The sequence below is a fragment of the Geomonas silvestris genome (assembly GCF_014193515.1).
GTDB lineage: Bacteria > Desulfobacterota > Desulfuromonadia > Geobacterales > Geobacteraceae > Geomonas > Geomonas silvestris.
In genome coordinates this window covers 114,948-214,934 of sequence record NZ_BLXX01000009.1, presented here as the reverse complement: position 1 = coordinate 214,934, position 99,987 = coordinate 114,948, and the positions used below count along the sequence as shown (strand labels likewise).

83 protein-coding genes and 2 riboswitches (1 of these 85 cut by a window edge) are annotated in these 99,987 nt (G+C 63.5%); of the genes, 34 read left to right on the top strand and 49 right to left on the bottom strand.

What is annotated here, in order from left to right; all coding sequences use genetic code 11:
* Positions 1–292 precede the first annotated feature (292 nt).
* From GMST_RS14910 to GMST_RS14895, 4 genes are all read right to left on the bottom strand, one after another.
* A complete protein-coding gene (locus GMST_RS14910) occupies positions 293–799 on the bottom strand; it encodes an acyltransferase (protein WP_183355481.1) in 507 nt (168 codons plus the stop codon).
* Positions 800–830: 31 nt separating this feature from the next.
* Positions 831–1,841 carry a Gfo/Idh/MocA family protein gene (locus GMST_RS14905; RefSeq protein WP_183355480.1) on the bottom strand — a complete coding sequence of 337 codons (1,011 nt, stop codon included), beginning with the start codon at positions 1,839–1,841 and terminating at the stop codon, positions 831–833.
* Between the two features lie 24 nt (positions 1,842–1,865).
* Positions 1,866–3,002, bottom strand: coding sequence for a sugar transferase (locus GMST_RS22075; protein ID WP_198424562.1), 1,137 nt, complete (start codon positions 3,000–3,002; stop codon positions 1,866–1,868).
* A gap of 610 nt (positions 3,003–3,612) precedes the next feature.
* Positions 3,613–4,320 (bottom strand): Crp/Fnr family transcriptional regulator, encoded by a 708-nt coding sequence (locus tag GMST_RS14895; RefSeq protein WP_183355479.1) that lies wholly within the window; start codon positions 4,318–4,320, stop codon positions 3,613–3,615.
* Positions 4,321–4,482: 162 nt separating this feature from the next.
* On the opposite strand from GMST_RS14895, the gene GMST_RS14890 reads away from it, so the two are divergent.
* The 12 genes from GMST_RS14890 (at position 4,483) to GMST_RS14835 (ending at position 18,224) form a co-directional block, all read left to right on the top strand.
* A complete protein-coding gene (locus tag GMST_RS14890) occupies positions 4,483–6,693 on the top strand; it encodes a thioredoxin domain-containing protein (protein WP_183355478.1) in 2,211 nt (736 codons plus the stop codon).
* 240 nt (positions 6,694–6,933) lie between these two features.
* A complete protein-coding gene (locus GMST_RS22270) occupies positions 6,934–7,065 on the top strand; it encodes a glycosyltransferase (protein WP_246399672.1) in 132 nt (43 codons plus the stop codon).
* Between the two features lie 399 nt (positions 7,066–7,464).
* A complete protein-coding gene (locus GMST_RS14880; RefSeq protein ID WP_183355476.1) occupies positions 7,465–7,794 on the top strand; it encodes an STAS domain-containing protein in 330 nt (109 codons plus the stop codon).
* Complete coding sequence (locus tag GMST_RS14875; protein WP_183355475.1) at positions 7,794–9,914, top strand: chemotaxis protein CheW; 2,121 nt, start codon at positions 7,794–7,796, stop codon at positions 9,912–9,914. Before GMST_RS14880 ends, GMST_RS14875 begins: the two co-directional genes overlap by 1 nt.
* Positions 9,911–10,408 (top strand): chemotaxis protein CheW, encoded by a 498-nt coding sequence (locus GMST_RS14870; protein WP_183355474.1) that lies wholly within the window; start codon positions 9,911–9,913, stop codon positions 10,406–10,408. The genes GMST_RS14875 and GMST_RS14870 overlap by 4 nt, the downstream gene beginning before the upstream one ends.
* A gap of 46 nt (positions 10,409–10,454) precedes the next feature.
* Complete coding sequence (locus GMST_RS14865) at positions 10,455–12,200, top strand: methyl-accepting chemotaxis protein (RefSeq protein WP_183355473.1); 1,746 nt, start codon at positions 10,455–10,457, stop codon at positions 12,198–12,200.
* A 17-nt stretch (positions 12,201–12,217) separates the two neighbouring features.
* Entirely contained in the window at positions 12,218–13,096 is an 879-nt protein-coding gene (locus GMST_RS14860) for a CheR family methyltransferase (protein ID WP_308936499.1), read from the top strand.
* A 324-nt stretch (positions 13,097–13,420) separates the two neighbouring features.
* Positions 13,421–13,981 (top strand): histidine kinase, encoded by a 561-nt coding sequence (locus GMST_RS14855; RefSeq protein WP_183355472.1) that lies wholly within the window; start codon positions 13,421–13,423, stop codon positions 13,979–13,981.
* A complete protein-coding gene (locus GMST_RS14850) occupies positions 13,981–15,075 on the top strand; it encodes a protein-glutamate methylesterase/protein-glutamine glutaminase (RefSeq protein WP_183355471.1) in 1,095 nt (364 codons plus the stop codon). Before GMST_RS14855 ends, GMST_RS14850 begins: the two co-directional genes overlap by 1 nt.
* A gap of 22 nt (positions 15,076–15,097) precedes the next feature.
* Entirely contained in the window at positions 15,098–17,248 is a 2,151-nt protein-coding gene (locus GMST_RS14845; protein WP_183355470.1) for a PAS domain S-box protein, read from the top strand.
* 20 nt (positions 17,249–17,268) lie between these two features.
* Positions 17,269–17,646: a response regulator gene (locus GMST_RS14840; protein ID WP_183355469.1), complete on the top strand. Its 378-nt coding sequence runs from the start codon at positions 17,269–17,271 to the stop codon at positions 17,644–17,646.
* Positions 17,647–17,654: 8 nt separating this feature from the next.
* Complete coding sequence (locus tag GMST_RS14835) at positions 17,655–18,224, top strand: CheB methylesterase domain-containing protein (RefSeq protein WP_183355468.1); 570 nt, start codon at positions 17,655–17,657, stop codon at positions 18,222–18,224.
* 113 nt (positions 18,225–18,337) lie between these two features.
* Here GMST_RS14835 and GMST_RS14830 read toward each other — a convergent pair whose 3' ends face one another.
* Entirely contained in the window at positions 18,338–19,216 is an 879-nt protein-coding gene (locus GMST_RS14830; RefSeq protein WP_183355467.1) for a LysR family transcriptional regulator, read from the bottom strand.
* Positions 19,217–19,344: 128 nt separating this feature from the next.
* Between GMST_RS14830 and GMST_RS14825 the strand changes: the two genes are divergently transcribed.
* Both GMST_RS14825 and GMST_RS14820 read left to right on the top strand, forming a co-directional pair.
* Positions 19,345–20,574 (top strand): MFS transporter, encoded by a 1,230-nt coding sequence (locus GMST_RS14825; RefSeq protein ID WP_183355466.1) that lies wholly within the window; start codon positions 19,345–19,347, stop codon positions 20,572–20,574.
* Between the two features lie 279 nt (positions 20,575–20,853).
* Positions 20,854–21,126: a hypothetical protein gene (locus tag GMST_RS14820; RefSeq protein ID WP_183355465.1), complete on the top strand. Its 273-nt coding sequence runs from the start codon at positions 20,854–20,856 to the stop codon at positions 21,124–21,126.
* Positions 21,127–21,144: 18 nt separating this feature from the next.
* Here the strand turns inward: GMST_RS14820 and GMST_RS14815 are convergent, their stop codons facing one another.
* Entirely contained in the window at positions 21,145–22,512 is a 1,368-nt protein-coding gene (locus tag GMST_RS14815) for a TAXI family TRAP transporter solute-binding subunit (RefSeq protein WP_183355464.1), read from the bottom strand.
* A gap of 412 nt (positions 22,513–22,924) precedes the next feature.
* On the opposite strand from GMST_RS14815, the gene hcp reads away from it, so the two are divergent.
* A complete protein-coding gene (gene hcp / locus GMST_RS14810) occupies positions 22,925–24,559 on the top strand; it encodes a hydroxylamine reductase (RefSeq protein ID WP_281380057.1) in 1,635 nt (544 codons plus the stop codon).
* Positions 24,560–24,704: 145 nt separating this feature from the next.
* Here hcp and GMST_RS14805 read toward each other — a convergent pair whose 3' ends face one another.
* From GMST_RS14805 to GMST_RS14770, 8 genes are all read right to left on the bottom strand, one after another.
* The gene (locus tag GMST_RS14805) at positions 24,705–27,254 is read right to left on the bottom strand and encodes an ATP-binding protein (protein WP_183355462.1); all 2,550 of its coding nucleotides are present in this window, start codon (positions 27,252–27,254) and stop codon (positions 24,705–24,707) included.
* Between the two features lie 405 nt (positions 27,255–27,659).
* Positions 27,660–28,985 (bottom strand): anaerobic C4-dicarboxylate transporter, encoded by a 1,326-nt coding sequence (locus tag GMST_RS14800; protein WP_183355461.1) that lies wholly within the window; start codon positions 28,983–28,985, stop codon positions 27,660–27,662.
* Positions 28,986–29,264: 279 nt separating this feature from the next.
* Entirely contained in the window at positions 29,265–30,689 is a 1,425-nt protein-coding gene (locus GMST_RS14795) for a sigma-54-dependent transcriptional regulator (protein ID WP_183355460.1), read from the bottom strand.
* A gap of 196 nt (positions 30,690–30,885) precedes the next feature.
* Positions 30,886–32,808 carry a transporter substrate-binding domain-containing protein gene (locus GMST_RS14790; protein WP_198424561.1) on the bottom strand — a complete coding sequence of 641 codons (1,923 nt, stop codon included), beginning with the start codon at positions 32,806–32,808 and terminating at the stop codon, positions 30,886–30,888.
* Between the two features lie 106 nt (positions 32,809–32,914).
* Positions 32,915–34,384, bottom strand: coding sequence for an NlpC/P60 family N-terminal domain-containing protein (locus GMST_RS14785; protein WP_183355459.1), 1,470 nt, complete (start codon positions 34,382–34,384; stop codon positions 32,915–32,917).
* A gap of 160 nt (positions 34,385–34,544) precedes the next feature.
* A complete protein-coding gene (locus GMST_RS14780; protein ID WP_183355458.1) occupies positions 34,545–34,817 on the bottom strand; it encodes a hypothetical protein in 273 nt (90 codons plus the stop codon).
* 229 nt (positions 34,818–35,046) lie between these two features.
* Positions 35,047–35,244: a hypothetical protein gene (locus GMST_RS14775; protein WP_183355457.1), complete on the bottom strand. Its 198-nt coding sequence runs from the start codon at positions 35,242–35,244 to the stop codon at positions 35,047–35,049.
* 207 nt (positions 35,245–35,451) lie between these two features.
* On the bottom strand, positions 35,452–36,138 hold the full coding sequence (locus GMST_RS14770; RefSeq protein ID WP_183355456.1) for a PilZ domain-containing protein: 687 nt from the start codon (positions 36,136–36,138) through the stop codon (positions 35,452–35,454).
* A gap of 322 nt (positions 36,139–36,460) precedes the next feature.
* Here GMST_RS14770 and GMST_RS14765 point away from each other — a divergent pair, with 322 nt between their 5' ends.
* Positions 36,461–37,795: an NfeD family protein gene (locus GMST_RS14765; protein WP_183355455.1), complete on the top strand. Its 1,335-nt coding sequence runs from the start codon at positions 36,461–36,463 to the stop codon at positions 37,793–37,795.
* Between the two features lie 131 nt (positions 37,796–37,926).
* On the top strand, positions 37,927–38,223 hold the full coding sequence (locus tag GMST_RS14760) for an MTH1187 family thiamine-binding protein (RefSeq protein ID WP_183355454.1): 297 nt from the start codon (positions 37,927–37,929) through the stop codon (positions 38,221–38,223).
* A 302-nt stretch (positions 38,224–38,525) separates the two neighbouring features.
* Here GMST_RS14760 and GMST_RS14755 read toward each other — a convergent pair whose 3' ends face one another.
* A complete protein-coding gene (locus tag GMST_RS14755) occupies positions 38,526–39,713 on the bottom strand; it encodes an MFS transporter (RefSeq protein ID WP_183355453.1) in 1,188 nt (395 codons plus the stop codon).
* A gap of 631 nt (positions 39,714–40,344) precedes the next feature.
* Here GMST_RS14755 and GMST_RS14750 point away from each other — a divergent pair.
* Positions 40,345–40,536 carry a hypothetical protein gene (locus GMST_RS14750; RefSeq protein WP_183355452.1) on the top strand — a complete coding sequence of 64 codons (192 nt, stop codon included), beginning with the start codon at positions 40,345–40,347 and terminating at the stop codon, positions 40,534–40,536.
* Between the two features lie 262 nt (positions 40,537–40,798).
* On the opposite strand, the gene GMST_RS14745 is transcribed toward GMST_RS14750, so the two are convergent.
* The 10 genes from GMST_RS14745 to GMST_RS14700 form a co-directional block, all read right to left on the bottom strand.
* Positions 40,799–41,575 carry a DODA-type extradiol aromatic ring-opening family dioxygenase gene (locus tag GMST_RS14745; RefSeq protein ID WP_183355451.1) on the bottom strand — a complete coding sequence of 259 codons (777 nt, stop codon included), beginning with the start codon at positions 41,573–41,575 and terminating at the stop codon, positions 40,799–40,801.
* Positions 41,576–41,665: 90 nt separating this feature from the next.
* Complete coding sequence (locus tag GMST_RS14740) at positions 41,666–42,364, bottom strand: pirin family protein (protein WP_183355450.1); 699 nt, start codon at positions 42,362–42,364, stop codon at positions 41,666–41,668.
* 42 nt (positions 42,365–42,406) lie between these two features.
* On the bottom strand, positions 42,407–42,997 hold the full coding sequence (locus tag GMST_RS14735; RefSeq protein ID WP_183355449.1) for a YceI family protein: 591 nt from the start codon (positions 42,995–42,997) through the stop codon (positions 42,407–42,409).
* Between the two features lie 97 nt (positions 42,998–43,094).
* Entirely contained in the window at positions 43,095–43,535 is a 441-nt protein-coding gene (locus GMST_RS14730; protein WP_183355448.1) for a MarR family winged helix-turn-helix transcriptional regulator, read from the bottom strand.
* A 274-nt stretch (positions 43,536–43,809) separates the two neighbouring features.
* Positions 43,810–44,217, bottom strand: coding sequence for a hypothetical protein (locus GMST_RS14725; protein ID WP_183355447.1), 408 nt, complete (start codon positions 44,215–44,217; stop codon positions 43,810–43,812).
* Between the two features lie 329 nt (positions 44,218–44,546).
* Complete coding sequence (locus GMST_RS14720) at positions 44,547–44,951, bottom strand: response regulator transcription factor (protein ID WP_183355446.1); 405 nt, start codon at positions 44,949–44,951, stop codon at positions 44,547–44,549.
* A gap of 1 nt (position 44,952) precedes the next feature.
* The gene (locus GMST_RS14715) at positions 44,953–46,203 is read right to left on the bottom strand and encodes a response regulator (protein WP_183355445.1); all 1,251 of its coding nucleotides are present in this window, start codon (positions 46,201–46,203) and stop codon (positions 44,953–44,955) included.
* A 7-nt stretch (positions 46,204–46,210) separates the two neighbouring features.
* Entirely contained in the window at positions 46,211–46,780 is a 570-nt protein-coding gene (locus tag GMST_RS14710) for a chemotaxis protein CheB (RefSeq protein ID WP_183355444.1), read from the bottom strand.
* Entirely contained in the window at positions 46,773–47,606 is an 834-nt protein-coding gene (locus GMST_RS14705; RefSeq protein ID WP_183355443.1) for a CheR family methyltransferase, read from the bottom strand. The genes GMST_RS14710 and GMST_RS14705 overlap by 8 nt, the downstream gene beginning before the upstream one ends.
* Before the next feature lie 6 nt (positions 47,607–47,612).
* Entirely contained in the window at positions 47,613–51,014 is a 3,402-nt protein-coding gene (locus GMST_RS14700) for a response regulator (RefSeq protein WP_246399670.1), read from the bottom strand.
* A 706-nt stretch (positions 51,015–51,720) separates the two neighbouring features.
* On the opposite strand from GMST_RS14700, the gene GMST_RS14695 reads away from it, so the two are divergent.
* The gene (locus GMST_RS14695; RefSeq protein ID WP_183355442.1) at positions 51,721–52,803 is read left to right on the top strand and encodes an ADP-ribosylglycohydrolase family protein; all 1,083 of its coding nucleotides are present in this window, start codon (positions 51,721–51,723) and stop codon (positions 52,801–52,803) included.
* 12 nt (positions 52,804–52,815) lie between these two features.
* Positions 52,816–54,084, top strand: a complete 1,269-nt coding sequence (locus tag GMST_RS14690) for a bifunctional alpha/beta hydrolase/OsmC family protein (RefSeq protein ID WP_183355441.1) — start codon at positions 52,816–52,818, stop codon at positions 54,082–54,084.
* 15 nt (positions 54,085–54,099) lie between these two features.
* On the opposite strand, the gene GMST_RS14685 is transcribed toward GMST_RS14690, so the two are convergent.
* Positions 54,100–54,357, bottom strand: a complete 258-nt coding sequence (locus GMST_RS14685) for a hypothetical protein (protein WP_246399660.1) — start codon at positions 54,355–54,357, stop codon at positions 54,100–54,102.
* 300 nt (positions 54,358–54,657) lie between these two features.
* On the opposite strand from GMST_RS14685, the gene GMST_RS14680 reads away from it, so the two are divergent.
* Genes GMST_RS14680 through GMST_RS14660 form a run of 5 tightly spaced genes read left to right on the top strand, consistent with a single transcriptional unit; the run spans position 54,658 to position 62,015 of the window.
* A complete protein-coding gene (locus GMST_RS14680; RefSeq protein WP_183355439.1) occupies positions 54,658–54,864 on the top strand; it encodes a hypothetical protein in 207 nt (68 codons plus the stop codon).
* Positions 54,865–54,876: 12 nt separating this feature from the next.
* Complete coding sequence (gene kdpA, locus GMST_RS14675) at positions 54,877–56,658, top strand: potassium-transporting ATPase subunit KdpA (RefSeq protein ID WP_183355438.1); 1,782 nt, start codon at positions 54,877–54,879, stop codon at positions 56,656–56,658.
* Positions 56,659–56,664: 6 nt separating this feature from the next.
* Positions 56,665–58,737: a potassium-transporting ATPase subunit KdpB gene (gene kdpB / locus GMST_RS14670; protein ID WP_183355437.1), complete on the top strand. Its 2,073-nt coding sequence runs from the start codon at positions 56,665–56,667 to the stop codon at positions 58,735–58,737.
* A gap of 44 nt (positions 58,738–58,781) precedes the next feature.
* A complete protein-coding gene (kdpC, locus tag GMST_RS14665) occupies positions 58,782–59,348 on the top strand; it encodes a potassium-transporting ATPase subunit KdpC (RefSeq protein ID WP_183355436.1) in 567 nt (188 codons plus the stop codon).
* Between the two features lie 3 nt (positions 59,349–59,351).
* A complete protein-coding gene (locus GMST_RS14660; protein WP_183355435.1) occupies positions 59,352–62,015 on the top strand; it encodes a DUF4118 domain-containing protein in 2,664 nt (887 codons plus the stop codon).
* A gap of 71 nt (positions 62,016–62,086) precedes the next feature.
* On the opposite strand, the gene GMST_RS14655 is transcribed toward GMST_RS14660, so the two are convergent.
* The 10 genes from GMST_RS14655 to GMST_RS14610 form a co-directional block, all read right to left on the bottom strand.
* Complete coding sequence (locus GMST_RS14655; protein ID WP_183355434.1) at positions 62,087–62,791, bottom strand: response regulator; 705 nt, start codon at positions 62,789–62,791, stop codon at positions 62,087–62,089.
* 296 nt (positions 62,792–63,087) lie between these two features.
* Positions 63,088–65,073 carry an APC family permease gene (locus GMST_RS14650; protein ID WP_183355433.1) on the bottom strand — a complete coding sequence of 662 codons (1,986 nt, stop codon included), beginning with the start codon at positions 65,071–65,073 and terminating at the stop codon, positions 63,088–63,090.
* Positions 65,074–65,244: 171 nt separating this feature from the next.
* Complete coding sequence (locus GMST_RS14645) at positions 65,245–65,859, bottom strand: DUF1638 domain-containing protein (protein ID WP_183355432.1); 615 nt, start codon at positions 65,857–65,859, stop codon at positions 65,245–65,247.
* 203 nt (positions 65,860–66,062) lie between these two features.
* A complete protein-coding gene (locus tag GMST_RS14640) occupies positions 66,063–68,021 on the bottom strand; it encodes a hydantoinase/oxoprolinase N-terminal domain-containing protein (protein ID WP_183355431.1) in 1,959 nt (652 codons plus the stop codon).
* Positions 68,021–69,916 (bottom strand): ASKHA domain-containing protein, encoded by a 1,896-nt coding sequence (locus tag GMST_RS14635; RefSeq protein WP_183355430.1) that lies wholly within the window; start codon positions 69,914–69,916, stop codon positions 68,021–68,023. Before GMST_RS14635 ends, GMST_RS14640 begins: the two co-directional genes overlap by 1 nt.
* The gene (locus tag GMST_RS14630) at positions 69,913–70,938 is read right to left on the bottom strand and encodes a uroporphyrinogen decarboxylase family protein (protein ID WP_183355429.1); all 1,026 of its coding nucleotides are present in this window, start codon (positions 70,936–70,938) and stop codon (positions 69,913–69,915) included. Before GMST_RS14630 ends, GMST_RS14635 begins: the two co-directional genes overlap by 4 nt.
* The gene (locus tag GMST_RS14625) at positions 70,935–71,873 is read right to left on the bottom strand and encodes a CobW family GTP-binding protein (protein WP_183355428.1); all 939 of its coding nucleotides are present in this window, start codon (positions 71,871–71,873) and stop codon (positions 70,935–70,937) included. Before GMST_RS14625 ends, GMST_RS14630 begins: the two co-directional genes overlap by 4 nt.
* A gap of 6 nt (positions 71,874–71,879) precedes the next feature.
* The gene (locus GMST_RS14620; RefSeq protein ID WP_183355427.1) at positions 71,880–72,938 is read right to left on the bottom strand and encodes a uroporphyrinogen decarboxylase family protein; all 1,059 of its coding nucleotides are present in this window, start codon (positions 72,936–72,938) and stop codon (positions 71,880–71,882) included.
* Between the two features lie 9 nt (positions 72,939–72,947).
* A complete protein-coding gene (locus tag GMST_RS14615) occupies positions 72,948–73,610 on the bottom strand; it encodes a cobalamin B12-binding domain-containing protein (RefSeq protein WP_183355426.1) in 663 nt (220 codons plus the stop codon).
* Positions 73,611–74,035: 425 nt separating this feature from the next.
* On the bottom strand, positions 74,036–75,085 hold the full coding sequence (locus tag GMST_RS14610) for an acyl-CoA thioesterase (protein WP_183355425.1): 1,050 nt from the start codon (positions 75,083–75,085) through the stop codon (positions 74,036–74,038).
* 321 nt (positions 75,086–75,406) lie between these two features.
* Here GMST_RS14610 and GMST_RS14605 point away from each other — a divergent pair, with 321 nt between their 5' ends.
* Entirely contained in the window at positions 75,407–75,916 is a 510-nt protein-coding gene (locus GMST_RS14605; protein ID WP_183355424.1) for a chemotaxis protein CheW, read from the top strand.
* 279 nt (positions 75,917–76,195) lie between these two features.
* Here the strand turns inward: GMST_RS14605 and GMST_RS14600 are convergent, their stop codons facing one another.
* The 7 genes from GMST_RS14600 to GMST_RS14570 form a co-directional block, all read right to left on the bottom strand.
* Positions 76,196–77,302, bottom strand: coding sequence for a hypothetical protein (locus tag GMST_RS14600; protein ID WP_183355423.1), 1,107 nt, complete (start codon positions 77,300–77,302; stop codon positions 76,196–76,198).
* A 416-nt stretch (positions 77,303–77,718) separates the two neighbouring features.
* Positions 77,719–81,057 (bottom strand): FG-GAP-like repeat-containing protein, encoded by a 3,339-nt coding sequence (locus GMST_RS14595; protein WP_183355422.1) that lies wholly within the window; start codon positions 81,055–81,057, stop codon positions 77,719–77,721.
* Positions 81,058–81,419: 362 nt separating this feature from the next.
* The gene (locus GMST_RS14590; RefSeq protein ID WP_183355421.1) at positions 81,420–81,944 is read right to left on the bottom strand and encodes an HPP family protein; all 525 of its coding nucleotides are present in this window, start codon (positions 81,942–81,944) and stop codon (positions 81,420–81,422) included.
* A 428-nt stretch (positions 81,945–82,372) separates the two neighbouring features.
* Positions 82,373–83,821 (bottom strand): ammonia-forming cytochrome c nitrite reductase subunit c552, encoded by a 1,449-nt coding sequence (locus tag GMST_RS14585; protein WP_371873126.1) that lies wholly within the window; start codon positions 83,819–83,821, stop codon positions 82,373–82,375.
* A gap of 134 nt (positions 83,822–83,955) precedes the next feature.
* Positions 83,956–84,420 carry a cytochrome c nitrite reductase small subunit gene (gene nrfH, locus GMST_RS14580; RefSeq protein ID WP_183355419.1) on the bottom strand — a complete coding sequence of 155 codons (465 nt, stop codon included), beginning with the start codon at positions 84,418–84,420 and terminating at the stop codon, positions 83,956–83,958.
* A gap of 146 nt (positions 84,421–84,566) precedes the next feature.
* Complete coding sequence (locus GMST_RS14575; RefSeq protein ID WP_183355418.1) at positions 84,567–85,958, bottom strand: sigma-54 interaction domain-containing protein; 1,392 nt, start codon at positions 85,956–85,958, stop codon at positions 84,567–84,569.
* A gap of 194 nt (positions 85,959–86,152) precedes the next feature.
* Complete coding sequence (locus GMST_RS14570) at positions 86,153–86,968, bottom strand: hypothetical protein (protein WP_246399658.1); 816 nt, start codon at positions 86,966–86,968, stop codon at positions 86,153–86,155.
* A 542-nt stretch (positions 86,969–87,510) separates the two neighbouring features.
* Here GMST_RS14570 and GMST_RS14565 point away from each other — a divergent pair.
* The 6 genes from GMST_RS14565 (at position 87,511) to GMST_RS14540 (ending at position 93,249) form a co-directional block, all read left to right on the top strand.
* Positions 87,511–87,702, top strand: coding sequence for a hypothetical protein (locus GMST_RS14565; protein ID WP_183355417.1), 192 nt, complete (start codon positions 87,511–87,513; stop codon positions 87,700–87,702).
* 395 nt (positions 87,703–88,097) lie between these two features.
* Positions 88,098–88,328, top strand: coding sequence for an acyl carrier protein (locus GMST_RS14560; protein ID WP_183355416.1), 231 nt, complete (start codon positions 88,098–88,100; stop codon positions 88,326–88,328).
* Positions 88,329–88,339: 11 nt separating this feature from the next.
* A complete protein-coding gene (locus GMST_RS14555; RefSeq protein WP_183355415.1) occupies positions 88,340–89,770 on the top strand; it encodes an MBOAT family O-acyltransferase in 1,431 nt (476 codons plus the stop codon).
* 25 nt (positions 89,771–89,795) lie between these two features.
* Entirely contained in the window at positions 89,796–90,728 is a 933-nt protein-coding gene (locus tag GMST_RS14550; RefSeq protein ID WP_183355414.1) for a hypothetical protein, read from the top strand.
* 289 nt (positions 90,729–91,017) lie between these two features.
* Positions 91,018–91,872 (top strand): response regulator, encoded by an 855-nt coding sequence (locus GMST_RS14545; RefSeq protein ID WP_183355413.1) that lies wholly within the window; start codon positions 91,018–91,020, stop codon positions 91,870–91,872.
* 48 nt (positions 91,873–91,920) lie between these two features.
* Positions 91,921–93,249 carry a hypothetical protein gene (locus GMST_RS14540; protein ID WP_183355412.1) on the top strand — a complete coding sequence of 443 codons (1,329 nt, stop codon included), beginning with the start codon at positions 91,921–91,923 and terminating at the stop codon, positions 93,247–93,249.
* 126 nt (positions 93,250–93,375) lie between these two features.
* Here the strand turns inward: GMST_RS14540 and GMST_RS14535 are convergent, their stop codons facing one another.
* The gene (locus GMST_RS14535; RefSeq protein ID WP_183355411.1) at positions 93,376–93,753 is read right to left on the bottom strand and encodes a VOC family protein; all 378 of its coding nucleotides are present in this window, start codon (positions 93,751–93,753) and stop codon (positions 93,376–93,378) included.
* 399 nt (positions 93,754–94,152) lie between these two features.
* Positions 94,153–94,229, top strand: a riboswitch (cyclic di-GMP riboswitch).
* A 76-nt stretch (positions 94,230–94,305) separates the two neighbouring features.
* Here GMST_RS14535 and GMST_RS14530 point away from each other — a divergent pair.
* Positions 94,306–94,980 (top strand): lipid-binding SYLF domain-containing protein, encoded by a 675-nt coding sequence (locus GMST_RS14530; RefSeq protein ID WP_281380056.1) that lies wholly within the window; start codon positions 94,306–94,308, stop codon positions 94,978–94,980.
* 107 nt (positions 94,981–95,087) lie between these two features.
* Here the strand turns inward: GMST_RS14530 and GMST_RS22460 are convergent, their stop codons facing one another.
* The gene (locus GMST_RS22460; protein WP_281380055.1) at positions 95,088–95,216 is read right to left on the bottom strand and encodes a hypothetical protein; all 129 of its coding nucleotides are present in this window, start codon (positions 95,214–95,216) and stop codon (positions 95,088–95,090) included.
* A gap of 280 nt (positions 95,217–95,496) precedes the next feature.
* Entirely contained in the window at positions 95,497–96,690 is a 1,194-nt protein-coding gene (locus GMST_RS14525; RefSeq protein WP_183355410.1) for an MFS transporter, read from the bottom strand.
* Positions 96,691–96,939: 249 nt separating this feature from the next.
* A riboswitch (cyclic di-GMP riboswitch) is annotated at positions 96,940–97,016 on the top strand.
* A gap of 93 nt (positions 97,017–97,109) precedes the next feature.
* Between GMST_RS14525 and GMST_RS14520 the strand changes: the two genes are divergently transcribed.
* Positions 97,110–98,027 carry a DUF4382 domain-containing protein gene (locus GMST_RS14520; protein WP_183355409.1) on the top strand — a complete coding sequence of 306 codons (918 nt, stop codon included), beginning with the start codon at positions 97,110–97,112 and terminating at the stop codon, positions 98,025–98,027.
* Positions 98,028–98,300: 273 nt separating this feature from the next.
* Here the strand turns inward: GMST_RS14520 and GMST_RS14515 are convergent, their stop codons facing one another.
* The 3 genes in view from GMST_RS14515 to GMST_RS14505 are tightly spaced (at most 58 nt apart) and all read right to left on the bottom strand, a layout consistent with a single transcriptional unit that may run on beyond the window.
* Complete coding sequence (locus GMST_RS14515; RefSeq protein WP_183355408.1) at positions 98,301–98,696, bottom strand: acyl-CoA carboxylase biotin carboxyl carrier protein subunit; 396 nt, start codon at positions 98,694–98,696, stop codon at positions 98,301–98,303.
* Between the two features lie 58 nt (positions 98,697–98,754).
* Positions 98,755–98,931, bottom strand: coding sequence for a hypothetical protein (locus GMST_RS14510; RefSeq protein ID WP_183355407.1), 177 nt, complete (start codon positions 98,929–98,931; stop codon positions 98,755–98,757).
* A gap of 15 nt (positions 98,932–98,946) precedes the next feature.
* Positions 98,947–99,987, bottom strand: partial view of an acyl-CoA carboxylase subunit beta gene (locus GMST_RS14505; protein WP_183355406.1) — the 3' portion only. 504 nt of this gene lie beyond the right edge of the window; 1,041 of the gene's 1,545 nt are visible here — the last part of the coding sequence; the start codon falls outside the window, past its right edge — the gene reads right to left on this strand; the stop codon is at positions 98,947–98,949.

Sequence of the window (99,987 nt, the reverse complement as noted above, 5' to 3'; positions counted from 1 at the left end):
GTGATGAGCTTAACCGTTTCAACCTTGAATTCCCTGGAATACGTCTTCCTCTTCTTTGCCATGACAGTCCCTCCGTGCTGCCGGTTTTAGCAGCTTTTCGGACTGTCCACAAGATCGGGGAAGATCCAGTTTGTCCTGCCGCCCCAGATGAGGGATCTTTCGTCGACCCCAAATAAATGGGTTCTTGCAAAAGTGGTCTTCAAAACTTGTCAAGCCACCTTACAGTGGAAAAGATCTCGAGAATGGGTGGGGCCTCTCAATAAGTTTTGCCAGATCATGTTCAGTCTTGAGCCTAAGAAACTGTAGTTTCTTCTGCGATCTCAATGTTTATGCTGCGCAGAATTCGAGCGGGGTTGCCAGCCACGATGCAATAAGCAGGGACATCCTTGGTTACGACACTGCCGGCACCGACAATCGAATATTCCCCAACCGTCACCCCGCACAGCAACGTTGAACTGGATCCTATGGAAGCACCTTTTTTCACAAGCGTCTGGACCACCGACCAGTCAGACTCAGACTGCAATTCGCCACAGGCTCTAGTCGCCCTCGGATATAAGTCATTTATAAAGGTCACGTTGTGCCCTATAAATACATTGTCTTCAACTACGACACCCTCGCATATGAAGGTGTGACTTGAGATCTTGCAGTTGTTACCAATTTGAGCGTTTTTCTGAACCTCCACGAATGCACCAACCTTCGTATTGTCTCCAATCGTGCAACCGTAGAGATTGATGAACTTAGCAAGACGAACATTTTGACCAATTTTGACATCATCTGATATCGCCAAGTATGTTTCCATATTTGCTCCTGCAGCCTTGGGAGTGACCACACTAGAGTCGAACAAGTTTGCCACCTTGTTTCAATGACTTTATAATGGCTTCAAGCAGGCGAACTACACGCAGACCCGCCTCGCCATTATTTTGCGGTACTTGATCATTCGCAATGCAGTCAATAAAGTATGCCGCTTCCCCTTTGAGCGCTTCTACCTGGTTCACCCTTGGCGCCCACATGTCCCCACTTCGATAGTTCACCCTAAGGCCATAGGACTGTTCTTTGGTACCTTCCATGCCTTCGACTCCCTTATCATAAACCCTTATCTTTTCGTCGTTCACCAGATCGTTCCAAACGAGCATCTTCTTCTGCCCCCCGATCAATGTTGTTCTTATCTTAACAGGAGACAACCAGTTTACGTTTAGGTGTGCAATAACGTTGCAGGGGAAGTAAATCGTTATGTAGGCGACATCCTCTAGGCCATGATTGAAGTGTGCCACTCCCGTCGCCATCACGGCAACTGGGTCTTTATCTATTAAATAATCCATTATGGAAAGATCATGTGGAGCAAGGTCCCACACGACATTTACATCATTTTGAAATAGGCCGAGGTTTACTCTGATAGAATCAAAGTAGTATAGGTCTCCTAAAATTCCTCCTTCAATGAGTTCCTTGATCTTTTTAACCGCTCCCGTGAAAAGGAAGGTGTGGTCAACCATTATTTTCAGTTTATTCTTTGCCGCAAGCTCAATCAGCTCTTCTGCTTGAGAGGTCGATGCCGTAAACGGCTTTTCAATGAAGATGTGCTTTCCATTGAGAAGAGCCGCCTTGGCTATTTCATAATGGGATGAAACTGGGGTCACGATTGCGATGACATCTAGGTTCCCTGAAGTCAGAAGCCCCTGGCAGTCCCGTTCAAGTCTAATCCCCGGATAGCTCTGTGCTGCTCTGGCCAAAGATCCCGCGTCAGCATCGCTAATAGCGGTGACTTTTGCCCCCGGAGTTTCATTGAAGTTCCTTGCCACATTCGGCCCCCAGTAGCCATAGCCGATTACACCGACGTTAATCATAATATTGCTCCTTATCTCTGCTACTTAATAGGCCCCCTTAGCCTTGAAGACAGCCAGAGGGGTTCGCAGTAGGATCTTGATATCCAACATAATGGACCACCCCGTTAGATATTTTAGGTCTAACCGCACCATCTCATCAAAGCTGGTACTGCTTCTACCGGTTACCTGCCACAAACCTGTAATTCCCGGACGTTTGCCCATCAGTCGGTTTCGTTGCCAACCAGCGTAGTTCTCGACTTCATAACGAATTGGTGGGCGCGGTCCAACCAAGGACATGTCGCCTTTTAGCACATTGATAAATTGTGGAAGCTCGTCCAGACTGTATTTCCGCAGGCATCTCCCTACAGGAGTAATCCTCGGGTCAAATTGAATTTTAAACACACCCTGCGATGCGGAAATCTGGCCATTGATAAGCTTCGTCACGTACTCTCGATGAATGACGTCATCGTTGTCGAGGTACATGGAACGGAACTTGAGCAACTTGAACTTCGTGCCATTGCGTCCGATCCGGTCCTGAAGAAAGAGCACAGGCCCTTTAGAAGAAAACTTTATAAAAATCGGCAAAGTGATAAAAAAAGGCGAAAAGAGAATAAGCCCGACGATGCTCCCCAGCACGTCCAGTGCCCGCTTGACAATCTCCCCCGCTTTAACTCGAAAATCCACGGTAAACAATTCGGGGTAGAAGGTCATATCGAAAAGGAGCGGTCCTCCGGCTACGGGGAAGATTCGAAAATCAATCACTATCTGTCGTGCCGTTTCCTCGTTTACCAATGAGGCCAGCATTGCTCGTGTTTTTTCGGCAACAATCATTTGTGCCGTGCTTATCTTCTCTGGTTCTACCTCGGTCAGGATTACTCCAAAAAGTGATCCTGGTTTGAGTACTCCACATATATCCGTATGTCTGACACAGTGATGCAGCCTCTCACAGAGCCATCTACTTCCACCGTCCCGATCTGCAAGCCCACTGGTATTGGGATCAATCACCATCACAAGCAATGGTTTATTTGAGCGCTCCGCTCTCTTTCTCTCTTGAATCAATTTCTCTTTAAAATGTCGTTCCGGATAGAATTCGTGGTCCCAAGTCGAACTATCATTCGATATTTGACACCTTCTTATCATCTTGCGTAACCAGTATCGGTTCTTCCAGGTAGTGCCGATCATTGCTTCCTCACTACGTTAAAAAAACCATCAGTTAATCCGAATCACGGGCATCAGAGCAAAACGTCAAATCCACCGAGCCGGCGATGACTGAGCGGCAAGACGGGATATTCCCTCAGCGTCCAGTAATCGCTCGCATGTTTAATTAGTTTTGCTTAACTATCACAAGTATAGCTTTGGTTGCTGTCCTGTCAACTGAAACTGATTTGACCGATATGCACGAACCTGAAAATCACCAGTTCGGCCACCTGAGGTCGTTTGCAGTGAAATTTTACCGGTAGCTATCGTTTCTTTGCAAATCAGTAAAATCAGGTAACGAGACGACTCTTCCCGCGACCCGACAATCCAGCAGCCGTTTCACTCGCCAAAGGTTGCCCTTTTCAAGGCGTACGACTACTGAGATAACAGCTCTTTCGACTACAATCATGCAAATATTGAATAATATCATTTACAAAGAAATAAATTCAAATCGATGATTTCATGCGGTGTTGAAGGGGATCGGGTAACTCTCCCAAAAGGATTGGGAACTGCTGCATGCAGGATGTTAGGTGACTGCAAGATGTAAGTGCCCGGCAATTAGCGGCGGATGGATACGCCGGAGGGAGCGAAACCCTTAAAACTGCTGTTTTTCCCAAAAGCTTTCTTTGAGTAGAATCGTCTTGTTCTCCAGAGTTTCCAAATCGCCTTCCATTGTTAAACGATGCAGAATTCTGGTAACTGTCTCTCTAGAAACTGAGGTGTACCCTGCTAGTTCTTTGTGAGTAAGCCGCAGCGCTATCACGACGCCACGATCATCCCTTACGCCATGCAGCCTACTCAGGTGATTGAGTATTGATCTCAGCCTCATTTCAGCATCAGGTAATGCTATAGCTTTAAGCATTAACTGTGCTTCCCTCAATCTTCGACAAAGTATTCCGACTATCTGCAACACAGCTTTTTCGCTTTTCAGAAATATTTTGTCAAAAATTTGCTTTGACAACAGCCCTATTTCAGAATCTTCCATAGCTATAACAGTTGCTGGCGCTGTTTTAGCATCTAACATTGCCATCTCGCCGAATATGTCTCCGCGTTTATGGACGGCAAGTATCCTTTCGCTCCCATCACTACCTAAATTTACTACTCGGACTTTACCACCATAGACTATATACAGAAATTTAGAGGTTTCTTCTTCTAGAAGCACCACTTGGTTTTTATAAAATTTTTTCTCAACTATTCTCGAATGCACTTCCATATATTCATCTGGTTCTAAAGAGGCAAACAAAGGAATAGCGCGTAAAACCTTCATATGTGGCGAATCATGGTAGATTTGGGTTTTTAGCATGTAGTTACCCCTCTCGAACCTACTTTGCAATTCTCGCCCCTGCCAAGTGTTCCCTTGTGAACCACCTGCACTACGTTCCACTTAAGATGCAGTATTTTGAACTCGCAACTGATATAATCTACCCGTGTATTAATCTGCTGTGACTCATAGGAGCTCCGAACTATGAATGAATTCAAACCAGATACACTTCCGGGTGTCGACGATGAGACTGCACCGCAGATGCAGCTATTGCAAGAGGCTGCTTGTCGCCGTCTGCAGTTCAAACCTAAATTTATTAATCGACTCATTCTAGAGTCTAGTCCCTATCTTCTTCAGCACGCCAACAATCCAGTTAACTGGTTCCCTTGGGGTGAGACGGCTTTAAATCTAGCCAAAGAGTTATCCCGGCCATTGTTTGTGAGCATTGGCTATGCTACTTGTCATTGGTGTCATGTCATGGAAGTCGAGTCGTTTGCGAATGAAGTTATTGCTCACTTTTTGAATGGGCACTATATATCTATCAAGGTAGACCGAGAAGAACGGCCAGACATTGATTCCCAATTTATGAATGTCCTAGGCACTATGGGAGCTCAGGGTGGGTGGCCGCTCAACATTTTCCTAACCCCTGATGGTAATCCGTTCTATGGAGGTACCTATTTTCCTCCCTTTGATAGCCAGAGAGGCCTGAGTTTCCTGGCGCTGTTGCAACGAATCACTGAGATGTACAATAATCACCCTAGTCGGCTGCATCTGGCTGGACAGCAAGTTACGAGCGCAGTACGACAACAAATGCTAACCGTCGATAAATCACGCACTGCACCAGAGACTTCCGCACTTCGTCGTGCTGTTGAACGCTACAGCACACTGTTTGATCCTGTAAATGGCGGCATTGTCGGAGCTCCAAAGTTTCCAAGCTCATTATCTATCAGGTTCCTTCTCCGCCAGTACTGGGATACTGGCAATTCGGATCTTTGCAGAATGGTGAAGGTAACCTTGTCCAAAATGGCATGTGGCGGAATTTATGATCAGATCGGTGGAGGATTTCATAGATACGCCATTGATAGCCAATGGATTATTCCCCACTTTGAGAAGATGCTCTACGATAATGCCCAACTTGCAACCACTTACCTAGAGGGTTACCTGGTAACTGGCTCCTCGGAATTCGCAGCAATTGCAAAAGAGACTATGGGATACCTTTTTCGTGAACTTAAAGCACCTGAAAAAGGTTTCTTTTCCGCTACAGACGCTGACAGTCTAGGACCTAACGGGAAAAGTGAAGAAGGTTACTTTTTCACCTGGACTCCAAATGAACTTACGGAGGTCCTCGGTACCGACAACGCACGATCCATCGGCACTTTTTTTGGCATTACCACGATTGGCAACTTTGACGGACGTAGCGTCCCACATCGGAAAGAATCGATTCAGCAATTTGCTGGGAAAATGGGAATATCGACTGAAAATTTTGCAACTACGGTTGGCGAGTGCCGAAACGAACTATTGAAAGTAAGACTACAGCGGCCATTGCCTTTTCGCGATGAGCAAATGTTAACCTCGTGGAACGGCCTTGCAATCTCAGCCTTTTCCAAAGCCGGTTTTTTCCTCGACGACAAGGGTCTACTTGGCGTAGCCCAAGAAGTAGCACGGTTCATTTGCCAGGAGATGACTCACAGCGGAGGCTTGGCCCACAGTTTTCAAGAAAGTTTTCCAAAAGGAATTGGCTTTCTCGACGACTACGCTTTTATGATAGCTGCATTCCTCGACCTCTTTGAAGCCACAGGCGATATACAGCATTTGAGACATGCACTGGCGCTAAATGATGTCGTGCAAAACGAATTTTTAGACGAGGAATGTGGCGGATACTTCATGACTAGCAGTAGACATGAGGAGTTACTTGCACGGGAAAAACCGACATACGATGGTGCAATCCCTTCCGGGAATTCCGTCATGCTACAAAATCTCGTTAGGCTTTATGGAATTACTGATCAAAAGGAATATCGAGAAACTGCTGAGCGCGCGTTCTCCGCATTCGGATCGCGAATAAATGAAACACCAACTGCCGTCCCTGAAATGCTAATCGCCCTGCAGGCATATCTCACAGATACATTGCAGATTGTTATTGTTGCACCACCAGAGAACGTGAAGTCTGCTGACCCATTGCTGAAGATCTATAGATCGTCGTACCTGCCATTCAGCATTCTCATACAGGCGATCGAGGGTGAACAAATGATTGAGTCTTGTCGAATTGTACCTGCCCTCGAAGGAAGACATGCGGATGGTGATAAGGCAGTAGCTTATGTCTGCCAAGGCAGAGCCTGTAAACTGCCGACCACCGACCCTGCTGAATTGAGCCGTATCTTTAAATGCCTTTCACCTCGAGTTAACGAGGATTGCTGATTCACAGGTTATCGTGCACCATCTGGTCGTCTCTTATGAAGTAAGCAGTGCTGCTACCAGCGCGAGCTCAACGGTCGTTTGCCCTGTGATGCTCATTCGAGAATAATGTTAACTTTTCCTAATCTACAAGGGTGGATTATAGTGGTCATCGCCTCGATGTCAACGGGGCTCAAGAAATTGCCGTTCCGCCACCGAGTGTTGCATCAACTACCGCGACGTGTGCGATACCTGAGAGGGCTCATGGTGATCCGCTACCCGCAGAACCGGGGCAAAGGGTGCGCCCTGAGGACCGGCGTGCTCAGGGCGCGGGGGCGGCTGGTGCTGGTTTCCGATGCCGACCTCTCCCCCCCCATCGAGGAGTGGGGGTACTGAGGCCCCACCTCGACTCGCAGCGGCACCAGATCGCCATCGGCTCCCGCGCCCTCGCGCTGAGCCGGATCAGGCACACTCCTTCTCCACCCCGCAGCAGAAATTCCAATGAGAACATCACGTTTACCCCATTTCACCTTCCTCCGCACCTCGCCCCCATCCCACCACCTTCGCGGCAACTCACCGTTCTATCGAAGAAATCTCATGTGAGAAGAACCCTTACATTTTAATCTCGGCGCCGCACATTTCATTAAAGTAAGCACGACTCACGCCGAAGAGGGCCAGCAACACTAAGAAAACCGCCTTTCTTCGGCGACGCAGCGGGCCTGACAACCGGGCTGCCGCCAGACGCCATCTCCCCGACCGGCAGTTTCTGTGTTTCCCCAGCTGAAGAGGAGAACCATGCAGCAATCACCCAGTACCAAGGAGAAGGTCACCCCGACCGGTGCCTGGACCATGGACCAGGCAGTCGACGGTCTTGCCTTTCTGGCCTCGGCCCTTAAGGAGCAGCTGGAGGTGACCCCGTTGCCGGTGCGGACCGAGCTGGACCTCAGCGAGGTAACCGAGCTGGACGCCTGCGGCTGCCAGCTTCTTGCGGTGTTCCTGGAGAACCTCAAGGGAAACGGGATCCTCGCCGTACCACACGGACTTGCGCCCGCACTCTTCGACACCACCCGCCTCCTGGGTTTTGCCGGGCTGCTCGGCGCCCAGGACGGAGCAAAGGATAACTGATGAGCAACGGCAAACCGGGATCGGACATCGACGTCAAACGGTTCAACCAGGTCTTCTTCGAGGAGTGTGCCGAGCATCTCGCCGAGATGGAGCGGATACTCATCTCGTTGTCGGACCGGGAACCGGACCAGGAACAGATGAACGCCATCTTCCGTGCGGCGCACTCCATCAAGGGGGGGGCCGGAATCTTCGGCTTCGACGACATGACGGTGGTCACCCACGTCATGGAATCGCTCTTGGACCGGCTGCGCAAGCACGAGATCGGCTTCACCGCCTCCATGGTGGACGTCCTCTTGGAGGCCGGCGACGTGATCTCCATGCAGCTTGCCGGACACCGCGAGGGGAGTGCGGTGCGCCAGGAGGCTATCGACGCGGTACGCGGGAAACTCCAGCGCCTGGTCGACAACGGCCCCGTCTCCCAGCCTGCTGCCGCGGCTGCTCTGCCCGAGCCAGTGCCCGCGTGCGAGCCCGTCCTGAGCCTTTGCGATGACGGTGCGCTGCGCCGCTACGAGCTCAGCTTCACCCCCGACGACAACATCTTCCGCAGGGGGATCAGGGTCGAGAGCATCATCGCGGAGCTGAGCGAGCTCGCCGAGCCGGGTGGCTTCAGCAGCCGGGCCGAGCTCGTCGCGGTGCCGAGGCTCGAGGAACTCGACCCCGAGAGCTGCCTCACCCGCTGGCACTTCAACCTGACCACCCAGGCAAGCTCCGACCAGGTCATGGAAGTCTTCATGTTCGTGGCCGATGAGGAGCAGCTGAGCCTGCGCGAGCTCCCCCGCGAGACCCCCGCAGCCGCGGCATTGCCGGCCCTGCCGGCCGCGGGACCGGCCCCCTCCGCCGAGCCCGAGCCCCGCCTCGAGGGACGGCGCGCCTACGACCGCGACGAGACGGCACCGGGGGCCTTCGGCAGGCGCCAGGGGGAGATGGAGAGTTCGATCCGGGTCAACGTGACCAAGGTGGATCAGCTGATAAACCAGGTGGGAGAGCTCCTGATCACCCAGGCCATGCTGGCCCAGGTGGCGGCAGAGCTCGACCCGGTGCGCTACGAGACCCTGCACAAGGGGCTCGCCCAGCTGGCGCGCAACAGTCGCGACCTGCAGGGGAGCGTCATGTCGATCAGGCTCGTGCCGATCAGCATCGTCTTCAGCCGTTTCCCGCGCATGGTGCGTGAGCTGGCGGCCCGGCTCGGAAAATCGGTGGATTTGAAGATGGTGGGCGAGACCACCGAGCTCGACAAGGGGCTCATCGAGAAGGTGGCCGATCCCCTCTCGCACCTGGTGCGCAACGCCCTGGACCACGGGCTGGAGACCTCCGAGGCGCGCCTGGCCAGCGGCAAGGAGGCGACCGGGACCATCCAGCTCAAGGCCTCCCAGGTGGCCGGCCGCATCGCCATCGAGGTCTCCGACGACGGAGCCGGCTTGAACCGCGACAAGATCCTCGCCAAGGCGAGCGAGGCGGGGGTCCCCTATTCGGAGAGCATGAGCGACGAGGAGGTCTGGCAGCTCATCTTCGCCCCCGGCTTCTCCACCGCCGACCAGGTCACCGACCTCTCCGGGCGCGGCGTCGGCATGGACGTGGTGCTCAAGAACGTGCAGGCGATGGGGGGGCGGGTGCAGATCGCCTCGCAAGCCGGCAAGGGGACCTGCGTCACCATAAGCCTCCCGCTCACCCTGGCCATCCTGAACGGGCTCTCGGTTGCCGTGGGTGGCGAGAAGTTCATCATCCCGTTAAGCGCCATCATCGAGTCGCTGCAGCCCAAGTCCGACCAGCTCAAAAGCGTGAACGGCAAGCAGGTGGTGGCGGTGCGCGGCGAGTACCTCCCCATCCTCAGGCTTCACAACTTGTTCAACATCGAAACCGAGGTAAGCGACCCGCGCCAGGGGATCCTGGTCCTGGTCGACTTGGGAGGGGAGAAGACCGCCCTTTTGGTGGACGCGCTTTTGGACGAACAGCAGGTGGTGGTGAAGAGCATCGAGACCAACTACCGCCGCGTAGAAGGGAGTGCCGGCGCCACCATCCTGGGTGACGGCCGCGTGGCGCTCATCCTGGACGTCGCGGAACTCTTCGAAATGGCGAAAAAGGCCCAGCCCGATCCGGGCCCGGCCAAGGAGGCGGCATGACCATGCAGGGAGCACTAAGAACCGAACAGAACCAGGCCCGCGGGGCCGAGTTCCTCACCTTCACCCTCGCCGAGGAGACCTACGGGATCGACATCCTCAGGGTGCAGGAGATCAGGGGCTACGACAGCGTGACCCGGATCGCCAACACCCCGGACTTCATCAAGGGGGTCATCAACCTGCGCGGGGTGATCGTCCCCATCGTCGACCTGCGCCTGAAGTTCAAGGTGGGGCAGGCGACCTACCACGAGTTCACCGTGGTGATCATCATCAACGTGGCCGACAAGGTGGTGGGGATGGTGGTGGACGGGGTCTCCGACGTGGTGGCCCTCTCCGAGGAGCAGATCAAGCCGGCCCCCGAGTTCGGCAGTGCCCTGGACACCCGGTACCTGACCGGCCTTGGGACCGTGAACGACGACATGCTGATCCTGATCGACATCGAGAAGCTCGTCACGAGCGACGAGATGCAGCTCATGGAGCGGCTTCCCGAAGTGTAAAAGCCCTTTACGATAGCTCAAACTCTCATTCAAGGCGGAAACAACCATGAAAATGACCGGATTCAAGGACTGGAAGATCCTCACCAAGATTCTCAGTATCTCCATCGCCACCGTCACGTTACTGATCCTCGGGGTGCTCTTCTACGTGCTCCCCTACATGGAGAAGAACCTGATGAACGAGAAGATCACGGCGACCAAAGGCGTGGTCGACGTGGCCTACGCGGTGCTGGAAAGTAACTTAAACGACGTAAAACAGGGAAAACGGACCCTGGCCCAGGCCCAGGCCGACGCCCTCAAGGAAATCGGCGAACTGAGGTACCACGGCAGCGAGTACTTCTGGGTCAACGACATGGACACCAGAGTGCTCATGCACATCAAGCCCGAGATGATCGGCAAGCTGCAGAACGAGACCAAGGACCCCAACGGCAAGAGGCTCTACGTCGAGTTCGTCAACGTCTGCCGCGACAAGGGCGAGGGGGTGGTCGACTACCTCTGGTCCAAGCCCGGCTCCAACGTCCCGGTACCCAAGATCTCCTACGTGAAGCTCATGAAGGAGTGGGGCTGGGTCGTGGGGAGCGGTATCTACGTCGACGACGTGCAGGTGCAGGTCGCCAAGATGCGCTGGCAGATCCTGGGCGGGACGCTTTTCCTCTCCCTGGTGGTCTTCGCCTTCGCCTGGGTGGTGGCGCGCCGCATCAAGCTCGCTCTGGACCAGGCCATCGCGGCATCGCAGCGCATCGCCTCGGGTGACCTCACCGCGCACCTCACCGTGGAGAGCAAGGACGAGACCGGCGACCTGATCGGCTCGTTGAAGGAGATGAACGAGGGGCTCGCCCGCATCGTCGGCGAGGTGAGAAACGGCTCCGACTCCATCGCCACGGCCACCGAGGAGATCGCCGCCGGCAACGCCGACCTCTCCCAGCGCACCGAGGAGCAGGCAAGCGCCCTCGAGGAAACGGCATCCTCCATGGAGGAGCTCACCTCGACGGTGAAGCAGAACGCGGACAACGCCCAGCAGGCGAACCAGCTGGCGATCAACGCAAGCGGCGTGGCGGTCAAGGGTGGCGAGGTGATCAACCGGGTGGTGCTCACCATGGAGTCCATCACCGACAGCTCGAAGAAGATCTCCGACATCATCGGAGTCATCGACGGGATCGCCTTCCAGACCAACATCCTCGCCTTGAACGCAGCGGTCGAGGCGGCCCGGGCCGGCGAGCAGGGGCGCGGCTTCGCGGTGGTGGCGGCCGAGGTGAGAAGCCTCGCCCAGAGAAGCGCCGCCGCAGCGAAAGAGATCAAGGCCCTCATCGAGGACTCGGTGGGCAAGGTGCAGGACGGCAGCCGCCTGGTCGAGGAGGCCGGCCGCACCACCCAGGACATCGTGACCAGCATCAAGAGGGTGACCGACATCATGGCCGAGATCTCGGCGGCCTCCGTCGAGCAGTCCAGCGGCATCGAGCAGGTGAACATCGCCATCACCCAGATGGACGACGTCACCCAGCAGAACGCGGCGCTGGTCGAACAGGCGGCGGCAGCGGCCGAGTCGCTGGAAGACCAGGCCCGCCAGATGGTGGCGGTGGTGGCTCGCTTCAAGCTCGAGGAGGGGGGGCGCAGCCACGCGGCGTCCGCCGCGGCGCCCCGCAAGGTGACCCGTTCCGGGGCCGCGGCACAGCTCCCCAAGCTGGGAGAGAAAAAACCGAGCCAGACAGCGGTACCGCGTGCGGCCCGCGTCGACATCCGTCCGGCAGCCGCGGTGGAGGCAGCCGACCTGGACGACGACTGGAAAGAGTTCTGAGAGCCCTCGCCGCCACATTGAAGTTCCTGGGGACCCAGGGAGCCGAGCACGAGACCAGGGGGAGCGCCTTCGAGGCCTTCGAAGGCACTCCCCTGCACTTCGACTTCGCGCAGGAGGATTTCCAGCGGGTCCGCGAGCTGATCCACCAACTGGCCGGCATCTCCCTCTCTCCCGCGAAGAGGGACATGGTGTACAGCCGGTTGGCCCGCCGCCTGCGCGCCCGCGGGATGCAGAACTTCACCGAGTACCTCGACTACGTGGTCCAGGGGGACGCGCAGGAGATCGAGGCCTTCATAAACGCCCTCACCACCAACATGACCTCCTTTTTCCGCGAGCCGCACCACTTCAAAATCCTCGCGGAGCGGCTGGCCGAGCACCGGGACAGCACCCTCACCATCTGGACCTGCGCCTCCTCGACCGGCGAGGAGCCCTACTCCATCGCGATGACCGTCCTCGAGGCCCTGAAGAGCTACCGCCACCAGCCGCGCATCCTGGCGACCGACATCGACACCAACGTACTCGCCACCGCCCGGCGCGGCGTCTACCCCATGGACCAGCTCGCCAAGCTCCCGCCGGAACAGCTCAGGCGTTTCTTTTTAAGAGGTGAAGGTAAAAACGAAGGGCACGCCCGGGTGCGCGACGAGGTGAAACAGCTGTTGAGCTTCAAGCGCCTGAACCTGCTCGACGAGAGCTGGCCCATGCGCGGCAGGTTCGACTACATCTTCTGCCGCAACGTGATGATCTACTTCGACAAGCAGACCCAGTACGCCCTCTTGAAACGGCTGGCGGGGTACCTCAAGCCGCACGGCCTTCTGTTCGTCGGCCACTCCGAGAGCTTCCACCACGCCTCCGACCTCTTCGAAATCTGCGGCAACACGGTCTACACGCTCAAGTAACCACAAAGGAGGTCCCAGGTTCTACGTTCTGAGTTCTAGGTTCTACGTCCCCTCTTACTCTGCCTCTGTATTCTCTCGTCACCGCGCCCTATGCTCCTTTGCCCGGTCGCTGCAGGTAAGCGCCACGTTCTGGTTGCCCATCTCTAACGTCACGCCGCGCTCCGCCTTAGGGCCGCGTAGGCCTGCTTCCCGATTTTCAACCTGGGACGTAGGAACAGAGAACCTAGGACTTTCAAAGGTTTCAGTTTCCTTCTCTTTTGCCGATAGGTCACTAAAAAGCTCACCAGCGGCCTCCTTGTTACCGCCGCGTTTCGGAAAGGTCCCATGTTTAAAGAGCAGCAACACGGCAGCCGCGGGTACTTCGACCCGGACCTGCAAACCCAGGTCGTCAAGATCCTCCCCGGCGAATTCTACGCAACCTGCGAGCCGACCACGGCCATCGCCACCCTCCTGGGATCCTGCGTCTCGGTCTGCCTCTTCGACCCGGTCTGCAAGGTCGGCGGGATGAACCACTTCATGCTTCCGGAACTCTGGAACGAAACGGCCCGAACCCGCTGCGAGAGGCCCAGCGGCTCCTGCAGCGACCAGTGCTCGGCACGCTACGGCTCCTGCGCCATGCGCAAGCTCCTGAAGAATATGGAGCAACTCGGCGCGAACCTGCCGCGGCTGGAGGCAAAGGTTTTCGGCGCGGGACGGGTGCTGGCACGGGTCACCGACATCGGCGACAAGAACGCCTCCTTTGCCCTCGGGTATCTCGAAGAGCGCGGCATCCGGGTGATCGCGCAGGACCTGGGCGCCAAGTGCCCGCGCAAGATCGTCTTTTTTCCCACAACCGGCCGGGTGCTCGTGAAAAGGCTCAGGGACCTGCCGGCAGGAGTACCCTGATGGCCATCAAAGTCCTCGTCGTCGACGATTCCGCCCTGATCCGGGCGCTTTTGAGCGAGATCATCAACGCCCAGCCCGACCTGGAGGTGGTGGGGACCGCACCGGACCCCCTGGCGGCGCGGGAACGGATCAAGGCGCTCAACCCGGACGTCCTCACCCTGGACGTCGAGATGCCCAAGATGGACGGGCTCGCCTTTCTGGAGAAACTGATGCGGCTTAGACCCATGCCGGTGGTAATGGTTTCCTCGCTCACCGAGGCGAGCTGCGAGATCACCCTGAAGGCCCTGGAACTCGGCGCCTTCGACTTCGTCACCAAGCCGAAGCTCGATATCCGCAGCGGGATGCTGGAGTACGCCGAGGAGCTCACCTCCAAGATCCGCAGCGCCTACCAGGCGGGGCTCAGGCGCCCCCTGGTGCCGCGTGGCGGCTCGGCGGCGGCCCCGGTGCGCAAGCTCACCGCCGATGCCGTGCTCCCCACCAACCACCTGCACTTCTCGACGACCGAGAAGGTCATCGTGGTGGGGGCCTCGACCGGCGGCACCGAAGCGCTGAAGACCTTCCTGGCCGCGCTCCCCGCCGACTGCCCGGCCATCCTGGTCACCCAGCACATGCCCGAGGCCTTCACCCGCGCCTTCGCCGCGCGCCTGAACGGCCTGTGCGCCATGGCGGTGAAGGAGGCGGAACACGGCGAGCGGCTCATGCCGGGACACATCTACGTGGCGCCGGGCAACCGCCACCTGCTTTTGACCCGAAGCGGCGCGAACTACACGGCCACCCTCTCCGACGGCCCTCCGGTGAGCCGGCACCGCCCCTCGGTGGACGTCATGTTCCGCTCCGCCGCCAACTGCGCCGGCAGCAACTGCCTGGGGATCATCATGACCGGGATGGGCGACGACGGGGCCGCGGGGATGCTCGAGATGCACAACGTAGGTGCCCGCACTCTCGCCCAAGACGAGGAGAGCTGCGTGGTCTTCGGCATGCCCAAGGAGGCTGTCGCCCGCGGCGGGGTGGACGAGATCGTTGCGCTGGACGAGTTGGCCAACCGCCTGCAGGCCTGGCTCGCCGCCCAGGGGAAGCGCAGTTTCCGGGTCTGATCGGCCCCAGGAGTACCGGTACGTGTCCATTAAGACCAACAAGATCGCCAACGCAACCCTGAGCGCCGCCCTGGTGATCGTCATCTGCCTCACGATCACCACGGAGCTCGTGCTGAAGCAGGTGCGCACCGAGGAGACCCAGGAGGCGGCCGAGGTCCAGGACCACGCCCTCAAGCTCTTCTGGAAGCTCTACCGAGCCAAGGGGACCAGTTGGAGCGTCCAGGGTCGCGACCTCATGATGGGGAGCTACCGGGCAAGCGGAAACCAGGAGGTTCCCGACCGGGTCAGGGCGATCACCGGCAGCACGGCGAGTGTCTTTCTGGACGACACCCGCGTGGCCACCAACGTCTTCTACCCCGGCGGCCGCCGGGCGCTCGGGACCAGGATGCCAGCGACGATCTACCACAGCGTGGTCGTAAAAGGGAAACCCTTCCGGGGGGAATCGCTGGTGCTCGGCGAGAAGTTCCTGTGCGCCTACGAGCCGATCCGCGACCGGCACGGCAACGTGATCGGCGCCCTGGCGGTAGGGGAGCGGGCCGGCAACTACCTGGCCGCCTACCGACGCACCGCGCTGCGTATCCGGGCCATCAACGCGGTGCTCACCTGCATCTTCATCCTGTGCGCCTTTTTGCTCCTGGCCGAACGCAAGCGGGCCCAGGACGGCACCCAGAAGCAGCTCGACTTCCTGCAGGTGATCATCGATGCCATTCCGGCCCCGATCTTCTACAAGGACGCCGCCGGGATCTACCTCGGCTTCAACAAGGTCTACGAGGAGTACATAGGCCTAACCCGCGAGCAGATGCTGGGGAAATCGGTCTTCGACCTGTGGAGTCGCGATGCCGCCGAGATCTTCCACACCATGGACCAGCAACTCTTTACCGCGCCGGGGGTGCAAACCTACGAGACTTCGGCGGTGCGCCACTCGGACGGCACCCGCCACTCGGTCATCATGAACAAGGCGACCTTCCACAACCCCAACGGGAGCCTCGGGGGACTCGTGGGGGTGATGCTCGACATCACGGAGCGCAAGAAGGCCGAGGAGGAGACCCGCAACGCCTACCGCAAGCTGGCGGACATCCTGGAGTTCCTCCCCGACCCCACCTTCGTGGTGGACCAGGAGCACCGTGTCATCGCCTGGAACCTGGCCATCGAGGAGCTCACCGGCGTCGGCAAGGAGCAGATCCTCGGTAACGGCAACTACGCCTACGCGGTCCCCTTCTACGGGGTGCGCCGTAAGATGCTCATCGACCTTCTGGAGGACCCTCCCGAGGCCCAGGAGAGCTGGTATGCCGGCATCACCAGTAACGGCAAGACCCTGAGCGCCGAGGCCTGCCTCGGCCTGCACCGCGGCGAGCGCTACCTCTGGAGCGCGGCCTCGCCGCTCTACGACCTGCAGGGGAACCTGGTCGGGGGGATCCAGACGGTGCGCGACGTGACCGAGGTGCGGCTGGCAGAGCAGGAGCGGCATCGGCTCGAGATGCAGCTTAAGCACTCCAACATGATCGAGTCGCTCTTGACCCAGCTGAGCCACGACCTGCGCACCCCGCTCACCCCCCTCTTCGCCCTGCTCCCCATGGTGCGCCGCCATGTCCAGGATCCCAAGCTCGAGCGGATGGTCGCCATGTGCGAGGATTCGGTGCAGCAGATCCAGGGTTTGACCGTCAAGGCGCTCGACCTGGTCCGGCTCTCCGGGGCCCAGGCAGTGCCGGATCTGGGCCCGGTCCCGCTCGCGGGGATCGCCCGCGTTTCCCTGCACGGCTGTGCCGCCCAGTTCGAGCAGCGCGGCGTGACCTGTCTGAACGAGATAGACCCGCAGCTCGCCGTATTCGGCCAGCCGGAGCAACTCGCCCTGCTCTTCGACAACCTGCTCAGCAACGCGGCCCGCTATGCGGCAGAGCACGGCTACGTCCGGATCCGGGCGAATCTGGGCGAGGAGACCGTGACCGTAGCGGTCCACGACGACGGCCTTGGGCTGGAGCCGGTACACTGCGAGCTCATCTTCCGGGAGTTCTTCAAGGTCGACGCCGCGCGCCACGACACCAAGACGCAGGGGCTGGGGCTTCCCATCTGCAGGACCATCGTCATGAACCACCAGGGGAGGATCTGGGCCGAGAGCCCGGGACTCAACCAGGGCACCACCATCTTCTTCACACTGAAGGCAGCAAAGGCCTGATGAACCACGAGGGAACCGACATGGAAAACGGCGTAATGATCGTCGACGACAACGAGCACATCAGGCAATCGGTGCAGATGATCTGCGAGTTCGAGGAGCTGAACCTGGTCTGCGCGGCCAGCGGGGAGGAGTGCCTGGAGCACCTGCAGGCGGGTTTCCGGGGGGTGATCCTGATGGACATCATGATGCCCGAGATGGACGGCTGGCAGACCATCCGGGAGATCGTGGAGCGCGGGCTGTACAGCGGCAACCTGATCCTGATGCTCACCGGGATGGGACAGCCCGACTCCCGGATGGACGGGCTGCAGGAGTACGTGACCGACTACCTCACCAAGCCGTTTGGACCGGACCAGTTGGTCGACGCTCTGAAGTACTACCTGAAGCTGGTTCAAGCCTGAGCGTGCCTATGAAAGCCAAAAATATCGTGGTTATAGGAGTTTCCACCGGCGGCCCCATGACGCTCAAGACGCTTTTCAGCGAGCTCCCCCCGCTCGACGCGGCATTCCTCGTGGTCTTGCACATCACCCCGGAGATGGACTTCAGGATCGCGCAGGGGATCGCGGCGAGCGCCTCGATGCCAGCGGAACTCGCGCGCGACGCCGAGTTCATGAAAGCCGGGCATATCTACCTGGCCCCAGGCGGCTACCATCTCAAGGTTGAGGGAAACCACCGCTTCGCGCTCTACACCGGTCCGCGGGTGAACTACGTGCAGCCCTCGGTGGACGTCACCATGTTCTCCTTCACCCGGCAATCGGCGGGACAGCTGATCGGGGTCATCCTGACCGGGATGGGGCGCGACGGCGCCCTGGGGCTTAAGCACATGAAGGATATCGGCGCGACCACCATCGCCCAGGACCAGAAGTCCTCGGTGATCTACGGCATGCCGAAGGCGGCGCTTGAGACCGGCGCGGTGGATTACGTCCTCCCCCCGCTGGGGATCGCGGCGAAACTGGTGGAGCTTCTGGGGCGGCGCTAGGGGCAAAGCCTGACCACCGAGGACACAGAGGGAAAGGCGAGGACACAGGGGAAAGACCGAACCAAAGACCTTAAGGGGACAGGCACCTGGCGGAGCCGGTCCCCCGGTTACTTCTAGCGTTCCTCGATCTGCTTGAGCAAGAAGTCGGCGAAAGCGCGGTTGGCGCGGGAGAGGTAGACCTGCTTCTTCCAGGCGATCAAGAGGTCGAGGTGCAGCGGCGGGTCGAAGGAGACCGCTGCCAGGTCCTGGTCCGCGCTGACCACCATGCGCAGGAAGATGGAGATGCCGGTGCCGTTACGCACCAGCGACTTCACCAGGGAAAAGAGGTTCGTTTCGAAGACGATACTCGGCGCGGCACCCGTCCCCTTCAAGACGTCCAGGAAGAACTCCCTGATGTAGTACCCCTCCTTGTAAAAGACCAGCGGCTCCCGGATGAACTCGGCCAGCGTCACCGAACCGCGCCGCGCGAACGGGTGATCCAGCGGCACGCAGACCACGATCTCCTCGCGCAGAAAGCGGCGCACCTCCAGGTTCTCCGGGAAGCTCTCCCCGGCCACCACCCCCATGTCCAACTCCCCTTGGCCGATCAGCTTCTGGATCCGGCCCGCCCCCTCCCCCAGCACCGACAGGGAGAGCTCCGGGTAGCGGCGCTGGAAATCCCTGATGATGTCGGGAAAGAAGTAGGCGCTGATCATGGGAGGGATGCCGATGCGCACCTCCCCCTTGGTGAGCCCGCGCAACTCCCCCATCTCCTGCTCGGCCGCCTTCAGGTCGTCCAGGATGCGCTGCGCGTGGGGGAGGAAGATCTCCCCTTCCGCGGTGAGCGAGACCTTCTTGTCCTGCCGGTTGAAGAGGGTCAGGTCGAGCTCCTCCTCCAGCTTCCTGATGGCCATGCTGACCGCCGGCTGCGCTATGTGCAGCGCTTCCGCCGCCTTGGTGAAGTTCCGCACCTGGGCCACTTCCAGAAAGTACCTGAGCTGCCGGACGTCCATCGCGCACCTCATCCTGTCAAACCATAGTAATTACTTATCGAAACAATAATTATTATATATTTTTCTTATCCTTCCGCAAGAGCTATAGTCACCCTGACCGAAGCTATTCACCCGTAAAAGAAGGACCTATGGGCTCCGTTACCAGCGGCACCAAACGATACCGTCAGATCAACCTCGCCTTCTTCATGGCCGGGTTCGTCACCTTCATCACCCTGTACGACGTGCAGCCCCTGCTGCCGGTCTTCTCCAAGGAGTTCGGGCTGCCGGCGGCGCTGGGGAGCCTGCCCTTGTCGATGACCACCTGCAGCCTGGCGGTGGCCATGCTCTTTGCCGGGACCATCTCCGAGACCTTCGGGCGCAAGCAGGTCATGGTGGCCTCGCTCGTTACCACCTCGCTCCTGGCGCTTTTCACCTCGTTCACCCACAGTTTCCTGCCGCTTTTGCTGCTGCGGCTCCTGCAGGGGATCGCGCTTGCCGGGCTCCCGGCGATCGCCATGGCCTACCTGAGCGAGGAGATCGCCCCGGCCTCCCTGAGTTCAGCCATCGGCCTCTACATAAGCGGCAACGCCATCGGCGGCATGACCGGGCGCATCTTCACCGCCACCATGACCGAGTGGTCCAGCTGGCGCGTGGCGCTCGGGGTCATCGGGGTCGGCTGCCTTTTGCTCAGCGTCTTCTTCGCCTGGTCGCTCCCCCCCTCTGCCAACTTCACGCGGCGCGGTTTCCAGGTACGCTACCTGTTCAGCTCGCTGTACAAGCAGCTCAAGGATCCCGGGCTGCGCTACCTGTACGGGATCTCCTTCCTCGTCATGGGCGGGTTCGTGACGCTGTACAACTACATCACCTTCCGGCTCCTGGCGCCCCCCTTCTCGCTGGGGCACTCGGCGGTGAGCTGGATCTTCCTGGTCTACCTTTTGGGGTCCTTCAGCTCGTCGATGATCGGGCGTCAGGTCGAGCTGTTCGGGCGGGAGCGGATGATCTGCCTGTCGATCGCCAGCATGGTGCTGGGGGCCTTGATCACCCTTTCGGGGGACGTGGCCACCATCGTGGTGGGGATAGGATTTCTGACCTGCGGGTTTTTCGGGGCCCACACCATCGCCTCGGCGTGGGTGGGGAGCCGGGCTCGTACGGCGCGTGCCCAGGCGGCTTCCCTGTACCTCTTCAGTTACTACCTGGGTTCCAGCGTTTCCGGGACGGCGGGCGGGTTGTTCTGGAGCGAGTTCGGCTGGCACGGCGTGATCTGCCTGATCGTCGCGGTCCTCGTGCTGGCGTTGTGCTGTGTGAGAAGGCTCGTCAGGATCTGTGAAAGCGAGTCAGGCGCCGAGGCGGTAGCAGCCCTCGAGGCACTGCGCAGCTAGCAGGGATACCAGGGACAAAAACTAACCCCAAAATAAACAGGGCTGACTGGGATAAACGGGATCACAGCCATCCCCTTACAAGCTGGTGATACTAAAGTCTTAGGCTTGTGAGGGTTTTACCTTTTCATGATTTTATCCCCTTCATCCCTGTTCGATTATTAATCCCTTTAATCCCATTTATCCCTGTTAGTTTTAGTTTTCATCCCAGCCATCCCTGCTCAAGTTTTCCTGCCGGCCACCGATACAAGCTCCATGAGGTTGCAACGCAAGGAGTGCATCATGTCGGATCTGATACGTGTAGCAGATGGAGTCGCCATACCTGTCGAAATGCTGGCCACCTGGGACCGCCTGTCGGAGTACGCCACGGTCTACGGGCCGGAGTTCGAGGCCGATGTCACGCGTCTTGGCCTCAACCTGCGCCCGCTGTTCAGCCTGAACCAGTCCATCGGCGGCGAGCAGGCGATCTCCTTTGAAACCGCCACCTCGTCCAGCCTGCAATTCTACCTCCGGCCGGACATCTACCGCGCCATGGTGGGCGGCGTCAACAACTAGCGCCGCCTCGCCCGGGTTTCACCCCGCGGCCCCCCCACGCAGCCCCTCCCTATAGCGGTCCCCCACGAACTTGATGTGGTCGCGCAGCACGTAGAACTGCTCCGCATACGCCAGCGGCATCTTCATCTTGTTGACCTCGGCCTCGATGTCGTCCAGCCGCTTGAGCAGCGCCGCGCGCTCCTCGACCGAGGGGTTGGCCAGGATGCTGCGCTCCAGCGCGATCAGGTTGCCGTACCAGCGGTAGATGCGCGACCTGACACGCCAGCTGTAGATCGCCGGCACCAGCTTAAGCCCCGGGATCAGCACCACCACGATAGGGATCACCACCACGATGAGGCGATCCGCCAGGGTGGCGAGCCAGAAGGGGAGCATCCGGTACAGGAAACTCTTGCCGGAATTGTAGTAGCGCTTGGCGTCCGCACTGATCGGGAACTCGTGCTCGAGCGGCGCCGGGAATTCCCCCGCCTTCTGCATCAAGGTCGCCTTGCCGTGCACCTCGCGCGCCGCCTCGACGAGCAGGTCGGAAAGGGCCGGGTGCAGGTTGCCCCGCGCCACCAGCTCGGCCGTCGGCCCCATCAGGTGGATGTCTTCGGGGGGCATGTTCTTGCCGAAGTCGAACACCCCCATCGGAAGATCGAGCTTCTCCAGGTACTGGAAACGCCGGGCAAACCCCGGGGCCTGCGGGAAGTTGAGCAGCCGGATCCCCGGGGTCCAGAGCAGCTTGCGCATTACCGCCGGGGTGGCCGAGTCCCCCATCAGGAAGGCGGCATCCACCGTACCGTCGATGAGCGCCTGGGAGGCCGCCTCGCCACCCAGGTCCACGAGCTGGGTCGTGCCCCCCGGTTCGATCCCGTTCGCCTTCAACACGGTGAGCGCCAGCACCCGGGTGCCGCTCCCCGGAAGCCCGATGGCGATCCGCTTGCCGGCAAACCCGGAGAGGAGCTGAACCGGCGCGTCAGTCCGGTAGTACACCAGCATCGGCACGTGGAAGACGCTCCCCAGGGAAACCAGCCCGTCGATGTTCACCCCCTGGGTAACGCCCCCCTGCACGAACCCCACATCCACCTTGAACTTGGGATCGCTCAAGCGCCGCAGGTTGTCCAGCGACCCGCCGGAGGTGAGGATCTTCAGCTTCACCCCGTTTTTGGCCAGGATCTTCTGGTATTTCTGTGCCGTGGTCAGGAAGTTGCTCCCCTCGGGGCCGCTGGTTATGGTGATCGTATTGGGCGGCGCGGGGCGCAACAGCCAGTAGGCCGCCCAGATCGCCGCCAGGGTAAGGAGCAGCAAAGGGCCCACCGTCACCATCAAGTCCCGCACCGAGACCCCGACAAAGCGCGCCACCGGGCGCACCGCCGCGAAGTTACGAAACTGCTTTTTCTCTTCCATAAAAACCTCTCTCACCGCAACAGCGCTTACACCGCCAAGAAAACATCTAGAGCCACAAACAGGGAGAACCGGGCAACCCGGCGGCTCCCGTTTTACTTTTACCACATGATATCGGCCACCTACAACTTCTCCGTCAAGGCCGGGACCCCCTTTCCGACCAAAAAGAGCCTAAAACACAGAACTGCATTTTTATGACATAGGTCAAGGCCGCGGGGATCGGATGCCGCTATGGTGTCTTCAACAAAACGGCCACCGACTCCCATCATGGTGCTGCCGGAGCAAGACCCGAGAGAGATTACCACACTCCGGACCACCCGGGATACAGGAGACCTGAATGAAGAACAAGATCATGAACTGGCTTGGTTTAGCCAAAGGAACTACCACCCCTAACACTACCGCCAAGGAGGTAACGATGGAAAACATGTTTTGCTACCAGTGTGAGCAGGCAGCCAACGGTGGCTGCTCGAAAGTAGGCGTTTGCGGCAAGCAGCCGGACGTGGCCGCCCTGCAGGACCTTCTGGTCTACACCATGAAAGGGATCGCCTTCTGGGCCGACAAGGCACGCGCCAAGGGCGCCAAGAACACCGACATCGACCGTTTCATGCTGGACGGCCTCTTCACCACGGTGACCAACGTCGACTTCAGCGCCGAAGAGATCGCCAAGCTGGTCCGCAAGGGTGCCGAGAAGCGCACCCAGGCCCAGGCCCTCTTCGAGCAGGCCAACGGCGGCGCCTTTGCCGGTGAAGTTCCCGAAGCTGCAAAACCGTTTGCCGCGGCGAGCACCGCCGAACTGGCCGCCCTGGGCGCTCAGCACGGCGTGAAGGATCCCTCCATCGACCCGGACGTCAAATCGGTCCAGGAGATCCTGATCTACGGCATGAAAGGCTACGCAGCCTACGCCCACCACGCGCTGGTGATCGGCCTTGAGAACGAGGAGATCTACGCCTTCACCCACAAGGCGCTCTCCGCCACCCTGGACAAGAGCCTGGGCCTCATGGATTTCGTCAACCTCGCCATGGAGTGCGGCCGCATCAACCTGGTCACCATGCAGCTTTTGGACAAGGCCAACACCGACAGCTTCGGCCATCCGGTTCCGACCCCGGTCCAGCTCGGCACCAAGGCCGGCAAGGCGATCCTGGTCTCCGGCCACGACCTGCGCATGCTCGAAGAGCTCCTGAAGCAGACCGAAGGGAAAGGGATCAACATCTACACCCACGGCGAGATGCTTCCGGCTCACGGCTACCCGGTCCTCAAGAAGTACGCCCACCTGGCGGGCAACTTCGGCGGTGCATGGCAGGACCAGGCGAAAGAGTTCGTCAACTTCCCCGGCGCCATCATCTTCAACACCAACTGCATCCAGCGTCCGGCCGAAAGCTACAAGGACCGCCTGTTCACCTGGGGCCTCGTGCAGTGGCCCGACGTGAAAAACATCGACGGCTGGGACTTCTCCCCGGTCATCGACAAGGCGCTCTCTCTGCCGGGCTTCGCAGAGAACCCGGGCAAAGAGATCCTCACCGGCTTCGGGCACAACGCGGTGCTCGGCGTGGCTCCGCAGGTCATCGACGCGGTGAAATCCGGCGCCATCCGTCACTTCTTCCTGATCGGCGGTTGCGACGGCGCGAAGAGCGGCCGTAACTACTACACCGAGTTCGCCGAGAATGTCCCGGCCGACTGCGTGATCCTGACCCTGGCCTGCGGCAAGTACCGCTTCAACAAGCTCGACTTCGGCGACATCGGCGGCATCCCGCGCCTTCTGGACGTCGGTCAGTGCAACGACGCCTACTCCGCGATCCAGATCGCCGTGGCCCTCGCCGGTGCCTTCAACTGCGGCGTAAACGACCTGCCGCTCTCCATGATCCTCTCCTGGTACGAGCAGAAGGCGGTCGCGATCCTCTTGACCCTCTTGCACCTGGGTATCAAGAACATCAAGCTGGGACCCAGCCTCCCGGCCTTCATCACCCCGAACGTCCTGAACTTCCTGGTGGAGAACTTCAACATCGCCCCGATCGGCACCGCCGAAGGGGACCTGAAGCAGATCCTCGGCTAAGAAAAAGGCAGCGACCATCACGAAAAAACGCGGCTCCGGAATTCCGGGGCCGCGTTTTTTTTGGGTCTACGTCCTAAGTTCTAGGCGGTAAGTTGTAGGTTCTCCATTCCAGGTTCCAGGTTCTACGTTGCAGGTGGTGCCAGAGCTACGCTTCGGCGAGCGCTTCGGCCACGGACTTGCTGAGGCTCTGCAGCCGGTACGGCTTGTGGATGAACCCCTTGGCGCCGATCCCCAACAGTTCGTTAACGGTCCCCTCGCGGTGGAAGCCGGAGGAGAAGAGCACCCGCACCTCGGGATCGAGCCGCTTGAGCCTCAGGAAGGTCTCCTTGCCGCTCAGCTTGGGCATGACCATGTCCAGGATGACGAGGCCGATGTGCGCATGCTCGCGGCCGTAGAGCTCCAGGGCCTGCTCGCCGTCTTCGGCCAGGTAGACCTGGTACCCCAGCTCCTCGAGCAGGCAGTGACCGGAGAGCCTGATGATCGCCTCGTCGTCGACCAGCATGATCCCCCCCTTCCCCTGGACCGTCTCCTCGCCGTCGGCCAGCTCGCTCGCCTGGCTGGCGCCCGACGGAAGAGAGAGCCGGAACACGGTCCCCCGGCCGGGCTCGCTGGTCACGCCGATGGTGCCGTTGTGCTCCTTCACCGTCCCGTACACCGCGGCCAGCCCGAGCCCTGTCCCCTTGCCGGTCTCCTTGGTGGTGAAGAACGGCTCGTAGATATGCTCCAGCACCTCCGGGGTCATCCCGATGCCGGTGTCGGCGACCGAGACCTCCAGATAGGGCCCCGCCGCCAGCTGTCCGGGCAGCGCACTCCCCGCGAGCTCCACGTTGCAGGTCGTGAAGGTGAGGGTCCCCCCCTCGGGCATGGCGTCGCGGGCGTTGACCGCCAGGTTCAAGAGGGCGTTCTGCAAGAGCCCCGGGTCGCCGATGACGGTCGGGTTCTGGGCCTTGAGCTCCACCCGGAGGTCGATCCGCTTGTCGATGGTCCGCTCGAGGATGGCCACCACGGCGTTGATGCAGTCGTTGATGGAGATCGCGGTCGAGGTGATCTTCCCCTTGCGGGAGAAGGCCAAGAGCTGCCGGGTGAGGTCGGCCGAACGGGTGGCGGCATCGAGGATCACCCCGGTCAGTTTCGCGTTGTAGGGATCCTCCCCCAGGCGCCAGTTGAGCATCTCCGCCGCGCCGATGATGCCGGTGAGCATGTTGTTGAAGTCGTGCGCCACCCCTCCCGCCAGCTGCCCTACCACATCCATCTTGTGCGCCTGGCGCAGCTGCTCCTCGACGCTGCGCTGCTCGGTGATGTCGACCGAGATCCCCAGGAGGTACTGCGGCTTCCCCGAGGGGTCGAAGATGGGGACCTTGCGGGTGTGCAGGATGCGCTCCTGGCCGTCGCGCACGTGAATCCGCTCTTCCGGGATCTCCTGGATCGCCCCCTGCTGCAAAACGAAGCGGTCCATACCGGTAAAGAAGGTCGCCTCCTTTTCCGGGAAGAGGTCGAAGTCGTTCTTGCCGATCAGCTCTTCGCGCCCGATCCCCAGCATCTCCTCCCCGGCCCGGTTCATGCTGATGAAGCGCAGTTCCTGGGCATCCTTCACGAAGACCATGGCCGGCATGTTCTCGACGATGGCGGTCAGAAACTCCTCGCTCTTCTGGAGGGCATCCTGGGCCGCAAAGGTCTCGTCCAGTTGCTGGCGCAGCTCCTCCTCGATGGCGGCCAGTTCCTCGTTTTTCTCGAGCAGGGCGCTCTCCGACTCCTGCAGCTCGTGGGTGCGGGCGGCTACCCGCCGGCGCAGCAGCACGATGAACGAGGTGCCGATGATCCCGGAGGCGGCGAGCCCCAAAAGCAGCTGGATCAGCCAGGTCGGGGTGACGTTGACCATCTCGGCCTGGCGATGCAGCCAGCGGTTCAGCGCGCTGTGGTACAGCGACCCCTTGTCCGCCTTCCAGCCGGCGAGATAGCGGTCCAAGGTCGTGATCAGTTCCGCGTTCTTCCCCTTGCCGGCCGCGAAGTAGAGGTCGAAGGGGTTGAAGATGACGCCGGAGGATTTCACCCTGAAATCCTTGCTCCGTCCGATGCCGAAGGTGTTGTTGACCACGCCGGCGTCGACGCGCCGCGCCTCCACCTCCTTGAAGACCTCCTCAAAACCCGGGAACTCCACGATGGTACAGGGGATGCCGAACTTCTCCACCAGGTTGCGGAACTGCTTGCCGTTGGAGTCGCCTTTCATGATGGCAACCCTCTTGCCGGCCATGTCGCTGATGCTGTTGAGGTCGGACTTCTGGTGGACGTAGACCTCGCTCCAGACCGTCATGATCGGAGTCTTGCCGTAGTCGAGAAAATGGGTACGTTCCTCGAGCCAGGCCACCGAGGTCAGCAGGTCCACCTCACCGCGCTTGATGCGCTCCATCCCCTCGCCCCAGCTGCCGTAGACGTACTGGATCTGCCAGTTCTCCCGGCGGGCGATCTCGTCGAGCATCTCGACGTAGAACCCCTTGACCCTGCCGTCGCGGTCCTGGTAGATGGCGGGATTGAAGTTGAACGCCGCGACGCGGACCACCCGCTTGGGTACCGTTTCCGCATGAAGGGCCTGGTCTTTGAAGCTGCAGAGACAAAAAAGGAAGAGAGCGCCGAGCAGGAGGGTGAGGCGGCCCGAGCGGGAAAAGAAGGTAAACCTGTGCGACGCTGGAATCTTCATGGGTCGGATACCTGCAGGGAAGCTGCGTTCGTGAGAGAAAAGGACCACGCCGGAAGGAGCGCGGCCGAGACTTCGGGTATCGACGACAGCCTGCGACACTGGAGGTGCCGACTCTGGTGCAGTAAGCGAAACACCTTATATCATTAATGTTGTGGCGCCGCAATCAGGATATTTGCGGCAGAGCGCCGGCAACATCGAATGAATTTCTAGTTCCCCGCGGTTCCCACCCGTTCCCGTATCGGCAGGTTAACCCCCGACCTTTAATTATCTCTTTCGCTAGTAAGGACACATGAGCTTAACCGGCTGCCCTCCCTGCGACCGGACCCGGCAGCGTGGGGCCCTCGCAAAGAAAAGCCGCGGCAGGAAACCCTGCCGCGGCCGGTGCTGCGCCAACCCTCTCTCCGCTTAGAACAGGATCTTCGCGATGGTGTAGGCCACCAGGGTCGACACCCCGACGCCGATGAAACCGGGGATCATGAAGCTGTGGTTCAAGAGGTACTTGCCGATGCGGGTGGTGCCGGAGCGGTCCATGTTGATGGCCGCCAGGTCGCTCGGGTAGAAGGCGAAGAAGAAGTAGGCGTAGCTGGTCGGAACGAGCCCCAGAAGGAGCGGGATGGGGAGCCCGAGCGCGGCGCCGAAGGGGAGCATGATGATCAGGGTGGCCGCCTGGCTCTTCACGAAGGCCGAGACGCAGAACATGGCGATGCCGAAGGTCCAGGGGGCCATCTTCACCATGAGACCGATCTTGTCGATGAGGAAGCTCTTGTTGGCGGTCACGAAGGTGTCGCTCATCCAGGCGATGCCGAAGATGGAGACCACCGCGATCATCCCGGCGATGAAGACGCTCGAGTGGGCGATGTCCTTGGCTTTCACGCCGGTGGCGAACATGATGAAGGCGCCGTAGCCCAGCATGATGAACTGCACCACGGTGGTCATCGGGATCGGCTTGCCGCCGGCGACCGGGAGGATCTGGGGCCAGACGGCCATGGCGACGATGGTGAGCACGCCGGCGAAGAAAAGGAACACCGAGAGCTTCGCCTTGCCGGTGATCTGCTTGTCGAGGGTGGTGACCGAGGTCTCCAGCGAACGGGCGAACTCGGCGTCCTTCAGGCGCTCCTGGAATTCGGGATCCTGGTCCAGGTCCTTGCCGCGGTTGAAGCTCCAGGCGGCTGCAGCCAGCACCCCCACCACGCCGGCGGGCATGGTCACCATCAGGATGTCGAACAGGGAGACCGGGTGCCCCGACTTGAGCGAGAAGGCGAGGAAGGTGGTCACCGCGGCCGCCACCGGGCTTGCCGTGATCCCCATCTGCGAGGCGACCGAGGAGATCGCCATGGGGCGCTCGGGGCGGATCTTGGTCTTCAGCGCCACGTCGGCGATGACCGGCAACAGCGCGTACACGGCATGGCCGGTCCCGACGCAGACGGTGAGGAAGAAGGTGGAGAGCGGCGCCAGGATGGTCACGTACTTCGGGTGGGCGCGCAGCATCCGCTCGGTCAACTGCACCAGGTAGTCGAGGCCGCCGGCCACCTGCAGGGTCGCCGAGGCGGTTACCACGGCGAGGATGATCAGCATGACGGCGATGGGTGGCTCCGAGGGCTGCACCCGGAAGAGAAGCACCAGGACCGAGACGCCGAGGCCGCCGATGAGACCGAGGGCCACCCCCCCCTTACGTACGCCCAAAAGGATTGCCCCGAGGACGAGCACAAACTGGATCCAGAACGTTAACATGACGGGTTACCTCTCCTTGGTGCTGCCGCGCGGCAGGTGCGCCGCGCCGGCAGCCGAATTTGCGTGTGCTGCTGCCCTTACCAGAGCAGGTATGGTGCCAACAACGCAAAAACCGGGTAACCAGCCGGAAACCAAGGAGAATAGCCCTGCAAGGGGAGCAGGGACAAAAGGCAACCGGCATAACGGGAGGTTATGCCGGCGCCGGGAGGGGGGACGCGAAGCTCATTAAATCGGGGACTTCGCGGCGCTATAACCGCAGGCTATGACTATAACCGCCGGTTATGCCTGTTGGTTGCGCATCATCTTCAGGCGTTTGTTGAGGGCGGGCTGGGAGATCCCCAGGAGCCGACCGGCGAGGGTCTGGTTGCCGCCGGCCCGCTCCAGCGCCTCCTGCACCAGGAAGGAGGCCGCCTCGGTAAAGGTGGGGAGTTCGGCGAAACCGGCGAAGGGATTTTGCCGGGGAGCCGGCTCCGCTGCCGGCGGCGCCTCCCCCTGGGCGCGCTCCACCGCCTTCACGAAGCTCTCCATGGAGAGCATCCGGTCGCGGTGCACGCTGACCGCGTCGTAGACCATGGCGCGCAGCTCGCGCAGGTTCCCCGGGAAGCTGTAGGTGGCCAGGAACTGGGCGAGCCCCTTGGGCGGGGTCGGCCTCTTCTTTTCCAGGGCCCGGGCAGCCTCGGTGAGGAAGTGATCGAGCAAAAGCGGCAGGTCTCCCTTGCGCTCCCTGAGCGGCGGGACCTGCACCTGGTGGGTGCGCAGCCTGAAATAGAGGTCGCGCCTAAAGCTCCCCGCCGCCTCCTTGGCGGCCAGGTTCTGGTGGGTCGCCACGATGACCCGGGCCTTGATGCGCTTGGGCTGGTCGGAGCCGAGCGGGAAGTACTCCCCTTCCTGGAGCAGGCGCAAGAGCTTCACCTGGGAGGGGATGGAGAGGTCGCCGATCTCGTCGAGAAAAAGGGTCCCGTCGGCGGCCTCCTCGACCATCCCCTTGCGCACCGCCTCGGCCCCGGTGAAGGCGCCGCGCAGGTGCCCGAAGAGCGTGTCGGCAAAGACCGAGTCGTCGAGTCCCGCGACGTTCACGGTGACCAGCTTGCCGCGGCAGCCGCTCAGTGCGTGGGCGGCCCGGGCCAAAAGCTCCTTCCCTACCCCGCTCTCCCCGGTGATCAAAAGTGGCTGCGGGCTCTTGGCGACCGCCTCCAGGTAGCTGAAGATGGCGAGCATGCCGCGGTCCGCGGTGACGATGTCGGCAAAGGCCTCCGGGTGGCGCAATTCGCCCGAGACCAGGCGGCTCGACATCTCCCGGTAGTCGCGCTGCATCTCGAGCATGCGCACCGCGCGCAGGACGCCCCCCACGATGCGGTCCTCCTCGTCGGTCTTGATGAAGTAGTCGAAGGCACCAAGCTTCATGCAGCGCACCGCCGTCTCCAGCTGGTTCAGCCCGCTCACCACGATGGTGGCGATCTCCGGGTGGCGCTCGGCGATCTTCTTCAAGAGCTCCTCGCCGGAGAGGTGCGGCATGGTGAGGTCCAAGAGCACCAGGCCGATCCCGCCCCCCTCCAAAAGCCCCATGACCTCGCGGCTGTCCTCGCAGGTCACCAAGTTGTTGAGCCCGGCCGTGCTCTTCAGGGTGAGGGAGAGCGAGCGCAACCAGGCCGGTTCGTCGTCCACCAAAAGGATCTGGAAATTGGGATAGCTGCTCGGTAGCATGACTGGCTCCGTAAAGAAAGAAAAGGCTTTGAGTGATCGCGAGGGGACCGGCTTCGCAGCTACCTGCCCCCCGGTCCCGGCCTGGTGCATCGGAGCTGCCGGGGTGAGCCACGCGGGGACCAGGCGGCCGCTTATTGACGAGCTGAGGGGTGTCCGGGATCTGCCGCAAATCTTCCAGCCCCCGCGTCGGCCCCCCTTAGGTGTTCCACTCCATGCTGTCCAGCGAGGGGGAGGTTGTCTCCCTGAGCGCCGGCAGGCTCAGGGTCACCATGGTGCCGCGCCCGGGCTCCGACTCGAAACTGAGGGTGCCGCCGTGGTCTTTCACGATCCCGGCGGAGACCGAGAGCCCAAGCCCGGTGCCGCCGCTCTCCCTTTTGGTGGTAAAGAAGGGGTCGGTGAGCCGGGCCAGGTGCTCGGGTGCGATGCCGCCCCCCTGGTCCTGCACCTTCAACTCCAGTCTCTGCAGGTCGGTACTCAGCCGGGTGGTCACCGCGATCCCCTCTTCGCGGTCCGAGAGCGCCTGGCAGGCATTCAGGACCAGGTTCAGCACCACCTGCTCGATGCGCTGGGCGTTTCCCCGAAAGCGCGGCAGCCCGACCCCGAAGTCGGCGCTGAAGTGGGCGGTTGACTTGCGGATGGTCGGCTCCACCAGGCGCAGGGCGGTCTGAACCACCTGGTTCAGGTCGCTTGCCACCTTGTCGCCGGCATCGTCGCGCCGGGCGAAATCCTTCAAGTCGTGCACGATGCGCTTGATGCGCTGGGCTCCCTCCTGCATCCCGTCCAAAAGACGCGGGATCTCCTCGCGCATCTCGCTGTAGGGAACCCCACCCAGCATGAAGTCCCCGTTCTCCTCGAAGTGCTGTTCGAGAATCGGCGCCGCGTCCTGGTGCGCCCGCTTGAGCACCGGGAGATCCAGGAGGATGAGCCCGGTCGGGTTGTTGATCTCGTGTGCCACCCCGGAGACCAGGATCCCCAGCGCCGCCATCTTGTCCGCCTGCACCAGTTGCTGCTGGTTTAAGAGCAGTTCCTCCTCGGCGTGCTTGCGCTCGGCGATCTCGCGGGTGAGGTCGGCGGTGCGCAGCGCCACCTGGCGGTGCAGGGTGCGCGACCAGAGGGCGAAGCCCCCCAAAAGGAGCACCAGCGGGACCACGACGATGGCGGCGTACTTGGCGACGATGCGCCACTCGATGGGGGTTGGCTCCAAAACCCCCAGCCATTTCTCGTAGATGGCCTGCTGCTGCCCGGTCTTCTTCAGGATGGCGAGCCCCTCGTTGAAACGGGAGAGGAGCTCCTCGTTCCCCTTGTCCACCGCGAAGCAGTAGCGGTGGCTGGCGACGTTGCGCACCACGGGGATCAGGTTAGATAGCTTCAGCTCGCGGATGATGTACATCCCCGGGACGATCGCCACGATGGCGAAATCGGTCTTGCCGGCGGCGGTCTGGCGCAGGGCATCGGCGGGGGTATCGGTGAGCACCAGCTTCCCGGTGAACCCCTGCTTCTTCAGGAAGTCGTGCATGATGCCGGCCCGGTGCACCGCCACCGTCTTTCCCTGCAGCTCTTCCAGCGAGTTGACCCGCGGCGAGTCCTTGCGGGCGAAGACGGCGTGGTTCACGATGGTGTGCGGCAAGGAGAAGTCGACCTCGGCGAGGCGCTCGTCGGAATAGGACATCCCCTGCAGGACATCCACGGAGCCGTTTTGCAGGGCGGTGCGCATCTCGGACCAGGCGCCCAGGCGGAACTCCACCTTCATCCCCATGACTTCGGCGATGGCCTTGGTGAGCTCGACGTTGTAACCGGAAGGGCGACCGTCGCGGTCGATGAACTCGTAGGGGGGGTAGTCGCGGTCGCCGCCGACGACGATGGCGGCGCGGTGCCCGGCACCGGGGGCGACCTGCTGGGCGCGAGCAGTCGCCGGGGCGGCGGAGCTGAGACGGCCTTGGGGAGGGGCCGCTCCCTGCCGCGCTGCGGGAAGCGCCGCGGGGGCGCCGCCGGCCGGTGGCTGGGCCGGCCAGGCAGCGCCAGCCGGCCACCAGACCAGGGCCAGCAGCAACCAGGCCGCACCCGCCGGGGCGAGCCCCGCCAGAGCCGAGCGTAGGTGTCTCCTGAGTGTTGCCAACATGGGTTACGGCGTCTCCTGACCTGGGATCTGCCGGAGGGGCATTCCCGGCCCCTTATTATTAGCACGTTTCCGGTGTCAGGTCATGAGAAAGGTCGAAGGAAGGGTTTTAACGAGAGGGGATATCCGGTATAGCGGCAGGGCAGCGGGCGCTGAGGGCGCCGAGTGCGCTCGCTTTCTCAAGAAGGGAGGCACCGGGGACCAGCCCCAGCTCCTTGCCGGGCTCCAGGGTGGTGATGGCGGAGAGGCCGATGATCTGGGTGCGCTGGGCGGGATGTTCGCCACCCTCCCCGTTGCCGCTTCGGGGAGCCACCCCCTCCTTGAGCCGGATGGACCAGGCGCCGTGGAACACCAGGGGGCGCCCCTGGGGATCGAGCCCTACGTAGAGCATGATGTGGCCGGGCTTGAAGAGCAGGGTGAGAAACGGGGGGCTCTTCTTGATGAGCTCCTCCTTGCGCGCCGGCGGCAGCGCCGTGAGGTCGGCCCGCCCCGGGGTCGAGGCGATCTGGTCGCTCGAGGTGCGCGGCAGCCAGATCCCGAAGGGGAGGAAGAAGTCGCGCAAAAGCGCCGAGCAGTCCCTCAGGTCGTAGATCTCCCCCCAACCGTAGGGTTCCCCCAGCATCTGGTTGCCGACCAGCGCGATCTCTGCGGGTCGGAAGGGGACCGGAAAGGGGGCCGCGGCCGTCTTCGGGAGTGCGACGCGGCGGATCTCGGCGCCCCCCCCCTCGCCCGCCGAGGCGACCGCCACCTGCCACTCCTCCGCATCCTCCCGGATGAGCGGCAAAAGGGTACCAACCTTGCAGCGAAACACCCCGACCCCTTTGCCGTCCGGGACCGGGGCGTAGTCCTGGGTCACCACCAAAAAGCGCCCCCCTATCCAGTCGGCCACCTGCCCGGGGTTAAAGGCCGCCACGTCGCGACGCTCGAGCCAGCCGTTTGAGTAGGCGGTCTCCACGAAGAGCCAGACCCCGTCGGCCGAGGCGTGGCGCACCCTCAAGGGCTCGTTGAGCTTCACCTGGGGGTAGGAGATCATGTCGAAGGGGGCGTCGTCGGGACTCTTGTAGAGCGGCTGATAGCTGGGGAGCCCGCGCAGGTGTGCAGGCGCCACGGCCACGGCCGGAACGCTTCGCGACGGGAAGCCCTCCAGCGCGCAGTTGTCCAGGATCTCCCGAAGCTCCCTCCGAGGGACTTTGCGCTGGTTGGGGCCGTACCAGGTCCCCCTCCCCTGCTGCCGCATGTAATCCCTGATCTCGGCGGGTTCTTCGCCGGGCCCTGGTGCGCCCCAGGGGGCGAAGTAGTGCTGCCGGAACTCGTCCAAAAGATAGCTCCGGCACTCCCCGGGAAGGTTCAGGCGATCCCCGGCGGCGACGGCGAGCCGCCCCAGGTCCTGCGGGATCCGCCTGAGGTCCTCTATTTCGTACTCTTCATGTCGGATGGGTCTTCTCGGTTCCATGACTTCGGTTCCGGCGCTCGGGGCCGCCAGGGTTCCTTTGCCTGGTTTCAGGGTGCAACCGGTCTCAAGCAGGGCCACGGCAAGGATCCCGACTAGCAGGTACCGGATCGGTTCGACGTACAGCATCTCCATTCCTCCCCAAGCTCCCAGGTGACAACCGGACTAGTATAGAGCGCATTAATATTCTGGGAAGCGCGGGGAGGAAAAAATACTGCAGGTCGAGCAAAAAGAAGGGGCCGCTTCGGAAAGCGGCCCCCGGTGCAGCACGCTCCCCTCCGGAGCTGCCCTAAGGTTCCTTCTCGAGCTCGGCATCCACGCTTTCGCAGAGGATCTTCTTGCTGTCCTTCATGTCCGAATATTTGAAGCCGCCCCCCAAGGTAGTGGGCGAGCAGACGTTTTCCGGTGAATTGGCGTTTACCAGGCAAATGGAGCAGGTCACCGTCGGGTTATCGGTCAGGCGCTCCGCTTCCTCTACCAGCCCTTTGCCGTGCAGGGCGCAGATGTGGTGCTCGTGGTTGGTGACGCAGGTGCAAATGGTCTTCTCGGTGTTCCCCGGCATGGGATGCCTCTCTTTGCCTTAAAATGACGGAAAAGTCTCTTTCATTGGACCATCAAGAGCCATGCTAGCGCGTTTGCACAGAGCTGTCACCTGGAAAACGAAGGGAAAAACTGAGGATAACCTCTTGAATAGCGGTGGGTTGGCAGGAATGGCGAGAGGCGGAACCGGCACCGGGAGCGATGCCGGTTCACGGGAAAAGGAAGGAGCGCCGGCCGTCTGGCCGATCCCTTCATTGGTTTTGCGGGTCTGCACCGGGATCCTTTCCGGGCGGCAGCAGGGGCCCGGCTCCCCTCAGCTTCCCGGCCTTGGCGGCGCGTTTGCGCAGGATCCGCATCAGCTCTGCGGAACTCAGGTCGGACTGCCGATGGCTGCGCCGCTCCAGGCGCACGATAACCGGAGCTTTTTCCTTTCGGTCACGATCCTCCATGGTCACCACCTCCTGATGCCGCGCCGGCTTGGGCTGCGAGGCTCACCCAAGGCGTGGGGCAGCCTCGGCGCCATCCGGGCTGGCTGTTGTCGTTACGCGAGAACCTTCAGAAGTGTATCGCGGGGGGGAAAGCTGCACAAACAGGGGAAAAGGCGGCACCGGCGAGCGCCAGGTGCCGGTGCCGCACGAAGGGGGAAAGCGGCGCGGCTACAACAAAGCGGGGGCGCTACCCGCGGCAGACGCTACGAACTGCTCGATCCGTTCGCGCCGCTCGGCGGCAAGACGGGTGAACTCGACGCCGTAGATGTGGGTGCCGCCGGGGAGGCTTCCCGACCAGACCACCATCCCCTCGGCCACGATCGGGTAACCCGACAGGTCGAAGAGCACGTTGCTGAGCGGGTCGTTTTTGCGCAGCAGGACGCTCGTCTCGCACAAAAGCCCGGAAGCGCTGATGTTGCGGGTCATCCCGGAGAAAGAGAGGGTCCCCCAGGTCGCCTCCACCCGCGCGTTGAACACGGCCCGGAACTCGCGCCGGGCGCGGATCTCCAGGAACTTCCCGACCAGCTTGAGCAGCTCCTCGGGGCGCACCGGCTTGCTCACCACCGCGTTGGCGCCGCAGCCTGCCGCGAACTCGGCGTCCTGGGCGTAGGCTATCAGGATGATGGAGACGTTGCGCAGGGCGCTGTCCTCGCGGATCAGGGAGCAGAGCAGATCGCCGCCGGACGGCGTGCGCTCCAGTTGCGAGATGATGAGGTTTATTTCGTGTTCGCGGCAGATGGCCAGGGCTTCCTGGACGGAGGAGGCGGTGAGGATGAGGAAACCGGCACGGTTCAGCAGGGTTTTGTTACGGTCCAGGAAGGCTTCCTGGCTGTTGACGAGCAGAATCTTTTTCATGCGCTGAGATCCCGGTATCTGGTTCAATATCCGGTGGCAGAGCAGGCTTGAATGCCTGTCATCTGTCACAAAAAAGACAGTAAAAAAAGTGGCAAATACAAACAGTGCAACGACGCTAACCAGTTACGCGCCCTTTATTGCATAGGGTGAATCAATAATCAACTATAAATTGCAACCGTTCCTTTATTGCCCGACAACATGACCCTGTTCCGGGGGAAGCGATTGTCTTAAAGCCGAAACGATGAACTCCCAACAGGGGGAGCTGTTTGACAGGACCTTGCACAAGGCTAGAATTTGCAAGGGTTATTGTGGAGGTACCGCGATGAAAAAGATCCGCTCGGCACTCTGGGTACTGCTCCTGTGCCTGTTCCCTGCGCTTACCTGCTCCGGGCAGCAGAAAGCAGCGCAGGTCGCTCTCCTTTCCGTAAACGGCACCATCAATCCGGTGACGGTCGCCTATTTCCTGCGCAACCTGGAGGGAGCGGCCCGGCGCGGGGACGCCCTGGTGCTCGTGGAACTGGACACCCCGGGGGGGCTTGATACGGCGATGCGCGACGCGGTGAAGGGGATCTTCGCCGCGCAGGTCCCGGTGGCGGTGCTGGTGACACCGCCGGGAGCCCGGGCCGCCTCGGCCGGAGCGGTGATCGCGCTCGCCGCGGATGTCTGCGCCATGTCGCCGGGGACCAACATCGGCGCGGCGCACCCGGTATCCCTGGGGGGGAAGCCGGACAAGGTCATGGAAGAGAAGGTGCTGAACGACTCTGCGGCGTACCTCGAGGGGATCGCGGCGCAGCGCGGGCGCAACGTCGAGGTGGCTCGACAGATGGTCCGCGGGAGCCTGTCGCTGTCGGCGGAGGCCGCCCTCAAGGAGCGGGTCATCGACCTCATCGCCCAGAACCCGCAGGACCTGGTGGACAAGCTCGAGGGGCGGCGCCTTATCCGCGACGGCAAGCCGCTGGCCCTCAACCTCGCCGGAGCCCGGATCACCCGGCACGAGATGGGGACCCGCGACCGCATCCTCAACACCATCAGCAATCCCGACCTCGCCTACCTGCTCATGCTGGCCGGCATCATAGGGATCTTCTTCGAGCTCTCCACCCCGGGCGCCATCCTCCCGGGGGTGATCGGCGGCATCTCGCTTTTGCTCGCCTTCTTCGCCTTCCAGACCCTGCCGGTGAACTACGCCGGGGTGCTGCTCATCCTTTTGGCCATCATCCTGTTCATCGCCGAGATCAAGATCGTCTCCCACGGCATCCTCGCCATCGCTGCCGTGATCTCGCTGATACTCGGCTCGCTATTGTTGTTCCCCTCCCCAGAGCCCGGCCTGCGCCTGTCGCTCGGGGTGATCGTGGCGACCGTGACCGTCACTACGCTCTTTTTCGTGGTGGTAGTCGCCAAGGGAGTGGAGGCCTACCGGCAAAAGCCGGTCACCGGGAAGGAGGCTATGATCGGCGCCGAGGGGATCGCGGCAACCGAGCTGCGGCCCGAGGGGAAGGTGCTGATCCGCGGCGAGTACTGGAATGCCGAGGGGGCGGAGCCGATCGCCCGGGGTGACCGGGTCGAGGTGACCGCGCTGGCCGGCCTGAAAGTTTCCGTGAGGAAGGTCCGCCCGCCAAAGGCACCGGGCGAAACGGGAGGGCCGGGTCGAAACAGTTGAGCTCGAACGGCAGATAACGTATACTGGCCGCTGGATTACTGACTCTGCCGTACACGGAATGAACGCCAGCGCACCCCGGCAGAGAGCCGCTACGGCCCGGCGCCGGTCCACCAACCGACAAGGAGACTGCCATGAAAGTCCTCATCGACCTGTGCCTGGTGCCCCTCGGAGTGGGGGTATCGCTCTCGCCCTACATCGCCGCCTGCCAGAAGGTTTTAGCCGACAGCGGCCTTAAAAGCGAGCTGCACTCCTATGGAACCAGCATCGAAGGTGAATGGGACGCGGTGTTCGCCGCGGTGAAGCGCTGCCACGAGGTGGTGCACGAGATGGGTGCGCCGCGCATCACCACGACCATCAAGGCCGGGACCCGTACCGACCGCGAGCAGAGCATGGAAGACAAGGTACGCAGCGTGAAGGAAAAGCTGTAGGAGGCCCTGTGCCGCGGACGGTGCCGAACGGCCATTTCCGGCAGCCGATATCCGCGGTCCTGCAGCGCCGAGACGATCCAGGCAGGGCGAACCCACCTTCGCCCTTGCCCCCCCAAAAACCGCTTCCCGCTCTCCCCGCGCGCGAGCCTCTTCTCCCCTTGAGCCAAGCGCTCTTACCCGGCCCTTCCTGACTCCTCGACACGCCCCGCCAACCGTTCGGCTCGCAAACGCCATGCCGGCTGAAGGCCCACCAAGCCTGGGGCAGTTGCTATCCCAGCCTTGGATCAGCTCACCCGCCCGGCCTAAGACTCCGCCGCGGCCGTGCCCTTTTTGCCGCGCAACAGCGCAAGGAAGAGCACCAGCGCGCAGAGCGAGCTAGCGCCGGCTAAGGCGAAGCCGGCAGGGTACCCCACCCGCTTCAGGGCGAGCCCCAGGGCCGTCGACCCGGACATCATCCCCAGGTAGATGCAGCTGTTGTACATCCCCATCGCCAAGCCGCGCTTCAGCGCCGGGACCAGTTCGGCGATGAGCGCGCCGATAGAGGTAAAAGTGAGCGCCATGCCGACCCCCATGAGGACCGCACACCCCACGAGCGCCCAGAGACCGGTCACCTGGCCGAGCACGCTGAGGGCCAGGGCGAGACAGGCGAGGCCTGCCGCCACCAGGGTGCGCCGGTCGACACGGTCGGCGAGGGTCCCCAGCGGGATGCGCCCCACCACGTTGGTCACCGCCTGCGCCGCGAAGACGAGGCCGACCTGGGCCGGGTCCAGTCCGTGCTGCGAGGCGTAGAGCGGCAGGAAGGTGAGAAAGACGCCGAACCCGACGCAGCTGCCGGCGGTGGCCAGAAGGCACCCCGCCAGGCGAGGGTCCCGAACGAGCCCCAAGGTTCCGGCGAGCACCGCGTGGAGTTCGCTGCAGTGCCGGGGAGGGCCTTGAGGGAGCGCCAGGAGGGCGAGCAGGATCACGGCGAGCAGCGCGCTTCCCGAAAAGAGGAAGACCTGGCGCAGCCCCCAGGCCTTGGCGAGCCAGCCGCCCGAGGCAGGCCCCAGGGTCATGGCGATGTAGATCGCCGTGGTGTACCAGCCGTAGGCCTGCCCCAGCCGGTGTGCCGGCACCAGGTCGGCTACCAGCGAGAGCATCCCCGGCGCGAAGGCCGCCAGCCCCGCCCCGAAGAGGAGGTAGGCCAGCGCCATCTGCACCGGTGCCTGGCACTGGGTGACCAGGAGCGAAGAGACCGCGGTCAGCGCGAGCCCGACGACGATCGGGGTGCGGCGCCCGATGCGGTCGGCCACTAACCCGGCGGGAATGGAGAGGAGCCCGGTGGTGAGCATGAAGGCGCCGTTGATCATCCCTACCTGTGCCGGCCCCGCCCCGAGGTGGGCCGCCAAAAGGGGGAGCACCGGGATGCGCAGGTACGCGCAGAAAAACGCCGCGAAGCCGATCAGGCAGAGCAGCAGGAAAGGGCCGAAATGTTCCTTGTCGTGGGTCATGGTCGCGCGGGGAAAGAGTCGGGAAAATCTACAGGTCGGGTGATCCGGCAGCACACTATCGAGCCTCGACGGCGATGCTGTCAAGGCAAATGAACGGCTGAGCTGCCGGGTGCTCGCGAGCCTCGTCTCTTCTTGAGCCGGCCGACGGGGTGCAAACCTTGAACAGCAGGGCACTTTCCGCTGCACAACGGCATCTCTCCGAAGGAGATGTCATTCCGTAATTTCAATAGTTTAAGATTGGCACAATCCGAGCAGATGTCCTGCAAGGACAGCAATCAACTACGATGTGAAGAACAGAGAGCAGCTCTCACGAAGGGCTGCCAGAGGAGGGAAGCTATGGGGAACTTTGTGTCAGTGATGCTCATTTCGATCGCCGTACTGTCAGCCGTTGTCATCACCAGTCAGGTAGCAGTATTCATCAAGTCCGATCACAACAAGTAGGACAGGCACGTGTAACCAGGAGGGGCCGGAGCAATTCGGTCCTTTCTCTTTTTTGCAGGAGAGCCCCGGCCTACCTTTTTTCGCCCGAAGTGCACGATTGATAATTAAAGCTGCTCGCACAGACGCCGATACGGTTATCAAGAAAAACGGTTGTACCCTGGTCCCAAAGACCGGAGTACCGGAGCTTGCCATGATCTACCACAACGAATTGGCCCGCCAGCTTCAGATCTTCTGTCCGCCTGGCGATCCCGCCGACAACCACGCCATCGTCACCGCCTTGGAGCGCGGCGATAACGGCGGGGCCATCCTCTTCATGCCGGAAGTCTTCCGCTGGCCGGCCACCTACCACTGGCTCAAGGAACGGCTGGACCTGATGCTGTAGCTCTTTCCAGCTCGAGACCGCCCCCCCCCCGCCGCTCCCCCCGGGGAGTGCCGCTACCCGACTGCACNCGCCATCGTCACCGCCTTGGAGCGCGGCGATAACGGCGGGGCCATCCTCTTCATGCCGGAAGTCTTCCGCTGGCCGGCCACCTACCACTGGCTCAAGGAACGGCTGGACCTGATGCTGTAGCTCTTTCCAGCTCGAGACCGCCCCCCCCCCGCCGCTCCCCCCGGGGAGTGCCGCTACCCGACTGCACTTCCCGTCAATCCCACCTGAAGGCCGCCATCGAGAGGGCACCGTAGGTGTAGGCGTCGTGGATCTGGCGCCCTTTACCTCCCGTCCCCAGCGCCACGAATAACGGCAGCAGGTGCTCCGGAGTCGGGTGGTTCCTGACGGCCTCGGGCGCCCGCTCCCGGTACGCCAGAAGATCCCCCACACGCCCCGCTTCGATCCCCTCTTTGAGCCACTGAGCGAAGTCCCGCGCATAGGAAAGCGGCGCTGCATCGAGACTGCGGCCGAAGAAATCCGCCAGGTTGTGGGTGGTAGACCCGCTGGCCAGGACCAGGATCCCCTCGTCCCGCAGCGCTGCAAGCGCCCTTCCGAGCTCGAGATGGTGCTCGGGACCCAGATGGGGCTGCACCGAGAGCTCGACCAGCGGCACCTGCGCCTGCGGGTACATCAGCATAAGCGGAGACCAGGCTCCGTGATCGTAGCCGCGCACCGGGTCCGGCTCTCCGCCAAGGCCGTGCTCCCCGAGCAGCGAGAGCACCCGCTCACCCAACTGCGGGTTGCCCGGCGCCCGGTATTCCAGGTGGTGCAGTTCCTCGGCGAAGCCGCCGAAGTCGTGGATGGTGGGGGGATGGGGATGCGTGGTGACCCGGGGCTCCCTCGTGGTCCAATGTGCCGAAACGCAGACGATGCCGGCAGGCGTTCCCAGCTTCTCCCCGAGCCGCTCCAGGAAGCTGCGGGTGGGGCAGGGTTCGATGACCATGCTGGGTGCACCGTGCGACACGAAAAGTGCCGGAAATTTCTGGTTCATAACGTCCTCCTGCAACAAGCGGAGGAGGAGCTCGACGCCCCTCCTCCCACCTCTCCCTACCGGCAGTTTTCCTGCCCGCCGGGACCCCTTTCAAGCCAGATCGAAAAGCAGCACCTCGCCTTTTTGCCTGCCGGTCAGCAGCACAAGCTCCTCGCCGCTTAAGGCGGCACCGTCGCTTCCCCGCAACAGATGACCGTTCACCAGCACTTCGCCGCTTACCACCTGGACCCAGGCATGCCGCCCTTTCTGCAACGGGTGGCCCAACTCGCTACCCGGCTCGAGGAGCGTCGTGAAGAGGTGCGCGTCCTGGTGGATGCTGACCGAGCCGTCCCGTCCGTCCGGCGAGGCGATCAGGCGCAACACCCCTTCTTTCTCCGCCGCGCTGAAGGCCTTCTGCTCATAGCCCGGGGTAATCCCCGGCGTGGCCGGCAGGATCCAGATCTGCAGGAAGTGCACCCCGCTTTTTCTGGACGGGTTGAACTCGCTGTGGGTGATCCCGGTGCCGGCGCTCATGCGCTGAATCTCGCCGGGCCGGATCACCGAGCCGTTCCCCATGCTGTCGCGATGGGCCAGCTCCCCTTCCAGGACGTAGGAGAGGATCTCCATGTCCCGGTGCGGGTGGCTGGGGAATCCTACCCCAGGCTGCACCCGGTCCTCGTTGATCACCCTGAGCGACCGGAAGCCCATCTGCTCCGGATCGTAGTAATCCGCGAAGGAAAAGGTGTGGTAGGTGTCGAGCCAGCCGTGATCGGCATGGCCGCGCTCTGCTGCTCTTCTGATGCGTACCATGGTCGTGCCTCCTCGTGCAGGCCTCCCGCGTGGTGACCTGCCTTACTTCCTGATCATCTCGATCTCGAGGGTGATGGCTACCTCGTCACCCACTGCCACTCCGCCGGTTTCCAGCGCCGCGTTGTAGACCAGGCCGAAGTCCTTCCGGCTGATCTTGGTGCTGGCGGTAGCCCCCTTGCGGATGTTGCCCCAGGGATCCTTGCTCTCCTTGCTGGGCCCCTCGACGTCCAGCACCACCTGCTTGGTCACCCCGTGCAGGGTGAGGTCGCCGGTCACCTTCAGCCTGTCCTTGCCGGCCTTGGCCACCTTCTTCGAGACGAAGGTCATGGTGGGGTACTTGGCGGCGTCGAAGAAGTCGGGTCCGCGCAGGTGGGCGTCGCGCTTGGCGATGTTGGTGTTCACCGAGTTGGTGTCGATGTTCACTTCAACCTTCGACTTGGTGATGTCCTTGTCGTTGATCTCAACGGTCCCGCCGGCCTTCTCGAAGCTCCCCTTGACGTTGGATACCATCATGTGACGGACCTTGAACCCGATGTTCGAGTGTTCCGGGTCGATGCTCCAGGTGGAGGCGAAGGCGAAGCTGGGGAGGGACAGGGTGACGACGGTGGCTACTGCTGCGATGGTGCGTTTCATGGTGTTTCTCCTTTTGATGGTGCCGACGCTGCGTCAGCTTTGGTTAGATGTTAATCGATTCAATATTAAACTACTTGGCCAAATTTTTTTAGCCGGCTCAGGCTGCGCCTTTCAACCCGAGTTTCTTGCAGAGGCGGCCGAGAGTTTCCTGCTCCTCTGCCGTGAGGGTGGCGAGGTCGGCGACGATGGCGGCCTCCACGTCGGCAAAGACCTTGGCGATCAGCCCGGTCCCCGCCTCGGTGAGGTGCACGGTCAGGAAGCGACGGTCTTCGCTGTCCCGCTCGCGCCGCACCAAGCCGTTTTTCTCCAGGTTGTCGATGACCAGGGTGATGTTGCCGGTGCTCTTCAGGATCTTGGCGGCGATGTCGCGCTGGCAGAGCGGTCCCTTGTGGTAGAGCGCTTCCAGCACGCCGAACTGGCTTATGGTGAGACCCGCCGCGGTCATCACCTTGCTGGTGCGGTTGGTTGCCGACTCGGCCGCGCGCATCAGCTTTGTGTAGGTACCAAGTGCCAGGCTTTTCAGGTTCGTGTCGCTCATGGCTGCCCCTTTAAGTTAACATCATATCGTTTGATATTAAACTAATCACCTTTGAGGTTCTTGTCAAGGGTATTTTTTCGGTAGGTCGATCGAGTCTGCGGGTGAGCACGAGAAGGCAGCGAGCATGCGGCTTTGCGCTGCGCCTTGCGACGCGGGGAAGCGGCGAAACGGGGGAACTGTTCGGTTGCCAGGTGGTAACAGCGGGAGGCCAGCAGGGGGGCGAGGCTGCCGAAGTGTCGCTCAAGCTTCGGCAGCCTCCGCGTGGGGTAAAGGATCAGCCGCAGCTGCAGGAGCAGGAATCGCACTCGCTGCCGGCTTTCGCCGGGAACATCCGATCAGCGGCGTAATCGGTGATGTCGATGCCGAAGTGGACGTAGAGGTCTTCGGACCCCGCCAGCGGGACCCAGTACCCGTCGATCACCTTGTCGAGGAAATCGTAGTAGCCAACCTCGCGCACCCCTTTCTTTTCGCGCAGGGCGACGTTCGCGCGGCAGCCGGCATGGTGCTTTTTCTCCCCCAGCTCGACGCACTTGGTCCCCACCGGGTACCCCTGCTGCAGGGCGACGGTGTTCGCCTCCACGATGGTGCGGTCCTTGTAGACCAAGGTAACGGCACTGGGGAAGTTGTCCCAAAAGAGGTGAAAGTTGCGGCGGATCTCTTCACTTACTTCGATGACGCTCATGCTCGGTAGACTCCTTGTGGTGGAAAAAATCGGCGCGCCCCGGTGCCGGTTCGCCAGCAACCGGGCTCCGGCCGGCAGGCAGGGGTTATAGGGACACCGGAGACCGCGCACCCGCATCTCCGGCGCGCTGCGTTGCGCAGCGGCTGGGTTTTAATGATACGCGAAACTGTGGCAGGAGAGATGTAAAAATAGGGTAAAAGCTTGGGCGGGGGAAGAGCGGGCGGGGAAACTGGCGGCGGAGCACGCCATCCGGCCAGCGGAGCGCAACATGCTGCGGGCGGGGACCGGTGCGGTGCCGCCAGCCGCAGCGAAAGACCCAAGCGGGTGCTTCAGCTGTCGGGGTGCCGCAACTCCTTCAGGCACTTCTCGCTCGCGGTAAAGAGCTCGCGCAGGTCGACCGGTTTCACCAGGAAACCGCTGATGCCGAGCTGGCTCGAGTTCTCCACGTGGTAGCGGTCGCTGTAGCCGGTCATCACGATGAACCTGGTCTCCTCGCGCACCGCGCGGATCTCCTCGATCATGCGCAGCCCGTCCATGACCGGCATGTTGATGTCGGTGATGACCAGGACCGGCCTGAACTCCTTGCAGAGCTCGAGCCCGACCTGACCGTTTTCGGCGACGCGGACGGTGATGTCGGGGAAGCGCCGTGCCACTACCGAACTGATGGTGCTGCGGGTCTCCGGATCGTCCTCAACCACGAGGAGGCAAACGGCTCTCTTCTCGGCACCTTCCATATCAGACCTCGATCCTGAATTCCGCGCCTTCGGGGACGTTGTGCACCGAAAGACGCCCCCCCATGTTTTTCTCGATGATCACCTTGGACATGAAAAGCCCCAAACCGGTCCCCTTCCCCAGATCCTTGGTCGTGAAGTAGGCATCGAACACCCGGTCCATAATCTCGTCGGCGATCCCTCCGGCGTTGTCGGTCACCGTGAGCAACGAGCGCTCCCCCTCCCGCCACAGGCGCACCACGATGCGGGCACCCTCGGTGTGCCGCTCCGCCAGCGCGTCTTTCGCGTTCATCAGGATGTTGAGCAGCACCTGGCGGTATTCGTTGGGGTAACCGAAGATGGTAACCTCGTCGCAGGACTCGGCGCTCACCACGACCCCCTTGGCGCGGAAGCTCTCCCCGATCAGGGAGAGGGTCTTCTCCACCACCTCCTTGCCGCTGAACCGGCACTTCTCCTTGTCGGGGGCGGTGAAGTTCTGGAAGTCGTCGATGGTCTGCGACATGTGCCGCAGGATCTCCATGACCTTGTTGATGTTTCTGTGCAGCTGCTCCGGGGTGAGCTCCTCCAGGTCGTAGCTCAGTCCGAGCTCCTGGATCTTGAGCCCCAGCACGTTGAGCGGCTGGCGCCACTGGTGGGCGATGTTGTTGAGCATCTCCCCCATGGCGGCCATACGCCCCTGGTGCAGCATGATCTGGTCCTTGTGGCGCAGCTCCTCGACGGCCAAAAGACGCTGCGCGGTCTCCTCCTCGAGCTCCTGGTAGGTGTCCTGCAGCTTGCGGTTTTGCTGGGCCAGCTCTTCGTGCTTGAGCTTGAGCTCCTCGTGCTTGCGCTCAAGCTCCAGGCTGACCCGTTCGAGCTCCCGGCGCTGGCGGTACAGCTCGCAGAAGACCCGCACCTTGCTGCGCAGGATCTCCGGCTCGATCGGTTTCATGAGGTAGTCGACCGCCCCCGCTTCGTACCCCTTGAAGAGGTGGCGCTCCTCGCGCAGTCCGGCGGTGACGAAGATGATGGGGAAGTGGCGGGTCTTGGGGTTGCGGCGCAGCAGTTCCGCCGTTTCGAATCCGTCCATCTCCGGCATCTGGACGTCCAAAAGCACCAGGGCGAAGTCGTGGTGCAGGGCCTGGCGCAGCGCCTCGTTGCCGGAGTGGGCCTGCACCAGGTCCAGTTCCAGGTCGCGCAAAAGCTCCTGGAGCGAGACCAGGTTCTCGGGGCGGTCGTCGACGATCAGTACGGGTATGTTCTGGAAGCTGGGCATGACGGTCTCACTGTTCCGAAAGGGTGATGAAGAGCTGGGGCATCTGGGCCAGGGTGAGCCGGTAGTCCGGCGTCACCAGTTTCAGGGCGTTTAGGGGCATCCCCGGGGCGATGGCGTCCGCCGGGTCCTGCACCACCGCGGTGCCGCCGCGCTCTTTGATGCAGCGCAAGCCGCGGCTACCGTCGGATCCCACCCCGGAGAGCACCACCCCGATCAGCGCATCCCCCAGCGCTTCGGCCGCCGATTCGAAGAGGACGTCGATCGAGGGGCGGGAGAAGTTGACCGGCGGGTCCAGGGAAAGCGCCAGGCTCCCCTCGGGTTCCAGGAGCAGATGGTAGTTGGCCGGCGCGAGGTACACCGTCCCGCCGGTCGGGACCTCCTGGTCGTCGGCCTCCTTGACCCGGATAGCGCAGGTCTCGTCCAGCAGCAGAGCCAGCTCTCCCCCCGAAAGCGGGCTTACGTGCTGCACCGCCAGTACCGGCAGCGGGAAATCGGCCGGGAGCGCGCCGAGGAGCGCCCTCAATACGGCCATGCCGCCGGTCGATACCCCCATCGTTATGGCGCGATACCTACCCATAGCGTTTCCGATAGACCCGGCTGCGCGGGGCCAGCTCCTGGTACCGGGGGGCCAGCTCGCTGCCTGCCAGCGTCTCCTTGGTCCCCAGGCAGAGAAAGCCTCCGGGAGTGAGGCTCGAGTCGAAGAGTTCCAGGACCCGGCGCCTAAGGGACTGCTTGAAGTAGATGAGCACGTTGCGGCAGAGGACGAACTGCATCTCGCCGAAGCAGCCGTCGACCGCCAGGTTGTGCTGGGCGAACACGATCCCTTCCTTTAGTGCAGCGCTCAAAAGGGCGTGGTCGTAGCCCGCCGTGTAGTAGTCCGAGAAGGCGCCCCGGCCGCCCCCCTTCTGGTAGTTCTGGGTGTAAAGCCGCATCCCCGAGAGCGGGAAGATGCCGTCCTGGGCCGTCTTCAGCACCTTCTGGTTGATGTCGGTAGCGTAGATCCGGTAGCGACCCTTGAGCCCCTCTTCGTCCAACAGGATGGCCATCGAGTAGGCCTCCTCGCCGCTCGCGCAGCCGGCATGCCAGATCTTCACGAACGGGTAGGTGGCGAGATGCGGCACCACCTGCTCGCGCAACAGCTTGAACACCTGGGGGTCCCGGAACATCTCCGAGACGTTCACCGTGACGCCGTCCAAGAGCCCCTCGAAGAGCGCGGGGTCCCGCAAAAGTGCCCGGCGCGCCGTCTCGAAGGAGCCGAACCCGGAAGCGGCGAGCCACAAAAGCAGCCGGCGCCTCAGCGATGCCTCGGCGTAGTCCCGGAAGTCGTAGCCGTAGACCCGGGCCAGGTCGGCCAAAAGGCGCCCCAGCTCGGCCGCCTGCTGCAGGTTGAGCGTCCCCGGCATGCCGCGTCACCCCTGGTGGTAGAGCCAGACCCTGAGCAGGGACAAAAGCCGGTCCAGGTCCACGGGCTTGGTGATGTAGTCGCTGGCACCCGCCTTCAGGCAGGCCTCCCGGTCCCCCTTCATCGCCTTGGCGGTCAGCGCGATGACCGGCAGCCGGCTGAAACGGGGGTCCTGCCGGATCAGCCGGGTCGCCTGGTAGCCGTCTATTTCGGGCATCATGATGTCCATGAGCACGATGTCGACGTCCGGCTCCTCGGCGAGCCGCTCCAGCGCATCCCGGCCGTTCTCCGCCTCGACCACCAGCATCCCCTTCTCGCCCAGGGCGCTCGCCAGGGAGAAGACGTTGCGCATGTCGTCGTCCACCACGAGCACCTTTTTCCCCGCCAGGAGGGTCTCGTTGTCCAGGGTGGTCCGGATCATGCGCTGCTTCTCGGGGGGGAGCCGGCTCTCCATCACGTGCAGGAACAGGGTGACCTCGTTCAGGAGCCGCTCCGGGCTCTTGGCCCCCTTGATGATGACGCTCTCGGCGTAGCGCTGCAGCCGGGCGGTCTCCTCGGGGCTGAGCTCCTGGCCGGTGTGGATGATGACCGGTACCCGGCGCCCCTCCCCCTGGTTGTGCAGGTGTTCGAGCACCTGGTAGCCGGACATGTCGGCGAGCCCCAGATCGAGCACCACGCAGTCGAAGCTCTCGCGCCCGAGGAGCTCGATCGCCTCGCGGCCGCTCTCCGCCCGGGTGATGGCGATGTCGCGCCCTTCCAAAAGGGCCGTGAGCGCCTTGGCCTCGGCCGGGTCGTCCTCCACGATGAGCAGTCTGCCCAGGGTCCGCTCGACGGCATCCTCGAGGGCGGCCAGGGTGCGGTCCAGCTGTTCCAGGGTGAGCGGCTTGGTGCCGAAACCGATCGCCCCCATGGCGAGCCCCTTTTGCTTTTCCTCCAGGCAGGTGAGAAAGTGCACCGGGATGTGCCGGGTACGCAGGTTGTCGGTGAGCCTCTGCATCACCCCCCAGCCGTCCAACCCCGGAAGCAGCACGTCGAGCAGGATGGCGCTCGGCAGGTAGCGCTCGGCGAGCGCCACGCCGCTTGGGCCGTCGGCCGCCACGATGGCCGCGAAGCCGCGCTCGTGCACCTTCTCGAGCAAAAGCTGGGCGAAGCCGAGGTCGTCCTCGACGATCAGGATGCAGCGGTCTCCCGGAGCCACCCGGTCCCGGTCGTCCCCCAAAGGCGGCGCCGCGAGGGCCGCATCTGCCGCCGGACCGGCAGGAGCCGGCGCTGCGGCGGGTGGGTGGAAGGCACCGGCCGACTCGGCGTCCAGCGGCAGGTAGAAGGTGAAGGTGCTCCCCTTATCCGGCTCGCTCTCCAAGAGGATCTCGCCGTGCATGCCGCGCGCCAGCTGCCGCGAGATGGAGAGCCCGAGCCCGGTCCCGCCGAACTTGCGGCTGGTGGAGCCGTCCGCCTGGCGGAAGGCCTGGAAGACCGCCTCGTGCTTTTCGGGGGGGATGCTGATCCCGGTGTCCTTTACCTCGAAGGCGACCGCGGGGACCGGCAGCGGGTTGCGGCCGCGCTCCGGGAGGTACACCCTGAGCGTCACCCCTCCCTGGAGGGTGAACTTGATGGCGTTGGAGAGGAGGTTTTTCAATACCTGCTGGGTGCGCTGCTCGTCCAGGACGACCCGCTCCGGAAGCTGCGGCTCGAGCCGGGTCGCGAAGGAGAGCCCCTTCAGGTCGGCCTGCGGCTTGAGGGCAGCCGCGACCTGCTCGCACAGTTCGGCGAGGTTGCTGTCGCGGAACACGAACTCCAGGCGCCCCGCCTCGACCTTGGAGAGGTCGAGGATGTCGTTTATAAGGTGCAAGAGGTCGTTGCCGGCCCCCTTGATGGTGGCCGCGTACTCCACCTGCTTGGCGGTGAGGTTCCCTTCCCGGTTTTCCTGGAGCTGCCCCGAGAGGATCAGGAGGCTGTTGAGCGGGGTGCGCAGCTCGTGGGACATGTTGGCGAGGAACTCGGATTTGTAGTTGCTCGCCTGTTCCAGGTCCCTGGCCTTCTGGGCCAGATCCTGGCTCGCCTGCTCGATCTCCCGGTTCTTGGCCTGGATCTGGGCGCGCTGCTGCTCGAGCAGCTGGGCCCGCTCCTCGAGTTCCTCGTTACTTTGCTGCAGCTCCTCCTGCTGCACCCGCAACTCCTCTTCCTGGGTCTGGCTCTGCAGCAAAAGTTCGTTCACCTGCTGGCGGGCCTGGCTCACGTTCAGGGCCACGGCGACGATCTCCGCCGCCCCGGTGAGGAAATCGAGTTCCAGGTCGCTAAAGTTTCGAAAGCTCGCCAGTTCCAGGACCCCGACCAGGCGCTGGTCCTGGGTGAGCGGCAAGGCGACCAGGGAGCGCGGCACCGCCTCCCCCAGCGCCGAGCCGATCATCAGGTAGCCCGGCGGCAGTTCGTCGAGTACCAGCATACGGCTCTCCCGTGCGGCTTCGCCGGCCACCCCCTCGCCCAGGTCGATGCTGTCGTGGAGCGCCCGCCCCTGGGTATAGGCGTAGTTGGCGGCGATCTTCAGGAGGTTGCTGCGGTCGTCGTAGAGGTAGAGTGCGGCGGCACCGGCCTTGAGGTAGCTCGCGATGAAGGTGAGGCCATCCCCCGAGAGGGCGGAGGGGGGCTTGTCCCCGGTCAGGAGCTGGTTCAGCTCGTTGAGCCCCCCCTTGACCCAGTTCTGGGCCTGTTCCCGGTCCCGGACCGCCCGCAACTGCTCGTTTTGCACCTCGAGGTCCTGCTCGGTCCGGCTGCGCTGGGTGATCTCCCGGGTGAGCATGACGAAGATCACCACCAGGATGGCGAAACTCACCGCCGTCCCCGCCTCGAAGATGGCGAGGGTCCGGGAGAGCCTCGCCGACTTCGCCTGGGAGCGCTCCTCGAGAAGCTGCTTCTCGGTCCGGCGGAAGTCGTCCACTTCGGCGCGGATCTGGTCCATGATGATCCTGCCGGAATGGGTCACGATGAGCTGCACGCCGGCCTGGAGTCCCTTGAGGCGGCGCGCCTCGATCACCTGGTCCAGGATCTCCAGGCGCTTGCGTATCAGGGTCTCGATGCGGTCCAGCCGGTCCTGCTGGCGCGGGTTGTCCTTGGTGAGGTTTCTGAGCGAGTGCTCTTTGGTGGTGATGTAACTCAAGGAGGCGTGGTAGGGCTCGAGGTATTCGTCCATCCCGGTGATGATGAAACCGCGCTGCCCGGTCTCGGCGTCCTTTACCGCCGAAAAGAGCAGATCCACCTCGGAGAGCACCTGGTAGGTGTGGTTCTCCAACTGGTCGGCCTCGCGCACCCCCTCCATGCTGCTGTGGACCTGCCAACCGATCACCAGGAAGATGACGAGCGCAACGGCAAAAGCGAGGGCAAGAACCGACTTGCGGGAAAGGGTCTGAAACATGGGCACCCCGTTGCTGATCGAACCAAACACTCGTTAATAAACCATCTCTCTGCTTACTATGGCAGTTGCGGCTGAGTCCTGAAGGAAAAGGACAGCACGTTCACTCTGCTATTACTGCATTCGGAAAACAAAGACAAGGCAGAACAGCAAAATCAGGGAGACAATCTCGGGTCGTAAGTTTTCCACTTACTCATAAACTGATTTTAGATGACGGGCTCTGCCGGTCCTCTCCAGGCACAGCAACGATTTTACCTGACTACCGTAAAGATTCCAACGGGGTGGCCGAGTTGTGTGGGGGAGGGGCAGCTTCCCCGTGGCAGCCGCGCCAGCGGTGCGGCAGGCGGCTCACCGGCGGCATCGGCGCGGGGGCTTGCCCTACCCACCTGCACGCCCGCGAGATCCACAGCATTGATCGTCGTTGCGGCACCCTTCTCTCAACGTTTCGGTGCAGCAGCATACCTTGAGCTGCCGATCGAGCTTGCGCCTCATCACCTGCCGAGCCGCAAGCTCAGAACACAAACAAAAGGCTCGTCACTAGTGCTCAGCCACCTCTCATTCAGCTGCGGATGGTATAATCGGCAGAGGGCCCGTTCGCTGTGCCGGTTGCCGATCCGAATCAATCACCAGTTTCGGATCAGAATGAGACACCGCGAGAGGCATTGACAGTGCTCGGCGAGACAGAATCACCAGACTCGGGAGGTATGAGATGCAGCAGACATCATTGAAAGACCGCGCCGCGGGAGCCCTGATGGGCGCCTTCATCGGCGACGCACTGGGGCTGGGGCCCCACTGGTACTACGACCTAGGCGAGCTGCGCCGGGATTACGGCGAGTGGATCGACGGCTACACCGAACCCCGGCCGGGGCGCTACCACGCCGGGCTCAAAGCGGGCCAGCTCTCCCAGGCGGGGTATATCCTGGGGCTCACGGTTCAGTCGCTCGCGGAGCGCGGCGGCTACGACGAGGCCGACTTCTGCTACCGGATGGACCAGGAGCTCCTGCCGCTTCTGGACGGCACCCCCATCAGCGGGCCGGGGGGCTACACCAGCCAGTCGATCCGCGAGCTGTACCGGCGCCGGGTCGAGCAGAACCTCCCCTGGGGGGAGACCGGCGGGCATGCCGACACCACCGAGGCGATCGAGCGCACCCTCGCCCTCGCGGTGCGCTACGCCCGGGACCCGGCGAGGCTCGCGCAGAGCGTCGCGGCGAACACCGCGCTCACCCAGAACGACGCCACCGTCGTCTCGATGACCGTGGCCTACGGGGCGGTGCTGGGGATGTTGGTTGAGGGGCACCGCCTCGACGCGCAGCTCTCCATGAAGCTCATGAAGCTCGTCAAGGAGGGTGCCCTCCCCTTCCACGCGGTGACCAGCGACAACCTGGGGCCGCCCCGGCCGGGGGCCCCGGACCCGCCGCGGGTGGGGAAGTTCGCCTCGCCCGACGCGCTGCTTACCCCGAGCTACATGGCGCAGGCCGCGGCCGACCCGGAAATCCGCATCGAGCCCGCCTGGAAGGTCTCCCTCGTCTACGGCATGCCCTGCGCCATTTACCACCAGCTCCCGGCGGCCTACTACCTGGCGGCCCGCTTTCACGACGATTTCGAGTCGGCGGTCTTGCACGCGGTGAACGGCGGCGGGCAGAACCAGGCTCGCGCCATCCTGACCGGAGCCCTGGTCGGGGCCCAGACGGGGCTTTCCGGAATCCCGGAGCGCTTCTTGAGCGGGCTCGAGCGCGGCAAGGATCTGGTTGGGCTCGCCACGCGCCTGGCGGACCAGGCCGCAGGGGAATAACGAGGGGATGCCATGAGAACACAGAGGATCAGCTTCGTGAACCGGCAGGGGGAGCGGCTGGCCGCCCGGCTGGAGCTTCCCGAGGACGAGCGGCCGCTCGCCTACGCCATCTTCGCCCACTGCTTCACCTGCACGAAAGACCTGACCGCGGTGGTGCAGATCAGCCGGGCGCTCTCCAGCCGGCGCATCGCCGTGCTCCGCTTCGATTTCAGCGGCCTGGGGGAGAGCGAGGGGGAATTTTCCGCCACCACCTTCTCGTCTGAGGTGACCGATGTCCTAGCCGCGGCGCGCTATCTGGAGGAGAGCTACCAGGCGCCGCAGCTCTTGATCGGGCACTCGCTGGGGGGCGCGGCGGTTTTGGCGGCAGCGGCGGAAATCCCGTCGGTGCGCGGCGTGGTGAGCATCGCGGCCCCGTTCCGGCCGGCCCACCTGCGCGGGCTTCTGGGCGCATCGGCGGCGCGCATCGAGAAGGAGGGAGAGGCGACGGTGGAGATTGCCGGGCGCAGCTTCACCATCAGGAAGGAGCTTCTGGAAGATTTGGAGGCCCAGCAGCCCGAGGTGACCTTGCAACGGCTCAATGCGGCGCTTTTGGTGCTGCACTCGCCGAAGGACGAGATCGTGCCGATCTCCAATGCCGCGGAGATCTACCGGGCAGCACAGCACCCCAAGAGCTTCGTCTCGCTGGACCCGGCCGACCACCTGATGAGCGAGCACCGCGATTCGCGCTATGCGGGGGAGCTCATCGCCGCCTGGGCCGGGCGCTACCTCAGCCAAAGCGAGCCAGAGCTGCTGACCGCGGAGCCGGCGCCGCGGCTCGACAACCGGGTCACCGCCCACACCTTCGCCGGGGCCTTTCGCACCGAGATCTTCGCCAACGGCTACCCCTTGGTGGCGGACGAGCCGCTCAGCTACGGCGGGGGAAACGAGGGGCCGTCCCCGTACGAGTACCTCCTGGCGGCCCTGGGTGCCTGCACCGGGATGACCGTGCAGATGTACGCGAAGCGCAAGGGTTGGCCCCTCGAGGAGGCGGTGGTCAGGCTGTCGCACCGCAAGGTGCACGCCGACGATTGCCGGGACTGTCCGGAACCCGGTGCGAAAATCGACCTGATCGAGCGGGAGCTGGAACTGATAGGAGAGTTGGACGAGGACCAGCGCCAACGCCTGGTGGAGATCGCCGAGCACTGCCCGGTGCATAGGACCATCACCGGCGAGGTGCGGGTGACCACCCGGCTCAAGGAGGAGACCGGAGCGTCGGGCGGGGAAGGAGCCCAAGAGAAGTAGCAGGGAAGCGCTCCCCTACCCTCCTTCCACGAGCTGCCACTCGGCGTACCCCTCCTTGCGCTCCCGCACCAGGCGCCCGGTCAGCACCGCGCGCTTTCTTAGCGGGTGCGTCTTCACCGCGACGTAGGCACGCACCACGGCAGCCACGGTGGCCTCCTGGAAGGTAAGCGAGCTGCCGTCGGCCAGGGTCACCGTCAGGCGCAGGTGCTGGTGCCCCTCCGGGATCTCCGCCACCACCTGGTGCACGTCTTCGTTGCGTAGAACTCTTTCCACCGGTCCTTTTTCCTGCATCGTTTCCCCCCTCCTCAAGGCTGCGGCCTTCTCGCGCTACCTTTTATACCATGCTTGCATGCCTTGCAAAAGAATCCGTACTGTTATTTCCCCGCCGGCCACATGCCTCTGACCAAGCTGCGCCGTGCGTACACTATCTGGTGGGGACAGATGCGATGTGCGCCCGGGACAGAAACATTGACGCCTTCTTGACGTCTTGTCCCGGTATTTTAACACCATCTTTATCCTTCAGCCGGTATCGTTACAGTCAGGAGAACCACTTCAGAAAGCACGGGAGTGACCATGAAAATCTACCTCTTCGACAACGAAACCGGCTGCTACCAGGGCGAGGACTTCGCCGACCAAGCGCCGGGCGACGTGCTCTCCACCATGCTGGAGGAGGGTATCACCACCATCGCACCGCCTCCCTATGGGCCCGGCGAGATCCCGGTGTTCCACGGGCCCAGCGCGGCGTGGCAGATCAGCCGCATCACCGACCTGAAGCGCTGAGGGAGGAGCCCCATGAACGCCTACGAATGGACCCAGACCCTCATCTTCTTCCTGGTGCTTTTGGCCCTGGTCCGCCCTCTGGGGAGCTACCTGGCGCGCGTCTTCGCGGGCGAGCCCACCCTGCTCACCCCGCTTCTGGTCCCCTGCGAGCGGCTCGTCTACCGGCTCTGCGGCGTCGAAGCTGACCGGGAGATGGACTGGCGCCGCTACAGCTTCGGGATCCTCTGGTTCAACCTGATCGGAGGAGCCGTGCTCCTGGCCATCCTGCTCCTGCAGGGGGTGCTCCCCCTGAACCCGCAAAAGCTGCCGGGGTTCTCCTGGCACCTGGCGCTCAGCACCGCCATCAGCTTCATGACCAACACCAACTGGCAGGCCTACTCGGGCGAGAGCGCCGCGAGCTATTTCAGCCAGGTGGTCGGCTTTGCGGTGCACAATTTCCTCTCCGCCGCCAGCGGCATCGTGGTCGCCATCGCCGCCATCCGCGGCTTCGTCCGGCGACGCAGCTCGGAACTTGGCAACTGTTGGGTCGATCTCACCCGCTCGACGCTCTACCTCTTGCTGCCGCTGTCGCTGGTCTTCGCCCTGTTCCTGGTCTCCCAGGGGGTGATCCAGAACTTCCGGGGCTACCGCACCGTGCCGCTTTTGCAAAAGACCAGCTACGACAAGCCGAAGCTGGACGCGCAGGGGAACGCGCTCAAGGACGCCACGGGGAACCCGGTCACCGAAAAGGCCCCGCTCAGCGAGGTGACGATCCCCATGGGGCCGGTGGCGTCCCAGGAGGCCATCAAGGAACTGGGGACCAACGGCGGCGGCTTCTTCAACGCCAACTCGGCGCACCCCTTCGAGAACCCCACCCCGCTCACCAACCAGGTCGAGGTTTTCCTGATCCTCTGGATTGGCGCGGGGCTTACCTACTGTTTCGGCGAGATGGCAGGTAACACCCGGCAGGGGTGGGCGATCCTCACCGTGATGCTGGCCCTTTTGGTGCTGGCGGTCGCGGTCAACTACTGGGCGGAGTCGGCCGGCGACCCGCTGGTATTCCACCAGGGGGTGACCCAGGCCAACCTGGAGGGGAAAGAGACCCGCTTCGGCATCGCCGGCAGCGCGCTCTTCACTGCCGCCAGCACCGGGACCTCCTGCGGCGCGGTGAACGCCATGCACGACTCGATGACCCCGCTGGGCGGGATGGTGCCGCTCTCCCTCATCCTGTTGTCCGAGGTGGTTGTGGGGGGCGTGGGGACCGGGCTCTACACCATGCTGGCCTTCGTGGTGATCGCGGTCTTCGTGGCGGGTCTCATGATCGGGCGCACCCCCGAGTTTCTGGGGAAGAAGATCGAGGTGCGCGAGATGTGGATGTCCATCGTCACGGTGCTCACCTCGGGCGTCCTGGTGCTGATCTTCACCGCTCTCGCCCTGGTAGTCCCCTCGGCGGTGGCATCCATGGCGAACCCCGGGGCGCACGGGCTCTCCGAGGTGCTCTACGCCTTTGCCTCCATGTCCAACAACAACGGCAGCGCCTTCGCGGGGCTCAACGCCAACACGGTCTTCTACAACGTCTGCGGCGCCCTCGCCATGCTCCTGGGGCGTTTCGCCCCCATCGTGGCGACCCTCGCCATGGCCGGGTCGCTGGCCGGTAAGAAGTACGTTCCCGCGAGCCTGGGGACGCTCCCGACCGACAAGCTCCCGTTCATGCTCTGGCTCACCCTGGTGATTCTGATCGTGGGGGCGCTCACCTTCTTCCCGGCGCTCTCGCTGGGGCCCATCGTGGAACATCTCGTCATGGTGGGGAGGTAACTGACCATGTCCAAACACGCACCTAAGCCGGTATCCCTTTTCGACGCAAGGCTTCTCAAGGCGGCCCTGGTCGAATCCTTCAGAAAACTCGATCCCCGCGACCTGTGGCGCAACCCGGTCATGTTCTGCGTCGAGCTGGCGAGCGTCGTCACCCTGGTCACCTTCGTAGCCTCACTTTCGGGCCATACCCCCGAGCCCGCCTGGTTCACCGGCCAGGTTTCGGCCTGGCTCTGGCTCACCGTGATCTTCGCGACGTTCGCCGAGTCGCTCGCCGAGGGGCGCGGCAAGGCCCGCGCCGCTTCGCTTAGAAAAAGCCGCACCGAGGTGACCGCGAAACTCGTGGCGCGCGCCGAGTTCGGTGCCCCGTACAGAGTCGTGCCGGCCCAGGAGCTGAAGAAGGGGGACCTGATCCTGGTCGAGGCACACGAGCAGATCGCCGGCGACGGCGAGGTGGTGGCCGGCGCGGCCTTGGTGAACGAGTCGGCAGTGACCGGCGAGTCGGCACCGGTGGTACGCGAGTCCGGCGGCGACCGGAGTGCGGTGACCGGCGGCACCGAGGTGATCGCCAACGCCATCGTGGTGCGTATCACGGCGAACCCGGGCGAGACCTTCCTGGACCGGATGATCTCGCTCATCGAGGGTGCCAAGAGGCGCAAGACCCCCAACGAGGTCGCCCTCGAGGTGCTGCTCATCGCGCTCACCCTGGTCTTTTTGCTGGTCTGCCTGAACCTGAGGCCGCTGACGGTCTACAGCGTGGCCGCGGCCGGCAAGGGGAGCCCGGTCTCCCTCACCGTCCTGGTGGCGCTCTTCGTCTGCCTGGCCCCCACCACCATCGCGGCGCTTCTACCCGCCATCGGTATCGCCGGCATGGACCGGCTCTTCCAGAAGAACGTGATCGCCCTTTCCGGCCGCGCCATCGAGGCGGCCGGCGACGTGAACGTGCTCCTTTTGGACAAGACCGGCACCATCACCCTGGGTAACCGCGAGGCGGTGGAGTTCGTCCCGGTGGGCGGCCACAGCGAGCGCGAGGTCGCCGAAGCGGCACTGCTGGCCTCCCTGGCCGACGAGACTCCCGAGGGGAGGAGCGTGGTGGTCCTCGCCAAAAAGTGCTGCAGCCTTAAGGCCGACGCCCCGCCGGCCGACGCACGGGTAATTGCCTTCTCCGCCGACACCCGGCTCTCGGGGCTCGATACCGCCGGCTGCCGGTACCGCAAGGGCGCCGCCGACTCCATCGTCGCTTTCGTGAAGGGGGTGGGGGTGGGGGCGGCCGCGGTTCCTGCCCAGCTTCACGACGTGGTGGACCGCATCGCCCGAGCCGGCGCCACTCCCCTGGTCGTGTGCCGTGACGCCGAGATCTTCGGGGTGATCAACCTGAAGGACATCGTCAAGGGTGGCATCCAGGAGCGCTTTCAGCAGCTACGGAGCATGGGGATCAAGACCGTGATGATCACCGGGGACAACCCATTGACCGCGGCGGCCATCGCGGCCGAGGCTCAGGTGGATGACTTCCTGGCCCAGGCGAAGCCCGAGGACAAGCTGCGCCTCATCAAGGAGAACCAGGAGGCCGGCTTCATGGTGGCCATGACCGGCGACGGCACCAACGACGCGCCCGCACTGGCCCAGGCCGACGTGGCGGTAGCCATGAACACCGGCACCCAGCCGGCACGCGAGGCGGCCAACATCATCGACCTCGACTCGAACCCGACCAAGCTTCTGGACATCGTCGAGGTGGGGAAGCAGATCCTGATGACCCGGGGCAACCTGACCACCTTCTCGATCTCCAACGACGTGGCCAAGTACTTCGCCATCGTGCCGGCCATGATGATCTCGGTCTACCCGCAGCTCGGCGTCTTGAACGTGATGCGGCTGGCGACGCCGCTTTCCGCGATCCTCTCCGCGGTGATCTTCAACGCCCTGGTCATCCCGTTTCTGGTGCCGCTGGCCTTGAGGGGGACCAGGTTCCGCCCCATGCCGGCCGAGCGGCTTTTGATCAACAACCTGTTCATCTTCGGCCTGGGCGGGGTGCTGGCCCCGTTCGTGGGGATCAAGGCGATTGATATGGTGCTGGGGCTGTTTTGAAGGCAGGGGCTAGGGGCTAGGGGAATGCTACGCGAGGTACTACCATGCGAGAAATGAAATCGGCACTTTTGCTGTTCATCGCCTTCACCGTCATCTGCGGTGGGATTTATCCTCTGGCGGTCACCGGGTTGGCTGCGCTATTATTCCCCGGCCAGGCCTCGGGAAGCCTGATCGCCGACCGACAGGGGCGCGTTCTCGGCTCCCGGCTGATCGGGCAGCCCTTCTCGGAGAGCCGCTACTTCTGGCCGCGCCCTTCGGCCACCACGGACTTCCCCTACAACCCGCTGGGCTCGGGCGGTTCGAACTTGGGCCCCACCAACCCCGACTACCTGAAGACGGTGGCCCAGCGGGTCGCGGAGTTGAGGGGGAGCGGTCTCACCGGGACCCTGCCGGCCGATCTCGTGCAGGCCTCGGCAAGCGGCCTCGACCCGCACATCTCACCGCAGGCGGCCCGGGTCCAGGCGCCCCGCGTGGCGCGCGCCCGGGGGCTTAACCAGGCCGAGCTGGACCGGCTCATCGCCCGGCACACGGAAGCTCGCCAACTGGGCTTTCTGGGAGAGCCGCGGGTGAACGTACTGGAACTGAACCTCGCTTTGGACGGAGCACACTGACCCATGACGACGCAGACCGACGAGACACGCCCCTCACCCGAGGCGCTCCTCAAGCTGGCCCAGGCCGAAGAGGCCGGGCAGGGAGCCGGTAAGCTCAAGATCTTCCTGGGTTACGCAGCCGGCGTGGGCAAGACCTACGCCATGCTCGAGGCGGCCCGGCAGCGTCAGAACGAAGGGCGCGACGTGGTGGTGGGCTACGTCGAGTCGCACGGCAGGAGCGAGACCGACCGTCTGCTGGAGGGGCTCGAGCAGGTGCCGCGGCTCGCGCTCGACTACCTGGGCGTGCCGCTGAGCGAGCTGGATCTCGACGCGGTGCTGGCCCGGCATCCGCAGATCGCCCTGGTCGACGAACTGGCCCACTCCAACGCACCCGGCTCGCGCCACGAGAAACGCTGGCAGGACGTGGAGGAGCTCCTCGCCGCCGGCATCGACGTCTACACCACGGTGAACATCCAACACTTCGAGAGCCTGAACGACGCGGTGGCCCAGATCACCGGCGTCACGGTGCGCGAAACCGTGCCGGATTCGCTCCTGGACCAGGCCCTGGAGATCCGCCTGGTGGACATCCCGCCCGAGGATCTCTTGCAGCGCCTCAATGAAGGTAAGGTCTACATCCCCGAGAAAGCAGCTCGCGCCGCCGAGCGGTTTTTCAAGCCGGGGAACCTGATGGCACTGCGCGAGCTCTCCCTGCGCCGGGCGGCCAGCCGGGTGGACGACCAGGTGCGCGCCTACATGGAATCGCGCGCCATCGCGGGACCCTGGCCGGTTGCCGACCGGCTCCTGGTCTGCGTCAGCGGCAGCCCCTACAGCGAGCGGCTGATCCGCACCACCCGCAGACTGTCCGACGAGCTGAAGGCGCCCTGGCACACGGTGTACGTGGAGACGCCGGGCGGCGACCCGCACACCCGGGAAAACCGGGAGCGGGTCTGGAAGGATCTGCGGCTCGCCGAGAGCCTGGGGGCCCAGGTGGCGAGCCTCACCTCCACCTCGGTCGCCGAGGCGCTGGTCGATTACGCTGTGCGCAACAACGTGAGCAAGATCGTGGTGGGCAAGCCGGCCAAGCCGCGCTGGCGCGAGTTTCTGCGCACCCCCCTGGTGGACCAGGTGATCCGGCTTTCCGGATCGATCGACGTGCACGTGGTGAGCATTCAGGCAGCCCCGGAGCCTGCCAAGACACGGCCAGCATCCCAGAAGCGGCGGCGCCACCTGCCAGGGTACCTGAAGAGCCTGGCCCTGGTGCTGGCCACGGCACTGGTCTGCGAACCGGCGCGCCAGTTCCTCGCCCCCACGAACCTCGCCATGTTCTTCCTCTTGGCGGTGGTGCTCGCGGCCACGCGGCTGGGGCGGCGCGAGGCCATCTGCACCGCCATTTTCAGCGTGCTTGCCTTCGACTTCTTCTTCGTACCGCCGCGTTTCACCTTCGGAGTGTCCGACACCCAGTACTTCATCACTTTCGCCGCACTGTTCACCGTCGGGGTGGTGATCAGCAACCTGGTCTCACAATCGCGCGAGCGGGCCGAGGCGATCCGCGAGCGCGAGGTGCAGACCTCGAGCCTCTACTACCTGAGCCGCGACCTCGCGGTGGCCTCCGACCTGAAGGGGATCCTGGAAGCGTTGGTGAAGAACATCGAGGAGAGCCTGGGGGCGCGCCTGGTGGTGCTGCTGCCCGAGGGGGAGCGGCTGGCGTCGCGCGCTGCCAGTAGCGGCTTCGAGCTGAGCGTGAAAGAGGAGGCGGTGGCCGACTGGTCCTTCCGGAACCGGGTGGCGGCCGGGCGCGGTACCGAGACATTGAGCCAGTCCGGGCACCTCTACCTTCCGCTGCAGACCACCGGGGACGTGCTGGGGGTCATGGGGGTGGAGCTCAGGAACGAGGGAGAATATGATTCGACCATGAGCCGCCGGCTCTTGCAGGCCTTCGCCTCGCAGGTGGCGCTCGCCATCGAGCGGGTGCAGTTCGCCCAGCAGGCCGAGCAGGCCCAGATCATCCAGGCGCGGGAGGGCCTCGAGCGTGCGCTTTTAAACTCGGTCTCCCATGATTTGCGCACCCCGCTGGTCTCCATCTACGGCGCGCTGGCCACGCTGCGGGAGCGCGGCAGCCTCACCGAGTCGGCGCGCGGCGAACTGTTGGGGCAGGCTTGGGAGGAAGCGGGTCGCCTGAACCGGTTCGTGGGGAATCTCCTGGACATGACGCGGCTGGAGGCGGGGGCGCTCAAGGTGAAAAAGGTCCCCTGCGACGTGCAGGATCTGGTGGGGTGTGCGCTGGCCGCGCTGGAGCAGCAGCTTGAGGGGCGCGCGGTACGGCTGTCGGTGCCGGCCGAGCTCCCCGAGGTGAGCATGGACCTGGTGCTGATGACCCAGGTGCTGGTGAACCTTCTGGACAATGCGCTCAAGTACGCTCCGCCCGAGGCGGAGCTGGAAGTCAGCGCCGCGGTTGCCGGGGACCTGGTCACCCTGGAAGTGGCGGACCTCGGTCCGGGTGTTGCCGAGCAGGACCTGGGACGGATCTTCGACAAGTTCTACCGGGTCCCGGTGCCCGAAGGTGCCGGCGGCACGGGCCTTGGGCTCTCCATCTGCAAGGGGATCGTCGAGGCACACGGCGGCAGCATCCGCGCCGAGAACCGCCAAGGCGGCGGGTTGAAGGTGGTGGTCAACCTGCCGGTAGGCTAACTACAACAAAAAGGGGACTGGCACCTGCGGAGCCAGTCCCCTTCTCGTTCAGTCGCGTCACTCTAACCTTTCTACCCGCCGCTCCTCATCCGGTACCCCACCCCCGGCTCGGTCAGGATGTAGCGCGGACGCGAGGCATCGGCCTCCAGTTTGCGCCTCAGGTTACTGATGTTCACCCTTAGGACGTGGGGCTGCTCCAGGTAGGCAACACCCCAGATCTGTTTCAGGATCTGGCTGTGGGTGAGCACCTTGCCGGCATGACTCACCAACAGGCGCAAAAGTTCGTACTCGGTCGGGGTCAACTGCACCTCGACGCCGGCTACGGTGACCCGGCGCAGCGGCAGGTCGACCTCCAGCTCCTCCACCCGGAACACCGGCTCCGGTGCCTGCTGCAGCGAGCGCCGAAGCGCCACCTTGACCCGTGCCAAAAGCTCCCCGATACCGAAGGGCTTGGTGAGGTAGTCGTCGGCGCCGGTGTCGAGGGCCTGCACTTTGTCGTCCTCGCGCTCGCGCACCGAAAGGACGATGATGGGGACCTGGGACCATTCGCGGATGCGCCGGATCACCTCGATGCCGTCCAGATCCGGAAGCCCCAGGTCGAGCAGGATGACGTCCGGACGCACGGCAACCGCGGCGGCGAGCCCGGCATGCCCGGAATCCGCCAGGTGCACCGAGAACTCCCCCGGATCCAGCGCGGTCTTCAAAAAGCGCTGGATGGCGTGCTCGTCGTCCACCACCAGGATGCGCGGCAGGTTCTTGCTGGCTTCGGCTGTCATGTTCTGCGTGTCCCCTGTAGTTTACGAGCAACATCAGGTCCAAAGGGCAACCGCCTCCTTTACACCTGCCCCCAAACCTCTGCATGGTACGCCCCCGGCCTAAGAGCCACCCTCCCCTTGCGGGAGGGGGTTGGGGGGTGGGGGAAGCCGCCCTCGAGAAAACAGCCCGTTACCTCCGTGGCAACCTCCCCCTCACCCCGACCCTCTCCCGCAGGGGAGAGGGACCCAGGTTCGACGGCACTCGCAGGAGGCAGGTTACTCACGCGAACTCATTGTCAATTGTCAATTGTCCATTGTCAATTGATTCCTATCCGTATCGGCAGGATCACCGTGGTGAGCCCGTCCCACTGCAACCGGCGCTGAATGGCGAAGGCGGTCTCGTTGTGCAGCATCCGGTGGTAGTACTTCTCGAGCCGGAAGGTGAGCTGTCCGGTAAATACCGTGGAACGTGGGAACTCCTGGCCGAGCCGTTGGCACTCCTCGACCACGCTCTCCACCACGTCGGTCCCAACCGCCATCCGGCAGTCGGCCGCAAATCCCAGGCGCTGCGCCAGATCGACGTACTTCTTAAGCCCCGCCGTCACCGACCCCTCCAAGGCCTCCAGTTCCTCGGCCCCCTTGAAGGATCCCGAATCGATCACCGCAACCGAGACGAAGATCACGTTTCTGTAGGTCTTGGGGAAGGCGGTCACGATGGAGAGCAGGGTGTGGATCCCGAAACCGCTGTAGGCGGAGACCAGCTGGATGGCGGTCGGCTCGTTGCGCCCCGGCTCCTCCCGGTTCACCGGCCCCGAGGTGGGGAAGTCGAGGAGCGCCTCGTCGAGCTGCGACATCCCCTGGCGCACCTTCTGGTAGTGTCCCTTGATGAGATAGCAGACCCCGATCACCAGAGAGGTGATCAAGAGGGTGAGCCAGCCCCCTTCCATGAACTTCTCGACGGTGGTTACCACCAGGATGGTGGCGCACAGGATGAGCCCGACCAGGTGCACCGAGAGGTGGCGCACCCACTGCGGATCCTCCCGACGCCTTTTCAGGTAGAAGCGGGACATCCCGAGCTGCGACAGCGAGAAGGTGAGGAACACGTTGATGGAGTACATGACCACCAGTGCGGAGACCGATCCTTTGGTGTAGAGCAACAGTGCGATGGCCGCGCTCCCCATGAGGACGATACCGTTACGCATGGTAAGCCGCACGGACAGGGCGGCGAAACGGTGCGGGAACCAGGAGTCCACCGCCATGTTGGACATGACCCGCGGCCCGTCCACGAAGCCCGCCTGCGCGGCCAGGATAAGAAGCGCACCCTCCGAGAAGATGGTGACGAAGGCGAGGCCGGAGCCCATGGGCCAGTGGGCGAACAGACTGTCGGCCAAAACCGCGTTGAGCGTCTTCCCTTCCACCGGCGCCACCCCCATGAGCGAGTAGCAGAGAAAGAGCAGCCCGGCGGTGAAGGCGAGCGAGCTCGCCATGTAGACCATGGTCCGCTTGCCGGTCTGCACCCGGGGCTCGCGCATGATCTGCAGGCCGTTACTGACCGCCTCGATCCCGGTATAGGTACCGCCCCCCAGAGAGTAGGCCCTGAGAAAGAGCATCAGGATCCCGAAGAGCCCGATGCTGGAGAGATCGTGGCTCAGACCCGCGTGGAACTCGTGGGTGAGCGGCGCGATTCGGCCCGCGTGGGTGAAGACGCCATCCAAAAGCAGCACCAGGTGGGTCAGTACGAAGACCAGGAAGATGGGAGCCATCACGGTCACCGACTCTTTGATGCCGCGGATGTTCATCACGATGAGGAGCAGCGCGAGCACGCAGGAGAAAGCGAGCTTGGCGTGCTGGTACTGGGCCGGGACGTAGCTGAAGAGCGCATCGGAGCAGGCGGCGATGGAGATGGTGATGGTCAGGACGTAGTCGACTAAGAGCGCGCTTCCCGAGACCACCCCGGCCTTTTCGCCCAGCATGTGGGTGGCGACGATGTAGCCGCCGCCACCGTGCGGGAAGTGCTCGATGATCCGCGAGTAGGCGTAGGAGATGATGAAGACGGTGAGCGCGGTGGCGAGGCCCAAGAGAACCGCCAGGTAGGTATGGCTGCCGAGGGCCCGGTAAGCCTCCTCGGGACCGTAGGACGAGGAGGAGAGCCCGTCGGCTCCCAGCCCCACCCAGGCCAGAACCGGGATGAGCGACATCTTGTGGAAGAGATGGGGGTCCTTGAGGACCTTCGGCGCGCCGAAAATGGCCCGAACCATCCTGGTAAAGAGCGTGCCGTTTGCTGCCTGTGCTGCCTGTTCCATGGGCTTTCCTTCTTGATACGGTCTTGATGCGGGTCGACGCTCCCCTGCTCGGGAGGCAAGTCTATCTTACCCGTGGCGGCATCAAGGGCGTATCAAGATCCCGGCTGCGGTATCAAGAACGTGTCAAGAAGTTCCCGGTGCACCGGGAGGCAGCTGACGGGAGTCAGGGCTTCAGGGCTTGTACTCCCGGCAGCGCCTAAGCTCCGCCTCGAGCAGGGTGAGGTTGCAGCTGGACTCCTCGAGGGTCAGCTCGAAATCGCGGCAGAACTTTTCGGCCTGGGCTCGAAAATGCTCCGTTTCTCCCACGCCGGTGTCGATGAAGAGCCCGCGCTTGTAGTGGGTGAACAGGCGCTTGGCGAGCGCCATCGGGTCCTTGCCGAACTTTATGGCGCGGTCCAGGCGCAGCTCCTTGATCACCAGGTCGGCGCCGATTTCGGCCCAGCCCGGGGTCATGAACCAGGTCCCCACCTCGCGTTTTTTCTCCTCCGCGTAGCGCTCGGGGGTCATCAAGAGGGCCAGGCAGTCGTCGTACTGGGGGAGGATCACCGGGATGGCCAGCTCCGCCTCGATCCCTTTCAGGGACTGGCAGTAGCCGTAGCCCAGGAAGATGAGATCCACCCTCCCCTTCAGTTCGTTGACGCGCTCGATGATGGTCTGCTTCATGCGTTCCGGATAGATGTGCAGCGCCGATTCCAGCCAGACGATCTCCTCCACCTCGGGGAATCCCGCCAGCACCTTCTCCAGCTCAAGTTTGATCATGTCGCAGGCAATGACACCGATGCGCACGTTGTTCTCCTTTTCTTAGGCACTTCCCGGAATTACGGAGAAGCCAGTAACAGAGGTCCCCACAGAGGTCCCCTCTCCCCTTGCGGGACAGGGTGAGGGGGAAGGTGCCATTTCATCGCCGATGGCAGCTTCACCCACCCCCCGGCCCCCTCCCGTCAAGGGAGGGGGGATGTGGCCCCCCGAGTTCCGTATTGAAGCTCTTCTTAGGCGATGAAGGATGGGAGCCCCACCGCGGTCGCGGTGACCCGTCTCTCGATGAGGACGCTGTCGCCCCACCCCTTGCCGAGCGGCGCCGCCAGTTCCTCGCTCGCCACGCTGATCTCCAGTTCCGCTCCGCCGCTCTCCTTGGCCCGGCGCGCCGCAGCGCCACGCACCAGCGCCTCGGCAAAGGCCTGCGCGGCGGCGAATTCCACAAAGGGTCGCCGCTCTTCGGCGGAGATGACCAGGAAGCCGTCGGCGTCGTCCGGCCTGATCAGCGCCTCGGCGCGCTCCACCACCCGCCCGGTCACCGCCCCGAAGGCGTTGGCGACCTCGGCGTGTTCCGGAATCACCAGCTCAGCCGCGAGTTCTTGGGCCACCTGCGGGAAATAGCAGGAGACCGGCGCCCCCACGGCCACCAGCGGCCTGGTGACGGCAAACGAGGCTGCCACGGTCCCGCCGGCCGATCGCAGAAGCGCTCCCAAGAGCTCCCGCCCCTGCGCCGAACGGAAAACCGGCTGCGGATGATCCGCCTCCAGGAGTTTCCCCACGATGTTCAGTTTCAGGGATTCGGTCACCTCCCGGGCGACCGCGTCGAGGAGCTCCGAGTCGCTGAGTCCGAGCTCTCTCGCAAGTAGCGACGCGCCAGCGCGGGAGGCCCCGGCGTCCCACAGGGCAAGTTGGCCCCGGGCGTGCAAAAGGTCGGTCGGCGTGAAGGCCACCTCGGCCACAACGCCCAGGGCGATGAAGCGCTCCAGCTCCACAAAAGGACCGACGCAGAGAGCCAGTTCGGCGCGGTCCAACACCCGCCCCTCAAGCGCTGCGAAAAGCCGCTCCTCCGTGGGAGAGACCGCGAAACGCGGACGCTGCACCAGGGTGCAGAACTCCGACTCCCCCTCCTTCGCTCTCCGGGCCGGCGCCGCCGCCCGCTCCCGCAGGAGTCCGGCGAACCGGAGATCCTGGTGCGCTGCCCGGCACAGCGGGATGGCCCGGCGCGGCCCCAATGCCAGGGAGCCTCCCGACACAGCCACCTTGCTATCGCCGCCGATGCCGGCGGTGCGGATTTCTACGGAGTGCACCCGGGTGTGCCAGCCACCCACCTGGGCCCCTTCCCTGCTGGTAGCCACCATCCCGCCCTGCATGAGGGCGATGTCGCTCGTGGTGCCTCCCATGTCGACGACCACGGCGTCGGCGAGCCCGGTGAGCCGGCAGGCGCCCACCACGCTGGCGGCCGGGCCGGAGAGGATGGTCTCCACCGGCCGCTGGGCGGCAACCGCGGCGCCCACCAGGGCGCCGTTTCCCTTCACCACCATGACGGGGGCTAAAACGCCGCACTCGTCGAGCACCGCCCGCACCGCGGCGAGCAACTCGCCGATGACCGGCAACAGGCGCGCATTGAGGGCCGCGGTCACCGCGCGCTCCAAGAGCCCCACGTCGCCCGAGAGCTCGTGGCCGCAGACCACCGGCAGCTCGGAGCACGCAGCGACCAGCTCTTTGAGCTGCAGCTCCTGCTCCTGGTTGTAGATGCTGAAGTAGCCGGAGACGGCGAAGGCGTCCACCTGCCCCGCCAGCCGTTCGATGGCCTCGCGGGCGGCGGCCGTGTCGAGCGGCACCGCCACCGAGCCGTCCCGGGCGATGGCACCGGCGATGAGGACGGTCTGCTCGGCCGGATTGCCCGGGGGCAGGGCGAAATTAGCCGGGTTGGGAACCGCCAGCAAAAGCGCCACCCGCGCCCCCTTGCACTCCACGATCGAGTTGGTGGCGAGCGTGGTCGAAAGCCCCACCAGGCGCACCTCGGTCAAAAGCTCCCGGTCGAGCTGCGCGAGCGAGCCGCGGATCCCCAGCACCAGGTCCTCGCGGGTGGTGAGCGCCTTGGCCTTGGCCAGCACCTCTCCGGTGTCCAGCGCGGCGATCACGCTGTCGGTGTAGGTGCCGCCGGTATCGATCCCCAGTCCCAGCCGCATCAGGCGCGCTCCTTTGGAAAGGCGAGGGCCTCGGCGAAGAGCCGGTCGTAACCGGGATAGCAGGAGAGCTCGACGTAGCCGACCCGGCGCGCCAGCTGCTCGGCGAGCGCGCGCTTTTTCAGCGAGAGGAGCGCCATGATCGCACCGGCTTTCGAGGAGTTGCCGATGGGGATCGCCCGGTCCAGGCATTCCGCGGGAACCATGCCGAGGCGGCCCAGGCTCTCCTTGCGGATCCGGTGTCCGAAGGCGCCGGCGAGATAGATCCGGTCGATGTCCGCCGGACGGATCCCCAACTGCGCGGTGAGCGAAAGTATCCCGGAGAGGATGGCCCCCTTGGCGAGCTGCACCTGGCGGATGTCCTTCTGGCTCACGGCCACCTCGCCCCGGTCCGCCGCAGCCTCGGCAAGGATGAAGCGTCCGGCCCCCTCGTTCTTCAGACGGGCGCGCCAGGAAACCGCTTCACCTGCGGCACTCGACTTGTCGAAGCGACCCGAGGGGAGCACGGCGCCGACCTTCACCAGCTCGGCCACCGCATCGATGATGCCGGAACCGCAGATCCCCAGGGCCGGTGCGTCGCCGATGGTGCGCGTGGCGACCTCGGCGTTGAGCTCCACCCGCTCGATGGCCCCTTGCGCGGCGCGCATGCCGCAGCTGATGTTCATCCCCTCGAGCGCGGGGCCGGCCGCACAGGAACAGGCGGTCAGCCCGTGGGCCGAGCCGAGCACCATCTCGCCGTTGGTGCCGATGTCGATCAAAAGCGCCGGTCGGTCCGAACTTTCCAGCTCCGACGCCAAAAGCCCCGCCACGATGTCAGCGCCGATGTACCCGGAAACCGCGGGGAGGCAGTAGACCCGGGCGCAGCGCGCCAGTAAGAGGCCGAGTTCGGCCGCCGGCAGCTCGACGCTCCCCGAAAAGGCGGGGACGTAGGGCGAGGAGCCGATGGCGCTCGGGTCGATCCCCAAGAGCAGGTGGGTCATGGTGGCGTTGGCGGCGACCACCAGTTCGTAGAGGTCATCCCGGCTCACCCGCGCCTCCTCGCAGAGCTCGCCCAGCAGTTGGTCCAACCCGCCGCGGATCAGCGCCGTCAGGCCGTCGAGCGCTGCCGGCTCCTCCTTCAGCCGCTGGATGCGGGAGAGCACGTCGAGCCCGTGCGCCTTCTGCGGGTTCACCATCGAGGCGGTGGCGAGCTCCGCGCCGCTTGCGAGATCGATGAGCGCGGCAACCACGGTGGTGGTGCCGATGTCGACCGCGACCCCGTAGCAGCGCTCGCGGGTGTCGCCGGGCTCGATACCGATGGGGCGGCCGCCGTGGAATACCACGGTCACGGGCCAGCCCCCTGCGCGCGAGGCGTTGGTGGATTCGGTGCAGGCTTTGGCGGGTTCCTTGAAGGCTGCGGGGGAGTGGCGCAAGGCGTGCGGGAGCTGGCGCAGGAACTCAAGCGACACCGAGCCGGCCAGTTCACACCCCAGGGCGCGCTCCAGTCGGGTCAGGTCGTCGCAGTTGTCCTCCAGCGTGGCCGGGGGGAGCACGACCAGGCGCTTGGTGACCGGGGGATCGAGCTCGAAGGCGGGGAGCAGGCCGTCGCAGAGGATGCGCTCGCCGCCGCGGCCGGCGCTCACCAGCCGGACCACGCTGTTCCCGGAAGCCTCCTGGCGGCAGGCGAGCCGGACCCCGGAGGCCAGTTCGGCGCTCGAGAGGTGCCCCAGTTCGTCGTGGTGCGGCGTGGGCAGCGCCCCCTCGACGAGCTGAACCCGGCACTTGCCGCAGGTCCCCTTGCCGTTGCAGGGCGCCTCGAGATCCACCGCGGCCTTTTGGGCAGCCTCCAGAAGCGGCGTGCCGGTCGGGACGCGCACGGCCTCGCGGTTGGGAAGGAAGAGGATTTCGGGGTGCGTCATGCGCGGTCCTGCGGGGTGGCAACGCTTTCGGCGACCGCCCGGATGTTGGCGAGCGGGGTGCGCGGGCCGATGCCGCAGGCCGGCGCCAGGATGTCCACACCCTGCTCCAGGCAGCGCCGCGAGGCCCGCGCCAGCTGCTCCGGCGTCCCCTGTTCCAGCAGGATGGTGCTGATGTTCCCCATGGTCGGGCGCCCGGGCGCGAGCTCACGCAACACGTCGATGCCGACCAGCGAGTCGATGCTGAGCGCGTGGGCCGAGAGCTGCGAGAGCCCGTCCCCCAGGGCCTTCACGTTACCGCAGATGTGCACGATGGTAGGGACGCCGAAGCGCTCCTTGAAGTGGTCGGTGAGCTGGTTCAGGTAGGGAAGCGCGATCTCGAGGAAGGCCCCGCGCCCGATGATGTCTCCGGTAGCGCTCGGATCGGCGATACAGATCAGGTCGGCTCCCGCTTCGATGAGGACTTCACCGAAGCGCTGCAGCTCCTGGGTGCAGTGCCGGGTCAGCCGGTGCGCCGCCTCCGGATCGCGGCGCAGCGCGCGGTAGTAGAGGAGCGGATCGATGAGGGAGGTGGCGAGGCTCACCGGCCCGGAGAGGTTGGCGATGACCGGGAGTTCGGGAGCCCGCCGTTTCAGGATGCGGATCGCCTCCAGGCAGACCGCGGCGCGCCCGGACTGGGGGTCCAGCGGGGTGAGCCGCTCCAGTTGATCGAACCGTTCCAGGATGTAGCGCTCCACCCTGGGCTCGCTCTCCTTGGAGCCGAGCCCCACCTGCGCCCCCATCCCCTCGGCCTCGACCGTCATGCAGAAAGGGACACCGACGTTCTCGATGCCGGCGAGTTCGTGCGCCGCCAGGGTGAGACCCGCCATCAGTTCGGGGTCCGAGTGTGCCTCAGGCCAAAAGCTGTGGCACTGATCCATCACTTCGCTGACCACCATGGTCATCATCCCGCCGGGGCAGATGAAGGGGGGCCGGTCGCCGGGAATGCCGGCGAGGGTAGCGAGCAGGCGTTCTTTGTGGTTCATGGTTTCTCCGAGGCACCCAAGGCGCCGAGACGTGCTGAAAGCAGCCCGCGTTCCAGGTTTCTGCCGATCAGGGTGAGACGCGGCTCAGCGCTCCCCGCGAACGGCTCCAAGTTCGAGCGGCTCCCCACGAGTTGCAGCTCTAGGAGCCCCTCACCCGCTACCGGAACCAGCCCCTTGCCACGCAGTACCTCGCCGTAGCGTCCCGAGGCGATCTCGGCCAGCAAGGCACTGAGTTCAGGGCGGGACAGCGCCCCCATAAACGGCAGGCTCAAACAGGTAAGGCCGAGCAGCGCCGCCTCCCTGCCAGGCGCTCCCGTGCGACGCCGACTGCCGGTGCTTATGAGTGCACCATCCAGCCGGCAGTACTCCGTGCCGAGCACCACGGCGCCGGGGGCCAGTTCGGCGAGCCTCGCCTCGATGCAGGCCAGTTCGCCCTCCTCCACCAGGTCGCGCTTGTTCAGCACCACAACATCGGCGTTTTGCACCTGGTCCAGAAAGAAGCTCCCGAAGGTATCAGGCTCGCTGTAGGCGAGGAAGGTCTCGGCGTCCAAGACGGCGACGCTTCCTTCCAGTTGGATCACACCGTCAAGGACCGGTGCGGCGAGCAGCCTCAAGAGCTCCGAGGTTTCCGCGATGCCGCTTGGTTCGATGAGCAGGAGGTTCGGCGCGAGTCCCCGGGCTAGGGCGGCCACGCTCTGCACCAGCCCCTCTTTCTGGCTGCAGCAGATGCAGCCGCCGTGAAGCTCGAGCACCTCGACATCGCCCGCGGCGCGGATCAGGGCGCCGTCCACCCCCAGCTCGCCGAACTCGTTCACCAAGACCGCCACCCGCGCTCCGGCCGTCTTCAGCTGTTCGCGGATGAGTGTTGTTTTGCCCGCACCCAGAAACCCGGTGATCAGCCAGGTCTTAACCGGGGCGATTCCCTCTTCAGGCACCGCCACCTAGAGGTCGAAACGGCCGTACTTGCGGGCCGCGTTGATGAGCGCATCGAGGTTCTCGCCCGGGGTGTTGATGGGGACCTCGCACCCGGACCCCAGGATGAAGCCGCACGGGCTCCCCATCCCCTTGGCGCAGACCGCCTTCGCCTCGGCGTCGATCTCCTCGGGGGTGTTGGTGAGAAGATTAGCCGGAGTCACGTTCCCCACCAGGCAGACCCGGTGCCCGGCGAACTCCTTGGCCTCGCCCATGTCGACGCCGTCCAGGCTCCAGATGTCCCACTCACTCTCCAGCATGGGGCCCCAGTTCGGCTTGGTCTTGCCGCAGATGTGCAGCACGGCCGGCAGCCCGCCGCCGTTGGCGTGGATGTGGTCGCTCATCCGCTTCAGGTAAGGGGCCACGAACTCCTTGAAGGTGCGCGGGCTCACCAGGCTGGCGGATCCGATCGGTTCGACGATGATGGGGAGCGACTTGCGCTTCAGGATCTCGTCGATGAAGCGCAGGCCCGCCTCGCAGCAGATCTCCAGAAGCTCGTGCACCCACTCCTTGTTGCGGTAAAGGTCCTTGACGAAGACGTCGGCGCCGCGCAGGGCCGCCGCGGTGGTGAAGGGGCCGGCGAGGACAGTCGAGACGCAGACCTCGCTCCCCACCTCGGCCACGGCGTACTCGGTCGCCTGCAGGTAGACCGGCATGCGCCCGTCCCTGGTGAAATCCGGAACCTTCACCTTCTTGAGGTCGTCGAGCTCCTTGACGAGCGGCTCGGCAAGCTGCGGCGCGTCGTCCTCGATGAAGTTCATGCGCTGCCCCATCGCCTCGGCAAGCGTCGAAGTGGTGGAGAGGAAGGTGATCAGGTCGTTGCCGTAGCGCCGATAGGCGGCGACGTGGGCCTTGCCGAAGAGCTCGGCGTCCTGGATGCACTTGCCGACCGGTACCCCGAGCACACGGGCGGCGTGGTTCAGGATGAGCGGGAAACAGGCGATACGCTGCGGGTTTTGCCCCTGCAGGTAGCTCAGCACGCGCTCCAGGGAGGTCTGGTTGTCTTTAGGGATCAGGGAAGAGAGCATGGTATCTCCTTAGGCGGCCTGGGCCACGTTGCAGACTTTTTTGGCGACCCGCACCGCCGAGGCGGCGTTGTCGGCGTAACCGTCGGCCCCGATGCGGTCGGCGAAGGCCTGGGAGATCGGCCCGCCGCCGACCAGCACCTTGAAACGGTCGCGGATCCCCTCTTCCTTGAGCATCTCGATCACGGTCGCCATGCCGTTCATGGTGGTGGTCATCAGGGTGGAGAGGCAGATGAGATCCGCGTTTACCTCCTTGGCCTTCTCGACGAAATCGGCCAAGGGGACGTTGCGCCCCAGGTCGTAGATCTCGAAGCCACCCACGTCCAGCATCAGCTTCACCAGGTTCTTGCCGATGTCGTGGGTGTCCCCCTCGACGACGCCGATGACGCATCTCTGCCGGACGCGGGAGTCATCTTTCTTGAGGTGCGGTTCGAGCACGGCGAGCGCCGCGTACATGGCGTCCGAGCAGATCAGCAATTCCGGAACGAAGTACTCTTCTTCGTCGTAGAGCTCACCGGCGCGGTTCATGCCGCGCACCAGGCCGTTGGTGATGGCGTCGTACGCGTCGAGCCCCGCCTCCACCGCATCGTGTGCGGTATTCACCGCGAGCTCCTCGTCCAGGTTCAGTACGCCGTCCGCCAGGTCTTGCAGGATTTCTTCTCGTGCTCGTGCCATGGGCCCCTTCCTTTTCTCCGTTAGGTCATAGGCTTCCGACCTCCCGGAAGCACCTTAAAAAGCGACCTATGAATATGTCAGAGGGATGCTTGCAGTCAAATTAATAATATTAATCAACAAGATAATAGCTATCGCTTTTACCAATAAAAAGCAAAGCGGTTTCGGAGGGAAGCTCTGGTGGAGGCAATCGCAGCAAATCAGGTGAGTGCGTGTCCATCGTAGAAAGGTTCGGGAAAAACCCCGGGTGAAGCTGCCATCTGGTGATGAAGTGGCGTCCTCCCCCTCACCCTGTCCCGCAAGGGGAGAGGGACCTGATTGGACGCTTTCCGGAGTTCCCGGAAACCAAAAGAAAGCCCCCAGACGCATGATGCGTCGGAGGGCTTGGAGTGGGACGGCCGGTGTCCGGCTGTTGGCGAGGTACGGCTTTAGATGATGTTCTTGCTGTGCTCGGTGAGCGCGAGGTAGCTGCGGTGCGCCGCCAGATAGCGCGCATCCTCGGCGTAGTTGGTCGGGTAGACCTCGGGGACCGGGCGGTGCACCAGGTCGCGGTCCACGTTGACGAAGGTGAACAGGCACGAGTTGGAGAGAGCCTTGCTGGTCCGGTCGCGACTGATCCGCTCGATGTTCGCCTCGACGCAGATGTAGCTGCCGTTCGTGTAGACCACGCGGCTCGTGTAGTGCAGCTTATCGCCCATGCGCACCGGGTGGAAGAAGTTGATCCGGTTTACCGCGGCGATCACGGAACGCTCCGGCGCCACCAGCTCGGAACAAATCGAGGAGATCTCGTAGGCGCGCCGGACCAGGTAGCCGCCGAAGATCTTCTGCGGCACGTTCTCGAACTCGGGGTACATGCGCTCCCAGGAATCAGCCACCAATCGCCCCGCCAAAAGCCCCTGGAAACCAAGGGCGTCCTGGGCGTTGTGCAGGCCGGCAAGCATCTGGTACTCCTCGTGACTGGGGGGACCGGAGAGGAGCGCCTGCTGCTGCCGATACTCCTCCCTGCGGGCCACCGCCTTGTGCGCCCTGAGCTTTTCCGTTTCGTCCTGGTACTCAAGCGGCGGCAGCGTGACGCTCACGGCGTCCTCGCCCATGCCGGAGCGGGCCACCATGGTGAAGTAGCAGGAGGCCACGTGGTTCGCCGGCTCTCCGGGCTGGTCCACCCGGATCCCGATCTCCAGCGACGAGCGCCCCACGTGGTTGATGCGCGCCTGGCAGACCAGGTCCCGGTTCACGTCGGCCGGGTGGCGCACCACGACGTTGTCGATGGCAGCGGTTACCACGCGGGCCCGGGGATGGTAGCGGTTCACGTAGTTGAGCGCCGTTTCCTCGGCCACCTTGTCCAGTATCTCGAGCAAGAGTCCGAAACGGATGTTCCCCTGCAGGTCATCCTCCAGCACCTTGAAGCGGCGCCTCATCTCGAGATCGCTCCCCAGGGGAAGCGTCTGCACGAAGGTGGTTTCGGTAGGTGTAGTCATAGCTGAACTCCTTTTCTGGAACAGATCAAAGCCCCATAATCATTATCAGGTTTGGCGGATATTTCCAGTGCCAGCCTCTGTCAGTCCCCTGCCCCCCGACAGATTCAACACGACTCGTTATGAGCCCCTGCCCCCCCGCTGTTCCTCTGCGGTACAGCACTGTTCTTTCTCAGGACAGCAAGATAAACCAGCGACCTGGCCAACCTGCTGAAGTTTCCGCACTTATCGATCTGGCACTATCCATGTAAGAGAAAAGAGCACGGCATCCAGCTGCACAGGATAGTGCGCCCAGCGGGAACACCGCACAAGGAGGAATATATCATGGCAATCGGCAATGCTCTGGTCAAGCTCGGTGAGGTTACCGACGAACTGATCCAACTGGTGAGCTTCAACCTGAACGGCGAAGAGTACGGTATCGAAGTGCTCAAGGTACGGGAAATCATCAGGCTCCCGAGCCTTACCAAGACCCCGAACACCGCACACTTCATCGAGGGGATCATCAACCTGCGCGGCAAGGTGATCCCGATCATCTCCCTGCGCAAGCGCTTCAACCTGCCGGAACTGGAGCAGGACAGCCAGACCCGGATCATCATCATGGATGTCGGCAGCAACCTGGTCGGCTTCATCGTGGACAGCGTGGCCGAGGTGATCAGGCTGCGCAGCAGCGAGATCCAGCCCCCTCCGGCCATCATCCTCTCCGGTTCGGGGACGGTGGGGCAGGAGTACATAACCGGCGTCTACAACCACGGAGAACGACTGTTGATCATCATGGACGTGGACCACATGTTCTCGGACGAAGACCGCAGCGGCATCGTGGCGGCCTTCGAGTAGCGAGCGGCCGGAACCTGGGTTCCCAATAAAGGGAGCCCAGGCGCACCGGAACGCGGAAGAAAGGCAAATCCCCCTGTCCCCCTTCGCAAAGGGGGAACGTGATATCTCCTGCAGCACGTCGCGGCGAACGAGTTGAGCTTCTCGGCTTCCCGGGATAGCTTCTTCAAGAGCGCGATTTCCCGTGCAGCATCTCGCTCGCCCACGCCCCGCGTAGGAACGGGTGGTCACTCCCCCCTACCAACCCGTTTTTCCCCCGCAGTTCCCGGCCGAAGCTTCTCGCTACCTCCTCATCCCTCCAGCGCCGCCGCGGAAACCACCGCCCCCCTGAAAACCGCCGCCACCGCCACCTCGGAACCCGCCGTCGGCTCCGCCCCTCGGGGCACCGCCGCCTGCGCCGCCGTGGAAGCTCCCGCTGCCACTGCGCACGACACCGCCGCCCCCGCCCTGGAAACCACCCACCCGGCCGCCGCCGGCCGAGCCGGTGCTGCCGCCGACCCGCGGGGTCCTGATCACCACGCCGGAGCCCCGGGACAGGGTGCCGGTCCCCGATGTACCGGAACCGCGGTAGATCACGGTTCCGCCGCTACGGCCGATTCCAACGTTCCCGGTGCGCGGCGCGTTGAAGATCCGCTCCGGGCTGTGCGGGCGGCCGGTAGAGATGAAGCCGCGCTGGTGCCGCCAGGCACCGATGCCCGAAAAGGACCTGCCGTGCAGGCGATCCACCGGGTCGACCCGGTACATCCGGTGCCGCCCGAAGTCGTTGTAGTGGTTGGAGATCAGGACGTGGTGCCCGTGGTAGCGCACGTGGCGGTGGAAGTCGTGCAGGATGAAGTAGCCCGGGAACCAGAAGCTTTCCCAGTAAAAGGGGTACGGGACGTAGTCGTACTGGTAGTAGTAATCGGGAGGCGGGCAGTAGTAGGTGACCACCGGCGGCCCCTCGCTGCTGTAGGCCGAGGAGATGCTGGAGGGGTTCGGGTAGTTCGTGCAGCTCTGCGGCGTTGGCGTTTCCGTCTCGGTCACCGTACCGGCATAGGCCTGCACCGCCAGATCCACGTTCCCCGTCGCCGCGTCGAAGCGCTGCAGCGCATCGTCCCGGGAGAGCGCGAGGTCACCGTTGGCAACCGCATCGTCCAGCGCCTGGCGCACCTCGCCCACCAGGTCCGGGGTCATGGGATAGTCCCCGATCCAGCCGTTTTGCGGGGCCACCCTGACCTTGGCCAGTGCGTTTTCCGCCTCGACCGGGTCCGAGGTCGAGCTCACACCCAGCGCGTTCGCCAAGTTGACCGCAAAGAGTCCCTCCGTCACCAGCGGTTGGCTGATCGGCGGTGCGGAGGCCCCCTCTTGCGCCAGTACCGCCCCTGGCAGCGCCAGCAGTGCAACCAGCATGAGAAGGCATAACCATCCGAAGGTCCGTTCCATGTTCCATCCCCTCGTGCCAGACCGGCACTGGACCTGTCTCGAGAACTCGACCTGCTTCGCTTCTCGTGGCTCAGGCCCTCATCCTCATTATACTGCCGAGGGCTTGCCGAGGGTTAGGGATAAGGTTGTGGATGCTGCACGGGCCGCAGCCAATAGGCTGGTCGATAGATCCGGGAGGGTTAAGGCGGGGACTGTTGCGCGGAGGCTGCGCTTAAGCTCCAAGCGCAAAGTAGATAAGGTTGCCTGACGTCCCAAAGGACGGTGCGGAGCAGGCGTGAGGAGAAACAAACACGGAAGGCAGAGAAAAGGCGGCCCAACCAGCGTAAGCATGGTCAATTGTCCATTGCTTCCACCGTGGGCCGCCTCGGTTATCTACTGCGGGATTACTGGGCGCCGAGGTACTTGAACTGGTAGAGCACCAGGTCGCTGCCGATGAAGATGTCGGGATGACCGTCGCCATCCACATCCCGGACCGCGATGCTATTCGAGCGTCCCAACCGGGACCCCAACTGCCCGCTGCGCCAGTAGAGCTGATCCCCCTGGAAGATGGAGAGCACCCCGCCGCTGGCGACCAGGTACTTGAGGCTGCCGTTACCGTCAAGGTCCGTTACCAGCAGGGCATCCACCGGCTGGGTGCTGAAGGTCGGGATGGTCTTCTTGAGGGCGAAGCTGACCCCATCATAGATGTCGATCTTGCCGTCGTCGCGACCGACCAGGATCTCAAGCTTGCCGTCTCCGTCCACGTCGGCTGCCTCAAGGACCCTTGCCGGTGATTGGATGAGCAGCTTCTGCAGGTGGGTGACTGCATCGAAGACCACGAGTCGGCTCCCGTTCAGGGTGGCGATGATGTCCATGTGCCCGTCTTTATCGAGGTCGGCCAGCTTGATGTCGCCCACGCCACCCCAGGAAGTCCCGATTGCGACGCTTTTCCATTTTTGCTGCAGGGTGGTCCCGTCCAAAACCACCAGGTAACCGTCACTGGTCCCCAAGACGATCTCGCGCTTGCCGTCACCGTCCACGTCTCCCAGTGCCATTGCCGTGTAGGTGACATCGTAAGTGGGCGTCGTCTGCACCTTGAGAGTGTGCGTGATACCGTCGAAAACCTGGACGCAGCCGGAGTAGGCACTTCCGTTCGTCACTACGAACTCGTTGCGTCCGTCTCCGTCTACGTCCCCGATGCGCACCACCCGGTTCTGTCCCTCCCAATCGTTGAGCGGCAACGCCTTTTGATAGCTCAGGGTGTGGCTGGGGAGGTCGAAGATCTGGACGGTCCCGCCGTCGTATTCACTGTTGCTGAACTCGGTCACCATCAGAAGCTGCAGACTGCCGTCGTTCTTCAGGTCACCCAGTGCCAGAGGGCTTAGCCCGCTGGTATCCACGTTCTGCCACTTGATGGTGCCTGTACTTGGGTCTGCGATGTAGAGGAAGTCGGCGCCGGTCGAGGTACCTCCCGCTCCCCAAAGGATCTCCTTTTTCCCATCCTGGTCCACGTCGGCGAAGGCGATCCCGGAAACGCCGTGCTCGGGGTTGTTCACCGACCACCGTTGGAGGTGCGTTGTGGCGTCAATGGCATGTACCCTGCCCCATTGGGCATCTCCGTACACGATCTCGGGGATCCCGTCCCCATCGGTGTCGACGATCAGCACTGCCGCGATGTCGAGGTCTGTGCTGATTTCCCAGAGCGGCGATTTGAGGGCAGCATCAAAGACGGTGATCTTGTACCACGACGAGGCGGCGACGATCTCCTGCTTCCCGTCGCCGTTCAGGTCGCCCAGTTTGACCCGCGCCCCAAAGCCGTTGATGTACTCCCACTTGACGCTCCCCGTGTTGCTGATTACGTATCCTTTGCCGCCGTAACCGGTAGTCACGATCTCCAGCGCGGCGTCGTTGTCCACGTTGCCGACGGCCAGCGAGTTGCCGCCCACCGCACTCTTGCTCCACTTGAGCGCTCCGGTCTGCGCGTTGGAGACCGACAGGGTGCTCCCGTCGGTGCTGATGAAGTCGAGCTTGCCGTCACCATCCAGGTCCGCAAGGGCGACATCGATGAGCGAGTTGCCGATCTTCAGGCGCGACAGTTCCTTAAGCGTGGGGCCGTCATAGCTGCGAATGGTGCCGTCGGAAAAGGCCACGACTGCGTCCTGTTTGCCGTCGCCGTTCATGTCCGCCAAGAGCAGACGCACGATGGTCACCCCGTAGTTCTCGCTGCGCCAGACCTGTTCGTAACCGGAACCGTTCTTACGCACCACGTACCACATCACGTTGCTGCCAAACCCGCCCGCAGAGGCGCTAGCGATGATCTCCTGCGTGCCGTCGCCGTCCAGATCGGCAGTCAGAAGCCCCGCCTGACCAATCGAGGAACCGTACACCCCGAACTGCCAGACCTGCTGCACAGCGGCCGGCTGTAGGGGCTGCACCGGGGTGACTACCACGGTGACGGTGTCCTCGCTCATATAGTAGCCGTCGTACACCGAGAGATGGAACTGGTAGGTCCCCTCGACGCTGGGGGTGAAGCTGGGGGTTGCCGTGTTGGCCCCGGCAAGGCTCATCCAGCCGCCCGAAGGGGCCGAGATGACGTACCAGGAGTAGCTGAGGGTGTCACCGTTGGGATCACTGCTGGCGCTGGCGTCCAGTTGCACCGTGGCCCCGACGACCGCGGTCTGGTCCGGGCCTGCCTGCGCCACCGGCGGAAGGTTGACTGGAGGGGCCGGCGGATTACTGGCGTGCTCGATGGACCAGTCGCTGATACCGTCCCCGTTGGTCTCGGCATCGATCCTGTAGGTCGTGGACTGGAAACCCAGCTGTACCCAGTTGTTGTTGGCCGCTGCGCAGCGAAAGGTGCCTTCCGAGGGCCACAGGTTGTCGTACTTGGCCACCAGAGCGGCTGGCGTGCTTATCTCCAGGTAGCCGTTGTCGTGATCGTAGTAGCGGCCGGAAACGGTCTGGCTCAAGCTCTGCGAGCCGTACACGGTGGCGATCTGGTAGTCCTTGAACCAGTAAGTCTTACCGTCAGAGGCGTCCTTCAGGACCATGTTCATCGAGATGCTGTCACTGGATGAGGCGTAGGTGTAGGTCCAGCCGACATTACCGGTGAGCTCATAGCTGGCGTTGGAAGTGGTAAGGCTCAGGGACTTGAACGAAAGGGTGAGACTGTTCAGGGTCTGCCTACTGGGGTCGAAGCTCCCCAGCAGGTCGCAGCTGCCATTGGTGGTCGTTCCCTGAAGGGTAAAGCCGGTATAGTTGACCGTGCCGTAAAAGGTTCCGTTGCTGTCGTTGACCTGCAGGGTATGGGAGGCGGTCCCACCCTGGTCGCCGTAGGTCACGAAACTGCTTTCGCGGGCAGCGCTCTTGGCGCGGGAGATCTGCTTCTTGCGCAGTTGAGCGGCCTGCTCTGGGATCGCCAGGCGCCGGGTGGAGAGTTTGAGCGCTTGCACCAGCTGGCGCATCGGCAGAGTGCGCACCGCAGCCTTGCCGGTCACCTTCCCCCTGCCGATGGCGCCCACTTCGCCCCCCAGGACGCTGCCGCCGAAGGCACCCATGGCGAGGCTCTCGGCAGTGCCCGCACTGACCGGGGCCGCGCTGCTGCGCCCCTGGTAGGAGGAGGCGGGATCGACCAGGTTCCCGATCTGGGCGCCTCCACCGCCGCCGCTGCAGCCGCTGATCAAGATGCCGAGGATAAGGGGAAATAGGGCGAGGGTGCAGCGAAGCGAGGTGACGGGGCGCATGGGTCCTCCCAGCTCCGCAACCGCCGACCGCAGGCGTCAGGCCACGGCGCGGAAAGCGAAGCACATAGCAGCGAAGCGGCCGCAACGATGCTCCGCGAGCCCGGCCTGAAGAGCCGGGTGCCAAGCCCGAAGGCGACAGCTTCCAGAAGTTAGTAGCCGCACACCGGCAATGGACACCGGGGTACGGCCCAATCGGTTATGTCGCCCTTATGTCACAGCCAACGCTAAATAGCAATAATCAAATGCCATTATCAGGCATAGAGGAGTTATGTGTAGGATTATTTCTTATGACTGGTTTTACAAACCCCTGACTAAGAACTGTCATTCTTGCAGTGCGATCGTCATTGAAGGCACTCCGGCGGCTAGATCCAGTGCGTCGGGTATTGTCGGTGGTGCACGACGTTGTTGGTGAAGAGCGCCACCAGCAACAGGACCAGCGCGCCGCTTAAGACCGGCACCAGGACGAAGGACCAGGCGGCGTGACTCTGCACGCCGATCAGCGCCGTCGCCCCGCCGGGGGGATGCACGGTGCGAGTGAGGTACATGAGGCAGATGGAGCCCCCCACCGCGAGGGCCACCGCCCAGGTGGCGTTACCGGCGAGAGCTACGACGGCCACCGCGACCAGTGCGGAGATCAGGTGCCCGCCGATCAGGTTGCGGGGCTGGGCCAGCGGCGAGTCCGACGCCCCGAAGAGGAGCACCGCCGAGGCTCCGAACGAGCCGATCAACAGCGGACAGGCCACCAGTTGGGTCATCAGCGTGATGGCCAATATCGAGATACCGCCGCTTACAAAGCCCCAAGCGGCGTACTTCGGGCAGAGCGGTGCGCGCGGCCCCCGCAGGGTCCCTTTCATTTTGGCAGGGACCTTGGTAAGTCGCCTCTTCATAACTTCCTCCTTTTTTATCAGATCATGACATTGCAAGGGTCAGCATGGTGCAGGTGGCAACGCCCTCACCTCCGCCCCTCTCCCGGGGGGCGAGGGGAGCGCTGCTCGGTGCCTGTCCCCTTTTAATTAAATGGTGCCTGTCCCCTTCGGTGCTGATTGGCAGCTGTCGGTGAACTCGCGTTTTCCCCTTTGCAAAGGGGAGAACGTGGGGCCGCGAGGTGTGCTGCGTAGCAGCCTCAACGCGGCACGGAATTTCCGGGAATCCCTGCGCGCAAACTAAAATGCGCCGGCGCAACCTGCGGATCCCCCACTGCGGGAAGGCCGCGGATGATCATCCGCCCCTGCCGGGATACCAGGCGGCCCCTGCCCCAGATGAAAACGCCGCCCGGTGTCTCCACCCGGGCGGCGTTTTTGAAAAGGACCTTGGCCTACTTCCCGGCCAGCGGGTCCTTGATCTCGTCGGCGGCCTTGAACATGAGCTTCTTGGTCCCCCGGTTGTTCAGGTACTTGGCAAGCTCCAGATCCACCTTCACCGGCACGTTCACCCCCGCTTTGGTGAGCGCCTGCCGCAAGAGCCCCTCGGCCTTGCCGGCGTGCATCGAGGCGTCGTTCAGGATGCGCAGCGCCTCGCTCGGGTTGTGGAAGCCACTCGAGTTCTCGGCGCCGATGTACACCACGCGGTAGAACGCCTCCTCGTAGTGGTTCCTCGCCTGGGCGTAGAGCTCCTGGTCCACCTTCTTCCCCGCCGCGCTCGCCTTGTTGGCCATCTCGAAGAGTTTCGCCACGGTTGCGGTGGCGTAGCCGGAGCGGATGAAGCTCGAAACGGTGCGGTCCTGGATCGCGAAGACCTGCTGGCGCAGCCATTCCGGGGTCTCGGCGTGGCACTGCTGGCACGCCTTCAGATCGTTTTTAAGCGGGCTCATCACCCGGTGGTCCGATACTTTCTGGGCCCCCACCTTGGTGTAGGGCATGTGGCAGTCCGAGCAGGCCACGCCTGCCTGCCAGTGCACGCTGTTGTTGGAGAAGAGCTCGAACTCGGGGTGCCTCAAAAAGGCGAGCTTGAAGCCGGTCACGCTCTGGGTCCACTCGGCGCTCGCCGGGTTGCCACGCAATTTCGCGATGATGTTCTCGATGCTGATCTTCCCCCAGCTGCTGCCGTCCCAGGGGAAGATCACGTCGGTGGAGTGCATCTGGCCGTCTTTGAGGATGCTGTAGGTCACGTGACACTGGGCACAGACCAAGGTGCGCATGTCCTGCTGGGTGAGCTTCGCCGGGTCGACACCCAGCTTCGCGATCCCTTTGCCCAGGGTGAAGTCGCGCGAGATCTTAAGCGTCAGGTCCTTGTTGTTGTGGCAGTCGACGCAGGCGACACCGAGCTCCTGGTGCTCCTTGGGGACCTGGGCCAGCACCTCCTGGTAGGGCTTCCCGAAGTATCCCTCTTTCTGCCGAAGCAGCGGCGAGTACGGGGTCTTGCAGGTGAGGCAGGAGCCCCCCGCCTTGTAGCGCGCCGGCTCGACCGCGAGCTGGTCTTTCACCATGAACATGTGGCCGCGCGGCTCACTGTACTCCTCTCCCATCCCCCAGCCGTTGTACAAAAGCGCCAGAAACGGGTACTCGTCCAGCTTGTCCGGGCGGTGCCCACCCTCGTCGAACCCCTTCTTGTAGCGGCTCTTGCCGGCCGGGGTCGGCTCGCCGGTCTTCTTCCAGAGCTCGTACTCGGCGGGATAGGCCTTGCCCCAGTGGGCCGGATCCACCGTGCCGTCCGCTATGTCGACGGTCTTCACCCGCTCGGCCTTCTCGGGGGCGCAGCCGGGAACCAGGGCCAGCGCCCCGGAAAGCGCCAGCGCGGCGCAGATTGCAATCGTCAGTTTCTTCATTTTCATCTTCTCCTTGTCAGGTTCAGCGGGGAATTCCGGGGATGAGGGATACCGAAGGGCGATGAATCATCCCCGCAGGTGGTTATCTCTAGAGCCTGCTTCAGCATCCCCGGAATTCCCGGAGGAACCTCTGGTTAGCGGGTGGCCCGGGTGCCGGTCAAACGGTGCCTGAGTGGTCGGTGACAGTTCCAGCAGCGACGGGTCAGATCGACGCCGGCAAGGGTGGTTTGGTGGCAGCGTACGCAGTTCTCCTGGACGACCTTCGCTCCGTGCGCGCTCAACTCGATGCGCTCGGGGACGTGGCCAGATTGGAAACAGATGACATCCTTCATCCCGTCGATCCCCTTCCAGAAGTAGTGCACGGCGGGGTTCCCCTCGGGAAGGTGGCAGTCCACGCAGCGCAGCCTGCGGTGGGCGCCGGCGTGGCTCCAGGCCTCGTGCTCCAGCTCCATCACGTGGCAGCTGGCGCAGAAGGCGGGGGACTCCGACTTGGCCAAGAGGTTGGGCGGGCCGAGTGCGAGGAACAGCGCCGCGGCAAGCCCCGCCAGGGCGGCGGCCAGCAGCGCCGTCAAGGGTCGTTTGGGTTTGCTGAATTTCATGGGGACTCCTGCTGTGGGGTTGCCGTTTCGGATACACGGCATAGTCGCAGGTTGTGTGCCAACCCCGGCAGCAGGATAACGCGTTGATTTTTCGTCGCGGTGGGTGTGAAGGTTGTGGGAAGGTGGGAACTTCGGGAGACGCGGCGTTACCCGGCGGTAACACCCGTCTCGCGCTGCTTCAGTTTCTTCCAGAGTGTCTTGCGCGAGATCCCCAGGAGCCGGGCCGCTGCGCTGCGGTTGTTTCCGGCACTCTCGAGGGCCTCTTCGATGAGACGGTCCTGGTATCCCGACAGGTGCGCGGCAAGCGGCGCGGCCGACCTCGAGCCGGCGTGCTGCGGCTGCAGACGTTCCGGCGAGGCGTGCCCCTCGACAAACACGGCAGGGAGGTCGTTTTCAGAGATCTGCTGGCCGGTGCAGAGCGCCACCGCGCGTTCCAGGGCGTTCTTCAGTTCGCGCACGTTGCCGGGGTAGTCGTAGCAGCTCAGCAGCCGCTGCGCCTCGGCAGTCAAAACCAGCGCCGGGCGCCCCATCTGCGCCGCGAAGCCGGCCACGAAGCGCTCCGCAAGCGGCACGATGTCCTCGAGGCGCTCGCGCAAGGGGGGGAGTTGCACCGGTATCACGTTGAGCCGGTAGAAGAGGTCCTGCCGGAAGTTCCCCAGGGCGACCTCGCGGGCCAGGTCACGGTTGGTGGCGGCGACCACACGGACGTCGACCGAGATCTCCCGGGTGCCGCCGATCCGCTCCACGGTCCTCTCCTGGAGCACCCGCAACAGCTTCGCCTGGGCGGCAAGCGGCATCTCGCCGATCTCGTCCAGGAAGATGGTGCCGTTTTGCGCCTGTTCGAATTTCCCCTTGCGCTCGCGTAGGGCACCGGTGAAGGCCCCCTTCTCGTAGCCGAAGAGCTCCGACTCCAGGAGGTTTTCCGGCAGCGCGGCGCAGTTCACCTTGATAAGCGGCCCGCCGCGGCGCCGGCTCAGTTGGTGGATAGCCCGCGCCACCAGCTCCTTGCCGGTGCCGCTCTCCCCACCGATCAGGATGGTGGAATCGAGGGGTGCGGTGGCGCGGATCACCTGGAACACCGGCTGCATGGCGGCAGAGCGGGCCACCAGCTCGCCGCAGGACTGCTCGGCCTGGATCCGCTCGCGCAAGACCGAGTTCTCCACCTTGAGCTGCTCCTTCTCGGTGATGTCGCGGCTGAGCATCACCGTCCCGACGAAGCTGCCGGCGGGGTCGCGGACCGGGTAGTAGACGTTTTCGTACACCTTCCCCTTGGCGCGCAAAGGTCTCGTGTGCGAGGCGAGCTCCCCCGAGCGCAGCGCAGCGAGGATGCCGCCGATCCGCTCCCGGGCCAGCGGGGAGTGCATCTCCAAAAGGTGCCGCCCCAGGAAGTTGGCCGCCTTGATCCCCCTGATCTGCTCCGCCGCCTGGTTCACCAGGACGATCCGGTTGTCGTGGTCGGCGAAGATGATCCCTTCCCCCAGGCTGGCCACGATCTCCTGGCACACCAGTAAATCCGCGTTATTCTCCATCTGCCGCATAGCTGTCTCCCTTCGGTTACCGGTCGGTAACGCCATGGTAACGGCAAGGAGCGCTGCGATCATTGACGGGAGTCAATTTTGACCTGAATCCAAGGGAGGAACGTGGATAGGGAGGGGCTGCGGGAGACTGGCGCCGCCGGGGCCGGCGGGGGGCGTGCGACTCCGTCGGGGGGGCCGCACCGCCTGGGCCGTTGTTACGGGAGATTGATGGTGAGCTGGGTGGTAAAGGCCGGTTTGCCGCCGGGAGAGCTGCCGCCGTCCGCATCGGAGAGCTTGTAGAACGGGTTGTACCAGACCACGCCGGCCAGGACCGAGATCTGCTTGGTGAAGTTCCAGGCCGCCCCGACGCTCACCTCGCCGTTGGCGTTGTTGCCGCTCAGGTAGTCGGCTCCCAGCCAGAGCTTGTCGGAGACCTCGGCGATGGTGCGGTCCCAGGAGGCGAGCACGCCGCTGTTGTTGTGCGGGTTCGCCGGGGTGCGCAAGGCCCGCTGCGAGCCGAGGTAGCCCCCCGCGGAAAGCCTGCCGATCACCGGGAGCGTCTTGGCCGCCAGGAGGTAGGCGATGTTCTGCCTTGTGGAGACGCCGCTGGCCGGCCTATCGTAGGTGCCGGCGTTGAAGATCCCGATGGCGAAGGCCGGCATCCACTTCGCCCCCAACTCTTCCGCGGTCGCCAGCTTCGCGTTGAAATAGAAGGGGTGGTCGTCGGTTTCGCTGCCGCTGCCGGTGGTGACGTAGTCCACACCCACCTCGAGCTTCACGTTCTCGAAGGGGAGCAGGCCGGTCTCCACCCCCAGCGCGTAGGAGTTGGGCCCGGCGTTGGACTTGCTGGAGAACCGCGTGTAGTTGGTAACCGAGATCGCCAGTTCCTTGAGCCCCTTCGCGTCGGTGGAGGGGATGTTGATCTGGGCCGTGGGCGCCGCGTAGGCCGGGACCGCCAGGGCTAACAGGGCAAACGCCAGGAGCGTCTGTTTCAGGGTGGGCATCTTCTTTCTCCTTGCCAGGTTGAGCATCTTTTTTCTCCTCTGCGGTCATGCGAGCACGAAGCGCTGCACCAGCCCCAGGAGCGGATCCGCCTTTCCCCCATAAGCTGCCAGCCGTGCGCGCCGGCTCGCGTGCTCCGAGGGAGGTCTGCTGCGCGACCTCAGTGGTCCGGGCTATGATGCCTCGCTAACGCGCCGGTGCTCGTCATGTGCTCTTCGGCAGCGCTGGCGATTTCATTAACCTGGTGTGAAGCCTGGTTACCTGCTTCGCGGCCGCACCTCCCGGAAATAGTTTTACATACCATGCAAGACCACCCGCCTCCAATGCTAAAAAAGCCCGGATACCCCGGCGGGGCTGTTGCCTGTACCGGCGCCGGCGCTTCCGCGGCACAAGAAGAGCAGACGCCACCGGTGCCCCGGGAAGAGGACAAGCCTTTCCCCGACCCGCTCATTATTAAGGCAAATTATGTTGAATCAAGGAGTTATGTTTCAGTAGCATGTTGTTTGTGTCTTTCCACAGCACTCCGGAGCGGCGTCTCCAAGGCACACGAACTACGCGACGAGGAGATAGCATGTTCGGCATCATCAAAAGGTTTCTCAGGGGGACTTCCCCCAAAAACGAGTTGTCCGCTCTGCCCGTAATCGCCCTGACCCGCCCCGCGCGGAGCGCCTCCCGACCAACCTACAGTTCATCCTACGCAGCAGATACCTCGGCACGGATGGCGCAGCGCATGAAGCTGCAGCGCATCCTGGAAAGGGCATAACCACCGGCACCCGGCTACACCACGGGCCGCGGTCGCTTCCCGAGCCGCGGCCCCGATCTCCCCACCGGTTCCTCTTCCCTCCCCCTCCTCCCCAGCCCATACTCTCTGCGAACAGACCCGCGCCCACTACCGTGAGAGAGATCTAATTTTTAGCTGGCAGAGTGCAGGCTTTTATGTTAAAAAACACCAATCACACCTTCCTGACAGGCTACTCTCCCGCCGGCTCTGAATCAGCGCGACGGACGCTGCGCTCCGCTGACAGTGGCGATCCAGCCAGAGACCGGACCTGGCGACACAGGTAGACCGGTTGCCGCCCCCTCTGCCAGCAGGCAGCAAAGCCGCTGACAGTTTCCCGATACCACACCTTACGCTGAGGTGAGCTATCCGGAGCGCGTATGGATCTTAAGGCCCACCTGAACGACCTGTGCCTCGAGGTACTCGGTGCCGACCTGGACCAAAGCGTCCCCGCCATGGCGGCAGGGCTCACCTGGGACACGCTCGCCTACGTGAGGCTGGTGGTCGCCATCGAAAGAAGGTTCGGCATCGCCTTCTCGCCCAAGGAGCTGCTGACCATCGAAAACGTCGAGGATCTGCTCGACTGCATCCGCAGCAAAATCGCTGCCTGACCTTCCCTGCCATGCCCTTCAACTCGCTCAGCTACTTCCTGTTTCTGCCGGTGGTCTACCTCTGCTGGTACCTCTCCGGCGAGTGGGTGCGCCCCTGGATCCTCCTCGCGGCGAGCCTGGTGTTCTACGCCGCGCTCCGGGTCCCCTACCTGGTCGCCGCCCTGCTGCTGGTCTCCTTGACCAGCTTCGCCTTCGCCCGTGCCCTGGGCCAGAGCGTTTCCCCCGGCCGGCGCAAGCTGCTTTTTTGCTGCGGCATCGCAACGGAACTCGCCATCCTGGCCGGGCTCAAGTACCTCCCGCTTTTGGGCGGGGTCCTGCAGCTGGCGAAAGCCTTTGGCCAGCGCTCTCCCGGCCTCACCGAGCTCACGCCGCTGGTGAGCATCGGCGCCTCCTATTTCACCTTCCAGGCCCTCTCCTACCTGATCGACGTCTACCTCGAGCTGGAAGAACCGGAACCGCACCTGGGCTACTACACCCTCTACCTTGCCTTCTTCCCGAAGCTCCTGCAGGGCCCCATCGAGCGCGCCGCTGACCTTATCCCGCAACTCAAGGCGCACCCTCCCTTCAGCTACGACAACCTGCGCTTCGGGCTGCTCCTTTTTTGCTGGGGGCTCTTCAAGAAAGTGGTGGTGGCCGACCGGCTCGCCCTCTTCGTCGACCCGGTCTACAGCGACCCACGCAGCTATACCGGGCTGCCGCTGCTCGTGGCTACCTACTGCTATGCCCTGCAGATCTACCTGGATTTCTCCGGCTACACCGACATGTCATTGGGGAGCGCCCGGATCTTCAACATCGAGCTCACCCAGAACTTCAATTCGCCGTACCTGGCACGCTCGGTCGCCGAGTTCTGGCGCCGCTGGCACATAAGCTTCTCGCGCTGGATCCTCGACTACGTCTTCCGCCCCTTGCAGATGCGCTGGCGCGACCGCAAGAATGCTGGGACCGCGGCGGCGCTCTTGGCGGCCTTCCTGGTCTCCGGCCTCTGGCACGGCGCCAAGTGGGGATTCCTGATCTGGGGCGCGCTGCACGGCCTGTACCTCGCCGCCTCGGTCTACTACAAGCCCTACCAGAAACGGCTGCACAAGGCACTCGGGGTCGAGAAGAGCCGACTGCTGCACCTCTGGCAGGTCCTGGTCACCTTCCACCTGGTCAGCTTCGCCTGGATCTTCTTCAGGGCGGCAACCCTGGAAGACGCCCTCTACGTGGTGCGCCACCTGGCGAGCGGGCCGGGCGGGCTCTGGTCGGGGTTCCTGCTCGCCCAGGGGAGGTTCGATCCCCTGGTGCTCGTCCTCTGCCTCGGCCTGCTGCTTTGGTGCAAAAAGAGCGAGCTGCAGCTCTCCCGCATGCCGACGGCGCTGCGCTGGGCGGTCTACTACGCCCTGGTGCTCGCCATCTTCCTGTTCCAGGTGCCGGCCAGCACCTTCATCTACTTCCAGTTCTGAATCCGGAAGCCCGAGGGGAGCCAGCGTGACCACCTTTTTGAAAAAACTCGGCATCTTCCTCGCGGGGCTCGCGCTTTTGGCGAGCGCACTGCAGCTGGCGGCGGACCGCGGCCTGGCAAAGTCGGCCCTGTGCCGGGAGTGGGAAGATCTCTTCTCCTCCCGGATCAACGCTGACCTTTTGATCCAGGGTTCCTCCCGGGCCTGGGTGCAGTTCTCCCCCAAGGTGCTGGACCGGGCGCTCGGGCTCAACTCGTACAACCTGGGGGTGGACGGCCACAACTTCCTGATGCAGTACTACCGCTTCCGGCTCTACGAGAAGTACAACCAAAAGCCCCGCTACCTGATCCAGAATATCGACATGCTGACCCTGGAAAAGCGCAAGGACCTCTACGCCCTGGAGCAGTTTCTTCCCTACCTGGACCGCCCCCTGGTACACGAGGCGGTGAGCCACTACCAGGGGTTCGAGCCGATCGACTTCCTGGTACCCGCGGCGAAGTACCGGCACAGCAAGACCGCGGCCATCTTCGGGCTCAAGGAGTGCCTGTTCCCGACCCCCAGCACCAAGTACAAGGGGTTCGAGGCACAGGACAAAGAGTGGGACGACGCCTTCCTGAGGTACTACGCCAGCCATCCCGGCGGGGTGCGCGTCCAAGTCGATCCGGCGACCAGGGTGCTCTTCGACGTCTTCCTGTCGCGCTGCGCCGCCCGCGGCATCAAAGTGATCCTGGTGTACGCCCCCGAGTACATCGAGGCACAGGGTTTCATCGTGAACCGCGCGGAGGTGCTCGCTATCTTCCGGGAGTTCTCCCGCAGGTACCGGATCCCCCTTCTGGATTACTCGCACAGCTTCATCTCCTACGACACCCGGTACTTCTACAACTCGCAGCACCTGAACGCCCGCGGGGTGGACCAGTTCAACACGCTGCTGGCCCGCGACCTCGCCCCACTCGTCAGGTAGGAAACCGGGAGGCTCCTGGCTCCGCGAAATGCCCGGATCCCGTATACGACTTCATCGTCCATCGTTCTGTTTCAGCCCCGCCCCCGACCCGCCTCGCCTGAAGTTCATCTCCCCCTCAACAGTAAGACAGAGACCATGATGTGCAGTTCATACTCATAGAGACGAGAAGCAACTGTGAATTAAATGTGCACGTGGCATTGTATCAGTCACAGCCTCGTGAAAAGACTGGATCAAAGCACTTTTTTGTGCGATAGTTCCTACTCGAAATCTTACGCGGTGAGGAGTTCGCATGGCAGCAAACGCTCAACTGGTTGAAATGCTGGTAAAGACTGGATTGATCACCCAGGCTGCTCTCGAGCAGGCCGAGGCGCGTCGGGCATCCAGCGGCCAAGCTCTGGGCTGGACCCTTTGTGAGATGGGAGTCATGAGCGAGGACCAGTGGATCGACTCCCTGGCCAAGGGGTTCGGCTTCAAGACGGTGCAGGAGATAACCGGCTACTCCTTCTCGCCCGATCTGCTCAAGCTCATCCCCGCCCCCTTCGCCGCCCGGCACCTCATCTTCCCGCTCAAGGCAAAAGACGGCATGCTCGCCCTGGCCGTCACCGACCCCTTCCACTCCCCCCCGCTCAACGAGGTAACCCAGCAGACCGGCCTCAAGCTGATCCCGTTCCTAGTGCGCCGGGCGGACATCAAGGAAGCCATCGAGAAGTTCTACCAACCGGGCGCAGCTCCCGAAAAAGCTCCGGCCGCAGCGGTGGGGCGCAAGATCCTGGTGGTCGACGATTCGCACTCGATTGCCACGATCATCGCCGCAGCGCTCGAGAAGGAGGGGTACCAGGTGGTGATCGGCCACGACGGCATGGAGGGGCTGAAGCTCACCATCGCCGAGCGCCCCGACCTGATCATCTGCGACACCGTGATGCCCCGGATGGACGGCTACGGCCTGTTGCGGGCCCTGAAGGGGAACCCGGTCACCGCGCAGATCCCCACCCTCCTGGTCACCGCCAAGTCGGGGTGCGAGGACGAGCAGCGGGCCCTGGAAGCCGGGTTCATCGATTTCATCCCCAAGCCGATTCAACCGGTCCGGCTGGTCTCCCGAGTCAAGCGGGCCTTCGAGATCGCCGCGTCCCTGAAGCGCCCCTAAGGCCCCGAAGCGCCGTCTCTTGCCTGATCCCGTGTCATCGAGGTTGCGATGTTTCTGCTGAACGAAGCTCTCAGGTCGATCGAAGCCGCCGAACCCCAGATCGTTTCCGTACACCGCTGCACCGAAGCGCTCTTCCTGGCTCCGGAGCGGCGCGAGCAGCAGATGTGCGAAGCCTTTGCCTGCCTGATCCGGGAGGGGGGCAACGACCGGGTTCATCCGGCCATCTACCTCACCCGCAGCAGGCAGGCCCTGGTCTATGAACGCGATCCGCAGCAGGGGGCGGGTGCCACGGCGGAAACACTGCAGCGCGCCCTCCAGTTCCTGGAAGGGTTCGGGTTTCGGATGGAGCCGGTGAACCTGGGCGGGAACCAGGCGCTGCGCCGGGTGGTGCTGGGAGGGATCAAGGTGGTGCAGGCGCCCCAGCCGGGGACGGCACGGCCGGCGGCACCCGAGCAGGTCGCGCCCCCCGCGGCCGCCCCTCCGGTCGCCGCAAGAGCCGGTGCCGGCACGCCCCAGCCTCCTGAAAAGAGCGCCACGCCGCCGGCCGCAGCGCAGTCGGCCCCGGAACGCGACGGGGAGCAGGCGAGAAAGAGCGCCGCGCGGATCGCGCAGCTGGAGCGGGAACTGGCGCAGGCCCGGGCAGAACTCGCGGAGCTGAAGGCGGCCGGTGCGGGCCAGCTTCGGGCGGATGATGACATCGACGAGTTGGCCCTGCTGCAGGAGGATTACCAGGCGTTGCGGGCGGAGTACGTCCTGATCAACGACGAACTGACTGAGCGTCAGAGCGAATTGCAGCGCCTGCAGGCTCATTTCGAGGAGCACAGCAAGACCTCTGCCGGGGAGATCGCCAAGCTCACGGCGACGGTGCTGCGCCTCTCCGCCCCGGCGCCCACCCAGGAGCGGGTCATGGTCCAAGCGCCGGCGGCGGGATCCGGCCCGACCGCCCCCTCCTCCCCGCTCACCGCCGCTCCCGCGGGGGCTGCGGACGAACCGGTCGCCTTTCACCTCGACCCCGATCTCGCCGCCATTCCCTGCCGCTCCAGCGACGAGATCGTCGACCTGCGCAGTTCCTTCAACGCCATCAGGATGACCTGCGGCAGCGCCAAGGCGCAAAACTGCAACGCCTACATCTGCGGCGTGCAGCGCGCCGGGCGGCGTGAGATCTACCTGGCCATCCACCTGACCGAGGACCGCCGGTCGCTCATCTACGTCCCCCAGCGGCAGCCGGCGGACGCCGAGGGGTACGAGCGCGCCCTGGAAGGCGCCCTCTCCTTTGTCGAGGTAAGTGGCTTCATCGTCAACCTGGAACCGTTGGGGGGCGGCCCGGCAGCACGGACCAAGGTCTTCGAAAAGATCCCGGTGCTCGGCCTGCGCTAAAGCCGGCACGCTTCGCTCCCCTTCCCTCTCCCGCAGTCCCCAACTCCAAACGCAAAAAAGCTCCGCCCCCGGCGCTTTGAAGTGCCACCGGGAGACGGAGCTCCTTGTACCGGTACGTCGGCTTCGCTAGGTCATGGAATGCAGCCCGATCATGTTACCTTCGGTGTCCTGGGCAAGGGCGATGAACCCGTACTGGCCAATGGACATCTTCTCGCGGACCAGCACCCCGCCCGCTTCGGCGACCCGGGCCGACTCCACGGCGCAGTCGGCGCAGCTGAAGTAGACCAGGGTGGAGTTGCCGCCTGCCGACTTGCCGGCCATCTGCACCAGCGCCCCGCCGATCCCATAGCTGTCCATGTCGCCCGGAAAACTCCACAGCTCCAATCCCGGCGCCATCGACTCCAGCCGTTCCAGTTTGACCTCGAACACCCTCTCGTAAAACCCCTTGGCCCTGTTTATGTCGTCCACGTAGATCTCAAACCAGCCAACCGAATTTTTCCTCATGACAGCCTCCTTGTGTCGAGCGAAATAGACGCCGCTTTAATTCGGGTAGGTTTCCACGGACTCCCCTACCGGCAAAAACGCGGCAGGTTGCCGCAGCCATTCAGTATACTGCTAAGCCTCCCCCAAGAAAAGCGGAGTATCTCGGGGTATTCGGGAAAAGAGAAACTGGAATGAGGGCGACAGAGCATCAAGGCAGACCAGAAGGTACCGGTTATCCGCCAGACACGGTGCGAACTGAAACGGCATGACGTACGGAGCAGTTAGTCTCTCTACCTCTGAGAGAACAGTTCTCACTGGCATAACGGCTCCCCCTCCTGGCACTCGGTCAACCCTCGAACATTGACATCCTGCAACAGAGGTGGTAATGCAGACATAAGTGCAGGGGCACACCCAGGTGGTAAACGATAATACTCAACCATCCGTGAGGGTGGGGCGGAAAGCCTATAGGGTCTCACCGAGACAGCCGGGTTGCCGAAAGATCATCAGATATCGGCCCCGGCTTTTTTGCGTCTGCAACTATGGATTTACGCACCACCAAAAAGGGGGACACCTATGAAAAAGGCAATTCTCGTTTTCACCGGATTCATGCTTTTAGTACTCGGGGCACTGCCGCAACCCGCCCTGGCAGAAAAAGAGGGGCGCAAGGTAGAAGACGCCATCGACGTCGTGAAGGCAGTTAAGGCCATGCCCGAAGAGGGGATTCCTCAGGCACTTTTGAACAACGCCCACGGCATCGCCGTCATCCCCGGGGTGATCAAGGTCGGCTTCGTGATCGGCGGGAGGTACGGCACCGGGATCCTGACGGTGCGCAACGACAAGGGGGAATGGAGCGATCCGGTCTTCGTGAAGATCGCCGGCGGGAGCCTCGGCTGGCAGATCGGCGCCCAGTCGACCGATCTCATCCTGGTATTCAAGAGCAAGGCGAGCGTGGACGGCATCCTCAAGGGGAAATTCACCCTGGGCGCGGATGCCTCCGTGGCTGCCGGACCGGTGGGGCGCAGCGCCGAGGGGGCGACCGACGTGATGCTCAAATCCGAGATCTTCTCCTACTCGCGCAGCCGCGGCCTCTTTGCCGGCCTGGCCCTGGACGGCGCCGCCCTCACCATCGACGACGACGCCAATGCCTCCTACTACAGCAAGCCGGACCTGGCGGCGCAGGACATCATCTCCGGCAAGGTGGCAAACCGGCCGCCGGCGGTACAGGAACTGCTGAAGCTTTTGAAGTAGGAGGCGGAAGGGGAGACGAGTTCGCTACCTCTCCGCGAAGCGCGGCTGGAGAGCTGCGCCCCCCTCGTCAAAAAAGGCCACGTCTATCGACGTGGCCTTTTTTCTTGCTAGCGGCGATCACCGTACCAGCCACGATGGTGATGATATCCCTCGCCCCAGTAGGGGTCGATGATGCACCCGGTCAGCAACGCCGGAAGCAGAAGCAGCGCCAACACGATTCGCGTTCCTTTTCTCATCTCCGTTCTCCTTCGCCACCGGCGTCAGGGTCAGGATCCGGTGACCGACAAGATCAGCATACCCATTAAAAGAGGAGACAATGTGGAGCAAATGAGAAATAAACGGCCTCCAGGCTCGCGCGGAGCGGGCCCGGTGGCGGGGAAATGCGCCGCCCGGCCGAGCAGCTCTCCCTCCCCCCTGGCGGGGGAGGGCCGGGGTGAGGGGGACGGTGCCACAGAGGGTACTGACAGCTCAGCCCGCAGCAGCGGCCCAGGCTAGAGGGCGTTCGAGCGCCAGTATTCAGGAGGGCTGGGGCGGAGTGCGGGGGACGTTCTTCAAAAACAGGAAGGCCAGCAGCGGCAGCGTGACCAGAAAGCCGTAGAAGAGGAGGTAAAAGCAATCCTGCACGCCGACCTTATCCGCCAGTTTCCCCGCCAGAGGGCCGGTCACTACGAAGAGGAGCCTGAAGGAGACCGACTGCAGCGACAGGGTCGCCGCGCGGTTCGCACTGGTGGACTCGCGCTGGGTGTGGGTGAGCATCATCGGCCCGCGCAGGCCGCGCATGCAGGTCAAAAGGTAGTAGAAGAGAAAGCCCCAGATCCCGGCGCTGAGCCCGAGCCCCAGGTACCCTGCGGCGACCAGTGCCAGGAAGAAGAGGATCATGCCGCGGTCCCCCAGACGCTGGTAGAGCCGGTGGCTGGCGAGCGCGCAGAGCGCCACGGTGAGGTTCGCCCCTGCCCAGACCGGACCGAACCACCCGAGAGGCACCTTGGCGTGTTGCATGTAGGGCTGGATCAGCCATACCGGGTAGAACGAGGCGATCCCCAGCACCGTGTTGACGAGAATGGTGTAGCGCAGGTGCCGGTTCTCCCCGAAGGCGTAGCGCGCCGTCGCCAGCGCCTCGGCCAGGTGCGAGCGTGCCGGAGCGTGAGCCCTGGGCGTCTCCACCAGCTGCCGGGTGATGAAAAGCCCGAGCGCCCAGACCGCGACCTGGAGGATGAAGGGGAGCCGCGCGTCCCAGGCGTAGATGACACCGGCGAGGACCGCCCCGGTCGCCTCGCCCACCTGCGCGAAGCCGTGCATGCGCCCCTGGTGCCGCGCATAGGACTGCTCGTCCCCCTGCTCCCGCAAGGTCTCGAAGAGGAGCGCGCTGTCCGAGCCGCTCACGAAGGAGAGCGACATCCCCAGGACGATCTCGGCCAACAGCACCGTGGCGAACGAGTCGGCCCAGATGTAGATCGCCCAGCCGGCGATCCCGAGGGCGGCGGCGATGTTGAGCGCGCAGCGGTACCCGACACGGTCGCTCACGTACCCCGCCGGGTAGTCGAGCGCGAGCGTCGCCACCGAGAAGATCCCCTGCAGCAGAAGGATCTGGGTGAGCGTGAGGCCGATGTGATCCTTCCAGAAGAGCGTGATGATCGCCATCGGAAAGAGCATCATCTGCAAAAAGGAGAAGATGTAGAGGTTGCGGATGTTGGCGGGAAGGTTCTTCATCACCGGGCATCCGTACCGTGTCTGGGATTAATTTGCAAGGGAGAAGTGGGAGGGCCCGGTGCAGGGCGCCTCACGGCGCAGGGAAGCGGCAGAAAGCGGGAGGGGAAGACGGCAGGGGGACGGCCGCGGCTCGGTGGAAAAAACGCAGGCATTGTAGGATATTAGCCGCCAAAACTCAGGAAAGTGGAACGTTGACTTGCCGCTTTTGGTGTGCATAATACACGGCAGATAGAGCTCTCCGAGCATGGTACACGACAATACTCAACCATCTGCGAAGATGGGGCGGAAAGCCTACAGGGTCTCACCGAGACAGCCGGGTTGCCGAAATATCAGCCGATATTCAGCCCCGGCTTTTTTGCGTCTGGCCAACGCACTGGGGCAGGCTGGAGTGGAGGGTACACGCACAAAGGAGGCAGATCATGAAAAGAAGCAGAGGTTTCCTGGTAGCTGGCAGGTTCGGAATTCTGTGGCTCGCGGTCCTGGCGCTGGCACTGTTGCAGGGATGCTCCGGCAGCGGCGGCACCTCGGTCAGCAGCACCGGTACGCTCAAGGTGGGGCTCACCGACAAGCAAAGCGACGAGTTCGCCCAGGTGGTGGTCTCCATCAAGGAGGTCCGGGTCGTCCCGGCGGGGCTGGAAAATGCCGCCGACAACGATGCCCGCCTGCCGGTGGTGGTGAGTTATGCGACGCCGCACGTGGTGGACGTGCTCACCCTGCGCTTCCAGCAGGAGCTCCTGGGGACCATCGTTTTACCTGCCGGGTCGTACAGCCAGGTACGCCTGATCCTGGAGGCGAACCCCAACGGGCAGGGGAGGCCGCCGGTCAACTACCTCACCCTGAAGACCGCCCCCACGGTGCAGATCCCGCTTACCACGCCGAGCGCCCAGCAGTCCGGCCTCAAGGTCCTCGGCTCATTCACGGTGCGGCCCGGGATCATCAGCGCGATCCTGCTCGACTTCGATCCCAACACCGCCATCGTGGCCCGCGGCAACGGCGATTACAACCTGAAGCCGACCGGCATCCGCATCGTCCAGCCGGCGACGCCGTTGACCAGCTTCGGCTCGCTCTCCGGCACCATCGTCTCCACGTTCAAGGACTGGTCCAGCGCCAGCGTTTTGGTGGTCCCGCAGGCATCCAGCACACCGGTTGCGGCCGGAACCGTGTTCAGCAACCTCTCCAGCAACCGCTGGATCGGTCCGGTGACCGCCTTCGTACCCGGCGGCATCTACCGGTTGCACGTTCAGGCCCGCGGCTTCGCCCCCTATTCCTCGCCGCTCACCGCCGTGACCGCAGGGGCCGATTCGCCCTTGGGAGACATCCTGTTGAGCGTCCCCTGATCCTTCTACAGTAAGCCGCAACAACGCAAAAAGGGATTAACCGCGCTGGTTAATCCCTTTTTTCATACCCGATGCGGCACTGAGCCGCTGCCACCTGAAGCAAAGAGCCTGAACACAGAGGAACACAGAGGGAAAACCGGGGACACCGAGGAAAAACAGGAGAAACGGCAAGTCTCTGACTTCTTTTGACGTCCTTTGCCTTTCTCCGTGTTCCTCGCCGTTCCCCCTGTGTTCCTCCGTGGTTATGCTCTTGAAGTGGTTGTGCTCTTGAAGTTATTCGAACTCGGCGATCGCCTGCCCCGGCTTCACCGCCTCTCCGAGCGCCACCAGGATCTTCTTCACCTTGCCGGACATGTGGGCGGTGATGTTGGTCTCCATCTTCATCGCCTCGAGCACCACCAACAGGTCGTCGGCCTGGAGCTGCTGCCCTTCCTGGGCCACGATCTTGAAGACCACGCCGGCGATCGGGCTGCGGCAGATCTTCTCGTTGCCGGCATCGGCGGGCGGGGCGGACTGCTGCGGTGCCGAGGGTGCGGGCTGCGGCGGCGGTGCGGCCTTCAGGGTCGACACCGGCTCGGGGAACGACCCCGGCTGGCGCACCTCTTCGCCTTCCTCTACCTCGACGTCGACCAGGTACTTCTTGCCATCAATGGTAAGCGTAAGTTGCACGGTGGGCTCCTTGTCTAGAGTCTGCCGGGGCTTAAGCGCCTGCCCCAGGGTTGGCCGGTCAGCGTTTCAGGAAGTGCGAGGACTGCAGAACCACGCGGCTCGAGCGCCCCCAGCTGTTGTCGAGCTGCGGGTTCACGAAGCGCACCTGCCTGATCCTCACGTTCTTCCCCAGGTACGCGGCGATGGCCGCGGACATCACCATCAACAGTTCCGGGGTGATCTCGTCTTCTTTCATGTCGTGCCTCCCCTGCTACAGCGGGATCAGGCCGTGCTTCTTCATCGGCCTGAATTCGCGCTTGGTGTGCAGGATGTCGAGTGTCATGGCGAGGTGGCGCCGGGTGTCGGCGGGCTCGATGATGTCGTCCACCTCGCGCCGGGCCGCGGCCGCGTACGGGGTGGCGAAGGTGTCCTGGTAGGACTTGATCAGCTCATCGCGCCTCTCCTGGGGGTTCTCGGCCTTCTTGATCTCCTCGCGGAAGATCACGTTGACCGCGCCGCGCGGCCCCATGACCGCGATCTCGGCGGTGGGCCAGGCGAATACCCGGTCGGCCCCCAGGTCCTTGCCGCACATGGCGAGGAAGGAGCCGCCGTAGGCCTTGCGCAGGATCACCGTGATCTTGGGGACGGTGGCCGCCGCGTAGGAGAAGAGCATCTTGGCGCCGTGCCGGATGATGCCGCCGTACTCCTGCTGGACACCCGGGAGGAAGCCCGGCACGTCGACCAGGGTCACCAGCGGGATGTTGAAGGCGTTGCAGAAACGCACGAAGCGCGAGCCCTTGTCCGAGGCGTCGATGTCGAGGACCCCCGCCATCACACAGGGCTGGTTCGCCACGATCCCGACCGTGCGCCCCAGGATGCGCGCGAAGCCGATCACCAGGTTCGCCGCGAAGGAGGGCTGCACCTCCATGAAGTCGCCGTCATCGACCAGCCGGGCGATCACGGTTCTCACGTCGTAGGATTTCTTGGGATCGATGGGGACCAGCTCGTTCAGCGCCTTATCCGGCAGGACCGTGCCGTTCCACTCGTGCTGGGGCGGGTCCTCCAGGTTGTTGGAGGGGAGGAAGGAGAGGAGCCGCTGGCAGATGCGCAGGGCATCGACGTCGTTCTCGGCCACGAAGTGCACCACGCCCGAGCGGCTCATCTGGGCCTGCGGCCCGCCCAGCTCCTCGGCACTGACGTCCTCGCCGGTCGCCTCCTTGATCACCGATGGGCCGGTGATGAACATGCGCGCGGCCTTAGTCTGGATGATGAAGTCGGTGAGCGCCGGGCTGTAGGCGGCACCGCCGGCGCA

Coding starts and splice junctions, on each gene's coding strand:
- GMST_RS14910 (WP_183355481.1), bottom strand. CDS start 799: ATGGAAACATACTTGGCGATATCAGATGATGTCAAAATTGGTCAAAAT.
- GMST_RS14905 (WP_183355480.1), bottom strand. CDS start 1,841: ATGATTAACGTCGGTGTAATCGGCTATGGCTACTGGGGGCCGAATGTG.
- GMST_RS22075 (WP_198424562.1), bottom strand. CDS start 3,002: ATGATCGGCACTACCTGGAAGAACCGATACTGGTTACGCAAGATGATA.
- GMST_RS14895 (WP_183355479.1), bottom strand. CDS start 4,320: ATGCTAAAAACCCAAATCTACCATGATTCGCCACATATGAAGGTTTTA.
- GMST_RS14890 (WP_183355478.1), top strand. CDS start 4,483: ATGAATGAATTCAAACCAGATACACTTCCGGGTGTCGACGATGAGACT.
- GMST_RS22270 (WP_246399672.1), top strand. CDS start 6,934: ATGGTGATCCGCTACCCGCAGAACCGGGGCAAAGGGTGCGCCCTGAGG.
- GMST_RS14880 (WP_183355476.1), top strand. CDS start 7,465: ATGCAGCAATCACCCAGTACCAAGGAGAAGGTCACCCCGACCGGTGCC.
- GMST_RS14875 (WP_183355475.1), top strand. CDS start 7,794: ATGAGCAACGGCAAACCGGGATCGGACATCGACGTCAAACGGTTCAAC.
- GMST_RS14870 (WP_183355474.1), top strand. CDS start 9,911: ATGACCATGCAGGGAGCACTAAGAACCGAACAGAACCAGGCCCGCGGG.
- GMST_RS14865 (WP_183355473.1), top strand. CDS start 10,455: ATGAAAATGACCGGATTCAAGGACTGGAAGATCCTCACCAAGATTCTC.
- GMST_RS14855 (WP_183355472.1), top strand. CDS start 13,421: ATGTTTAAAGAGCAGCAACACGGCAGCCGCGGGTACTTCGACCCGGAC.
- GMST_RS14850 (WP_183355471.1), top strand. CDS start 13,981: ATGGCCATCAAAGTCCTCGTCGTCGACGATTCCGCCCTGATCCGGGCG.
- GMST_RS14840 (WP_183355469.1), top strand. CDS start 17,269: ATGGAAAACGGCGTAATGATCGTCGACGACAACGAGCACATCAGGCAA.
- GMST_RS14835 (WP_183355468.1), top strand. CDS start 17,655: ATGAAAGCCAAAAATATCGTGGTTATAGGAGTTTCCACCGGCGGCCCC.
- GMST_RS14830 (WP_183355467.1), bottom strand. CDS start 19,216: ATGGACGTCCGGCAGCTCAGGTACTTTCTGGAAGTGGCCCAGGTGCGG.
- GMST_RS14825 (WP_183355466.1), top strand. CDS start 19,345: ATGGGCTCCGTTACCAGCGGCACCAAACGATACCGTCAGATCAACCTC.
- GMST_RS14820 (WP_183355465.1), top strand. CDS start 20,854: ATGTCGGATCTGATACGTGTAGCAGATGGAGTCGCCATACCTGTCGAA.
- GMST_RS14815 (WP_183355464.1), bottom strand. CDS start 22,512: ATGGAAGAGAAAAAGCAGTTTCGTAACTTCGCGGCGGTGCGCCCGGTG.
- hcp (WP_281380057.1), top strand. CDS start 22,925: ATGGAAAACATGTTTTGCTACCAGTGTGAGCAGGCAGCCAACGGTGGC.
- GMST_RS14805 (WP_183355462.1), bottom strand. CDS start 27,254: ATGAAGATTCCAGCGTCGCACAGGTTTACCTTCTTTTCCCGCTCGGGC.
- GMST_RS14800 (WP_183355461.1), bottom strand. CDS start 28,985: ATGTTAACGTTCTGGATCCAGTTTGTGCTCGTCCTCGGGGCAATCCTT.
- GMST_RS14795 (WP_183355460.1), bottom strand. CDS start 30,689: ATGCTACCGAGCAGCTATCCCAATTTCCAGATCCTTTTGGTGGACGAC.
- GMST_RS14790 (WP_198424561.1), bottom strand. CDS start 32,808: ATGTTGGCAACACTCAGGAGACACCTACGCTCGGCTCTGGCGGGGCTC.
- GMST_RS14785 (WP_183355459.1), bottom strand. CDS start 34,384: ATGCTGTACGTCGAACCGATCCGGTACCTGCTAGTCGGGATCCTTGCC.
- GMST_RS14780 (WP_183355458.1), bottom strand. CDS start 34,817: ATGCCGGGGAACACCGAGAAGACCATTTGCACCTGCGTCACCAACCAC.
- GMST_RS14775 (WP_183355457.1), bottom strand. CDS start 35,244: ATGGAGGATCGTGACCGAAAGGAAAAAGCTCCGGTTATCGTGCGCCTG.
- GMST_RS14770 (WP_183355456.1), bottom strand. CDS start 36,138: ATGAAAAAGATTCTGCTCGTCAACAGCCAGGAAGCCTTCCTGGACCGT.
- GMST_RS14765 (WP_183355455.1), top strand. CDS start 36,461: ATGAAAAAGATCCGCTCGGCACTCTGGGTACTGCTCCTGTGCCTGTTC.
- GMST_RS14760 (WP_183355454.1), top strand. CDS start 37,927: ATGAAAGTCCTCATCGACCTGTGCCTGGTGCCCCTCGGAGTGGGGGTA.
- GMST_RS14755 (WP_183355453.1), bottom strand. CDS start 39,713: ATGACCCACGACAAGGAACATTTCGGCCCTTTCCTGCTGCTCTGCCTG.
- GMST_RS14750 (WP_183355452.1), top strand. CDS start 40,345: ATGATCTACCACAACGAATTGGCCCGCCAGCTTCAGATCTTCTGTCCG.
- GMST_RS14745 (WP_183355451.1), bottom strand. CDS start 41,575: ATGAACCAGAAATTTCCGGCACTTTTCGTGTCGCACGGTGCACCCAGC.
- GMST_RS14740 (WP_183355450.1), bottom strand. CDS start 42,364: ATGGTACGCATCAGAAGAGCAGCAGAGCGCGGCCATGCCGATCACGGC.
- GMST_RS14735 (WP_183355449.1), bottom strand. CDS start 42,997: ATGAAACGCACCATCGCAGCAGTAGCCACCGTCGTCACCCTGTCCCTC.
- GMST_RS14730 (WP_183355448.1), bottom strand. CDS start 43,535: ATGAGCGACACGAACCTGAAAAGCCTGGCACTTGGTACCTACACAAAG.
- GMST_RS14725 (WP_183355447.1), bottom strand. CDS start 44,217: ATGAGCGTCATCGAAGTAAGTGAAGAGATCCGCCGCAACTTTCACCTC.
- GMST_RS14720 (WP_183355446.1), bottom strand. CDS start 44,951: ATGGAAGGTGCCGAGAAGAGAGCCGTTTGCCTCCTCGTGGTTGAGGAC.
- GMST_RS14715 (WP_183355445.1), bottom strand. CDS start 46,203: ATGCCCAGCTTCCAGAACATACCCGTACTGATCGTCGACGACCGCCCC.
- GMST_RS14710 (WP_183355444.1), bottom strand. CDS start 46,780: ATGGGTAGGTATCGCGCCATAACGATGGGGGTATCGACCGGCGGCATG.
- GMST_RS14705 (WP_183355443.1), bottom strand. CDS start 47,606: ATGCCGGGGACGCTCAACCTGCAGCAGGCGGCCGAGCTGGGGCGCCTT.
- GMST_RS14700 (WP_246399670.1), bottom strand. CDS start 51,014: ATGTTTCAGACCCTTTCCCGCAAGTCGGTTCTTGCCCTCGCTTTTGCC.
- GMST_RS14695 (WP_183355442.1), top strand. CDS start 51,721: ATGCAGCAGACATCATTGAAAGACCGCGCCGCGGGAGCCCTGATGGGC.
- GMST_RS14690 (WP_183355441.1), top strand. CDS start 52,816: ATGAGAACACAGAGGATCAGCTTCGTGAACCGGCAGGGGGAGCGGCTG.
- GMST_RS14680 (WP_183355439.1), top strand. CDS start 54,658: ATGAAAATCTACCTCTTCGACAACGAAACCGGCTGCTACCAGGGCGAG.
- kdpA (WP_183355438.1), top strand. CDS start 54,877: ATGAACGCCTACGAATGGACCCAGACCCTCATCTTCTTCCTGGTGCTT.
- kdpB (WP_183355437.1), top strand. CDS start 56,665: ATGTCCAAACACGCACCTAAGCCGGTATCCCTTTTCGACGCAAGGCTT.
- kdpC (WP_183355436.1), top strand. CDS start 58,782: ATGCGAGAAATGAAATCGGCACTTTTGCTGTTCATCGCCTTCACCGTC.
- GMST_RS14660 (WP_183355435.1), top strand. CDS start 59,352: ATGACGACGCAGACCGACGAGACACGCCCCTCACCCGAGGCGCTCCTC.
- GMST_RS14655 (WP_183355434.1), bottom strand. CDS start 62,791: ATGACAGCCGAAGCCAGCAAGAACCTGCCGCGCATCCTGGTGGTGGAC.
- GMST_RS14650 (WP_183355433.1), bottom strand. CDS start 65,073: ATGGAACAGGCAGCACAGGCAGCAAACGGCACGCTCTTTACCAGGATG.
- GMST_RS14640 (WP_183355431.1), bottom strand. CDS start 68,021: ATGCGGCTGGGACTGGGGATCGATACCGGCGGCACCTACACCGACAGC.
- GMST_RS14635 (WP_183355430.1), bottom strand. CDS start 69,916: ATGACGCACCCCGAAATCCTCTTCCTTCCCAACCGCGAGGCCGTGCGC.
- GMST_RS14630 (WP_183355429.1), bottom strand. CDS start 70,938: ATGAACCACAAAGAACGCCTGCTCGCTACCCTCGCCGGCATTCCCGGC.
- GMST_RS14620 (WP_183355427.1), bottom strand. CDS start 72,938: ATGCTCTCTTCCCTGATCCCTAAAGACAACCAGACCTCCCTGGAGCGC.
- GMST_RS14615 (WP_183355426.1), bottom strand. CDS start 73,610: ATGGCACGAGCACGAGAAGAAATCCTGCAAGACCTGGCGGACGGCGTA.
- GMST_RS14610 (WP_183355425.1), bottom strand. CDS start 75,085: ATGACTACACCTACCGAAACCACCTTCGTGCAGACGCTTCCCCTGGGG.
- GMST_RS14605 (WP_183355424.1), top strand. CDS start 75,407: ATGGCAATCGGCAATGCTCTGGTCAAGCTCGGTGAGGTTACCGACGAA.
- GMST_RS14600 (WP_183355423.1), bottom strand. CDS start 77,302: ATGCTGGTTGCACTGCTGGCGCTGCCAGGGGCGGTACTGGCGCAAGAG.
- GMST_RS14595 (WP_183355422.1), bottom strand. CDS start 81,057: ATGCGCCCCGTCACCTCGCTTCGCTGCACCCTCGCCCTATTTCCCCTT.
- GMST_RS14590 (WP_183355421.1), bottom strand. CDS start 81,944: ATGAAGAGGCGACTTACCAAGGTCCCTGCCAAAATGAAAGGGACCCTG.
- GMST_RS14585 (WP_371873126.1), bottom strand. CDS start 83,821: ATGAAGAAACTGACGATTGCAATCTGCGCCGCGCTGGCGCTTTCCGGG.
- nrfH (WP_183355419.1), bottom strand. CDS start 84,420: ATGAAATTCAGCAAACCCAAACGACCCTTGACGGCGCTGCTGGCCGCC.
- GMST_RS14575 (WP_183355418.1), bottom strand. CDS start 85,958: ATGCGGCAGATGGAGAATAACGCGGATTTACTGGTGTGCCAGGAGATC.
- GMST_RS14570 (WP_246399658.1), bottom strand. CDS start 86,968: ATGCTCAACCTGGCAAGGAGAAAGAAGATGCCCACCCTGAAACAGACG.
- GMST_RS14565 (WP_183355417.1), top strand. CDS start 87,511: ATGTTCGGCATCATCAAAAGGTTTCTCAGGGGGACTTCCCCCAAAAAC.
- GMST_RS14560 (WP_183355416.1), top strand. CDS start 88,098: ATGGATCTTAAGGCCCACCTGAACGACCTGTGCCTCGAGGTACTCGGT.
- GMST_RS14555 (WP_183355415.1), top strand. CDS start 88,340: ATGCCCTTCAACTCGCTCAGCTACTTCCTGTTTCTGCCGGTGGTCTAC.
- GMST_RS14545 (WP_183355413.1), top strand. CDS start 91,018: ATGGCAGCAAACGCTCAACTGGTTGAAATGCTGGTAAAGACTGGATTG.
- GMST_RS14540 (WP_183355412.1), top strand. CDS start 91,921: ATGTTTCTGCTGAACGAAGCTCTCAGGTCGATCGAAGCCGCCGAACCC.
- GMST_RS14535 (WP_183355411.1), bottom strand. CDS start 93,753: ATGAGGAAAAATTCGGTTGGCTGGTTTGAGATCTACGTGGACGACATA.
- GMST_RS14530 (WP_281380056.1), top strand. CDS start 94,306: ATGAAAAAGGCAATTCTCGTTTTCACCGGATTCATGCTTTTAGTACTC.
- GMST_RS22460 (WP_281380055.1), bottom strand. CDS start 95,216: ATGAGAAAAGGAACGCGAATCGTGTTGGCGCTGCTTCTGCTTCCGGCG.
- GMST_RS14525 (WP_183355410.1), bottom strand. CDS start 96,690: ATGAAGAACCTTCCCGCCAACATCCGCAACCTCTACATCTTCTCCTTT.
- GMST_RS14520 (WP_183355409.1), top strand. CDS start 97,110: ATGAAAAGAAGCAGAGGTTTCCTGGTAGCTGGCAGGTTCGGAATTCTG.
- GMST_RS14510 (WP_183355407.1), bottom strand. CDS start 98,931: ATGAAAGAAGACGAGATCACCCCGGAACTGTTGATGGTGATGTCCGCG.